The 110,698-nt window shown below is 60.9% G+C and carries 116 protein-coding genes, 2 tRNA genes and 2 pseudogenes (2 of these 120 cut by a window edge); 57 read left to right on the top strand and 63 right to left on the bottom strand.

All coding sequences use genetic code 11. The features are described from left to right. Window positions 1-672, top strand: partial view of a helix-turn-helix transcriptional regulator gene (locus NKI58_RS01745; RefSeq protein ID WP_023678491.1) — the 3' portion only. The gene continues 48 nt to the left of window position 1, outside the view; 672 of the gene's 720 nt are visible here — the last part of the coding sequence; its start codon lies off the left edge, out of view; the stop codon is at window positions 670-672. A 58-nt stretch (window positions 673-730) separates the two neighbouring features. Here the strand turns inward: NKI58_RS01745 and NKI58_RS01740 are convergent, their stop codons facing one another. The 3 genes from NKI58_RS01740 to NKI58_RS01730 all read right to left on the bottom strand — a co-directional run bounded on the left by NKI58_RS01740 (window position 731) and on the right by NKI58_RS01730 (window position 3,064). After that, window positions 731-1,426 carry a DUF1013 domain-containing protein gene (locus NKI58_RS01740; protein WP_292655650.1) on the bottom strand — a complete coding sequence of 232 codons (696 nt, stop codon included), beginning with the start codon at window positions 1,424-1,426 and terminating at the stop codon, window positions 731-733. 354 nt (window positions 1,427-1,780) lie between these two features. Then, window positions 1,781-1,921, bottom strand: coding sequence for a DUF1127 domain-containing protein (locus tag NKI58_RS01735; protein WP_023678493.1), 141 nt, complete (start codon window positions 1,919-1,921; stop codon window positions 1,781-1,783). Between the two features lie 132 nt (window positions 1,922-2,053). Further along, complete coding sequence (locus NKI58_RS01730; protein WP_036238914.1) at window positions 2,054-3,064, bottom strand: NAD(P)H-quinone oxidoreductase; 1,011 nt, start codon at window positions 3,062-3,064, stop codon at window positions 2,054-2,056. A gap of 124 nt (window positions 3,065-3,188) precedes the next feature. Here NKI58_RS01730 and NKI58_RS01725 point away from each other — a divergent pair, with 124 nt between their 5' ends. The 3 genes from NKI58_RS01725 to NKI58_RS01715 all read left to right on the top strand — a co-directional run bounded on the left by NKI58_RS01725 (window position 3,189) and on the right by NKI58_RS01715 (window position 5,046). After that, on the top strand, window positions 3,189-3,383 hold the full coding sequence (locus tag NKI58_RS01725; protein WP_023678495.1) for a DUF1192 domain-containing protein: 195 nt from the start codon (window positions 3,189-3,191) through the stop codon (window positions 3,381-3,383). A 96-nt stretch (window positions 3,384-3,479) separates the two neighbouring features. Continuing rightward, a complete protein-coding gene (locus NKI58_RS01720; protein ID WP_023678496.1) occupies window positions 3,480-4,727 on the top strand; it encodes an MFS transporter in 1,248 nt (415 codons plus the stop codon). Window positions 4,728-4,758: 31 nt separating this feature from the next. Then, window positions 4,759-5,046 carry an ArsR/SmtB family transcription factor gene (locus NKI58_RS01715; protein ID WP_023678497.1) on the top strand — a complete coding sequence of 96 codons (288 nt, stop codon included), beginning with the start codon at window positions 4,759-4,761 and terminating at the stop codon, window positions 5,044-5,046. A 128-nt stretch (window positions 5,047-5,174) separates the two neighbouring features. On the opposite strand, the gene NKI58_RS01710 is transcribed toward NKI58_RS01715, so the two are convergent. Next, window positions 5,175-5,831 carry a glutathione S-transferase family protein gene (locus tag NKI58_RS01710; RefSeq protein ID WP_352457946.1) on the bottom strand — a complete coding sequence of 219 codons (657 nt, stop codon included), beginning with the start codon at window positions 5,829-5,831 and terminating at the stop codon, window positions 5,175-5,177. 61 nt (window positions 5,832-5,892) lie between these two features. Continuing rightward, window positions 5,893-6,744, bottom strand: coding sequence for an alpha/beta fold hydrolase (locus NKI58_RS01705; protein ID WP_352457947.1), 852 nt, complete (start codon window positions 6,742-6,744; stop codon window positions 5,893-5,895). A 95-nt stretch (window positions 6,745-6,839) separates the two neighbouring features. Between NKI58_RS01705 and NKI58_RS01700 the strand changes: the two genes are divergently transcribed. The 3 genes from NKI58_RS01700 to NKI58_RS01690 all read left to right on the top strand — a co-directional run bounded on the left by NKI58_RS01700 (window position 6,840) and on the right by NKI58_RS01690 (window position 8,199). After that, on the top strand, window positions 6,840-7,364 hold the full coding sequence (locus tag NKI58_RS01700) for a winged helix-turn-helix transcriptional regulator (RefSeq protein ID WP_352451127.1): 525 nt from the start codon (window positions 6,840-6,842) through the stop codon (window positions 7,362-7,364). A gap of 75 nt (window positions 7,365-7,439) precedes the next feature. Next, window positions 7,440-7,670, top strand: a complete 231-nt coding sequence (locus tag NKI58_RS01695) for a hypothetical protein (RefSeq protein WP_023678501.1) — start codon at window positions 7,440-7,442, stop codon at window positions 7,668-7,670. A gap of 97 nt (window positions 7,671-7,767) precedes the next feature. Further along, window positions 7,768-8,199 (top strand): GlcG/HbpS family heme-binding protein, encoded by a 432-nt coding sequence (locus NKI58_RS01690; protein ID WP_023678502.1) that lies wholly within the window; start codon window positions 7,768-7,770, stop codon window positions 8,197-8,199. 10 nt (window positions 8,200-8,209) lie between these two features. Here the strand turns inward: NKI58_RS01690 and NKI58_RS01685 are convergent, their stop codons facing one another. The 3 genes from NKI58_RS01685 to NKI58_RS01675 all read right to left on the bottom strand — a co-directional run bounded on the left by NKI58_RS01685 (window position 8,210) and on the right by NKI58_RS01675 (window position 9,891). Further along, window positions 8,210-8,611, bottom strand: coding sequence for a hypothetical protein (locus tag NKI58_RS01685; protein ID WP_023678503.1), 402 nt, complete (start codon window positions 8,609-8,611; stop codon window positions 8,210-8,212). 199 nt (window positions 8,612-8,810) lie between these two features. Continuing rightward, complete coding sequence (gene rpmF, locus NKI58_RS01680; protein ID WP_006203806.1) at window positions 8,811-8,993, bottom strand: 50S ribosomal protein L32; 183 nt, start codon at window positions 8,991-8,993, stop codon at window positions 8,811-8,813. A 139-nt stretch (window positions 8,994-9,132) separates the two neighbouring features. Beyond that, complete coding sequence (locus tag NKI58_RS01675; RefSeq protein ID WP_031212144.1) at window positions 9,133-9,891, bottom strand: biosynthetic peptidoglycan transglycosylase; 759 nt, start codon at window positions 9,889-9,891, stop codon at window positions 9,133-9,135. 79 nt (window positions 9,892-9,970) lie between these two features. On the opposite strand from NKI58_RS01675, the gene NKI58_RS01670 reads away from it, so the two are divergent. After that, entirely contained in the window at window positions 9,971-10,888 is a 918-nt protein-coding gene (locus NKI58_RS01670; RefSeq protein ID WP_352457948.1) for a polyprenyl synthetase family protein, read from the top strand. A gap of 169 nt (window positions 10,889-11,057) precedes the next feature. Here the strand turns inward: NKI58_RS01670 and NKI58_RS01665 are convergent, their stop codons facing one another. From NKI58_RS01665 to tkt, 3 genes are all read right to left on the bottom strand, one after another. Then, entirely contained in the window at window positions 11,058-12,947 is a 1,890-nt protein-coding gene (locus NKI58_RS01665) for a potassium/proton antiporter (RefSeq protein WP_352826495.1), read from the bottom strand. Between the two features lie 228 nt (window positions 12,948-13,175). After that, window positions 13,176-14,186 (bottom strand): type I glyceraldehyde-3-phosphate dehydrogenase, encoded by a 1,011-nt coding sequence (gene gap / locus NKI58_RS01660; RefSeq protein WP_352522785.1) that lies wholly within the window; start codon window positions 14,184-14,186, stop codon window positions 13,176-13,178. A 158-nt stretch (window positions 14,187-14,344) separates the two neighbouring features. Then, on the bottom strand, window positions 14,345-16,336 hold the full coding sequence (gene tkt, locus NKI58_RS01655; protein WP_352775512.1) for a transketolase: 1,992 nt from the start codon (window positions 16,334-16,336) through the stop codon (window positions 14,345-14,347). A gap of 261 nt (window positions 16,337-16,597) precedes the next feature. Here tkt and NKI58_RS01650 point away from each other — a divergent pair, with 261 nt between their 5' ends. From NKI58_RS01650 to NKI58_RS01635, 4 genes are all read left to right on the top strand, one after another. Further along, window positions 16,598-16,870, top strand: coding sequence for a DUF4164 domain-containing protein (locus NKI58_RS01650; RefSeq protein WP_006200774.1), 273 nt, complete (start codon window positions 16,598-16,600; stop codon window positions 16,868-16,870). A gap of 4 nt (window positions 16,871-16,874) precedes the next feature. Continuing rightward, a complete protein-coding gene (locus NKI58_RS01645) occupies window positions 16,875-17,240 on the top strand; it encodes a cell division protein ZapA (protein WP_254816554.1) in 366 nt (121 codons plus the stop codon). Window positions 17,241-17,414: 174 nt separating this feature from the next. Next, window positions 17,415-18,071 carry a peroxiredoxin gene (locus NKI58_RS01640; RefSeq protein ID WP_352522783.1) on the top strand — a complete coding sequence of 219 codons (657 nt, stop codon included), beginning with the start codon at window positions 17,415-17,417 and terminating at the stop codon, window positions 18,069-18,071. A 150-nt stretch (window positions 18,072-18,221) separates the two neighbouring features. Further along, the gene (locus NKI58_RS01635) at window positions 18,222-19,094 is read left to right on the top strand and encodes an MBL fold metallo-hydrolase (protein WP_352826496.1); all 873 of its coding nucleotides are present in this window, start codon (window positions 18,222-18,224) and stop codon (window positions 19,092-19,094) included. A gap of 182 nt (window positions 19,095-19,276) precedes the next feature. Here the strand turns inward: NKI58_RS01635 and NKI58_RS01630 are convergent, their stop codons facing one another. The 3 genes from NKI58_RS01630 to NKI58_RS01620 form a co-directional block, all read right to left on the bottom strand. After that, window positions 19,277-19,786, bottom strand: coding sequence for a hypothetical protein (locus NKI58_RS01630; protein ID WP_352571979.1), 510 nt, complete (start codon window positions 19,784-19,786; stop codon window positions 19,277-19,279). Window positions 19,787-20,124: 338 nt separating this feature from the next. Next, window positions 20,125-21,036: an RNA polymerase sigma factor RpoH gene (gene rpoH / locus NKI58_RS01625; RefSeq protein WP_023678514.1), complete on the bottom strand. Its 912-nt coding sequence runs from the start codon at window positions 21,034-21,036 to the stop codon at window positions 20,125-20,127. A gap of 187 nt (window positions 21,037-21,223) precedes the next feature. Then, a complete protein-coding gene (locus tag NKI58_RS01620; RefSeq protein WP_352619704.1) occupies window positions 21,224-22,264 on the bottom strand; it encodes an RluA family pseudouridine synthase in 1,041 nt (346 codons plus the stop codon). 26 nt (window positions 22,265-22,290) lie between these two features. Between NKI58_RS01620 and NKI58_RS01615 the strand changes: the two genes are divergently transcribed. The 5 genes from NKI58_RS01615 to NKI58_RS01595 all read left to right on the top strand — a co-directional run bounded on the left by NKI58_RS01615 (window position 22,291) and on the right by NKI58_RS01595 (window position 25,167). Continuing rightward, a complete protein-coding gene (locus NKI58_RS01615; RefSeq protein WP_352826497.1) occupies window positions 22,291-22,674 on the top strand; it encodes a fimbrial protein in 384 nt (127 codons plus the stop codon). After that, on the top strand, window positions 22,671-23,078 hold the full coding sequence (locus NKI58_RS01610; protein WP_352826498.1) for a VOC family protein: 408 nt from the start codon (window positions 22,671-22,673) through the stop codon (window positions 23,076-23,078). The genes NKI58_RS01615 and NKI58_RS01610 overlap by 4 nt, the downstream gene beginning before the upstream one ends. Before the next feature lie 91 nt (window positions 23,079-23,169). Further along, window positions 23,170-23,244, top strand: a tRNA-Glu gene (locus tag NKI58_RS01605). 114 nt (window positions 23,245-23,358) lie between these two features. After that, window positions 23,359-23,961 (top strand): AbiU2 domain-containing protein, encoded by a 603-nt coding sequence (locus NKI58_RS01600; protein ID WP_352826499.1) that lies wholly within the window; start codon window positions 23,359-23,361, stop codon window positions 23,959-23,961. Between the two features lie 156 nt (window positions 23,962-24,117). Beyond that, the gene (locus tag NKI58_RS01595) at window positions 24,118-25,167 is read left to right on the top strand and encodes a DUF4062 domain-containing protein (protein WP_352853038.1); all 1,050 of its coding nucleotides are present in this window, start codon (window positions 24,118-24,120) and stop codon (window positions 25,165-25,167) included. 77 nt (window positions 25,168-25,244) lie between these two features. Here the strand turns inward: NKI58_RS01595 and NKI58_RS01590 are convergent, their stop codons facing one another. The 10 genes from NKI58_RS01590 to NKI58_RS01545 form a co-directional block, all read right to left on the bottom strand. Beyond that, window positions 25,245-25,904: a hypothetical protein gene (locus NKI58_RS01590; protein WP_352853037.1), complete on the bottom strand. Its 660-nt coding sequence runs from the start codon at window positions 25,902-25,904 to the stop codon at window positions 25,245-25,247. Window positions 25,905-25,933: 29 nt separating this feature from the next. Beyond that, window positions 25,934-26,119, bottom strand: coding sequence for a hypothetical protein (locus NKI58_RS01585; RefSeq protein ID WP_352826502.1), 186 nt, complete (start codon window positions 26,117-26,119; stop codon window positions 25,934-25,936). A gap of 14 nt (window positions 26,120-26,133) precedes the next feature. Then, window positions 26,134-27,228, bottom strand: a complete 1,095-nt coding sequence (locus tag NKI58_RS01580) for a hypothetical protein (RefSeq protein WP_352826503.1) — start codon at window positions 27,226-27,228, stop codon at window positions 26,134-26,136. Then, window positions 27,132-27,725: a hypothetical protein gene (locus NKI58_RS01575; protein WP_352826504.1), complete on the bottom strand. Its 594-nt coding sequence runs from the start codon at window positions 27,723-27,725 to the stop codon at window positions 27,132-27,134. Before NKI58_RS01575 ends, NKI58_RS01580 begins: the two co-directional genes overlap by 97 nt. Next, on the bottom strand, window positions 27,722-28,117 hold the full coding sequence (locus NKI58_RS01570) for a hypothetical protein (RefSeq protein ID WP_352826505.1): 396 nt from the start codon (window positions 28,115-28,117) through the stop codon (window positions 27,722-27,724). The genes NKI58_RS01575 and NKI58_RS01570 overlap by 4 nt, the downstream gene beginning before the upstream one ends. A gap of 401 nt (window positions 28,118-28,518) precedes the next feature. After that, a complete protein-coding gene (locus NKI58_RS01565) occupies window positions 28,519-30,720 on the bottom strand; it encodes an AAA family ATPase (RefSeq protein WP_352826506.1) in 2,202 nt (733 codons plus the stop codon). 249 nt (window positions 30,721-30,969) lie between these two features. Next, window positions 30,970-31,404 carry a hypothetical protein gene (locus tag NKI58_RS01560; RefSeq protein ID WP_352853036.1) on the bottom strand — a complete coding sequence of 145 codons (435 nt, stop codon included), beginning with the start codon at window positions 31,402-31,404 and terminating at the stop codon, window positions 30,970-30,972. Continuing rightward, on the bottom strand, window positions 31,405-31,719 hold the full coding sequence (locus tag NKI58_RS01555) for a hypothetical protein (protein ID WP_352826508.1): 315 nt from the start codon (window positions 31,717-31,719) through the stop codon (window positions 31,405-31,407). Window positions 31,720-31,914: 195 nt separating this feature from the next. Next, a complete protein-coding gene (locus NKI58_RS01550) occupies window positions 31,915-33,189 on the bottom strand; it encodes a tyrosine-type recombinase/integrase (protein ID WP_352853035.1) in 1,275 nt (424 codons plus the stop codon). Between the two features lie 682 nt (window positions 33,190-33,871). Then, window positions 33,872-34,939 (bottom strand): adenylate/guanylate cyclase domain-containing protein, encoded by a 1,068-nt coding sequence (locus NKI58_RS01545; protein ID WP_352826510.1) that lies wholly within the window; start codon window positions 34,937-34,939, stop codon window positions 33,872-33,874. A 117-nt stretch (window positions 34,940-35,056) separates the two neighbouring features. On the opposite strand from NKI58_RS01545, the gene NKI58_RS01540 reads away from it, so the two are divergent. The 4 genes from NKI58_RS01540 to tolA all read left to right on the top strand — a co-directional run bounded on the left by NKI58_RS01540 (window position 35,057) and on the right by tolA (window position 38,157). After that, window positions 35,057-35,497, top strand: a complete 441-nt coding sequence (locus tag NKI58_RS01540) for an SRPBCC family protein (protein WP_008873905.1) — start codon at window positions 35,057-35,059, stop codon at window positions 35,495-35,497. 418 nt (window positions 35,498-35,915) lie between these two features. Further along, complete coding sequence (locus NKI58_RS01535; protein ID WP_352783220.1) at window positions 35,916-36,497, top strand: VOC family protein; 582 nt, start codon at window positions 35,916-35,918, stop codon at window positions 36,495-36,497. Window positions 36,498-36,524: 27 nt separating this feature from the next. Next, complete coding sequence (locus tag NKI58_RS01530; protein WP_352783222.1) at window positions 36,525-37,388, top strand: glutathione S-transferase family protein; 864 nt, start codon at window positions 36,525-36,527, stop codon at window positions 37,386-37,388. 364 nt (window positions 37,389-37,752) lie between these two features. After that, window positions 37,753-38,157 (top strand): cell envelope integrity protein TolA, encoded by a 405-nt coding sequence (gene tolA / locus NKI58_RS01525; protein WP_352574825.1) that lies wholly within the window; start codon window positions 37,753-37,755, stop codon window positions 38,155-38,157. A gap of 34 nt (window positions 38,158-38,191) precedes the next feature. Here the strand turns inward: tolA and NKI58_RS01520 are convergent, their stop codons facing one another. Next, a complete protein-coding gene (locus NKI58_RS01520; RefSeq protein ID WP_352783225.1) occupies window positions 38,192-38,407 on the bottom strand; it encodes a hypothetical protein in 216 nt (71 codons plus the stop codon). A gap of 334 nt (window positions 38,408-38,741) precedes the next feature. Here NKI58_RS01520 and NKI58_RS01515 point away from each other — a divergent pair, with 334 nt between their 5' ends. After that, window positions 38,742-39,677 (top strand): DUF2865 domain-containing protein, encoded by a 936-nt coding sequence (locus tag NKI58_RS01515; RefSeq protein WP_352826511.1) that lies wholly within the window; start codon window positions 38,742-38,744, stop codon window positions 39,675-39,677. A gap of 118 nt (window positions 39,678-39,795) precedes the next feature. Here the strand turns inward: NKI58_RS01515 and NKI58_RS01510 are convergent, their stop codons facing one another. Further along, window positions 39,796-40,149: a hypothetical protein gene (locus NKI58_RS01510; protein ID WP_352754624.1), complete on the bottom strand. Its 354-nt coding sequence runs from the start codon at window positions 40,147-40,149 to the stop codon at window positions 39,796-39,798. A gap of 652 nt (window positions 40,150-40,801) precedes the next feature. Between NKI58_RS01510 and pstS the strand changes: the two genes are divergently transcribed. Genes pstS through phoB form a run of 6 tightly spaced genes read left to right on the top strand, consistent with a single transcriptional unit; the run spans window position 40,802 to window position 46,013 of the window. Next, complete coding sequence (gene pstS / locus NKI58_RS01505) at window positions 40,802-41,863, top strand: phosphate ABC transporter substrate-binding protein PstS (RefSeq protein WP_352783230.1); 1,062 nt, start codon at window positions 40,802-40,804, stop codon at window positions 41,861-41,863. 59 nt (window positions 41,864-41,922) lie between these two features. Then, complete coding sequence (gene pstC / locus NKI58_RS01500) at window positions 41,923-42,912, top strand: phosphate ABC transporter permease subunit PstC (protein ID WP_352691628.1); 990 nt, start codon at window positions 41,923-41,925, stop codon at window positions 42,910-42,912. A gap of 3 nt (window positions 42,913-42,915) precedes the next feature. Next, entirely contained in the window at window positions 42,916-43,767 is an 852-nt protein-coding gene (pstA, locus tag NKI58_RS01495; RefSeq protein WP_023678532.1) for a phosphate ABC transporter permease PstA, read from the top strand. Beyond that, entirely contained in the window at window positions 43,764-44,567 is an 804-nt protein-coding gene (pstB, locus tag NKI58_RS01490) for a phosphate ABC transporter ATP-binding protein PstB (protein WP_352451144.1), read from the top strand. Before pstA ends, pstB begins: the two co-directional genes overlap by 4 nt. A gap of 32 nt (window positions 44,568-44,599) precedes the next feature. Beyond that, a complete protein-coding gene (phoU, locus tag NKI58_RS01485; protein WP_023678534.1) occupies window positions 44,600-45,307 on the top strand; it encodes a phosphate signaling complex protein PhoU in 708 nt (235 codons plus the stop codon). Between the two features lie 16 nt (window positions 45,308-45,323). Next, the gene (gene phoB, locus NKI58_RS01480) at window positions 45,324-46,013 is read left to right on the top strand and encodes a phosphate regulon transcriptional regulator PhoB (RefSeq protein ID WP_031212149.1); all 690 of its coding nucleotides are present in this window, start codon (window positions 45,324-45,326) and stop codon (window positions 46,011-46,013) included. A 9-nt stretch (window positions 46,014-46,022) separates the two neighbouring features. Here the strand turns inward: phoB and NKI58_RS01475 are convergent, their stop codons facing one another. Then, window positions 46,023-47,267, bottom strand: a complete 1,245-nt coding sequence (locus tag NKI58_RS01475; RefSeq protein WP_352480860.1) for an ROK family protein — start codon at window positions 47,265-47,267, stop codon at window positions 46,023-46,025. 286 nt (window positions 47,268-47,553) lie between these two features. On the opposite strand from NKI58_RS01475, the gene xylF reads away from it, so the two are divergent. From xylF to NKI58_RS01455, 4 genes are all read left to right on the top strand, one after another. Beyond that, on the top strand, window positions 47,554-48,594 hold the full coding sequence (gene xylF, locus NKI58_RS01470; protein WP_352480859.1) for a D-xylose ABC transporter substrate-binding protein: 1,041 nt from the start codon (window positions 47,554-47,556) through the stop codon (window positions 48,592-48,594). Between the two features lie 142 nt (window positions 48,595-48,736). Then, window positions 48,737-50,101, top strand: coding sequence for a sugar ABC transporter permease (locus NKI58_RS01465; RefSeq protein WP_352574833.1), 1,365 nt, complete (start codon window positions 48,737-48,739; stop codon window positions 50,099-50,101). Window positions 50,102-50,178: 77 nt separating this feature from the next. Next, window positions 50,179-50,973: an ATP-binding cassette domain-containing protein gene (locus tag NKI58_RS01460; RefSeq protein WP_352480857.1), complete on the top strand. Its 795-nt coding sequence runs from the start codon at window positions 50,179-50,181 to the stop codon at window positions 50,971-50,973. A gap of 129 nt (window positions 50,974-51,102) precedes the next feature. After that, window positions 51,103-52,725 carry a CHASE domain-containing protein gene (locus NKI58_RS01455; protein WP_352480856.1) on the top strand — a complete coding sequence of 541 codons (1,623 nt, stop codon included), beginning with the start codon at window positions 51,103-51,105 and terminating at the stop codon, window positions 52,723-52,725. A 99-nt stretch (window positions 52,726-52,824) separates the two neighbouring features. Here NKI58_RS01455 and NKI58_RS01450 read toward each other — a convergent pair whose 3' ends face one another. The 5 genes from NKI58_RS01450 to NKI58_RS01430 all read right to left on the bottom strand — a co-directional run bounded on the left by NKI58_RS01450 (window position 52,825) and on the right by NKI58_RS01430 (window position 56,131). Further along, complete coding sequence (locus NKI58_RS01450) at window positions 52,825-53,070, bottom strand: YMGG-like glycine zipper-containing protein (RefSeq protein WP_006328050.1); 246 nt, start codon at window positions 53,068-53,070, stop codon at window positions 52,825-52,827. 346 nt (window positions 53,071-53,416) lie between these two features. After that, a complete protein-coding gene (locus tag NKI58_RS01445; protein ID WP_352480855.1) occupies window positions 53,417-53,587 on the bottom strand; it encodes a hypothetical protein in 171 nt (56 codons plus the stop codon). A gap of 132 nt (window positions 53,588-53,719) precedes the next feature. Next, window positions 53,720-54,754, bottom strand: coding sequence for a sensor histidine kinase (locus NKI58_RS01440; RefSeq protein WP_352574835.1), 1,035 nt, complete (start codon window positions 54,752-54,754; stop codon window positions 53,720-53,722). Window positions 54,755-54,945: 191 nt separating this feature from the next. Next, complete coding sequence (locus NKI58_RS01435; RefSeq protein WP_023678541.1) at window positions 54,946-55,110, bottom strand: DUF1328 domain-containing protein; 165 nt, start codon at window positions 55,108-55,110, stop codon at window positions 54,946-54,948. Between the two features lie 226 nt (window positions 55,111-55,336). Beyond that, a complete protein-coding gene (locus NKI58_RS01430; protein WP_352451151.1) occupies window positions 55,337-56,131 on the bottom strand; it encodes a response regulator in 795 nt (264 codons plus the stop codon). Between the two features lie 217 nt (window positions 56,132-56,348). Here NKI58_RS01430 and NKI58_RS01425 point away from each other — a divergent pair, with 217 nt between their 5' ends. Next, entirely contained in the window at window positions 56,349-56,552 is a 204-nt protein-coding gene (locus NKI58_RS01425; protein WP_023678543.1) for a NepR family anti-sigma factor, read from the top strand. A 3-nt stretch (window positions 56,553-56,555) separates the two neighbouring features. Beyond that, entirely contained in the window at window positions 56,556-57,107 is a 552-nt protein-coding gene (locus tag NKI58_RS01420; RefSeq protein ID WP_023678544.1) for a sigma-70 family RNA polymerase sigma factor, read from the top strand. A 30-nt stretch (window positions 57,108-57,137) separates the two neighbouring features. Here the strand turns inward: NKI58_RS01420 and NKI58_RS01415 are convergent, their stop codons facing one another. Beyond that, window positions 57,138-57,518: a response regulator gene (locus NKI58_RS01415; RefSeq protein ID WP_352589818.1), complete on the bottom strand. Its 381-nt coding sequence runs from the start codon at window positions 57,516-57,518 to the stop codon at window positions 57,138-57,140. Window positions 57,519-57,745: 227 nt separating this feature from the next. Between NKI58_RS01415 and NKI58_RS01410 the strand changes: the two genes are divergently transcribed. Further along, entirely contained in the window at window positions 57,746-58,072 is a 327-nt protein-coding gene (locus NKI58_RS01410) for an ElaB/YgaM/YqjD family protein (RefSeq protein WP_023678546.1), read from the top strand. A gap of 10 nt (window positions 58,073-58,082) precedes the next feature. Further along, entirely contained in the window at window positions 58,083-58,562 is a 480-nt protein-coding gene (locus NKI58_RS01405) for a hypothetical protein (RefSeq protein WP_352589815.1), read from the top strand. A gap of 56 nt (window positions 58,563-58,618) precedes the next feature. On the opposite strand, the gene NKI58_RS01400 is transcribed toward NKI58_RS01405, so the two are convergent. Beyond that, window positions 58,619-60,145 carry a sensor histidine kinase gene (locus tag NKI58_RS01400; protein ID WP_352589812.1) on the bottom strand — a complete coding sequence of 509 codons (1,527 nt, stop codon included), beginning with the start codon at window positions 60,143-60,145 and terminating at the stop codon, window positions 58,619-58,621. Between the two features lie 146 nt (window positions 60,146-60,291). Between NKI58_RS01400 and NKI58_RS01395 the strand changes: the two genes are divergently transcribed. After that, window positions 60,292-60,465 carry a hypothetical protein gene (locus NKI58_RS01395; protein ID WP_292659198.1) on the top strand — a complete coding sequence of 58 codons (174 nt, stop codon included), beginning with the start codon at window positions 60,292-60,294 and terminating at the stop codon, window positions 60,463-60,465. Between the two features lie 58 nt (window positions 60,466-60,523). Here the strand turns inward: NKI58_RS01395 and NKI58_RS01390 are convergent, their stop codons facing one another. Beyond that, window positions 60,524-61,444, bottom strand: a complete 921-nt coding sequence (locus tag NKI58_RS01390) for a diacylglycerol/lipid kinase family protein (protein WP_352457969.1) — start codon at window positions 61,442-61,444, stop codon at window positions 60,524-60,526. A 253-nt stretch (window positions 61,445-61,697) separates the two neighbouring features. Between NKI58_RS01390 and NKI58_RS01385 the strand changes: the two genes are divergently transcribed. Next, on the top strand, window positions 61,698-63,074 hold the full coding sequence (locus NKI58_RS01385) for a PRC-barrel domain-containing protein (RefSeq protein WP_352451156.1): 1,377 nt from the start codon (window positions 61,698-61,700) through the stop codon (window positions 63,072-63,074). A 52-nt stretch (window positions 63,075-63,126) separates the two neighbouring features. Here the strand turns inward: NKI58_RS01385 and NKI58_RS01380 are convergent, their stop codons facing one another. After that, window positions 63,127-64,719: an alkaline phosphatase family protein gene (locus tag NKI58_RS01380; RefSeq protein WP_352783240.1), complete on the bottom strand. Its 1,593-nt coding sequence runs from the start codon at window positions 64,717-64,719 to the stop codon at window positions 63,127-63,129. A 208-nt stretch (window positions 64,720-64,927) separates the two neighbouring features. Between NKI58_RS01380 and NKI58_RS01375 the strand changes: the two genes are divergently transcribed. The 4 genes from NKI58_RS01375 to NKI58_RS01360 all read left to right on the top strand — a co-directional run bounded on the left by NKI58_RS01375 (window position 64,928) and on the right by NKI58_RS01360 (window position 68,043). Then, window positions 64,928-65,860: a VOC family protein gene (locus NKI58_RS01375; protein ID WP_352783242.1), complete on the top strand. Its 933-nt coding sequence runs from the start codon at window positions 64,928-64,930 to the stop codon at window positions 65,858-65,860. Window positions 65,861-65,870: 10 nt separating this feature from the next. Further along, window positions 65,871-66,506 (top strand): alpha/beta hydrolase, encoded by a 636-nt coding sequence (locus NKI58_RS01370; protein WP_352570630.1) that lies wholly within the window; start codon window positions 65,871-65,873, stop codon window positions 66,504-66,506. Next, window positions 66,499-66,798 (top strand): GNAT family N-acetyltransferase, encoded by a 300-nt coding sequence (locus NKI58_RS01365; RefSeq protein ID WP_352476216.1) that lies wholly within the window; start codon window positions 66,499-66,501, stop codon window positions 66,796-66,798. Before NKI58_RS01370 ends, NKI58_RS01365 begins: the two co-directional genes overlap by 8 nt. Window positions 66,799-66,984: 186 nt before the next feature. Then, on the top strand, window positions 66,985-68,043 hold the full coding sequence (locus NKI58_RS01360) for a dipeptidase (RefSeq protein WP_023678556.1): 1,059 nt from the start codon (window positions 66,985-66,987) through the stop codon (window positions 68,041-68,043). 42 nt (window positions 68,044-68,085) lie between these two features. Here NKI58_RS01360 and NKI58_RS01355 read toward each other — a convergent pair whose 3' ends face one another. Both NKI58_RS01355 and NKI58_RS01350 read right to left on the bottom strand, forming a co-directional pair. Further along, window positions 68,086-68,346: a hypothetical protein gene (locus NKI58_RS01355; RefSeq protein ID WP_023678557.1), complete on the bottom strand. Its 261-nt coding sequence runs from the start codon at window positions 68,344-68,346 to the stop codon at window positions 68,086-68,088. 2 nt (window positions 68,347-68,348) lie between these two features. Continuing rightward, a complete protein-coding gene (locus NKI58_RS01350) occupies window positions 68,349-68,564 on the bottom strand; it encodes a hypothetical protein (RefSeq protein ID WP_352574940.1) in 216 nt (71 codons plus the stop codon). Between the two features lie 113 nt (window positions 68,565-68,677). Here NKI58_RS01350 and betI point away from each other — a divergent pair, with 113 nt between their 5' ends. The 5 genes and pseudogenes from betI to NKI58_RS01325 all read left to right on the top strand — a co-directional run bounded on the left by betI (window position 68,678) and on the right by NKI58_RS01325 (window position 72,238). Continuing rightward, window positions 68,678-69,394, top strand: coding sequence for a transcriptional regulator BetI (gene betI, locus NKI58_RS01345; protein ID WP_352891294.1), 717 nt, complete (start codon window positions 68,678-68,680; stop codon window positions 69,392-69,394). A gap of 76 nt (window positions 69,395-69,470) precedes the next feature. Next, window positions 69,471-70,772: a flavin monoamine oxidase family protein gene (locus NKI58_RS01340; RefSeq protein WP_352824376.1), complete on the top strand. Its 1,302-nt coding sequence runs from the start codon at window positions 69,471-69,473 to the stop codon at window positions 70,770-70,772. A gap of 20 nt (window positions 70,773-70,792) precedes the next feature. Continuing rightward, a pseudogene (locus tag NKI58_RS01335) lies at window positions 70,793-70,975 on the top strand (aspartate aminotransferase family protein); the annotation flags it as partial. A gap of 166 nt (window positions 70,976-71,141) precedes the next feature. Beyond that, on the top strand, window positions 71,142-71,288 hold the full coding sequence (locus tag NKI58_RS01330; protein WP_502896713.1) for an SDR family oxidoreductase: 147 nt from the start codon (window positions 71,142-71,144) through the stop codon (window positions 71,286-71,288). Window positions 71,289-71,443: 155 nt separating this feature from the next. Further along, on the top strand, window positions 71,444-72,238 hold the full coding sequence (locus NKI58_RS01325) for an inositol monophosphatase family protein (protein WP_352570624.1): 795 nt from the start codon (window positions 71,444-71,446) through the stop codon (window positions 72,236-72,238). Here NKI58_RS01325 and NKI58_RS01320 read toward each other — a convergent pair. The 11 genes and pseudogenes from NKI58_RS01320 to NKI58_RS01270 all read right to left on the bottom strand — a co-directional run bounded on the left by NKI58_RS01320 (window position 72,228) and on the right by NKI58_RS01270 (window position 82,833). After that, window positions 72,228-73,304, bottom strand: a complete 1,077-nt coding sequence (locus NKI58_RS01320; RefSeq protein WP_352570622.1) for an ABC transporter ATP-binding protein — start codon at window positions 73,302-73,304, stop codon at window positions 72,228-72,230. The two genes, NKI58_RS01325 and NKI58_RS01320, sit on opposite strands and share 11 nt — an antisense overlap. Then, a complete protein-coding gene (locus tag NKI58_RS01315) occupies window positions 73,304-75,592 on the bottom strand; it encodes an ABC transporter permease (RefSeq protein ID WP_352783252.1) in 2,289 nt (762 codons plus the stop codon). Before NKI58_RS01315 ends, NKI58_RS01320 begins: the two co-directional genes overlap by 1 nt. A gap of 3 nt (window positions 75,593-75,595) precedes the next feature. Then, entirely contained in the window at window positions 75,596-76,624 is a 1,029-nt protein-coding gene (locus NKI58_RS01310) for an ABC transporter substrate-binding protein (RefSeq protein WP_352783254.1), read from the bottom strand. 180 nt (window positions 76,625-76,804) lie between these two features. Further along, entirely contained in the window at window positions 76,805-77,917 is a 1,113-nt protein-coding gene (locus tag NKI58_RS01305; protein ID WP_352853033.1) for a vitamin K epoxide reductase family protein, read from the bottom strand. Window positions 77,918-78,674: 757 nt separating this feature from the next. Continuing rightward, window positions 78,675-78,914: pseudogene (locus NKI58_RS01300) on the bottom strand (hypothetical protein); the annotation flags it as partial. Further along, the gene (locus NKI58_RS01295; protein WP_352853032.1) at window positions 78,866-79,336 is read right to left on the bottom strand and encodes an NAD-dependent epimerase/dehydratase family protein; all 471 of its coding nucleotides are present in this window, start codon (window positions 79,334-79,336) and stop codon (window positions 78,866-78,868) included. The gene NKI58_RS01295 and the pseudogene NKI58_RS01300, both read right to left, overlap by 49 nt. Window positions 79,337-79,526: 190 nt before the next feature. Then, window positions 79,527-79,997, bottom strand: a complete 471-nt coding sequence (locus NKI58_RS01290; protein WP_352853045.1) for an arginase family protein — start codon at window positions 79,995-79,997, stop codon at window positions 79,527-79,529. Beyond that, window positions 79,994-80,473, bottom strand: a complete 480-nt coding sequence (locus NKI58_RS01285; RefSeq protein WP_352783259.1) for an arginase family protein — start codon at window positions 80,471-80,473, stop codon at window positions 79,994-79,996. Before NKI58_RS01285 ends, NKI58_RS01290 begins: the two co-directional genes overlap by 4 nt. A 316-nt stretch (window positions 80,474-80,789) precedes the next feature. Further along, complete coding sequence (locus tag NKI58_RS01280; RefSeq protein WP_023678569.1) at window positions 80,790-81,290, bottom strand: DUF6496 domain-containing protein; 501 nt, start codon at window positions 81,288-81,290, stop codon at window positions 80,790-80,792. 119 nt (window positions 81,291-81,409) lie between these two features. Further along, a complete protein-coding gene (locus tag NKI58_RS01275; RefSeq protein ID WP_352783261.1) occupies window positions 81,410-82,087 on the bottom strand; it encodes a dienelactone hydrolase family protein in 678 nt (225 codons plus the stop codon). An 11-nt stretch (window positions 82,088-82,098) separates the two neighbouring features. Next, window positions 82,099-82,833, bottom strand: a complete 735-nt coding sequence (locus tag NKI58_RS01270) for a phosphoribosyltransferase (RefSeq protein ID WP_023677861.1) — start codon at window positions 82,831-82,833, stop codon at window positions 82,099-82,101. A gap of 283 nt (window positions 82,834-83,116) precedes the next feature. On the opposite strand from NKI58_RS01270, the gene NKI58_RS01265 reads away from it, so the two are divergent. Next, window positions 83,117-83,545 (top strand): CBS domain-containing protein, encoded by a 429-nt coding sequence (locus NKI58_RS01265; RefSeq protein WP_023677862.1) that lies wholly within the window; start codon window positions 83,117-83,119, stop codon window positions 83,543-83,545. 88 nt (window positions 83,546-83,633) lie between these two features. Here the strand turns inward: NKI58_RS01265 and NKI58_RS01260 are convergent, their stop codons facing one another. Next, entirely contained in the window at window positions 83,634-84,095 is a 462-nt protein-coding gene (locus NKI58_RS01260) for an Hsp20/alpha crystallin family protein (protein WP_352783265.1), read from the bottom strand. 280 nt (window positions 84,096-84,375) lie between these two features. On the opposite strand from NKI58_RS01260, the gene NKI58_RS01255 reads away from it, so the two are divergent. Together NKI58_RS01255 and NKI58_RS01250 are read left to right on the top strand one after the other, a co-directional pair. Continuing rightward, entirely contained in the window at window positions 84,376-84,813 is a 438-nt protein-coding gene (locus NKI58_RS01255; RefSeq protein WP_023677864.1) for a DUF2267 domain-containing protein, read from the top strand. 49 nt (window positions 84,814-84,862) lie between these two features. Continuing rightward, a complete protein-coding gene (locus tag NKI58_RS01250) occupies window positions 84,863-85,333 on the top strand; it encodes a YbhB/YbcL family Raf kinase inhibitor-like protein (protein ID WP_023677865.1) in 471 nt (156 codons plus the stop codon). 24 nt (window positions 85,334-85,357) lie between these two features. On the opposite strand, the gene NKI58_RS01245 is transcribed toward NKI58_RS01250, so the two are convergent. The 6 genes from NKI58_RS01245 to dctP all read right to left on the bottom strand — a co-directional run bounded on the left by NKI58_RS01245 (window position 85,358) and on the right by dctP (window position 91,813). Next, the gene (locus NKI58_RS01245) at window positions 85,358-86,824 is read right to left on the bottom strand and encodes an FAD-dependent oxidoreductase (RefSeq protein ID WP_352853031.1); all 1,467 of its coding nucleotides are present in this window, start codon (window positions 86,822-86,824) and stop codon (window positions 85,358-85,360) included. A 1-nt stretch (window position 86,825) separates the two neighbouring features. Then, complete coding sequence (locus tag NKI58_RS01240) at window positions 86,826-87,314, bottom strand: hypothetical protein (protein ID WP_352783270.1); 489 nt, start codon at window positions 87,312-87,314, stop codon at window positions 86,826-86,828. Beyond that, window positions 87,302-87,871: a hypothetical protein gene (locus NKI58_RS01235; RefSeq protein ID WP_352824364.1), complete on the bottom strand. Its 570-nt coding sequence runs from the start codon at window positions 87,869-87,871 to the stop codon at window positions 87,302-87,304. The genes NKI58_RS01240 and NKI58_RS01235 overlap by 13 nt, the downstream gene beginning before the upstream one ends. Window positions 87,872-88,161: 290 nt before the next feature. Continuing rightward, complete coding sequence (locus NKI58_RS01230) at window positions 88,162-89,532, bottom strand: TRAP transporter large permease (protein WP_352574876.1); 1,371 nt, start codon at window positions 89,530-89,532, stop codon at window positions 88,162-88,164. Between the two features lie 3 nt (window positions 89,533-89,535). Further along, entirely contained in the window at window positions 89,536-90,585 is a 1,050-nt protein-coding gene (locus NKI58_RS01225) for a TRAP transporter small permease subunit (protein WP_352783276.1), read from the bottom strand. Between the two features lie 109 nt (window positions 90,586-90,694). Continuing rightward, window positions 90,695-91,813, bottom strand: a complete 1,119-nt coding sequence (gene dctP, locus NKI58_RS01220; protein ID WP_352783278.1) for a TRAP transporter substrate-binding protein DctP — start codon at window positions 91,811-91,813, stop codon at window positions 90,695-90,697. Between the two features lie 335 nt (window positions 91,814-92,148). Here dctP and NKI58_RS01215 point away from each other — a divergent pair, with 335 nt between their 5' ends. Continuing rightward, a complete protein-coding gene (locus tag NKI58_RS01215) occupies window positions 92,149-92,559 on the top strand; it encodes a site-specific integrase (RefSeq protein ID WP_352783280.1) in 411 nt (136 codons plus the stop codon). Window positions 92,560-92,933: 374 nt separating this feature from the next. Here the strand turns inward: NKI58_RS01215 and NKI58_RS35495 are convergent, their stop codons facing one another. Both NKI58_RS35495 and NKI58_RS01210 read right to left on the bottom strand, forming a co-directional pair. Then, window positions 92,934-93,206: a beta-barrel domain-containing protein gene (locus tag NKI58_RS35495; RefSeq protein WP_502894588.1), complete on the bottom strand. Its 273-nt coding sequence runs from the start codon at window positions 93,204-93,206 to the stop codon at window positions 92,934-92,936. Between the two features lie 116 nt (window positions 93,207-93,322). Then, window positions 93,323-94,420, bottom strand: coding sequence for a cupin-like domain-containing protein (locus NKI58_RS01210; protein ID WP_352783282.1), 1,098 nt, complete (start codon window positions 94,418-94,420; stop codon window positions 93,323-93,325). 183 nt (window positions 94,421-94,603) lie between these two features. On the opposite strand from NKI58_RS01210, the gene NKI58_RS01205 reads away from it, so the two are divergent. Further along, window positions 94,604-94,744, top strand: coding sequence for a hypothetical protein (locus tag NKI58_RS01205; protein ID WP_352457634.1), 141 nt, complete (start codon window positions 94,604-94,606; stop codon window positions 94,742-94,744). Window positions 94,745-94,812: 68 nt separating this feature from the next. On the opposite strand, the gene NKI58_RS01200 is transcribed toward NKI58_RS01205, so the two are convergent. From NKI58_RS01200 to NKI58_RS01190, 3 genes are all read right to left on the bottom strand, one after another. Beyond that, the gene (locus tag NKI58_RS01200) at window positions 94,813-96,138 is read right to left on the bottom strand and encodes an HlyD family type I secretion periplasmic adaptor subunit (RefSeq protein ID WP_352783284.1); all 1,326 of its coding nucleotides are present in this window, start codon (window positions 96,136-96,138) and stop codon (window positions 94,813-94,815) included. After that, a complete protein-coding gene (locus tag NKI58_RS01195; protein ID WP_352783287.1) occupies window positions 96,135-97,652 on the bottom strand; it encodes an ATP-binding cassette domain-containing protein in 1,518 nt (505 codons plus the stop codon). Before NKI58_RS01195 ends, NKI58_RS01200 begins: the two co-directional genes overlap by 4 nt. Before the next feature lie 186 nt (window positions 97,653-97,838). Further along, window positions 97,839-99,482 (bottom strand): hypothetical protein, encoded by a 1,644-nt coding sequence (locus NKI58_RS01190; RefSeq protein ID WP_352783290.1) that lies wholly within the window; start codon window positions 99,480-99,482, stop codon window positions 97,839-97,841. Between the two features lie 589 nt (window positions 99,483-100,071). Here NKI58_RS01190 and NKI58_RS01185 point away from each other — a divergent pair. From NKI58_RS01185 to NKI58_RS01165, 5 genes are all read left to right on the top strand, one after another. Beyond that, window positions 100,072-102,222 (top strand): ATP-grasp domain-containing protein, encoded by a 2,151-nt coding sequence (locus NKI58_RS01185; protein ID WP_352621592.1) that lies wholly within the window; start codon window positions 100,072-100,074, stop codon window positions 102,220-102,222. Window positions 102,223-102,268: 46 nt separating this feature from the next. Next, complete coding sequence (locus NKI58_RS01180) at window positions 102,269-102,733, top strand: hypothetical protein (protein ID WP_352451184.1); 465 nt, start codon at window positions 102,269-102,271, stop codon at window positions 102,731-102,733. Between the two features lie 311 nt (window positions 102,734-103,044). Next, complete coding sequence (locus NKI58_RS01175; RefSeq protein ID WP_352783293.1) at window positions 103,045-105,351, top strand: CapA family protein; 2,307 nt, start codon at window positions 103,045-103,047, stop codon at window positions 105,349-105,351. A gap of 714 nt (window positions 105,352-106,065) precedes the next feature. Further along, on the top strand, window positions 106,066-106,491 hold the full coding sequence (locus tag NKI58_RS01170) for a hypothetical protein (protein WP_352451186.1): 426 nt from the start codon (window positions 106,066-106,068) through the stop codon (window positions 106,489-106,491). Window positions 106,492-106,666: 175 nt separating this feature from the next. Then, the gene (locus tag NKI58_RS01165; protein ID WP_352574895.1) at window positions 106,667-107,872 is read left to right on the top strand and encodes a TadE/TadG family type IV pilus assembly protein; all 1,206 of its coding nucleotides are present in this window, start codon (window positions 106,667-106,669) and stop codon (window positions 107,870-107,872) included. A 338-nt stretch (window positions 107,873-108,210) separates the two neighbouring features. Here the strand turns inward: NKI58_RS01165 and NKI58_RS01160 are convergent, their stop codons facing one another. Both NKI58_RS01160 and NKI58_RS01155 read right to left on the bottom strand, forming a co-directional pair. Continuing rightward, window positions 108,211-109,602 (bottom strand): UDP-N-acetylmuramoyl-tripeptide--D-alanyl-D-alanine ligase, encoded by a 1,392-nt coding sequence (locus NKI58_RS01160; protein ID WP_352724326.1) that lies wholly within the window; start codon window positions 109,600-109,602, stop codon window positions 108,211-108,213. A 1,069-nt stretch (window positions 109,603-110,671) separates the two neighbouring features. Further along, window positions 110,672-110,698: transfer RNA gene (locus NKI58_RS01155), tRNA-Arg, on the bottom strand (it continues 50 nt past the right edge of the window).

Genomic DNA, 110,698 nt, shown 5'->3' with positions numbered 1-110,698 from the left:
GGTCGTCTGGTCACCGCCCAGAAGCTGGGCACGTGGCTCGAGGTTTCCGAGCGGACGATCTATCGCGACATCGCAGACCTGCAGTCGACCGGCGTGCCGATCGACGGCGAGGCCGGTGTCGGCTACATGATGAGGGAGGGTTTCGACCTTCCGCCGCTGATGTTCACGCGTGACGAGATCGTCGCGCTGGTCGCCGGCGCCCGCATGGTGCGCGCCTTTGGTGGCGCGGCCATGGCGCGAGCCGCCGACGAGGCGCTGGTCAAGATAGGCGCCGTGTTGCCCGACGCCGAAAAGGACCGCATCGCCCGTACCGAGATCCACACGCCGATGTGGGTGGTAAGCGATGCCGCCCGCGAAGCCATCGACCTGATCGAGCGGTCCATCGAGAAACGTCAGGTGCTGACCATCGACTATTCGGATGAGGCCGGCCGCAGCACCGCGCGCGACATCCGCCCGCTCGGCCTGTGGTTCTGGGGCAAGGTGTGGACCTTGGTCGCCTGGTGTGAGATGCGCGGCGATTTCCGCGCCTTCCGCATCGACCGCATCGCCTCGGTGGTCATCGCCGGCCGCACCTTCAAGCCGGAGCGCGGCAAGCAGCTCGCCGATTTCTATCGCGCGGTGGAGCGCAGCGAGGATTACGGCATGGCGCCGGACCGGGCGGCGCGAAGCTGACACGGAAGATCACAAAAAAGCCCGCTTGAAAGCGGGCTTTTTGTTTTGGATGCCAGACCTATTCCTCTTCGTCGGCGTCCTTGTCCTTCGACTTCAGCGCCGAAAGCTTGGCGAAGACGGCGTTGGCGTCAAGTTCGCGGTCCTCGTCCTTCGGCTTTTCGGGCGCCGGCACCAGCCGTTCGGTCAAGGCGGCCGGCAGCAGCGTATCGCCGACCGGCTGCGCCTGCTCGCGGCCGCGCGAGGCGCGGTTGATTTCCATATCGAGGTCGATCTGCGACGTCAGGCCGAGCGTCACCGGATCCATCGGCTGGAGATTGGCGGAGTTCCAGTGCTTTCTGTCGCGGATCTGGTCGATCGTCGACTTCGTTGTGCCGACAAGGCGGGCAATCTGCGCATCCTTGAGCTCGGGATGGTTGCGCACCAGCCAGAGGATGGCGTTGGGCCGGTCCTGGCGCTTCGACAGCGGCGTGTAGCGCGGACCCTTGCGTTTGGATTCCGGCACCCGCACCTTGGGATCGGAGAGCTTCAGCCGGTGGTTCGGGTCCTTCTCGGCGCGCGCGATCTCGTCGCGAGTGAGCTGGCCGGTCATGATCGGGTCCATGCCCTTGATGCCTTGCGCCGACTCGCCGTCGGCGATCGCCTTGACCTCAAGCGGATGCAGTCCGCAGAACTGCGCGATCTGCTCGAAGGAAAGCGCTGTGTTGTCAACCAGCCAGACGGCGGTCGCCTTTGGCATCAGCAGCGTATTGGCCATTACAAAAATCCTTCTCGTTCGCCCGCGTTCCCGCGCGGGCGGTGGTTTAGAGCCACCAAAATGGGAAAATCGCGGTCTATATAACCGCTCGCTCGCCGTTTCGCAATGTTTTTGGCAGTCGCGCGTCAAGGACGGCACGGCAGCGCGACCAGCAGACCGCGAAGGGTCGGCAGATGACGCCATGCAGTCGAAAACTTCAAAAAGACAAAGCCCGCCAGACCAAGGTCGGGCGGGCTCGGAACCGGCGACGGAAATCCGTCTGCTGCGGCTCTGGCTTCTGAAGCTTGATCCCGAACCGCGGCTCGGCGTTGCCGAAAAGCAGCGCCCGGTCTTCGGGCGGGATCGTGCTCGAGATCAAAGCCCTTTGCGGGCGATTCTCTCGATGTCGCCGCGGTTGATGCCGAGGTCGTTGAGCTGACGAGCATTCAGCCGGTTCAGTTCGCGCACGGTTTCGTTGTACATGCGCCAGTTACGGAAAGCGCGGATCGGGTTCATGATAGTCCTCCATCGTTTTGATGCCGCGTAAATAGGCATCGGCGATGAAAAATTGAACAGACGCTTTTGCATGGCCGCAATGCGTTTGTTGCATTGCACCATTAAGCTTTCGTTCAGCCTGTTTGCGGGCCGTCAGGCGACATCGAGCACAATCTTGCCGATGTGCTCACCCTCCTCCATCCGCTCATGCGCCCGCCACGCTTCCTTGAGCGGGAAGATCGTATCCATCACCGGCGCAACCTTGCGCGTGCCGAGCAGCGGCCAAACCTGCGCCTCCAGCGCAGCCGCAACTGCCGCCTTGAACTCCACGGTGCGTGGCCTGAGCAGCGATCCTGTGTGCACGAGCCGCTTGGCCATGATCTTGAAGAAATCGGCGCTCGCCACCGTCCCGCCCTGCGTCGCGATCTGGACGATGCGGCCTTCCATGGCTGCAGCCTCATAGTTTCGCGCCACATAGTCGCCGCCGACCATGTCGAGGATGACATTGGCACCCTTGCCGCCGGTTGCCTCCTTGACTGCGGCGACGAAGTCCTCCTCGCGGTAGTTGATCGCCCGGTCGGCGCCGAGCTTGAGGCAGGCGTCGCATTTCTCCTTATTGCCGGCGGTGGTGACGACATAGGCGCCGAAAGCGGCAGCAAGCTGGATCGCCGTGGTGCCGATACCCGACGAGCCGCCATGCACGAGCAGGGTCTCGCCGCTCTTCAGGCCGCCGCGCTCGAAGACATTGTGCCAAACAGTGAAGTAGTTTTCCGGCAGCGCCGCCGCTTCGGTGTAGGTAAAGCCGGCGGGCAGCGGTAGCACGCTGCCGGCGTGCACTCTGACATATTCGGCATAGCCGCCGCCCGCCGTCAGCGCACAGACCCGGTCGCCGACGCGCCAGCGCGATATCTCGTCACCAAGGGCAGCGACTTCGCCTGCTGCTTCCAGGCCCGGCAGATCCGACGCTCCCGGCGGTGGCGGATAGGCGCCCTTGCGCTGTTGCACGTCCGGCCGGTTGACGCCGGCGGCCCGCACCCGGATCAGGATCTCGCCGGGACCGGGAACCGGTACGTCGCGGGTTTCCGGTTTCAGCACCCGCGGCCCGCCCGGTTCCGATATGGCGATCGCCATCATCTTCGCCGGAATTTTCTGTGCGTTCGCCATGAATTTTCCCGTCGTGCTCCGCCGGTTTCTCGTGCCGCCTCTTGCCCGCCATTTGCATCCATACCCTTGCCCTATGTATGCTCATTGGCAAATCAGGCAAATGGGCAATCACGGAGGAGCGACGATGGCGATCTTCGACGACGAACCCAAGAAGAAAGCGCGCCCGCACGAGATCGGGCAGGATCTGTCGCTGCTTTCCGTCGATGAATTGTCCGAACGGATCGGCATCCTGCGCGACGAGATCGCCCGGCTGGAAGCCGAGCTCAAGACCAAGGGCTCGACCAAGTCGGCGGCAGAGGCGCTGTTTCGCCGCGGGTAGTTACTGCGGGTAATTCCAAAAGCTCGGGCACGCCGCCGAAAAGCCCGAATGCCGCTGTCTCCAGACTTGTGCCCTAAACCCCAGCCGGATTGAAAAATGTTCGCAAGCTACAGACCGATCCTCTCGCTGCTGCGCGGCACCGCGTTCCTGTTGGCGGCATCCGGATTGCACGGTCTGCTGTTGCCGCTGCGCGGCCAGGTGGAGGGCTTCTCGACGGCATCGCTCGGCCTGATGGGCACGGCTTGGGCCGGCGGCTTCGTCACCGGCTGCTTCTTTGCGCCACGCATCGTGCGCCGCGCCGGTCATGTCAGGGCTTTCGGCGCCTTTGCCGCATCGGGAGCGATCGTCGCACTGCTCACCGGCCTGATCATCGACGAATATACCTGGATCCTGCTGCGCGCCTTCACCGGCTTCACCATGGCCGGCGCCTTCATGGTCATCGAAAGCTGGCTCAACGAGAAGGCCACCAACGAAAACCGCGGCACCGTCTTCGGCCTCTACATGATGGTCACCTATGCCTCGATCATGGGCGGTCAGATGATCGTTGCCGGCGGCGATGTGAGATCGGCGTCGCTGTTCATGATCACCGGTATTCTGTTCTGCCTGTCGCTGATCCCGACGGCGGTCTCGACGGCGTCTCACCCCAAGCCGCTGCAGGACGTGTCGCTTGACGTCAAGGGGCTCTACGTCAATTCGCCGGTGTCGGCGATCGCTTGCGTGCTGATCGGCATCGCCAACGGCGCCTGGGGTACACTTGGTGCCGTCTATGGAGCGCGCATCGGCATCTCGACAGCCGAGATCGCGCTGATGATGAGCCTCGTGGTCATCGCCGGCGCCGCCATGCAGCTTCCGGCCGGGCGGCTCTCCGACACGACGGACCGTCGTTTCGTGCTGGCGGGCGCGGCCTTCGGCGCTGCGCTGTTTGCCATCGCCATCTTCCTGTTCGAACCGCGCTCCGGCGTCTTCGTCATCGTCTGCACCGCCGCCTACGGCGCCTTCGCCTACACGCTCTATTCGATCGCGGTGGCGCATGCCAATGACCATGCGCGATCGGAGGACTTCGTCAAAGTGTCGGGCGGCCTGCTGCTGCTTTATGGCTTCGGCACGATGATCGGTCCGCTGGTGGCCGCCGGCCTGATGGGCTGGATGCGCCCTGAGGGGCTGTTCCTGGCCACTGCGCTCGCGCATCTCAGCCTGGCTGGCTATACGCTGCTGCGCATCAGCCGTCGCGCGCCGGTGCCGATCGAAGGCCGCGATGCCTTCAAGACCCAGCCCGCCGATCGCTCGGTGACGCCGGAAGCGTTGCGGCTCGACCCGCGCAGAAAAGCTGAAGCCGACAGTTGAGATTCGAGGCGCTTTGCCCCACAAATAAGGCATGATGCTTTCCGACGCCTTCATGGCGATTGCCGATCCCAACCGGCGCCATCTCTTGGAAGAGCTCCGGCGCGGACCGAAGACCGTCAACGAATTGGCATCCGGCTTGCCGGTGTCCCGCCCGGCCGTTTCGCAGCACCTGAAGGTGCTGCTTGATGCGGGGTTGGTCAACGCCAAGCCGGAAGGCACCAGGCGCGTCTATACGGTCAGCAATGCCGGCTTCCTGAAGCTCAACATCTGGCTTGACCAGTTCTGGGATGCGGAGCAGCTCGGTTCACCCGGAAGCTGAGAGGCATCGTCAGCGCGTCGAGCAACTATGCAGCATCGGGCCTAGAGCAATTCCAGGAAAAATGTGAAGCGGTTTTCCGTCCGGAAGAGATAGAGCGGTTCGGCGTTTCCGTGAAACGATGAACCACTCTAGCCATTGTTGTAGGGGAAGAGCTTGAAATACGGCTGCGCTTCCTCGATCACACGGGCAACCGAGGGGCGTTGCAGCAACCGGTCGTGATAGCGCCTGACCGCAGGATATTCGTCTCCGAACGGCTCGACCTTGTTGGCGTAGAACAGCGCGGGGGCGGCAGCGCAGTCGGCCATGGTGAAGCTCGCACCCACCGCCCATGTCCTCGACTGCATGTCCTGTTCAATGATGGCGTAGGAGCTGCGCAGCTGGGCGCGGGCCTGCTCGACGCCGAACGGATCGGTCTTGCCCTCCGGCCGCAGCCGGTCGCCAACGATCTTCTGCATCGGTTCCTGGACGTAGAAGTCATAGAAGCGGTCGGCAAGCCGGGTCTGACGGGCGAGATCGAGATCGCCGGGGATCAGCTCGACCGGTCCGGGATAATACGCGTTGAGATATTCGATGACGATCGTCGATTCCGGCACGGTCCGGTCCAGCGCCTCATCGCGCAGCACCGGCATCTTGCCGGCCGGCCACAATTTCAGGAACGCCGCGCGCGACTGTTCGTTGCCGAGATCGACGACGACCGATGTGAATGGCGTGCCGTTCTCATAGAGCGCGATCAGCGGTTTCCAGCAGAAGGAGGCCAGCGGATGAAGATGCATCGTCAGGGACATTTTTGCTCCTATCTTTGGTGCTTCGTCTCGCGGGCATCCGGTGTCAAGGTTCGGCCCGCTGCTACGTGGCCCGGCTGTGGGCGACGATCGCATCGATGATCGCGGCCCAATCGTCGGGATGCAGCTCGTGGCCGCCGCCCTTGATCCGGACCAGTCTTGCACCGGCGACCGCGTCGGCAAGAGCGGCGCCATGCTCGGCTGGAAAGATCGGATCGTCGGTGCCGTGGACAACGAGGAGCGGAATCTTCATCTCGTGCAGCCGCCCCGTCCAGTCCTCGCCGCTCCGATCTTCGCCGCCCTTGAGCATGAAGTGATTGGTCGCGCTGAGAAAGCCGCCGGACCGGTCGTAGTCCTGTTCCACGAACGCTCTCGTCCGCGCCTCATCGAACGGATGCGCGGTGCCGGCGAGCGCACGCGCGTTTTTGACCATGAAATCGACCGCTTGGCCACGGTCAGACCAGTCGACCTTCGCGCCTTCGGCCGAATGTTTCCTATAGGCCTCGGTGGTTCCGGGCAAATGCGACGTATCGATGCCCAAGGGCGAACTGCTGATCACCGTCAGCGAAGTGACACGCGACGGGTATTTCAACGCAACGAGCTGCGCGATCATGCCGCCCATCGACATGCCGACCACATGCGCCTTTCGGATTCCATGGTCGTCAAGGACGCGGATAGCATCGTCCGCCATGTCGTCGAATGTATAAGGCGGCTCGCCCGGCGCGTATTTGGTCGAACGGCCGGTATCGCGATTGTCATAGCGGATCACGAAGCGACCTTCGCCGGCCAGCTTCCGGCAAAACGCTTCGGGCCACCAAAGCATGGAAGCCATCGCGCCCATGATCAACAACACCGCCGGATGGGCCGGATCGCCGAAGGTTTGGGATACGATTTCGGGGTGTTCGGCGTTTCTCATGACTTTCCTCCTTGGGCCGCAAATCCGATTGCAAGTTGCAATCAGTTGCACGATATTAAAACGATACGACAATGCAACCGGTTTTGGAGATTCGCATGAACATCGATCGTCGGTCCGGATGCCCCATCAACCTGTCGCTCGAAGTGTTCGGTGACCGGTGGAGCCTGATCATCCTTCGCGACATCATCTTCGGCGGCAGACGCCACTTTCGCGAACTGCTCAACGGCTCGATGGAGGGCATCGCCTCCAACATCCTCGCCGACCGGCTGAAGCGGCTGATGGAGCTCGGCATGCTGACCAAGGCGGACGATCCCTCCCACAAGCAAAAGGCGATCTACAGCCTGACCGAAATGGCGATTACGCTGGTGCCGATCCTGGCGCATCTCGGCGCCTGGGGCCGCGTCTGGCTGCCGGTCAGCGAAGAGCTCTCTATCCGTGCCGAGCTTCTGGAAAAAGGCGGCCCGCCGATGTGGGATAAGTTCATGAACGAGTTGCGCCACGAGCATCTGGGTGCGTCTCCCGCCCCATCTGGACCCACCGTCCGCGCGACTTTGCAGGCCGGATACGATGCGGTAGTCGCCCGCAAGGCGGAGCGAGTCGGCTGCGATCCGGCGCCATGACCAACTTATTTTCCCAATTGCGGGCTGGCTCTGCTATCAAGGGACTGAAGATAATTTACGGATTGGATAACGCTCTTGGTCGAGAACTCTAAGGACACTGCCCGTGCGCGGGCCGATTTGCGTTTCAAGAAACAGGAAGAGGCAGCCACGGTTCGCCAGAAGGCGATGGCGGAATATGTCGCCGAGAGCGACGCTCGCCAAGCCAAGACCAACAAGCTGCGGGCGCTGCGCCTCGCCAAGGAAGCGGAAGACCTGGCCAATGCGCCTCCGGCCCCGGTGAAGAAGCCTCGCGCCAAGAAGAAATAGGCCGGCGCTCCCAGAATGCATGCTTCCTTTCGCACGCGAAACAGTTCACTCGGAGTCTGTTCTGCCGGTTGATAACTGGCGCGTTTAGGAGACGGCCATGACCGCACTGACGCTCGACAAAGCCCTTGAAATCATCGCCGCCGCCTTTGCCAAGGGTGCCGAGCTCAAGCTCAGGCCGCTTGGCGTCTCGGTGCTCGACGCCGGCGCCCATCTGGTCGCGTTCCAGCGTCAGGACGGCGCCTCTTTCCTGCGTCCGCAAATGTCGGCCGGCAAGGCCTATGGCGCGCTCGCTATCGGCATGGGCTCGCGCCGGGTGGAAGCTTTCGCCAAGGAGCGCCCGCATCTGATCGCCGGCGTCTCCGACGTGTCGGGCGGGCGCGTCCTGCCGGTCGTCGGCGGCGTGCTGATCCGCGACAACGCCGGCACGATCATCGGCGCCATCGGTATTTCCGGCGACACGTCCGACAATGATGAAACGGCAGCCATCGCCGGCGTCGAGGCGGCTGGCTTCACCGCTGACCCGGGCTGAGTCGGGATCCTTAACTCATATTGATGTCGCGGGTGGCCGACCGCATCGACACCGAAAAGCCGGCCAGCACGTCGATCAACGCTATGACCATCAGTGTGAAGAAAACGGAATGGGCGGCGCCCTTCACCAGCAGGAACTCGACCAGATAGGCCACAAAGACGAAGGTCGACAAAAGATGGTCCATGATCGAGGCATTTGTCGTGCGCGTCGACTTCACCACTTCGACGAACAAGAAGATCAGTGCGATCAGCACGATGAGGTCGCCGAGGGTCATCGAGAACACGCCACCCGACATCATCCGGACCGAAAACATTTCGGTGGCCCACGGATCGTCGCCGCTGCCGAATATTCCCAGAAGCCCGAGATTGTAGAGGATGAAAGGCACGATCAGCAGCGGGATGGCACCGAACATGTGGCGGCTCCGGTTGGACTGATCTTTGTAGAGTGCGCCCGGCGTTCGCCGTCAAGAATTTTCGTGCGGCCGATAAACACGGACAAAGACGGCGTGAAACAACAATGTCAGGCCCGGCTGATACGATCAGTTGTCGCAAACGCAAAAAGACCGGCCAATGGCCGGTCGTTTCGCAACCCATAAACCGTCGAAAGCTCTCTCAGCTTTCCTTCGGCTCCAGAACCTGGCGACCGCGATACATGCCGGTCTTCAGGTCGATATGGTGCGGACGGCGCATCTCGCCGGAGTTCTTGTCCTCGACATAGGTCGGGGCCTTCAGTGCGTCGGCAGAACGGCGCATGCCGCGCTTCGACGGAGAGGTTTTTCGTTTCGGAACGGCCATGGATATGCTCCACTACATGGTCAAAACGCCCCGGCGGCCCTCGTGAAAGGGCCACATCAGGGGCCGGAATCTGAGAAAGTCGGGTGCCTATACACGCCCGACGGCGTTTTGGCCAGCGTCGCCGTGTTTTTTTTTGACACTATCGCAGGCAACCGACATAGGCGCCGGCGCGGCCGGCGCGCCGTTCGATCAACGCGGCAAGCCGCCTCAGTCCCGGCCCGGGCTTCGCCGGATTGCGCACGATCGGATTCGGCAAGGTGACGGCAAGCAGCGCTGCCTGCCGGCGCGACAGCTGTTTTGCCGAGACGCCGAAATGATGCTGGGCGGCGGCCTCGATGCCGTAGATGCCCGGTCCCCATTCGGCGATGTTGAGGTAGATCTCCATGATCCGCCGTTTCGACAGCACCGCATCGAAATAGACGGCCAGCGGCAGTTCCACGACCTTACGGACCGAGCCCAACGGCCGCGACCATAGATAAAGATTCTTTACCGTCTGCATGGTGATGGTCGAGGCGCCACGTGTCATCTCGCCGGCGAGCGCATCGTCGACGACGCCGCGCAACTCGCCCAGATCGACCCCGCGATGGAAACAGAACTGCCCGTCCTCCGACATGATGACCGAATATGCCAGCACCGGCGCGACATCGTCGATGGAAACCCAGCGCCGATCGTAGCCAGAAAACGTCGCCAGGTCCTTCAGCATCAATGTCGACACCGGATGCACGAATGTCGGCAGGTACAGGAAGGTCAGCACCACCGGCACCAGCGCCAGCACGACCGCGACGGCGATGCCGCGCCGGACCCAGCGTTGAAGACCGATGCGGCTGCCGCGTCTCGGTCTCGCCATGTCCAACCCTTCGGTTTCGTGATCGACGATCGGTTCCGCCAAGCCACCCAGTCCGCGCTACTCCCTGCCCCCGGCATAATGGCGCTTGGCTTCTTGCGCAACGTCTGAGTGTCGGCTACCGCTCCCGACCATGACGAAAGACGACCAAATGGCGTTCGAAGCTGCACTTATTGCCCGGGCAGTTCCGCTCGAGGCGCTGCTTAGGCGGTTGCTCGACGGACGGACGCTTTCGGGCGAGGTCGCGCGGCCCGAACGCCTGATGGCGGCAATGCGACATGGCGTGCTGAACGGCGGCAAACGACTGCGTCCCTTCCTGGTCATGGAAAGTGCTGCACTGTTTTCAGCCGACGGCGAGGCGGCGCTGCGCGTCGCGGCGGCGCTCGAATGCGTGCACTGCTATTCGCTCATCCATGACGATCTGCCGGCCATGGACGACGACGATTTGCGCCGCGGCCAGCCGACCGTGCACAGGGCTTTCGATGAGGCGACCGCCATTCTTGCGGGCGACGCCTTGCTGACACTTGCCTTCGACATCCTTGCCGACGAGGCGACAATGCTGCCGGCCGAGCGCAGGGCAACGCTGGTGCTGGCACTGGCCCGCGCCGCCGGGGCGGGAAGCATGGTCGGCGGCCAGATGCTCGATCTCGAAGCCGAACAAAGCCGGCCGGACGAGGCCGGCATCATCCGGCTTCAGGCGATGAAAACCGGTGCGCTGATCCGCTTTGCCTGCGAAGCGGGCGCTATCCTTGCCGGCGCGCCGTCGGGCGACCGCGAAAGGCTGGCCGAGTTCGGCTCGGCGATCGGGCTTGCCTTTCAGCTTGCCGACGATCTGCTCGACCTGACCGCCGACGCGCATCAGATGGGCAAGGCGACCGGCAAGGATGCCGCGGCCGGCAAGGCGACGCTGGTCGCGCTGCACGGACCGGACTGGGCGCGGGGCCAGCTCCATGGCCTCGTTGACCAGGCTCATGCGTTGCTCGAACCTTTTGGCGAGCAAGCTGCGCTTCTGAAACAAGCGGCGCAGTTCGTAGCGGCCCGCAACAATTAAGCGCGCCCCTATGGCGCGCCGGAGAATTGGCGACTGATCGGCCGGACGCCCTCGCAACCGGCCGATCGGGATCATTTCCGGCGATGTCGGACCACATGGACCCGCCACACCAGTTGCCGAGCCATTCTTCAGCCTCGCGGCAGGGTTCCGCGGCTCGGGTGGACAGCGGTCAGCCGTCGCCAGTTGTCTTTTCCACCACGGGCTGCGGAACCGGTTCCATCTCGGCCGCCGCCTCGACCGCCTGCGCCTCGGCCGGCTTGCGCCGGTTGCGGATGAAGGCGGCGATGCGGTCGCGGATTTCGCCGGCGCTGAGGAACACCGGAACGCGCGCCACCGGCGCGGTCGGCTCGAAGGACAGGCCAAGGCCGGTGATCCTGCCCTTGTCGTCGACGTCGCGGACGATCAGCTCGATCGGGCCGAGCAGCACGCGGTCGGCATATTCGGCGTGGCGGCCGAGTCGCGCCGTGACCAGATCGCCAATGGTGAGCTTGCGTTCCGCCTCGGTCAGGCCCGGCGCGTAGGCGGTCTCCAGTTCCTCGGCGGAGCGTGACGGATCGACGGCGAAGGCGCCGAAGAAATCCGCGTCCTCGGGATCGACCACGGCACGGCTGGCGAACAGCTTGTCGAGCAAGCGCGGATAGCGGTCCGGCACGAAGATGTAGACGTGGTCGCCGGCCGCCAGCCGGCCCATGTCCTGGAAGCGCATCGAGCGTCCGTCGCGCAGCACCAGCGACGGCCGCGCCCAGCGCGGAATGCGTTCGCCGCGCGCCACCGGGCTGCCGGGTGCCACGCGGTAGGCGAGAAGCTCGTGATGGGCGGAGCCCGGGAGTTCCAATTCGACCTTGTCGAGCGGTCCCAGGCGGGCCGGCACGATCAGGCCGAGGCGGCGCGCCAGCGGTCCGACGGTCCATCCCTGGATGACCAGCGAGACCAGCACGATGATGAAGGCGGTGTTGAAGATGAGGCGGCCGTTCTCCAGGCCGCCGAGCAGCGGCGTGATGGCAAGCAGGATCGACACGGCGCCACGCAGGCCCACCCAGGAGACAAAGGCGACTTCCGGGCGCGGCAGACGGAACGGCATCAGGCAGAGCCAGACGGCGATTGGCCGTGCCACAAATATCAGGAACAGGCCGAGCAGCACCGCCGGCACCAGGATCGCCGGAAATTGCGAAGGCGTCGCGAACAGGCCGAGGATCAGGAACATGATGATCTGCGCCAGCCACGACATGCCGTCCTGGAAGCGCTTGAGAATAGTGACGGCGCGGATATCGGAATTGCCGGCAATCAGGCCTGCGAGATAAACCGCCAGGAAGCCGGAGCCGCCGACGGCGCCGGCGGCAGCGAACACCATCAGCGACAGCGTCAGCACGAAGATCGGCAGCAGGCCGTGATCGAGATTGAGGCGATCGACAAGGCGCACGATGGCCATGCCGCCGAGAATGCCGATGACAGCGCCGAGCCCCATGTTGACAAGGAAACCGACGGCAAGATCGGTGACCAGCACCTTGGCCTCGGGGTGGGTGTTGGCGGCGATGACCTCGACCAGCGTGATGGTCAGGAAGATGGCGATCGGGTCATTGGTGCCGGATTCCACCTCGAGGGTGGAACGTACGCGCTCGCGCAAATTGATCTCGCCGGCGCGCAGCAGGAAGAACACCGCCGCGGCGTCGGTCGAGGCGACGGCGGCACCGAGCAGGAAGGATTCCAGCCATGTCAGGTCGAGCAAATAATAGGCGGCGGCGCCGAACAGGCCAGTGGTCAAAAGGACACCGAAGGTCGCCAGCGACAGCGCCGGCCCGGCCGCCTGTCGCAAGGCGTTGAGCGGCGTGCCGAAGCCGGAATCGAAGAGGATGACCGCTAGTGCCAATGAGCCGGCAAAATAAGCAAACCGGGCATTGTCGAAGTGGATGCCGAGACCGTCGGTTCCGGTGGCGAGGCCGATGCAGAGAAACAGCAGCAGGAGAGGGGCGCCGAAGCGGAAGGCGATCAGGCTCGAAAACGCGGCGGCAACGACAAGCGCTGCGCCAACCAGCGTCACGAGATAGATCCCATGCTCCATTCGTTGATCGCCCCCTCTAATCGGTATGCCTCCGGCATCACGGGAGAGTGGGGCGAAGACATGGCCGCTGCAAGGCGGCGACGTGGTTTTTTGCCCTATGCCGCTGATTTGCGGACGGTTGGCGCATCTCGCGCTCCTGGCACGGGAGCCTGCTTCCGACGATCGCGTTACAACGAAAAACGCCCGGACGGAGCCGGGCGTTTCAAAATCGAGAAGACGATTCTGCGATCAGGCGATGGTCTTGCCGAAGGCGACGGCGGTATCCCCCATGCGGTTGGAGAAGCCCCACTCATTGTCGTACCAGGACAGCACCGAAACGAAGTTGCCGTCCATGACCTTGGTCTGGTCGAGCGCCACGATCGAGGAATGCGGATCGTGGTTGAAGTCGATCGAAACATTGGGGTGACGAGTGACGGCGAGGATGCCCTTCAGTTTGCCGTTCGAAGCGGCGATTACCGCGTCGTTGATTTCCTGGACGGTGGTCGGCCGCTTGGCGATGAACTTGAAATCGACGAGCGAGACGTTCGGGGTCGGCACGCGGATGGAGATGCCGTCGAGCTTGCCCTTGAGCTCGGGCAGTACCAGGCCGATGGCCTTGGCGGCGCCAGTCGAGGTCGGGATCTGCGACAGCGCCGCGGCGCGGGCGCGGTAGAGGTCCTTGTGCATGGTGTCCAGCGTCGGCTGGTCGCCAGTGTAGGAATGGATCGTCGTCATCATGCCCTTCTCGATGCCGACGGCCTCATTCAGCACGGCCGCCAGCGGCGCCAGACAGTTGGTGGTGCAGGAGGCGTTCGAAATGACGATGTGGTCCTTGGTCAGCTTGTCGTGATTGATGCCATAGACGACGGTCAGATCGGCACCCTCCGCTGGGGCGGAGACGAGAACGCGTTTAGCGCCGGCCGTGAGATGGGCGGCGGCCTTGTCGCGGGCGGTGAAGATGCCGGTGCATTCGAGCGCGATGTCGATGCCGAGTTCCTTCCACGGCAGTTGCGTCGGATCCTTGATCGCGGTGACCTTGAATTTTTCCTTGCCGACGATGATCTGGTCGCCGTCCACCGTCACCTCATGCGGAAAGCGGCCATGCACGCTGTCGAAGCGCAGCAGATGCGCATTGGTTTCGACCGGGCCGAGATCGTTGACGGCGACGACGTCGATATCCTTGCGGCCAGATTCGTGGATGGCGCGCAGGATATTGCGGCCGATGCGGCCGAATCCGTTGATGGCAACTCTGACGGTCATTGTTCTCTCCCTGGGAGTTGGAGGCCGAAGATCAAGTCCGCAGCTTCATAACGGCGGACGGGCAAAGAATCCAGCCGCCGAGGCTCGGATTTAAATCGATTAGTGCTCCACCGGCCGGCAAAACCGCTATGCCAGCCTTTGCCGGTCGGGGCTCACTTTCATTTGCGGTGCAGGCGGGCTTCCGCCGCCTGCACCGTTGCTTCGGCGGTAATGCCGAAATGCGGATAGAGCTGTTCGATGGTGCCGGAGGCGCCGAAGCCGGTCATGCCGATGAAGATGCCGTCGGTGCCGATGAAGTGATCCCAGCCCTGGCGGATGCCGGCTTCGATGGCAATCTTGAGCGGCGCATTGCCGATCGTTCTGCTGCGATAGTCGGCGCTCTGCTTATCGAACAATTCGAAGCACGGCACCGAGACGACGCGGGTCGCATGGCCGTGCTTTTCCAACGCCTCGCGGGCGGCCAGCGCGATCTCGACCTCGGAGCCCGAAGCGAAGATCGTCACCGCGGCTTCACCGCTGGCGGCGGCAAGTTCATAGGCGCCGCGGCTGCTGAGGTTTTCCGCAACGAAGTCGTTGCGTACCGTCGGCAGGTTCTGCCGGGTCAGCGCCAATGTCGAAGGCGTCTTTTCCGACTCAATGGCCAACTGCCAGCATTCCGCGGTTTCGACCGCGTCGGCCGGGCGGAAGACATTGTGGTTCGGGATGGCGCGAAGTGCTGCCAGATGCTCGACCGGCTGATGGGTCGGGCCGTCTTCGCCAAGGCCGATCGAATCATGGGTCATGACGAAGATCGAGCGGATGCCCATCAACGAGGCAAGCCGCATCGCCGGACGGGCATAATCGGAAAAGCACATGAAAGTGCCGCCATAGGCGATAATGCCGCCATGCAGCGTCAGCCCGTTGAGCGCGGCCGCCATGCCGTGCTCACGAATGCCGTAGTGGACATAGCGCTGGCCATAATCGTCGGCAGTGATGTTCTTGGTCTGGCTGGTCTTGGTGTTGTTGGAGCCGGTCAAATCGGCCGAGCCTCCGATGGTTTCGGGCACGGCGCCATTGATGACCTCCAACGCCATTTCCGACGATTTGCGGGTGGCGACCTTTGGCTTGTCGGCGGCGAGCTTCTTCTTGTAATCGCCAATGACAGCGTCGAAGTTGGCCGGCAGCATGCCACTGGTGCGGCGTTCGAACTCGCCGCGCAATTTGGCATCGGCCTTGGCAAGGCGGCTTTCCCAGTCGGTGCGTGCCTTGACGCCGGTCTGGCCGGCGGTACGCCATGCGTCGAGGATATCGGCCGGAACCTCGAAGGGAGGATAATCCCAGCCGAAGAATTTTCTGGCGCCGGCGATTTCCTCGGCGCCGAGCGGCGAGCCGTGCGCCTTGTTGGTGCCGGCCTTGGTCGGCGCGCCGAAGCCGATGGTCGTCTTGCAGGCGATCATCGTCGGCTTGTCGGAGTGGCGGGCCGCTTCGATGGCGTAAGCGATCGCTTCCGGGTCCTGGCCGTCGATATGGCTGGCATTCCAGCCGGATGCCTGGAAGCGGGCGACCTGATCGGTGTTGTCGGCCAGCGATACCGGGCCGTCGATCGAGATGTTGTTGTTGTCCCAGAAGACGATCAGCTTGTTCAGCTTCAGATGCCCGGCAAGCGCGATAGCTTCCTGGGACACGCCTTCCATCAGGCAGCCGTCACCGGCCAGCACATAGGTGTAGTGGTCGACGAGGTCGTTGCCGAAAGCGGCATTCATGATGCGCTCGCCGAGCGCGAAGCCGACCGAATTGGCGAGACCCTGGCCGAGTGGGCCGGTCGTCGTCTCGATGCCGGCGGCATGGCCATATTCCGGGTGGCCCGCGGTCCTCGATCCCAATTGGCGGAACTGCTTGATCTGGTCGATGGTGATGTCTTCGTAGCCGGTCAGATAGAGTAGCGAGTAAAGCAGCATCGAGCCGTGGCCGGCCGACAGGATGAAGCGGTCGCGGTCCGGCCAATGCGGGTTCTTCGGATCGTATTTCAGAAAGCGCGTGAACAGCACAGTGGCGATGTCGGCGCAGCCCATGGGCAGCCCGGGGTGGCCGGAATTTGCCTTCTCGACGGCGTCCATGGCGAGAAAACGGATCGCATTGGCCATCCGGTCATGTTGTTCGCGCGAGGTCATGCTTCCTCCAAAATGGGGGTTTGGGGCCTTGGGAGAGCCCTTGAAAAGGGTGCGCGACACATAGCAGGCGCGGCCTTTTAGTCAACAAATCGGTGTGCTTTTGCCGGTCTTGTGATGGCCATGCGCCACGTACATTAGCGTTAGCAGGGGACAGTCGCGACAGCTTTATTGACGTGCGGTTCACACGGCGCGTAATGTTTCAGGGATAACGCGTTCTGAACGTGAATGATTCGGTGATGGGCAGGGCGCAGGACGAAAGCCATGACCGGGGAAACGACCCTCAAGGAAGTCATTGCCAGGCTGGGTAAGGCTATCGAAGGGCTGGAAAACGCCGTCGCGGCCAAGCTCGAGCATGAGCGAGACTATTCGGAAGCCGAGGCCGAAGTGCAGCGGATGAACGCCGACCGCTCGCGGCTGGCGCAGGAACTCGACAATTCCGAGGCCCGCGCCGAACGGCTGGAAGATGCCAACAAGGAAGTGTCGCGAAGGCTGGTGACAGCCATGGAAACCATCCGCGCGGTACTGGACAGGTAGGCAAATGGCACAAGTCACGGTTTCCATCGACGGCAAGCAGTATCGGATGGCCTGCGACGAGGGCCAGGAAGAGCATCTGATCGACCTCGCCGAGCGCTTCGACCGCTATGTCTCGCATCTGAAAGATTCTTTTGGCGAGATCGGCGACCAGCGGCTGACCGTGATGGCCGGCATCATGGTCATGGACGAGCTTTCGGAACTGCAAAAGCGGGTCAAGGGCATGGAAAGCGAAGTGCTGACGCTGCGCAAGACGCGCGACGACGCACTGACCAAGGCCGACAAGAACGATTCCGTGCTGACCGGGGCGCTCGGCGCGCTGGCCCAGCGCATGGAAGACCTGGCGACGACGCTGGCAGTGAACAAGGCCTGAGCCAGCGCAGCAAAAATTCCTGCTGCATTTGCCGAGAAGCAATGAAAATATTTCGCCGCCGGCCTTGATGCCGGCGCAACAGGCGTTTGAAGGATGACGCCGGAGTGATAGAAAGGCAAAAGCAGCGCCGGTCAACGCCGGCTGCGATCTGCACTCACAGGGTAGGGACACGCCATGAGCCTTCGTATCAACGATATCGCACCGGACTTCACCGCTGAGACCACGCAAGGACCAATCAGCTTCCATGAATGGATCGGCGACGGCTGGGCGGTATTGTTCAGCCATCCGAAGAACTTTACGCCGGTTTGCACGACCGAACTCGGCACAATGGCCGGGCTCGAAGGCGAGTTCAGGAAGCGCAACGTCAAGATCATCGGCATCTCGGTCGATCCCGTCGAAAGCCATGGAAAGTGGCAGAACGACATCAAGACCGCGACCGGCCATTCGGTGAACTACCCGCTGATCGGCGACAAGGATCTCAAGGTCGCCAAGCTTTACGAGATGCTGCCGGCGGGTGCCGGCGAGAGCTCGGAAGGCCGCACGCCCGCCGACAATGCCACGGTGCGTTCGGTCTACGTCATCGGACCCGACAAGAAGATCAAGCTGGTTCTCACCTACCCGATGACGACGGGCCGCAACTTCGACGAAATTCTGCGCGCCATCGATTCCATGCAGCTGACCGCCAAGCACCAGGTGGCGACGCCGGCGAACTGGAAGCAGGGCGAGGACGTCATCATCACCGCTGCCGTCTCGAATGAGGATGCCATCAAGCGCTTCGGCGCCTACGAGACAATCCTGCCATATCTCAGGAAAACCAAGCAGCCTTCCTGAGCAGGCAGAGGCGGCACGGAGAATTTTCGGTTTTCTTGGCCGTATGAGCATGGGATGCTTGACGGCGCCTGGTTGACGGACAACCATGCCTTTCATTTGCCGTGGCAGAGAAAGTCATTCCTGCCACGGTGAGGATCAAGGGGGCTGGGATTGGACGCATTATCGGCCAGGTCGCAGGTCACCGGCTTCTATGACAAGCTGAGCGGGTCCGTCCAGTATGTGGTCGCCGACATGGCGACGCGCCGATGCGCCATCGTCGATCCGGTGCTCGACTTCGACGAAAGGTCCGGTGCAACGTCGACGAAAAACGCCGACGCCCTGCTCGACTTCGTCAGGGAAAGCGGGCTGGAGGTCGAGTGGATCCTCGACACGCATCCGCATGCCGATCATTTCTCCGCCGCCCATTATCTGAGGGGGAGAACCGGAGCGCCGACGGCAATCGGCGAAAAGGTCGTCGACGTCCAGAAATTGTGGAAGGTGATCTACAACTGGCCGGAATTCCCCGCCGACGGTTCGCAATGGGACAGGCTGTTCGCCGACGGCGCTACATTTTCGGTCGGCGGCCTTCCGGCACGGGTGTTGTTTTCGCCGGGCCACACGCTGGCCTCGATCACTTACGTCATCGGCGACGCCGCCTTCATCCACGACACGCTGTTCATGCCGGACAGCGGCACCGCCAGGACGGACTTTCCCGGCGGCAGTGCCGAGCGGCTCTGGCACTCGATCGAGGACATCCTGGCGCTGCCGGACGAGACACGTCTGTTCGTCGGTCACGACTACCAGCCGGGCGGTCGCGAAGCGCGCTGGGAAAGCACGGTCGCGGAGCAGAAAGCCGGCAACATCCATGTTGCCGGCTGCAAGACGGAAGCCGACTTCGTCGCGCTCCGCCAAGCCCGCGACAGGACGTTGCCGATGCCGCGGCTGATCCTGCACGCGCTGCAGGTCAATATGAATGGCGGACGCCTGCCGGAACCGGAATCCAACGGGCGGCGCTATCTGAAATTTCCGCTCGATTGCCTGTGAGGAGATGGGTCGCTGGCATTACAGTGCCATTCAAACTCGGCGCCGCCCTCATCGTTCTGCGATGGTCATCCAAGTTATTGATCCTGATTCGATTTTTGCGATGTTTGAATCCGAGAGGTCCATGCGGGAAGACGGTGGTGGCAGCCGGATGAGGAGCAGCGCAGACGCCAGCCAGTCCAGCGTCAGGGTTTTGTTCGGCGGGCTAAATGTTCATACGTGATTTGCCAAGGATCGCTCTCGGAAGATCTTTCCTCGCCGATCCAATGGAAGCTGGTGGCAGTGATCTCAGTGAAACGCCATCGAGTTTGCAGACCGCGCGAGTCATTGCCGAGCTGGACAATGTCCTTACCCTCGGCCCGGCCGATCTGGCGCGAGCGATCCTGGTTGAGCGGGTCGTTCCATATGATATGCCAGCCATCGATCCCAGGGTCGAAGATGCGCAAGGTCGTACCATACATCGTCGACGGCGCAGGGCGCTTGGGCCTGATCCAAACGTCCTGAATCGCGCGGCCTTCGAGCACCCAGCCAAAATGGCATTCGCCATCCCATTTTTGGATTGCGCCGTCGTCGAGGTAGTGGACCGAGTCCATTTCCCAGCTTCCAATTAGCCATCCATACAGGGCCATGTCTTTCGCTCGGTCGGCTGGCGGACCTTCGGATCCGAGAGCGGCCAGAAACGGAGAAATCGTCATCGTCACACTGCCTTTCGTTTCCAATAGGCTCAACTGCCCGGCGCGGCCCCGGCGCCCGTTGTCGCCCCCGCCTGTCGCAAGCGCCGGGTTTTGAAATGCCCCGGTCGGCGCGGAACATTGCCGCTACAGCTTGCAGCGTTGCGGTTTTCAGGGCTTGGGGAAAATTGCGATAATACCGCTGTGGATGAGATCGTCTGCGGACGCCATGGCGAGACTACTGAGCAATTACGACGGCGGATCGGACATCCGCAAAAGGCGCCGCGGAACCGGCAACCCTCTAAAAAGAAACGGCGGCGCCAGTTACCTGACGCCGCCGTTATTTGTTCCCTTGGAAGGCCTTACGCCGCCGGCTGCGCCTCGATGGTGCGCAGCGCCTGCGTCTGGCGCTTGGCTGCGGCCTTGACCGCGTCCTGCACCTTCTCGAAGGCGCGCACCTCGATCTGGCGCACGCGCTCGCGGCTGATATCGAACTCGGCCGACAGCTCTTCAAGCGTCAACGGCTCATCGGCGAGGCGGCGCGCCTCGAAGATGCGGCGTTCGCGGTCGTTGAGCACGGCAAGAGCGCCCGACAGCATGCCGCGCCGGTTTTCCAGCTCGTCCTGCTCGATCAGCATCTCTTCCTGGCTTTCGTGGTCGTCGACCAGCCAGTCCTGCCATTCGCCGGACTCGCCTTCACTGGCCCGGATGGGCGCATTGAGCGAGGCGTCGCCCGACAGACGGCGGTTCATCGACACGACTTCCGCTTCCGAGACGTTCAGCCGGGTGGCAATCTCGGTGATCTGGTCGGGCTTCAAATCGCCTTCGTCGAGCGCCTGGATCTTGCCCTTCACCTTGCGCAGGTTGAAGAACAGGCGCTTCTGGTTGGCGGTGGTGCCCATCTTGACCAGGCTCCACGAGCGCAGGATGTATTCCTGGATAGAGGCCTTGATCCACCACATCGCATAGGTGGCGAGACGGAAACCGCGCTCCGGTTCGAATTTCTTGACGGCCTGCATCAGGCCGACATTGCCTTCCGAGATCACCTCACCGATCGGCAGGCCATAGCCGCGATAGCCCATGGCGATCTTGGCGACGAGCCGAAGGTGGCTGGTGACGAGCTTGTGCGCAGCCGTGGTGTCCTCATGCTCGGCATAGCGCTTGGCGAGCATGTACTCTTCCTGCGGCTGAAGCATCGGAAAGCGGCGGATTTCTTCCAGGTAGCGGCTGAGACCGCCTTCGCCGGAAACGATACTGGGTAATGACTGGGCCATGATAGCGCCCCCTCTCTATTGGAGTGATGCCCCCGAAACGCGGCGGGCATGTGGCGCGAATGCCAAAGGCACATTCGCGCCAACCGACATATATAGGAACAAAACCAGAAAGACAGGCATTTGTTCAACACGAAACAGTGTGTCACGTTGAAGTGAACAACGCCGGTCAGGTTTTCAGGTGGTTGGTTCAGAGCTTGCGGAAGCCGTCGACGAGTTCCTCCATGTCCCACGGTATCGGTGCTTCGAACCTCATCGTTAGATGGGTATCCGGATGCCGAAATGCAAGGAGGCGGGCGTGCAAAGCTTGTCGCGGAAACGCCTTTACCTTGCTTCTTAGCGGCTCGGGTAACCGATTGGCTTTGGTGCGGAAAGCCTGGCCGTATTCGGGGTCGCCAATCACCGGATGGCCGATATGGGCCATGTGGACGCGTATCTGGTGAGTGCGACCGGTTTCCAGCCGGCATTCGACCAGGCTCGCCGTGGCGAATTCCTGCTGCTGCTCGCCAAAGCGCTCAACGACGGTGAAATGCGTGACGGCGTGGCGGGCATCGTCGCGGCCTTGCGGCACCACGGCGCGGCGTACCCGGTCGGCGGCGCGGCCGAGCGGCGCGTCGACCGTCCCGGTCGGCCTTGCCGGTATGCCCCAGACCAACGCCAGATACGCGCGCTCGAGATCGCCGGTCAGGCCGTGGTCGGCAAAGGCCTCCGACAACGCCTTGTGGGCGCGATCGGTCTTGGCGACGACCATGACGCCACTGGTCTCCTTGTCGAGGCGGTGGACGATGCCCGGCCGTCTCACCCCGCCGATGCCCGACAGGCTGTCACCGCAATGATGGATCAGCGCGTTGACCAGCGTGCCGGTCCAGTTGCCGGCGCCGGGATGCACGACCAGCCCGGCCGGCTTGTTGATGACGATCAGCTCGCTGTCCTCGTAGAGGACGTCCAGCGCAATATCTTCGCCTTGCGGCTCCGCCGGTTCCGGCTCCGGCATGTCGACCGACACGCTGTCACCTTGTGCCATCTTGCGCTTCGTTTCGCTGGCTGGCTTGCCGCCGATCCTGACGGCGCCCTGCTTTATCAGCATCTGTACCCGGCTGCGCGACATGTCGGGGCCGAGCCTGGCCGCCAGCCATTGGTCGAGCCGCTGGCCGGCCGCATCGGCGCCCGCCTCCAGGACGATCGGTCCGGCCCCTATTAATTGTCTGACCTCTTCGTTATGAGCGCTCATCGAAAACAGTTCCGGAATCTGCTGCCATGGCCCGGCCGCTTGCCGACGAAGACGAGGAAAAGCCGCTCGACCCCGAGGTCGAAAAGGTGCGGAGGAAGCTCGTCCGCTTCGTCGCCATCAATCTCGGCCTGCTGTTCCTCGCCCTTATGGTGGTGATCGCAGCACTTGTCTACAAAGCGCGCAACGCGCCGCCTGCCGCCCCGCCGTTGACCAGTGACTTCCAGGTGCCGGCAGGCGAGCCGGTCAACGGCGACATCGTGCTGCCGGTCGGCGCCAGGGTGATCAGCCAATCGCTGTCCGGCAATCACCTGTCGATCGACACCGAGCTGCCCGACGGCAGCCGCGCCATCTTCGTCTATGACATTACCGAGCGCCGCATCGTCGGCCGTTTTTCGATCAGGAACAAATGACCGGTTTTGCCGAACACCGCAGCATTGCCACGGTCGCGCTTGTCGTCGCAAATTATGACGAGGCGATCTCGTGGTATGTCGACCGGCTGGGTTTTGTGGTCGCCGAAGATGTCGACCTCGGCGGCGGCAAACGCTGGGTCACGATCACGCCGGGCAACGGGCAGGGCGCGCGGCTGCTTCTCGCCGAGGCATCCGGCGATGCGCAAAGGCACGCCGTCGGCAACCAGACCGGCGGGCGGGTCTTTTTGTTCCTCGAAACCGACGATTTTGCCCGTGACCATGCGCTGTTGCTCGAAAAGGGCATCGAATTCCATGAGGCGCCCCGGCACGAGACCTATGGCACTGTGGCGGTTTTCGCCGATCTCTATGGAAATCTCCGGGACCTGATCGAGCCAAAACGCTAGGCTTGCAGCTGAGTATTTCACCGGCGCGATCGGCAGCCTTAACCCTAGTTGCTTTTTGCCAGCCGTCAGCCTATATCGCCGGTTCTTGAACGCGCCCATCGTCTAGCGGTCAGGACACCGCCCTCTCACGGCGGGAACAGGGGTTCGATTCCCCTTGGGCGTACCAAGTAACTCATTGAAATCGTTATATATTATTTCGAGATGGTCACAGACCGTTTCGATGGAACAAATATCCGACCAAATATAAATCTGCTCCAATCGAGCGCGCAGGGAGGGAATCATGGCCGTACAGGACTGGGACGCTCTCCGCGAAGCAGCCGGGCAAGGCTATGCAGACGGCATCATGTGTCTTGCGACGATCGAGACGGTGGAACGCTCGAACAACGAGGAATTGATCGAGCGCTTGCATGACGCCGATGCCGCTCGCGCTGCCCGTATCTTGATTGATGGCGCACTTGTCCGTCTCCACATTTTCGTCTGCCGTGGCTTCTCCCCTGCTCGTCACGCGGATGACCTCCATCTGCGGACGGCGATCGATTTTCTGAAAGAACCGGGACGCCTTGACGAAGAGCCGTTGCTTTGGCGCCGGACTGACCTAGCGGAAGCGATCCGGCTGTTCGAGCTAGCCGCCGCCGATCCTCGATTGGTGCGCCTCAAACACATGCGAGACAAACTCATTGCCCATATGGCGCGCTATGATGAGACGATCATCGCCAAACCGACATACAACGACTTGTTCGACTTCACCCGGCTGACCGCGCAAATATGGGAACGGCTTTCCTACGGAGCCGGCACAGCGATGGTCAAGCTCAGGCATCAGGTGAAGGCCTATAGCGAAAGCGCCGACGCCTTCTGGTCGAGATGGGAAGAGACCAGCGAATAGGAGCCTCGTACGCGTGCGCTCGCCTCGCCCCAGCCCTTCGGGTGCGCCGCATCGTCCGCGCCCGTCCTGCACAGAGATAGATGGGCTCGCTGCGTCCTTCGCTTGGCTATCCCAAGTGATTTCCAATACAATGTCTGCGATTCGGGAGGCACGGTCTTGGACAAGCGTTATCAGGTATTTGTAAGCTCAACGTATTCGGACCTAAAAAGTGAACGACAGAGAGTAATTCAAACCTTAATGGAAATGGATTGCATCCCAGCAGTTATGGAACTTTTTCCGGCAGCAGACGAACAGCAATGGGAGTTTATTAAGAAGGTAATTGAGGATTCAGACTACTACATTCTGATTCTTGGCGGGAAATATGGCTCGATGACGTCGGAAGGCATCAGCTACACAGAGAAAGAGTTCGACTACGCGTCATCTATTGGGTTGAGGATTTTGCCTTTTATTCATGAATCGCCGCAGGAGCTCCCGGTTTCCAAATCTGAAGTTGACGCTGACTTGAGGCAGAAACTCGGAGCTTTCCGGGATAAGGCGATGAGAGACCGTCTCGTAAAGTTCTGGAGCAATGAAAAAGAACTTCCGGGTCTTGTCGCTCTCAGCCTACCAAAGACTATTAAGACCTACCCAGCTGTTGGTTGGGTAAGGGCCGATAAAATAGCGTCAGACGATTTAATTCAACAGATAGGCAAGCTCCAAGCTAAAAATATAGAGCTATCAACTACGATAAGTAACATGCCTTATAGGAATGAAATAAAAGGTATTGCCGACTTGACTGAGAAATTTACAGTAACTTTGGAGTGGACAGAATATAATGGTAGCGGAAAACATGAAAGATCGGCAAAATACGTTTTTTCCTGGGAAGATATTTTTGCGGCGATAGCGCCGGACTTAATGGCGAGCCCGAGTGACGTGGCTGCTAATTCCTTGATTGGGGCAGCGCTGTATAGAAAAGTTCATCCAACAGGCACTCAGTCTGCCAGGGTTCAACACGATTGCTTTCAAACTATAAAAGTCCAGTTCGTGGCGCTAGGTTTCGTGAATGCCAAACTACTACAGACAGTTTCCGGCGGAATGAGCGTGTTTTGGTCTTTAACCGCTCTTGGCGAGCAGGAGATGGCCCGGACTAGAACTGTGAAAGCAACAAGAGTATTAGAGAATTCGAGCAATATGCCTGGATTGGACAATCAGAAGCCGGCCGAATAGCGGCAGAGCACCTCCCTCGCGCGCGCGACCCCTGGAACACACGTGACGCTTCACGTTTGCGCCGGCGCGGCGGCTCCCTATAAAGCGAGGCCCAGTTTGGCTTCGGCGTCCTTCGCGGCCCGATTGCCCGTTTCGCCGTCGCGCTCGGCTTGCAAATCGCGCATGTCCTGAATCGATTTCCCGAACTGCTGATAGGCAAAGGTCAAGTGTTCTTCGACAGTGTCGAGGTCTTCGATTTTCGCCATTTCCTCCGGCGCGCGCTCGGCGACAAACTGATTAATGATCGACTTGAGCGGGCGGGAGGTCGGGCCGACAAGCAGCTCATGCGCCTGGAGCGCGGCGATGACCGCATGATCACCCCTCGACAGGGCAGCAGTGATTGCGGCGTCGCGGTCTTCTTGCTTCATTGACCGCAGGACATCGCGAAGCTCTTTCGAATTGCCGTAATCCGCCAGCAGCCCCGCCTTGCCTTTCGCTTCGTGTCGGAGCCTGTCACGCGCTTCCATGATCTTGGACGCGGAGGCGCGAACGGCTGCGGTGGCGAGGGTCGTGGCTTTCAGGAAGTTTTCCTTGTACCTCAATGCTGCGGCTTCGCGTGTCACCAGCGGATCGACCACAGACCGCGTGGCGTCGAGGCCATCCCACAAATTGGACAAGCTCGACAGCGCCGAGAACACTCCAACGAGTTCCGGCATGTCCGGGTTGGTGACGTTGCCGCGCGCGATGTCGGGATTCAAAAGTGGCGGGCGAAGGGGTGTGCGCTTCCTCATGGCTTGGGCTCCAGGGTTTCGGTCGCGTGCAGGTCTTCGAGCACCTGACAAAGGCTGGCCCATGTCGGATGGTAGAAGGTGGAAAGGTCGATGGGCTTGCCCGCTTCCATATCGATCAACAAGCGTTCCTGCTTCTCCGCGCACAGGCATTCGATCTCACGTGCGAGGTCGGCAGGGGTCATGGTCCTCAGATTTGTCATGGCTTGGGCTCCGAGAGTTTCAGAAAGTGGTTGAGGTAGGCGCTTCGAGCTGAATTGTGCTTCGAACCGCCTTCGATGGTGAGGCCGTCGCCGGTGTTGATGTAGTCGACGCCGCTGAACAACATGGATCCATTTTCTGGCGCCGGCTCATGGTAGCCGACAGGGATGCCCCCGGACCCAGCGCCGTATCGTCCGACCTGCATCTGCGGTGCGTCAGCATCGTTCTTCGCAATGTAAAGACACCCGCACAAAACGTTGGCGTAATCGTCCGAGCCAGAAGTGGGATGGTCGACGCTGTCCTTACCGGAGCGGTGGGTGCGCCTTTCGAGGAGGCGGAGCTCACGGACCAAAATTGGCAGGTCGGCAAACGAGATCGCGCCACGGACGAAGGAAGGCACTGCCTCGACGTATAGCTGGCTCTTCGGGACCGGCGCGCGGATGTATGCCATGCCGGCCGCTTCGAACGCGCTTACGACCCATTCGCCCGAATAGTTGTCGCCGGTGACACTGCTGCAGCCGTAGTCTTTCGCGAGCTTGGCGAATTCTTCGGCTACGTGGTTCGGGTCGAAGGGCGGTTTGCGGCCGACAACGGCGGCGGCGACGAAGCGCGAGCCTTCGGTGTAGCCGATGCACATTGTAAAGGCGTCATGGCGTCCGGCGCTGGCGTCGACGAAGGCAAAATATTCGTGCTCGCGTTGCGGCGGAAGCTGGATCGGCCGGTTCGGATCGATCGCCCGGTCAATGGAGGCGTCATCAAGGAGCGCGGAGATGTCGGAGCGAAAATTGCCGCCCCACTCGGAAGCGGCTGCTTCGGGATCGGCCGCATACTCCTCGTCGATCCGAGCTTGGTCGATCGTCGGATTGAGCCGGCGCGTATCGGCCTTGATGACCAACACCGGGCCGTCCTTGTTGAAGTTGTCGCGGTGCTTTTGGTATATCAGGCCGACCTTCCTGTATGGGCTGGAAATGCCGATCAACATGCCGCCGGTGGTGATCAGCGCCGGGATGGTGGCCCGATAAATTTCTTGGTCGGGGTTTGCGGAGGTCTCGTCGCGCCAGAACGCCGTTTCGTCGAAGATGGCCGCGAGCAAGGTCCGGGAACGAACTGTACGAAGGAGTTGGTTGTGACCGCGATCGTGATGCGGTTATCCAGTTCGATCTCGTCGCTGTTGTGGTTGATGACCATCTGGCGCAGGACCGGGGAGGCGGCGAAGAAGGCTTTAATGTAATTGAAGATTGTCTTGGACTGGTCCTTCGTCGGGCTCATCACGACAATGAAGCCGGTTTCGCCGGGAGCGAGCTTTCCCGAATGGTCGAGTGTCGCGATGTAGGAGGCGATGAGGGCTGCTGCCCGGCTTTTTCCACCCCGGCGTCCCGCCAAGACCCAAAGCTCACGGACGCGCTCGGTGGGCGGGGATCGACCTGGCCCTGCCAATTCGGCGAAGAGGTCTAGTTCATCCTCGGTGAGCGGCTGACCCCACGCGGCGCGGAAGATGGTGCGCCATGTCGACCAAGATGCGAGGTCGCCAAGGGCGGCTCCGAGTAGGAGCGGGTCAGCCAGTGCGTCGTCGATCGTCTCGTGGATCACAGGCGACCTACTTGCCGCTGGGCGCGATACTGCTGGAGGGTGGGTGTGACGTTCTTGGCCTTGCGCTCGATCCCCAATGTTTCCAAGATTCGGCGAAGGTGTCCGGCCAGCCGGCCGAAGAGGTCCATGTCCGCATCGAGTCCTTCCGACAATCGGCCTTCCATCTGTTCGAGTTGGACCGACAGCGTAGCGGCGCGGCGGATGAGGGAGAGTTGGGACTGGGACAAGGCGTCTGCCCCGCCAAGATCGCTCGCGTGCTCCGAGCACAGGTCCTTGTATCGACGAGACCAAGGGCTGTTCCCGTCGCCGTCGATGAACAGCTTGCGGCCGTTGGTAACGGCGCTGCGCTGGGTCGGCGCGAGCTTGGTGGCGGGCGGGCGGTTCGGAGGCATATTTGCTCGGATATTTGTTCGGGAGCGCTGATAATCGCCCGGACGATCCGTAAAGTCCTGATTTTTGTAGGTTTTCTGGAGTTTGTCTTAGTTCCGTTCCCGCCTGGGGAAGGCGAAACAGCCTTGTCGAAGGGTGTCGAGGGCAGGAAAAATCTGGGGTTCTGGTGCTTCTTTGGGGCTGTGAAATAGGAGGGGGAACGGATCACGAAGAGGAGCCTCCCCTTTGGTCATCTCATCTTTCTTCAAGGAGGGGGCGGCCAACGGCCCCCTCCCTATACGTAGTATAGGGCACAGAGGTATCCGCTTGATCGACGCCTGATCTCCGCTTGAACGACGGATGAACTCCGCATGTTCTCCCCAGAACGAAAATAGAACGACGCTTGATCTCCGCATGACCTTCCTCACATCGGGACCTCTTCAACCGGCACGATGACAATCCTTTCGACGGGAGCGGAAGGCTTGCCGACCCTTTCCAATATGATCTGGCCTGCATCAAACAAGCGGCGCATCGAGGCGGCGAATTGCGCTTTCGTGATACCCTTCGCTTCGGCATGTTCGGCAAAAACATTCGGGGCATAGCCATTGCCTTTACGAGGGAACACCCTCAGACCTTGATGGTTGACCTTCGCCAACAGCGTGAGGAAAGCGGCATCTACCTTGGCATCCATCGCCGCTCGACCCGCCCCGTTGCCGGCAATTCTAGCCGGCGCGCCGGAGGTCGACGTAAATCGACCCCTATCCCAGCGAAGCTCCATCCCGTACCCTTTCGCCGTATAGTTCGACTTCATGACCTTCAAGTCGCGCATGAATTCGTCCGCATCCTCTTCCTCGGGGCGGTGGAGGTACAAGCGTTGGCGGACCGAATTCGACCACGCAGAGTTTCCGCTCGTGCCTTCGCCAGAATTCTTCCCGCTCTGGGAAGGATGGGCGAGAAGGAAGACATAGCAATTGAATTCGATCGACAAGTTACGCAGAAAACCGATGAATTGCCTTGCCAACGGCTTCGAAATCTCGTTGCCGCCAAAGACATCGGCCAAGTTGTCGATCACCAGCATCACTGGTCTGAGTGCTCCGAGCGTGAGCCGCAGCCGTTCGAAGAGCGGCCGTTTAGACATGATGCCAACCTTTGAGTTCTCGACAGCAAGCAGGGCGTCCTGGCCCGCCATGTCCGCTATATGCAGGTCGGTCAGTTTAGACATGTCTATCTCATCGGCGGCGCATATGTCAGCCAAGCGGATATGCATTTCGGCTGTCTCATCTTCAGCAGAAAAATACACCACCGGGCCGATCGTCTTTGGCTCCATGCCGAGCCACTTGGTCCCGGTCGCAACAGCAATAGACGCCTGCAATGCAAGGAGGGACTTTCCTACGCCTCCGTCACCATACATCGCCGTAACATTTCGCGCCGGCAACAAGTCCGCGAACATGAACTCCCGCTTAGGGATCGGAAGGCCGGCTAAATCGGACGCCCGCACGGTTTCTAGCGGCGTCGGCTGGGCTCCTAGGCCTGTCTCCGAAGGCTTGGTGATCGGCGGCGTGCGCGATCCGAAGATTTCGGCAAATGCCGCAGTAGCCTCCGGTGATTGCATTGCGGCGATGGCTTCGTCGTCGGGCTCGATGAGACCTTTCGCGGCTGCTTCAGCGCGAGTGTCGAGCTTTGGCCAGTCGTGCTCAAGTTGGTGCCTAACACCGCCTCGACGCGGCGCAAACTTGGCTCCGGCCGCGTCAGCATAATGATCCCAAAGTGCGGCAACCTCATCCACCGAGTAGCCGCGAACCTTCAGTTTACCGGTGACGCCAAAAAAGTGCGAACTTCTGTCATCTAGCTGATCAGCCGGCGTCTTCAGTTCTTCATGCAACCGATCCGGCATGTCGGCGAGAAGCACGGCAATTCCGCGGGAGCTCCCTTCGACACCAGCAGAAATGTCACGCAAGGGCAATTCGGGCAGCGCAGCACGCAACTGATCAGCCGTGTAAATGGGACCGCCCTCAGACAGGATGCGGGTTGATGAGGGCCCGATCCGGCCGCGCGCACGTTTCTTCGGTGTAAGTAAGTTCGGTGTGCCGGCGGCGCGGTACGGCTGGGTGATGTTCCCTGTGTCGGAGTCAGCCCCGGCTGCGGCCCGAAGGCGAGCCCCGATCAGATCGGCTTCTTCCCACGGCAATGCGCGATCGAAGAAATACCAGTGATGAGCGTTACCGGGACTGCTCTCGACCGACATCGAGGGCGGCAAGGGCAATGTACCCGCCTTCCCCTTGTCCGCGTCGGCATCGATGACCAAGGCGAAGACGGCGACCGTATCGGCCTTGCTGCCGCGCGATCCGGCAGGCAAGCCGGCGCGCACGGTTCGACCCTCGACCCAGACATTGTGACCTGAACCGGCGTGGGCTATGGCGACGTCAGCCATCAGTTCGTGGTCGCCAGCCTTGAAGCGTTCATGCCTCAAGCCGGCTTCTTCAAGGTGATGCAGGCGGCAAAGCTGCAAATGTCCAGGGCGATCAATGCCGGTTGAGGCAGACTCGGCGCGCTCGTGGATAATCTTCGAAAAGCGCCTGACCTCGGCTTCGTCCGTGAGGTCGGATAGTTCAAGTTGGTTGCTCACTTCGATCTCCAAGGAGAAAAGTGAGGCGATGTTACAAGTACTGCTCATCAAGGGCGTTTTGATTAGAGGAAGCCCCAATCCCCTGGGTTTATTTGGATGAAAGCAATTTGATACAGTTGCCTCGATTGTAATTTCAGATCGCGGCAGCTTTACGGGACTGTGGAGACCCTATAGGATTCAAGCTGCATTGACCTGCATATTATGAAGAGACGTTCACTGCCGGGTGACATCCATCGCCCGGCAGTTTTTCTATTTCGGAACCAGATCGACAACCGGCTCGTGCACCATCGGCCAGTTTCTCGGCGACGAGCGAAAATGCCGCGCGATGATGAAAACCGTTTCGAGGTCTCTGTCATCAAGATCGAAAACGCACTCAAGCCAGCCCTCAAAATTGCGCCAGAGCCACCAAACTTTTTCGGTGTTTCGCACGCTCGGAAACAGGGCCTGATTGACGAAATTAGCAGCCTCAAGGAGAGTCCAAAGGCGAAGGATGTCCTGCTCATCCTCATCATCCTCCCAGAAGCGCTCGGCCAGGATCGCTTCCTGTTCGATTTGGCGGAGTTCGATGGCGGAGAAGCCAAATGCCTTGCCCAAAATGGCAAGAACGCGCGACCGGTACGGTTGCTCGAAATAGGCAACCATTGAACCCGCCACGGAAATGGTCGTTCCGGGAAAATCTCTCATCTAGGCCGCGCTCTGCTCGCGCCGGCCGTTCTTGCGGTCCCGCTCGTTCACGGAATGGGTGGCCTTGGCGACCATCCGCTTCCGAGCCCGCTCGATTTGGGCGGCATCTTCCGGCGACGGGTTCTCCCAACGCTGCTGCCATGCGCGTTCGGCCTCTGCGGTGATGCGGACGACGGTGGTGCCGGGAATGCGCATTTCGGTCGGGCCGGTGCCCGCGCTCTTTGCCTTGTGATAAGTGTTGGGGCTGATGCGGTTGCGCTTACAGAATTCCTTGATAGTAAACGCGGCGCGCGGCGCTTCATTCGTCTCATCCATGAGAACACTCCATAGGGAGCGCGCGCCGGTAAAGCGCGTCGATGCTCTTCTGCCGTTTGGTGTCTCGTGGTCGAAGGCGACTTATGAGCGGACCCCTATCCGCTGCGGAGACGCCTAGAGATTCCTCTAGAACGTCTCCGAAGTAAAGCGGTATAAAAGAGCTTTTCTTTTATTTGTGGATAGCTGTGACGTTACTCACTTCAACAGCACCATATCGGGGCGCGCGCCGGCCATGATTGCTTCATCTATGAAATTCGAGGTCAGGTGCGCGTAGTGACGTTCAACCATAGTCGTGTCGCGGTGACCGAGGTTCATCGCCACGACCATCAGCGGCGTCCCGTTCATCACCGCCAAGGAAGCCCAAGTGTGGCGCAATTGATGAAATCCGACTGCCGGGACGATCTTCGCGGCCTTGCAAGTTTCGCGCATCGGGCGTCCCTGACTTGACTCCCTCCATACTTCGGAGCCCTCGCGGCGGAACATCGGCTCGTCGCCAGTGCGGCCTGCAACGAGCGCGGCGAAAAACTCCACGCCTTCCTCAGTCAAGCGGACGGTGCGTGGCTTCCCGGACTTCGACGTATGGATCATGATCTTGCCGCCCGCGAAGTCGCGGACCTTGAGCGCGCATAGCTCGCCATAGCGACACCCCGTTAGGAGCGCGCCGTGCACGAGGTCCCGAAAGCCGGAGGCGCGATCGGCCGCATTTATCAGGCGCTGGGCCTCAGCGACCGACAGGAAGTCCGGGCGCGCAGCGTCGACCTTGCCGAACGGCTTCACCGTGCGCCAGGCATCGGGCTTCTCGGCAATCTCGTCGTTCTCGGCATAGGCGCGGTTGAGAGCGGCTTTGAGGGTCGTGAGTGTCCGGTTGACTGTCGCCTTGCGGGCGCGAATTTCGTTTTCGGTCTCAGGAGCCTTGGCGGTCTTCTGTTCTTTGCCCTTCTCGGATCGAAGGAGCCGCCCCTTTTTGGCGAGGTCGTCGCGCCATTTTTCTATCTGCCGTTTCGTGAGTTCGGACACTTTGTACTTGCCGAGCGCTGGAAGGATGAGGGCGTTGGCGCGGCCTTCGGCGTCTTTGCCGCTCTTCTTTTCGGCCTTCAGGTAGCGGATGTAATCCTCGATGGCTTCCGCGACAGTCAGGTTCGCGGTCTTGGGCCTGCCTTCGACCACGTTGCGGTGAAGGAGGGCAAGCTTCTGGGCCTCTTCGAAAGTGAACGTGCCCGGAGCCTTGGACGTCTCGTCGGCCGTCTCATGAGCGGTTCCGAGAAGGGATACCCGGTAGCGCTCGCGACCGACATACCGTCGCACAAGCCAAACGCCGGCTGTGTCCCTAGACTTGCGGCGGTAGCCTAGGTGGAGCCTTTCGGGAACGAGGGTCTTCCAGTGCGGCCGCTTGCCTATGGCGAGCGCCTTCCTCGCGGTCGGGTTATCCAGTTTCGCGTCTTTTACGGTTTTCGGCACTTTGCCCTCCATCAGAACTCGGAACAAATATGAACCAAATATCCGTCCGAGTTTGTCGGAGTTCCCTTTGGTTCGATTACCACCAAGTATATGATATTGCAGGGCTTTTGGATACCAGGAAAAACTCGGAAAGAGTGTCCAGACGCCCTCTCACGGCGGGAACAGGGGTTCGATTCCCCTTGGGCGTACCAAGTCTCTCCAAGCTCTCGGCAAACCATCAATCCGATCCATCGCCTTGGGTCGCGGCGGGTTTGGCTCATTGCCGCTTCCGGCGCAGCGGAGCCGATTGCATTAGCATTGCATCGTGGGTCTTGAGGCACAGCGTTAGCGGCGCGCAGAACGTCGCGCTGAGTCGATGCCACGCGGGGAGGAGCCAGATACAGAAACTACAATCGCAAGGCGTCCATCACGCTGGTCGGCACTGCCTGGAGCCGACCTGAGCTACAGCTGCCGGCGGCGGATCGTTTTGGCGAGCTCGGCGAAGGCGCCTCTCCCTCGAAGGGTGGATGCCGGGAAGGCCCTTAGCACCCGCCAGCGAAGCTGCGCGCGACGCGCATGGCTGGGCTCTAAACGCGCCATACTCCAGTTGCAGTATCGTAGCTTCTTTGCCGTTCGAATTTCTCTCAGTCATGGCTTCGCACGATACCAAGATATGCTGCGAACGACACATCCACGGCGGGCTCAACCATTCGATCTATTCCGGCAAGCCGAAAAGTGTTTGCGCGCCTGCTATTCCTCCGAGCGGATGACTGCCCATGGCGATCATCCGCTCGGTAGTTTCTGCCTCGAACACTGTCGACGCGAGCACCGTCCGTCCCAACGGCTTGCACAGCCCTTCGATGCGGCTGACAAGATTTACAGCCTTGCCGATCGCGGTGAAGTCCAACCTGCCGGCAGTGCCGATATTCCCCCAGAGTATCTCGCCGACATGCAGGCCAATGCCATATCCGAGCTCAGGGCCGCCATTGCGGCGCCGAGTTTGGTTGAGATGATCTATCCCGGCGCGCGTGGCCTTCACGGCGCGTACCGCAGCGTCACATGCGGCATTTGCATCGCGCTCGCCAATCGGGAAAATCGCGAGGACGCCATCACCTATAAACTTGAGAACCTCACCACCAAATGCGTGCACCGCGCCGGCGACGCAATCGAACCAGGCATCAAGTACCAATACGATCTCGTCTGCATCATGAACCTCGGATAGATCGGTGAAACCTCGAAGGTCCGCGCACAGAAGCGCAGCCCGTATCGTCTCTCCCTTTACTCGACGAGCGTGACCGTTGAGCACATGTGCTGCACTGCGCTTTCCCAAATATGCTTCGAGCAATGCGCGTTTCGCGGACCGTTCTGCGAGTGCGGTCATCGGAGCCGCAGCAAACCGGGAGATTTGCCGCAGCAGCTCTGACTGCGCCTCATCCGGAGTATGATCGAACGCCCACACCAAGGTCGGTGCGACACCGCCCGCTCGCTCGTCGAACACGATCGCCCGCGTCGTGCCAAGCCACTCCCGCAGCACGAGCCGGGGATCGGCATTCTGGCGGTCGGCGCCTATCCCCAAACCCTCGACCACTTCACCCCCAGGCGCTCGCCAGAGCCAGATACGGCGTGAAATGATTGGGTCGGGAGCATCCTGCGCCAGCGCGCCGGCGATGATCGGCAAGCCGTCTTCCATCAAATGCGTTGAGAGCTGCAATAGAAGTCGCCCACCGTCGCCAATATGCGCGGCGTCGTCCAGAAGGAATGAAAGCGACTTTGCGAGAAGCATCGGTAGAATGTCACTCGGCACCGGCTTATGCTTACGCCTCGAACATCTTCTTGCAACTCCCCACATTCGCTTCAATCATGCATGGAATTCGATGCGGATGTGACCTGGGAGTGAGCGATGGCGGAATCGGTTTACACAGAGATTGAGGTCGCCGCGCCACAAGCGACCGTGTTCGCGCTTTTGACGGATCCGGACCAAATCGTGCGATGGATCGGGACCGAAGCGAATTTGGATGCAACGCCGGGCGGTCTGTTCCTCGTCAATGTCGGTGGTCGCCATATGGCGCGCGGTGAGTTCACCGAGGTGATCCCGGTCCACCGTCTTGCCTACAGTTTTGGCTGGGAAGACAACGAGACCGTGCCGCCCGGCTCCAGTCATGTCGAGATCGACCTGATCGCGAGGGATGCGGGGACACTGATCCGCTTCACGCACAGCGGACTGCCGAACGCAAAGGAGCGTGACAGCCACCGAAGGGGATGGGAGCACTACCTCTCAAGGCTGAAGATCACTGCCGATGGGGGACATGTCGATCCCGACGTGCCGATGAAGAATATGTGATTTTCATCTAAGGGCCGCGGATGCCCGTAATCCCAACCAGGCGCGGCATGCGTCAGCGAGGCCCCTTTGACCTGCCGTCGCCAAACCGGCCGCTCGGGAAACCCAGCGGCCTGCGGGCCGCCGCACCATTACAGCTGCCGGCGACGGATCGTTTCAGCGAGCTCGGCGAAGGCGTCCGCGATCCCGGTGCCGCTCTTGGCGCCTGCGTGGAGTTCTTGAAACTCAGCGCTTCTGGCGCAACGCCTCGGATTGAATTAGCATCCGTTCATCAAAGCTCCGGCCGCACTCCTGCAGGATGCGGAATGCGGAGCGCAGGCGAGCGAGGCCGGGCGCGGTCACATGCCGGGCGCCGATCCAAGCGCGACTGGGCATCCGAACTTCCGTTCGGCGGCAAGACGGCGTGGCCGGGAGGAGTCAGATGCAAAAACTACAATCGCAAGGCGTCCATCACATCACGCTGGTCGGCGCCGGGCGTCAGACCTCGATCGATTTCTGGGAGGGCGTGCTCGGCATGCCTTTCATCTTCGAGCAGCCCAACCTCGACAAAGCCAGCGAAAGCCATCTCTATTTCGACCCGGGCGACGGCCGGCTGATCACCGTCTTCACCGACGAGAGCCGCACGCCGGTCAAGCGGCGCACGCCGACCGACACGGGCTGCGTCCATCATATCGCTTTCGCGGTGTCGCGCGTCACCTTTCTGCAGGCGGTTGCCCGGCTCGACGAGCGCGCCATCAAGCACAGCGGCGTCAAGGATCGCGGCTTCATGGACTCGATTTACTTCGAGGATCCGCTCGGCCTTCTGATCGAGCTCGCCTCCTATCGTTTCGAGCCGCCCGCGGGCTTCACCCATGCCGACGTGCTGATGCAGGCGCACAAGATCCGCGTCGCGCGCGGCGATTACAACATCGCCGAAGTGCATCTCGCCGACGCGATCCAGGCGCTTGCCGAGCGCTTGCGCGCAACCTTGTCGGAGGATCGCGCACCGAAAAATCCATACTGACGACACGCCAAACAAAGGGAGGACATAATGGCAAAGACAGCGACGAAGAGTGCGAAAAAGCCTGCCGCCAAGGCAGCCAAGCCAGGAGCGAAGCCGGCGGCCAAAGCCGCCGCCAAGTCAGCGGCGAAAGTGGCAAGGCCGGCAACGAAGGTCTCCGGCAAAAAGCCCGCGAAGGCCAAGGCGAAGCCGGCGAAAAAGCCGGCGCTCACGCTCAGCATGCTGAAGCCCAGCGTCAACAATATGAGCGTTCGGGTGTTTGCACGCGCCGCCGGGCTCGACCATTCCGAAACCGACGTTTGGGGCCTCACGCGCTCGCCCGAATATATGGCGCGAAACCCGGCCCATCTTACGCCGATGATCGAGGACAAGGGCCTGCCGAGAGGTGTCTTGTGGGAAAGCTGCGCCATCATGCAGTACCTCGCCAACAAGCACGGGCTGGAGAAACTATATCCCAAGGCGCCGGCCAAGCGGGCAATGATCGACAGTGCCATGTTCTACCTGATCGGGACGCTCTACCCCTATGTGGCGCGCGCCACTTATCCTGCACTGAATTTCCCGCAATATGCCGGCGAGGTCGGCCACAGCGACGCCCACCCCGACAAGAAGTCGGAAGCCCAGAAGGCCGCTATAGAAGCGATAGCCGAGCCGCTGGAGGTGTTTCACAGCTTCTTCAGGAACGGCAAGCCGTTCATCGGCGGCAAGAACCCGTCGATCGCCGACATCCGCCTGGCGGCGACGCTCGAATTCCTCGCCGTCATCGACTATGCGCTGCCCCAATGGGCAAAAGACTATATGGCGGCGATCGAGAAGAAGCTCGGCAAGGCCTATGCCGAGCCGGCCGGCGACGTGCGCGGCTATATCGCCTATGTGCGGTCGCAGGCCAACGCCTGAGGCACGTGCAGGCCGGCGATCGTCCGCACGTTCTGCGGGAGCCGGTAATGATCTGGGGTAATTCTTTCTTACTCTCCCCTGTTTGCACGATGTGGGGAGCTTAAGGTTTCGTTAACCGAAACCCTTTCTACTGGTATCCACCTCCAGCTTGCGACCACGGATGTACTGGCGCGGATGGAAAGCAAAGGTCGGCTGCTCGCCGGCCTTTGCTTATTGCAGCCCTGCCGAAGTTTGCGGCTGACGGCGCTTCACGACGCCTGAATGGCTGATGAAGCGCGTTGCCGGCATCTTGCCATCGCCGATGTCGGCCCTACCATCGAAGTAGTCCCGTCCTCGATGGCGGTTCAAGGACAGAGGCCCTGTCATGAAAAGCATTGCTGGAATGATGGTGATTGCAGGCGCCATGCTGGCGGGTGCAGCCGGTCAATCGAATGCAGCGACGCTCAACACCATGCCCGAGGTCGGGGCTGCCATCCAGGCGTGCTGGACCCCGCCGGCGAATGCCGGGAATTCCACCGTCACCCTGAGCTTCAGCTTCAGGCGCGATGGCACGCTGATCGGCCGGCCCAAGCCGACCGCCATCCGCGTCGCCGGCGAGGAGAAGACGCGCCAAGCTTTTGTCGACGCGGCGGTCGCGGCCGTGGACCATTGCCTGCCGTTGAGCTTTTCACCGGCGCTGGCTCAAGGCATCCCGGGCAAGGTGTTCACTCTGCAATTCAACTCGCCCAAACAAGAACAGGCTGCACCGCGAGTGAAGGCTTCGCCTTGATCTTTTCCAAAAACCGGATTCCACTTTTCGGGATCTAGTGGCGCCTTCGTCTCGCCTCGACATGTCGCGCCAGTTCCGGCACCTCGAAGACATAGTCGCTCCAGGCCGATTCCGGTATCTGGCCGGCGAGATAGCACTCCAGCAAAAGCCTCTGCTCGTGGTCGAGTGGCCTCGGTGCGCGTTCATGGTCGAACCCAAGTGAATGGAACAGATTCCTGGTCAGGTCCGCGACAGTGAAGTGGATCGACATTTGCGGTCTCCTCCTTTGGCCGCTCAACGCCGATCCCAGGGCTAAGGTTTCAGCAACGGCCGGCCGGTAACGCCGGATTGATCGCGATGCCGAACCCGCCGCGCGCATCAAACTTCGCCGTGGCGGGCGTCCGCCGGCGTTGCTGCTGGTTCGTCTCAATCTTGAAATAAAAATGTAATATTGAATTTACACGAGTGGAATCTAATACACTATAGCTAAAGTCTCTGGTGGCGGTTTGATCTACTTCAATTAGGAAAAACTGATTTAGCTAGTACTTATCCATAGTCGACAAAGAAATCCTGTTCTCGGTGCAACAAGGATAATGGTCGTTCCAATGACACGCTTCTGGCCCCTCACGATTCTGATGCTGGTGTCGGCAATAGCCGTTGCGCTCGGCACATCCTTCTCCTACGCGGATAGCTGCGGTGCCATCAGGAGCCAATTGCTTTCGGCGGGGCGCAGCGGCGGGACCAGCCCCGAGCTTGCCCAACTGCGTCGGCAACTCGCCGCGATTCAAAAGCTTGAGAGACAACGCAGATGCACGGCGAAAACGGCCGGCTTCTTCTTCAATCCCTGCGCCGACCTGGTCAGCAGCAAGGCGGAGGTGCAACGGCAGATCGCCAGACTGTCGAATTCGAGCAGGGACACGTCCGGATTGAAGGCCAGGTTTGTCGCGCTGGGCTGCGCCGCCCCCGCTGCCAAGAAACAGCCGGCGCAGCAACGCACGGCACCCAAGGCCCAGTCCGCAGGCACAACAATTGGCGGCAATCGGATGCTGTTTTGCGTTCGCTTGTCGGACGGATATTTCTTCCCCGCGCCAAAATCGCAGTTCGCCAAGAGCGACGATCTGAAGGAAACGGTCGATCAGTGTCGCTACATCTGCGACGATGCCGGCGTCGACCTCTATACGCTGAGCGACGCCACTCGCGAGACCGAGGAGATGGTCGCGCTCGAGTCGGGAAAACTCTATGTGGAGCTACCTGCCGCGTTCCGGTACCGCGACGACTCGAACTTCAAGGCCTGCGACGTCAAGCGCTATTACCGGCGCGTCGCCGAGCTCAGGGCACGAACCGTGACACCGGCCAACATGACCAACGCCATCATACCGTTGCCGACGTCAAAGCCGGATTTTGGCATCGTCGCGGAAATTCCTGAATCCGGGATCGAAACCGCCGGTGCCGCTCCGGCAGAGGCAAAACGCAGGCTGCCGAAGTGCAGGGAGCTGCCCAGCATCAGTCGATCGAAAGAGCGATCGGCGCGAGGCCGGTGAGAGTGGTCGGGCCAGCCTTCTTCCCGGCGGACTGACCAGGGCGGGCGATGTTCCGAGACGGCTGGCCGGATAGCCGCTTCAAGGCCTGGAGCCGTGCGCATCGACCGACGTCGGCTGGTTATTCGCAGACCATGCGGGCCCGTTTGCCGGGCTCGCTGACATTCTTGCAAGTTAGCGGCTTCGTCGGCTCCGGCGACAGCATGGGCGGGTTGTTGGTGATCCTCCCCCGAGGCGCTGCAACGGAAGCCGCGCTCCTGCGCACCGCCGGCCTTTTCGGCGTTTGCGGCGCCACTGGAAAGACGTCGGTCTCCAGTTGCGACTGTTCGGCTTGCGCCTGCGGCGAAGGCCTGTCCCAGAAACGGCGAACATCGAGCGGCTTGGGAATGATGACGGTGCCGTCATAGCTGCGCGCGCAGCCGCTTCCCAGAGGCAGCGCCAGGCACAGGAAGACAGGCAGAATCCGTCGAGACATCAGCAATACCCCTGCAAGCTTATAACGCTGCTTCGGCCTAACCGACAACCGGCGGAATAGGGCGAAGGGAGTAGATACCGTGAAGTAGAGTCGTCGCACTTCCAGTCGAAGGCGTTGCTCGAAGATCGAGCGCCGGGTCGGGCGCGGATGGAGGTCCAGCGCGAGTTAGAACCTTGCGATTCGTCAACGTTTCCAGCGTAAGGCCATGGTGCGATCGCACCATACCAAAGCCGCGCTCAGTGGCGACAATGGGATATTCGAAGTCCCGCTCCTCCAGTTACGGGCGGGAGCAGCGACCGCCGGCAAGAAACAGGGTCAGATTTACCCCAACGGACCTGTTTCGGCGATGGCGCGGCCATGACACGTTCTGGCTGCATGCAACGCGCTCCCGTCCGGCTTTTTTCTTTTACAGCCGGTGGCTACGATCGCCGAGCAGACGATGCCGGCCGGAATTCACGCAAGCTGCTGATTCCAGCGGCAAACCGCGGCCCATGCCGACAAAGCCCGCGGCCGCTCCTTCTTAACCCGGCTGGACGACGTTACCGGAGCGACATGAAACTGTCATGCGACTGTAATAATCGGGGGCTATTGGCCTCAGCGGGCGCCGGAGGAATGGCGCCGAGAGACCATATTCCGAACAGGAGCAGGCCACATGAGACATTTCATCCGCTCGGCGGCCGTTGCGATTGCAATGGCTGCGGCGACGACCACCCTCACCCTGTCCGCCGCGCTCGCCGCGGACATCTCCGGCGCCGGCGCCACCTTCCCCTACCCGATCTATGCGAAGTGGGCCGACACCTACAAGAAAGACACCGGCGTTGGCCTTAACTACCAGTCGATCGGTTCCGGCGGCGGCATCAAGCAGATCAAGGCCAAGACCGTTACTTTCGGCGCTTCGGATGCGCCGCTCAAGGGCGACGAGCTTGAAGCGTCCGGACTGGCTCAGTTCCCGATGGTGATGGGCGGCATCGTTCCCGTCGTCAATCTCGAAGGCATCAAGCCGGGCGAGTTGGTTCTCGACGGCCCGACGCTGGCCGACATCTTCCTCGGCAAGATCACGAGCTGGGATGACGAAGCGATCAAGAAGCTTAATCCCGACGTCAAGCTGCCTTCGCAGGCGATCGCGGTCGTTCACCGTTCCGATGGTTCGGGCACGACGTTCAACTTCAACTATTACCTCGGCGACGTCAGCGCGGACTGGAAAGAAAAGGTCGGCGTCGACAAGGCCGTGGAATGGCCGGTCGGCATCGGCGCCAAGGGCAATGAGGGTGTTGCCAACAACGTCGCCCAGACCGGCGGCGCGATCGGTTATGTCGAATATGCCTACGCCAAGCAGAACAAGCTCACCCACACCGATATGATCAACAAGGACGGCAAGAAGGTCGAGCCCACCGCGGCGGCGTTCTCGGCGGCAGCGGCCAATGCCGACTGGAGCTCGCAGCCGGGCTATGGCGTCATCCTCGCCAACGAGCCGGGCGCCGAGTCCTGGCCGATGACGGCGGCAACGTGGATCCTGCTCTACAAGAAGCCGGATGATGCCGCGACCACCGGCGAAGCGCTCAAATTCTTCGCCTGGGCATACGACAAGGGCGACGAGATGGCCGGCGAGCTGGACTACGTTCCGATGCCCGACAAGGTGGTTGAGAGCGTCAAGGCCATGTGGGCCAAGGAAGTCGTCGGCGACGACGGCAAGCCGATCTACTCGGCTATGTAATCTCCTCCAGGGAGGGCGTCGATGGCGCCCTCCCTGTTGCCTTTAATCGCGAGGACCCAATGACCATCGCTTCCGATGCCATGCCATCATCTGCAGCAGCCCGGGCCAGGGAAGCTACGGTGCGGCGCTTCGCGCTCACAGATGCCATATTCCGCGGACTCACCCGCGCTTCCGCAATTCTTGTGCTGGTCATCCTCGGCGGTGTCGCGATCTCGCTGTTTGCCGGCTCGTGGCAGGCGCTGTCGTCCTTCGGTTTCTCCTTCCTGACGACTGAAAGCTGGAATCCGGTCACGGAAAAATTTGGCGCACTGGCGCCGATCTACGGCACCCTGGTCACCGCGGCCATCGCCATCCTGATCGCGGTTCCGATCGGCATCGGCATTGCAGTCTTTCTCACCGAGCTCTGCCCGCGCCCGCTCAGGCGCCCGATCGGCATAGCGGTCGAGCTGTTGGCCGGCATTCCTTCGATCATCTACGGCATCTGGGGCCTGTTCGTGTTCGCGCCGTTCCTGCAGACGGCGATACAGCCCTTCATCATCAACGTCTTCCACGGCGTGCCGGGACTATCCAGCCTTTTCGCTGGCCCTCCTTACGGCATCGGCCTTCTGACCTCGGCGCTGATCCTTGCCATCATGGTGCTGCCCTTCATCACCTCGATCACCAAAGACGTCTTCGATACGGTGCCGGCGGTGCTGAAGGAATCGGCCTACGGCATCGGTTGCACGACCTGGGAAGTGACCCGGCGCGTGGTCATTCCCTATACCCGCATCGGCATCATGGGCGGCGTCATGCTTGGCCTCGGCCGGGCACTCGGCGAAACCATGGCAGTGACCTTCGTCATCGGCAACGCGCATCGCATCAGTGCCTCCCTGTTCGCACCGGGCACGACGATCTCGGCGACCATCGCCAATGAATTCACCGAGGCCGACGGCGACCTCTACACCTCCTCGCTGGTGGCGCTCGGCCTGATCCTCTTCGCCATCACCTTCCTGATCCTTGCCGCCGCCCGCTATATGCTGATGCGGATCGACGCCCGTACGGGAGCCTGACCGATGTCGACATCCTCATCGCTCCACAGCCGCCGCAAAGCCAGGAATTCGGTGATGATGGCGCTTTGCGTCGTCGCCGCCGGCATCGGGCTTGCCTGGCTGGCGCTCATTCTCGGCGCACTGGTCTATAAGGGCACAGCCGGGCTTTCGCTCGCCGTCTTCACCGAGATGACGCCACCACCGGGCGAGGCCGGCGGCCTGCTCAATGCCATCGCGGGCAGCCTGCTGATGACGATCATCGCCGTTGTCGTCGGCACGCCGATCGGCGTGCTGGCGGGAACCTACATGGCCGAGTATGGACGCTTTTCGCGCATCACCACCGTCGTCCGCTTCATCAACGACATCCTGTTGTCGGCGCCGTCGATCATCATCGGCTTGTTTGTCTATGAGCTGATGGTGCGGCCAATGGGACATTTCTCGGCCATTGCCGGCGCCGTTGCGCTTGCCATCCTGGTCATTCCGGTGGTCGTGCGCACCACTGAAGACATGCTCAACCTGGTGCCGAACGCGTTGCGTGAAGCCGGTGCCGCGATCGGCGCGCCACGCTGGGTGGTGATCCGTTCGGTCGCCTACCGCGCCGCATTGTCCGGCATCGTCACCGGCATATTGCTGGCGATAGCACGCATTTCCGGCGAGACGGCGCCGCTGCTCTTCACCGCGCTCAACAACCAGTTCTGGAGCAGCAATATCAACGCGCCGATGGCCAGCCTGCCGGTGACCATCTTCCAGTTCGCTCTCAGCCCTTACGAGGAATGGCAGCAACTGGCGTGGACCGGCGCACTCATAATCACCCTGACGGTTCTGGGCTTGAGCATCCTCGCCCGCAGCCTTACCGGACGCAGAGAGGACAGATGACACAGATGTTGTCCCCAGACATGACGATGGCCGAAACGGTCGCCGAGAAGACGAAGATCGAGGTCAAGAATCTCAACTTCTACTACGGCCAGAGCAAGGCGCTGAAGGACATCAGCCTGTCGCTGCCTGAGCGCAGTGTCACGGCCTTCATCGGCCCTTCGGGCTGCGGGAAATCGACGCTGCTGCGTGTGTTCAACCGCATCTATGAGCTCTACCCAAAACAGACGGCCGAGGGCCAGGTGCTGCTCGACGGCAAGAACATTCTCGACCGGTCGCAGGATCTCAACCTCCTCAGGACCAAGATCGGCATGGTGTTCCAGAAGCCGACGCCGTTCCCGATGTCGATCTACGAGAACATCGCCTTCGGCGTCAGGCTCTACGAGAACCTCGGCAAGTCCGAGATGGACGGCCGCGTCGAACAGGCGTTGAAGCGCGCCGCGCTGTGGAGCGAGGTCAAGGACAAGCTCAACGCCAGCGGCTTGAGCCTGTCCGGCGGCCAGCAGCAGCGGCTCTGTATCGCCCGCACCGTGGCCGTGAAGCCGGAAGTCATTCTGCTCGACGAACCGGCTTCGGCCCTCGACCCGCTGTCGACTGCCAAGATCGAGGAACTGATCGACGAATTGCAAGCCGACTACACGATCGTCATCGTCACCCACAACATGCAGCAGGCGGCGCGCGTGTCGCGCCAGACCGCCTTCATGTATCTGGGTGAACTGGTCGAGTTCGACCGGACCGAGAAGATCTTCACGTCGCCCCGCGAGAAGCGCACGCAGGACTACATCACTGGCCGCTTCGGCTGAGCCGTTCCGATCATGCATATGAGGACAGGACCATGGGCGAACACACAGTCGCTTCTTTCGACGAGGATCTCGAGCAGATCAGCAAGCTGATCCGCGACATGGCCGACCTCGCCGGTTCGATGGTCGGCGGGGCGACCAAGGCCCTGTTGAATTCCGACAACGTGCTGGCGCAACGCGTCGTTTCCGACGACGCCATCATGGATGCGCGTCAACGCGAACTGGACGACCGCGCCATCACCCTGATCGCCAAACGCCAGCCGATGGCCCACGATCTTCGCCATGTGGTCGGAGCGATCCGCATGGCGGGCGACCTCGAACGCATCGGCGACCTTGCCAAGAATATCGCCAAGCGCGTGAGTGCGGTCGGCCTCAGCGCCACGCCGCGGGACCTGTCGCATTCCATCGACGCGATGGCGCAGCTGGTTCTCATCCAGGTGCAGGGTGTCATCGAGGAATATGCTGCAGGCGATGCGGCCGCGTTGGCCAAGCTGCGTGCCGCCGACGAGCGCATCGACGTCAAATACACGTCCGTGTTCCGCGAGCTCTTGACCTACATGATGGAAGATCCGCGCAACATCACCGCTTGCACGCACCTGCTGTTCTGCGCCAAGAATCTGGAGCGGATCGGCGACCATGTCACCAACATCGCCGAAAATGCGTATTATGTGCTGACCGGCGAGCAATTGCCGGTCAATCGTCCGAAGCAGGACGAAACGACAATGTCCGCACCGGTGACATGATGGGGGTGCCCAGCCGATGATCGCACCACGCATAATGGTGGTGGAGGACGAGGAGCCGTTGGGTGTGCTGCTCCGCTACAATCTCGAATCCGAAGGCTACCAGGTCGAGGTGGTGACACGCGGCGACGAAGCCGAGATCCGTTTGCAGGAGAATGTGCCCGACCTTTTGGTGCTCGACTGGATGATACCAGCGGTTTCCGGCATCGAGCTCTGTCGTCGGTTGCGGGTGCGCCCCGAAACCGAGCGGCTGCCGATCATCATGCTGACCGCGCGCGGCGAGGAGAGCGACCGGGTGCGCGGGCTTTCGACCGGCGCCGACGACTATCTGGTCAAACCGTTTTCGACACCGGAATTCATGGCCAGGGTCAAGGCGCTGCTGCGGCGCGCCAAGCCGGAAGTGCTGTCCAGCGTGCTGAAGGTCGGCGACATCGTGCTCGATCGCGAATCGCACAGGGTCTATCGCAAGAAGAGCGAAATCAGGCTCGGGCCGACCGAATTCCGGCTGCTCGAGTTCATGATGCGGCATCCGGGCCGTGTCTTCTCGCGCAGCCAGTTACTCGATAATGTCTGGGGCGAGACAATCTACATCGACGAACGCACCGTCGACGTGCATGTCGGGCGGCTGCGCAAAGCCGTCAACAACGGCCGGATGCCGGATGTCATCCGCACCATCCGCGGTGCCGGCTATGCGATCAGGGAAGATTGACCCGCCTGGTCAGGCTACGTTCTTTCTGACGCTGGGCCTCATTTGCGCGCCCGGCGCGAAAATCTCCTGGTCGACGAAGCTTAGCGCCCGCATCGCGCAGCCTTCGCGGATCAGCGGCAATTCGTTCGGCTCTGTATCGAAGGAGATCGAGCCCGAATGCTGGCCGCCGGCGGTCTGGGCGATTGCCTTCCGCAAGGCCGGCTCGATCAGATCGAAGGCGGCGGCACTGGCGCCGACCATCGCGACCGGTGCCGGATCGATCAGCGCGAACAGCGAGCCGAGACCGAAACCCAGCGCTTCGCCGGCCTTGCGGTAGGCCTCGCGTTCCGGCCCATCTTTCTCGCGCGCCCGGGCCGCCAGTGCTCGCATGTCGGCGTCGCTGACGTCGGCGATCGGTTCGCTTTCTTCGCTCATCTGCCTGGCGTTGCGCCAGATGGCGTAGTTGCCGGCATAGGCCTCGATGCAGCCGCGCCGCCCGCAACGGCAGAGCGCGCCGCCCGGACGATGGATCATGTGGCCAAATTCGCCACCCGAGGAATGCGTCCCGGTGAACAGTTCGCCCTTCAGCACCAGCCCCATGCCGATGCCATGCGAAAGCAGGATGGCGATGAAGTCGTCGCGATAGCGATCCGGATTGCGCCAGCGCAAAGCCACCGCCATCATGTTGCAGTCGTTCTCCACCGTTGCCGGGATGCCGAATTCGTCCTCCAGCATGTCGGCAAAGGCGATGTCGGTCTGCGGCGTGATCGGCGACCACAGCATGGCGCGTGCAGGGGAGTCGGTAATGCCCTGAATCGCCAGGGCGATGCGGGCGACACTGCGGACGTCAAGGTCTGGATCCTGCAGCCGGCGCCGGACGATGGCCATGCATTCACGGATCAGCTCGTCGCGCGGCATGGTCAGCGTGTCCAGCCGGCGCTGTTCCTCGGCGACCACCTGTCCCGTATAGTCGATAATGGCGGCCGACAGGAAATTCAGCGACAACACCACGGTCAGCACCGCCGCCGCTTCCGGGTTGAGGGCGAGGCCGACCTGCGGACGACCGCGTTTCAACGAAACGGGCTCACTTGCCTTGCTCTCGGCGAGGATGCCTTCCCGTATCAGGTCGGAAGAGATCGCCGATATGGTCGAATGACTGAGGCCGGTAGTAGCTGCGATCTCAGTACGCGATGGCTGGCCGGCCCGGCGCACCGCCGAGATCACCATCGCCCGGTTGCGCCGGCGCAAATCGTCATGGCGGATTCCGACCGACATTGTTTTGCTTTCCTCCCGGTTGCCGCGGCCGCTCATGAACCGGAAGCCGTCGGTAATGTCCGACAAATAGTGTCGGACGCAGGCAAATAGTGTCAGATGCAGGTTGCGCTGTCATCGTTTATTCCGACGCTCGAAAAAACTCGCAGAGTCATCAAAATCCATCAGAATCGATGTTGACAGCAGCCGGAGATCGGGCCAGTATTTTTTCGAGGCTCGAAAAAATTAGAGCTTCTAAGCTGGTCTTTGAGCCAATTGGTCACGCCGTACGCGGCGCAGGGAGGATATGATGAAGAAATTCACGACCGCCATTCTGGCGGGTGTCGCCATGACGCTGGCGCTGGCGTCGGTGGCGCAGGCTAAAGACAAGGTCATCGGCGTTTCCTGGTCGAACTTCCAGGAAGAGCGCTGGAAGACCGACGAGGCCGCAATGAAGGCGGCCATTGAGGCCGCAGGCGACAAGTATATTTCCGCCGACGCACAGTCCAACCCCGGCAAGCAGCTCACCGACGTCGAGAGCCTGATCTCGCAGGGCGCCAGCGCACTGATCATCCTGGCGCAGGACGCCTCGGCCATCGGGCCGGCCGTGCAGAAGGCACTGGACGAAGGCATCCCGGTCGTCGGCTATGACCGGCTGATCGAGAACAAGGACGTGTTCTATCTGACCTTCGACAACAAGGAAGTCGGCCGCATGCAGGCCCGCGAAGTCTTCAAGGTGAAGCCGGAAGGCAACTACGTCTTCATCAAGGGTTCGGGTTCCGATCCGAATGCCGATTTCCTGTTTGCCGGTTCGATGGAGGTGCTGAAGGAGGCCATTGACGGCGGCAAGATCAAGAATGTCGGCGAGGCCTATACGGACGGCTGGCTGCCGGCCAACGCTCAGAAGAACATGGAACAGTTCCTGACCGCCAACGACAACAAGGTCGATGCCGTGGTCGCCGCTAATGACGGCACTGCCGGCGGCGTCGTCGCCGCGCTGACGGCGCAAGGGCTGGCCGGATCGGTTCCGGTTTCGGGCCAGGACGGCGACCACGCCGCGCTGAACCGCATCGCGCTCGGCACACAGACCGTGTCGGTGTGGAAGGATGCGCGCGAGCTCGGCAAGAATGCCGCCGAGATCGCCTCGCAACTGGCCGACGGCAAGCAGATGACCGACATTGCCGGCGTGAAGGATTTCACCACGCCCGGCGGCAATACCGTCAAGTCGCTGTTCCTGACCCCGGTCGCCATCACCAAGGACAACCTCAACGTCGTCATCGACGCCGGCTGGATCAAGAAAGAAGAGGTCTGCGCCGGGGTGACGGCTGGCACTGTTGCAGTCTGCAACTGAGCCGACGTTTCCGAAAAGTCCGAACGCCGCGGCCGCTCGCCGCGGCGTTTTTCCAACAAGAGTTGTTTTTCCGCTTCCGGCGGATAACTTCTAGGCTGCTTCCGGCATCCGCGGCAGACGGCAACCCGGCGGGAGAAACATCATGACCGACACGACGTCCAACACGCCGGTCGACAGCACGACAGACCGGGCACGGGAATCCGAACTCGGCATTGTTGCCCGATTTCTCAAGGCAACCGAACTCGACACGCGCATGCTCGGCATGGTCGGCGCGCTGCTGGTCATCTGGGTCGGCCTGCATGTCATTTCTAGCGTACGGCTCGGCGTCAATCCGTTCGACTTCGACAGCCGGACCTTCCTGACGCCACGCAATCTCTGGAACCTGTCGGTGCAGACTTCGGCCGTGGCCATAATGGCCGCCGGAATGGTGCTGGTTATCGTCATGCGCAATATCGACCTGTCGGTCGGCTCCGCCGAAGGCCTGATCGGCGTGGTCATGGGTTTTGCGCAGGTGCATTTCCTGGTGCGAATGGTCGGTCTGCAATTAGGCAACCCCTGGATCTGGATCCTGGCGCTGGCCATCGGCCTCGCGCTTGGCCTTCTGATCGGAGCGTTCCAGGGATACATCATCGCTTATCTCGAGGTGCCGGCCTTCATCGTGACGCTGGGCGGCCTTCTGGTCTGGCGGGGTGCCGCATGGTGGGTCGCCAGTGGGCAGACGATTGCGCCGCTGGATGCCACTTTCCAGCTGATGGGCGGCGGACCGACGGGTTCGATCGGTGCGCGATGGAGCTGGATCGTCGGAATTGTCGCGTGCCTGGCGGTTGTGTTCATGCTGCTCAACGGGCGGGTGCAGCGCAAGCGGTTCCGCTTCCCGTTACGCCCGATCTGGGCCGAGACGTTCCTCGGGGCCGTCACTTGCCTTGTCATCATGGGCGCCATATGGCTTGCCAATTCCTATCCTTGGCCGGTCGGCATCGTGAACAGATATGCGGCGGCCAACAATATAACCGTTCCCGAAGGCGGGCTGTTCATCGCCCATGGCATCGCCATACCCGTGCTGATGGCTGTAGCCGTAGGGCTGATCATGACCTTCATCGCCAAGCGTACCCGTTTCGGCCGCTATGTCTTCGCCATCGGCGGCAATCCGGAAGCAGCCAACCTTGCCGGTATCAACACGCGCTGGGTGACCATGAAGGTGTTCATGATCATGGGCGTGCTGGCGACGATCGCCGCAGCGATCTCGTCAGCCAGGCAGAACTCGTCGACCAATGCGCTGGGCACGCTGGACGAGCTCCTGGTCATCGCGGCGGCGGTGATCGGCGGCACGTCGCTCGCCGGCGGCTCCGGCACAGTGCTCGGCGCCATGCTCGGCGCGCTTTTGATGCAGTCGCTGCAGTCCGGTATGGTGCTGCTCGGCATCGATTCGCCGCTGCAGAGCATCGTTGTCGGAGCCGTGCTGGTGGTCGCGGTGTGGCTCGATACCGTCTATCGCAAACGGGTCTGAGCATGATCCCGCAAGGTGGAAACCGGTTTTCGTACAACTTGATGCTCAAGCAGGATCTATAGGGAGGAAGGACGAGCATGGCAGACAAAACCGCTCCCACGCCGCTGATCGACATGCGCAACATCTCCATCGCTTTCGGCGGCATTCGCGCCGTCGACGATGCCTCTGTCGACCTTTTCCCGGGCGAGGTGATGGCTTTGCTCGGTCACAACGGTGCCGGCAAATCGACGTTGATAAAAATCCTGTCCGGCGCCTACAAGCGCGATGCGGGCCAGATTTTCGTCAACGGCGAGGAAGCTTCGATCTCCAATCCCCGCGACGCCAAGAAGTACGGCATCGAGACGATCTACCAGACGCTGGCGCTGGCCGACAATGTCGATGCGGCCGCCAACCTGTTTCTCGGCCGCGAGCTGATGACCGGCTGGGGTACGCTCGACGACGTCGCCATGGAGGCCGAGGCGCGCAAGGTGATGGGCAGGCTCAATCCGCGTTTCCAACGCTTCAAGGAGCCGGTGGTAAAGCTTTCGGGCGGCCAGCGGCAGTCGGTGGCGATCGCCCGCGCCATCCTGTTCAATGCTCGCATCCTGATCATGGACGAGCCGACGGCGGCACTCGGGCCGCAAGAGACGGCGCAGGTCGGCGAACTGGTCAGGCAGCTCAAGTCCGACGGCATCGGCATCTTCCTGATCAGCCATGATATTCACGACGTGTTCGAGCTTGCCGACCGTGTCTGCGTCATGAAGAACGGTCGGGTTGTCGGAACGACGCGCACAACCGACGTCACCCAGGACGAGGTGCTCGGCATGATCATCCTCGGCAAGTGCCCACCCGGCGCCATTCCGGGGCCGGGCGCGCTGAAGATCGCCGCATGAACGAGAATTAGCCGGCTAATCACAAGCCGCCAAAATGTGCCAGCCGTCACCATGCATTGGCCTCGCCATTGTGTTGGCGTCAGGACTTGCCCATAAAGATGCCGAACCGTCCACGGGACGTATCAGCAATTGAAGAAGCTTTTTCCGACCGTCGCTTTTATCGCCGTCGCGCTGATCAGCCTGACGATGGCGGGTTTTGCCTATTTTGCCACCCAGGAGGCGGCCCGCATTAAATTCGAGGCGACGGCAGACGACGCGCTTAACCGGATCGAAAGCCGCATCGACCTGGACCTGTCGCTGCTGCGTTCGACCCGGGCGCTGTTCGACGCACGCAATGGCGGTATCTCGCAGGGCGAGTTCAAGGCCTTCTTCAACGCGCTCGACATCGAGAATAATTTCGCCGGCCTGCGCGGCATCGGTTTCCTTCGCCTGGCGAAAACTGGCAACGAGGCGGCGGTCGAGCGCGACATCCTGCACGATCACGGCGCAAGCCATCCGATCTATCCCGACACGAACTTACCGTGGCGTACGCCCATCGTGCTGTTCGAACCGCTGGATCCGTCCAACAAATCCAGCATCGGCTACGACATGTTCACCGGGCCGGCGCGGCGCGAGGCGATCGAAAAGGCGATGACCGACGACCAGCAGCACGCCAGCGGGCTCGTGCAGTTCGGCAAGGATACGGGTGCCGCGCAGACCTTTACCGGGTTCCTCGTCTTCGTCCGGCTCAATGTCGAAACCGCGCCGGACGCCGTGAACGCGACGAGATCCTCGACTGCCGGCTTCCTTTATGCGGCCTTCCGCGCCCGTGATCTGTTCCAGGCTGCGCTCAGCCGGGCACCATTGCTGCCGGTCAACACCGAGATCTATGACGGCACGGTGGACAGCGACAACCTGCTGTTCCAATCGGAAACGCCGCCTGTTTCGAGCCTCGGCGACAGGCTGCTGGTCACCCGCAAGATCACCGTCGCCGGCCGGCCGTGGGTCGTCCTGTTCAGGCCGACAAGTGCTTTCTCGCAACCTTCCTCGCGCGCCATCCCGGTGATGCTCGGATTGTTCGGACTGCTGCTTGCGGGCGCCATCGCGCTGGTGGCCCGCTATCAGGAGCGGGCCTATGAGGCGGTCTCGCTGCTTCACGAAACGACCGAAAAGAGCCTGCTGGAAAAAGACCTGATGCTGCAGGAGATGAAGCATCGCATCAAGAACTCGATCACGCGGGTGCTGGCAATCGCGCGCCAGACAGCATCGCACACGACCGACGTCCAGGAATTCTCGGCTTCTTTCTCGGCCCGGCTGCAGGCGATGGCGGCTTCCCAGGACATGCTGACGCGCTCACGCTGGCAGAAAGCCGATCTCGGCGACCTGCTGCGCATCGAGCTAGGCCAGGTGTTCGGCAGCGAGCTTCCTGAAGGGCTGCTGTCGGGACCGCAGGTTCTTCTCGATGAAAAGACGACGCAGGCACTCGGCCTCGTCTTTCACGAACTGGCGACGAATGCGCTGAAGCATGGCGAAGCCGGCAATTCAGTCGGTGCGCTGAAGGTCGACTGGTCGCTCGACGCCCGTAGCGGCACCCGGACATTGGCTCTCAACTGGCGCGAGGCCGGTCAGAAGAAGCTCGAGACACCGGCAAAGAGCGGTTTTGGCACCAGACTGATCGATCTCAACGTCACGCGCGAATTGCGTGGCACAATCAGGCGCGATTTTCGCGAAGATGGCTTGAACGTGGAAATCAAGGTTCCGCTGCCGGCCTGAAACGCCGTCTCGTGGGCCGCGTCGCAACAGCGCTCTAAAAGGGCAAACGCGGAGACAGGTGGCCTGCCTCCGCGTTTGCTGTTCGCCTGGAGCTCGAAACTAGTTGCAGCGAGCTGTGTAAATCCGGCCGTGACGATCTCTGTATTGGCAGTAGCCATTTTGCAGACGGCGAACGAGCAGACCGCCAATCGCACCAGCGCCGGCGCCGATCAAAGCGCCCTTGCCGCCGCCGACAGCGCCACCAATGAGCGCGCCGCCCACAGTGCCGATACCCACGTTCTCTTCCGTGGTGGTGCAGCCGCTGACCGCAACCACGGCAACCATGGCAATAATCATCTTCCGCATGGAGTCATCCTCACTTTTGTCCTCACTTTAATAAGCTCCAGCCGCCATTTAGCATGAAAGTACGGCCTTTGCCCGCACGATTTCATTGTTGATTAAGATAGTCTTTTTCGGGGCGTGCGCCGTTCGATGCTACCACGAACCCGGAAATCTCCAAGGACGCATCGAGCGTGCCGCTGGGACGCACGTTCCAGACGATCCTGTCATAGTCGTCCTCGAGCACCGGATCGACGGCAAGGCATCTGGCGACGACATGTTGGGCCTGGCCCGGCAGGTCGGTGACCGCGAACGGGCACGGCCGAGCACTCGGGCAGTGGTTTCAAAGCGATCAAGCAGAGGCGAGTTCGATTCAGATCAGTTGGGACGCGGCGGTCAGGACGATCGCGGCCATAAGCGCGATAGCGGCGAAGCGGAGGGGCGAAGCACGAGGCGCGGGCGCTGCGGACGCGTCGGGATCCTGAAAACCGCCCATCGAGACGCGAGCGGCCTGTTCCAGTCTGTTCAAGTCGGCAGCCGTCAAGGCCCATTCCCTTCATTTTGTGCCAAACTCAATCCGGTGGATCGACACGTTCGCACAGGATCGGACTTTATGGTGAACAGTCGGTTAAAGATGGCGATGCGCAGCAAGCCTTCGCGCGGCGACCGCCGCTCGTTAATCCGTCTCGAAATTGCCGTGAGGAACGACAAGGCGGTATTCGAGGCGGTTCCCGGTGATCTCAAGTGTCGCCGTTCCATTCAATGAAGTGGGCACGACGCGTTCGAGCGCGACGCTGCCAAAACGCTTCTCACTGCGCTGATTGTCGTTGGCTCCGATCACTTCGGCCCATGTCAGCGACAGCGCAGGCTCGCCAGCGGAAGCTGCCGTCAGATCGGCCGTCACCTCGACGAAACCGTCGCTGCGCGACAGTGCGCCATAGCTGACCGAATTGACGGCGAGCTCATGCATGGCCAAGCCGATGTGCAAGGCGGCATTGGGGTTGAGATATGGATTTGCGCCGCGGAAGCGTAGGCTGTGCAAGGGATCCGCGCCGTACCTGCCGACCTGACCGGAAACCAGCTCGCGCAGCGCCGCTCCCCGCCAGTTGGATGACGTAACCAAATCCTGCGAGGAGGCCAGCGACTGCAATCGGCCGCGGAAGCGCGTCAGGAAATCGTCAATGCTGCCGGAATAACGGCCCGTCTGGGTGGCGATACTCTGGATGATGGCCAAAAGGTTCTTGGAGCGATGACTGACTTCGCGCAGCAGCGCCTTCAACGTCTGCTCCCGGCGTTTCTGCTCGGTTGTTTCGACCATGGTGGTCACGACGCCCTGCACCGCGCCGGTCTCGCTGCGGTCGGCGTCTATCCACACCTGAAACCAGCGGGCGCCGTCATCGGCCGGCACGCTGAGTTCAAGATGTTGAGGATTGCCGGAGACGATGACGTCGTGCTTGGCGGCGCCGATACGCTCTGCCTGCGCCGGCGGCAAGATGCCGGTGTTGTCGGAGGCATCGGAAGTCCAGGGCGCGCGCATGTTGCGCGCCCACACCGTCTTCATCTCGCGATCCTGGTACAGGACGGAAATCCCGGCATTGTGCAGTGCATGGAGAAGGGCCCGGCCAAGCTGCATCCCGCTTTCGGCGGGATGCAAAGCGATGATCTCATCACTCTGGCCGCGGTCTTTCATTTTTCCGACTCTGGAACGCATCGGTCAATTTGCTCAACCCATGTCGGGCTGAACGGTTCGCGGAAAAATGGGTTCCAAAAGGAGGAGGTTCGTATCAAGCCTTAAAAAGCGGTCCGCCGAGCGGCATCCCGTTGGAGGACACTGCCCGGCGGTGGCTGGAAACCGTTTGAGGGGTGCGGCTTCCAGTGTTCGCTTGAATGGCCGCTTGGCATTCACGCTCGTCTGATCAGGCCGGCAATAAGCGATATGATCAGGAAGGCGAGAAAGATGAAGAACAATATCTGCGCTATGCCGGCCGAGGTGCCAGCGATGCCGCCGAAACCAAGCGCACCGGCGATAATCGCCACGACGAGAAATACGAGCGCCCAGTAAAGCATGATCGATCTCCTTCCAATGCTGCGGTGAAAACGTGATTCGCCTCCGTTTGTTCCACCATTTTCCGAAAAAGACGATGCTGAAAATCTTCAGGGCCCGAATTGCCGCGGTGTGTGGAAAGGTCCAGTTGGTTGCCCCAGTTGGTTGCCAGTGAATTGAGCCGGCGTCACGCCCATCTGATCCGAGAGAGCGGCTGTCTCGGCGGCCGCAGTTCGGCCGTCCGCTGTTTCATGCCGCGGCTTTCGCGTGCCGGTCAAAGAACAGGGCCTGACTGATAAGAGCCTTGACCATGTCCGGATTGAACGGCTTGGTAACCAGGAAAGCCGGTTCCGGCCGCTCGCCGGTGAGCAGGCGCTCGGGAAAGGCGGTGATGAAGATCACCGGTACCGAGGTCGACGACAGGATCTCATTGACGGCCGCTATGCCCGAACTTCCGTCGGCAAGCTGGATATCGGCAAGCACCATCTTTGGCCGCGCCTTGCCGAACATCGCCACCGCCTCGGCGTGGGTGCGCGCCGTTCCGACGACGCGGTGGCCGAGGCTTTCGACCATTTCCTCGATATCCATGGCGATCAGCGGCTCATCCTCGATGATCAGCACGTCGGTTGCCACCTGACGGGAGATCTCGTTGCTCGCCTGCGCGAGAAGTTCGGAGAATTGCTGTTCGTCGACGTCGAGAATCTCCGCCGCCTCGTCTTCGCTGAAGCCTTCGACCGCAACCAGCAGAAAGGCTTGGCGGGGACGAGGCGCAATTGCATTCAGATTGGCCGCGGCGCGCTGTTCCCATGCCGACTGGGCATGCTCCTGCGGAACGCGAATGGCCACCGAGGTGAAGAGCTTGGCAAAGACCTTGTAGAGCGCGATACGGTCGTTCGATGCGTCCGGAAAGATGTCGACATCGGCAATGATGGCCTCGAGCATTGCGGCGACCAGCGCGTCGCCGCTCTCTTGCGATCCGGATACGGCGCGCGAGAAGCGGCGCAGGAACGGCAGGTGCGGAGCGATGGTTGCTGATAGGCTCATAGTGGACGTCTCCCTCATATGACGTGATTGCATGTTACAGCTAAAAACGGTTTGCAAGCCTAGCTATTGAAACGCTGGCTCCTTGAAAAAGGTTCCAATCGTGCGGAACTAATATGTGAGGCTGGCGTTTAAAGGCGGGTTGGGCAACCAGACGAGGCTGCCGCTTGCATTGCGTTATGTGTTGAAGGGCGGCTTAAGGCTGGGACAAAAGGGCGAAATGAAGAACATGACGAAAGCTACCATGGGTGGCGTTGGCAACGGGCGCCGGGCTGCTTCCCGCGACCCGCTTGGGCCGAACTCGGAAATCGGCCGCAAACTCAAACAATACTATGACGAGCTGGTCTCCGACAATGTGCCGGATCGCTTCGCCCAACTGCTCAGCCAGTTGGAAAAGGCCGAACCTGTACAAAAGAAGGACTGAGGCATGGCGGCCGTCTCCCAGGGCTTCAAGACCGACTTGCTCGGCTCGATCCCGAGCCTGCGGGCTTTTGCCGTGTCGCTGACGCAAAACGCCGACAAGGCCGACGACCTGGTGCAGGAAACATTGGTCAAGGCCTGGGACAAGCATGAAAGCTTCCAGCCCGGCACCAACCTGAAGGCATGGCTGTTCACGATCTTGCGCAACGAATTCTATTCGCAGATGCGCAAGCGCGGCCGCGAGGTGCAGGACAGTGATGGCGTCATGACGGCCAGGCTTGCCGTTCACCCGGCCCAGCACGGCCAGCTTGACCTCGAAGACTTTCGCGGCGCGCTCGAGTTGCTGCCAGAAGACCAGCGCGAAGCCATTATCCTCATCGGCGCGTCGGGCTTCTCCTACGAGGAAGCGGCCGAGATCTGCGGCTGCGCCGTCGGAACGATCAAGAGCCGCGTCAGCCGCGCCCGCACACGGCTGCAGGAAATCCTGAAGATCTCCGGTGAAGACGAGTATGGCCCGGACGCAATTTCGGCTCAGGTAACTGGGTCGACTGCTGCGTGAAGCGCCGGCGTGTTCGAACCGCTCCGCGCCTCAGCGAAGAGGCGTGCGCCTGCAGGCCGTTACCACTGCCTCGACGAGATCGTCTCCCGAATAGGGCTTGGTGACCAGCCTGACGCCGGGAAAGGATTTCTTGATCTCGTCGGTATCCGAATAGCCCGAGGCGAAGACGAACGGGATGCCCGCTTCACGCAGCCGCGAAGCAAATTGGAGCGTCGAAACGCCGCTCAGCATGAGGTCGACGATGGCCACATCGAACTGCGCGGCAACGTCTTGCTGTTCGATCTCAGTCAGATCACGGGCGATGACCACATCGAGCGCGCCGTAGTCGCGGCAAAGCTGCTCGATATCCATGGCAATCAGGAACTCATCTTCCAGGATAAGAATCCGCAAACCCTCAAGTGATGCGCGCACGCAGCAATATCTCCTTAAATGCGTCTCTAACGTGAAACGGGGGAAGTCATGATCGTTATTTGGCATGCTGTCATTTAAAAAAGACGTGCCGGCGCGGATGCGTCGGCCTCGGCCCGTGCAAGGCATTTGCAACGCGCGCTGCCGGAGATAGGGTTAGAAGAGGTTCGTGCCGGAACCTTGGGGTCTGTCGGGCGTTTCGACCGAGCAAAAGCATGGAGAGTGAAGCAATGGCGACTGCCGCAGGAAAGGCCGCGAACGAAGCCCGCACGAATTCCGATATTGAGGCCGACATCGCACAATTGAAGGCCGACATCGACCAACTTACCAAGCTGTTGGCCAAAACTGGCGAACATGGCTACGGGGCAGCACGGCGAGCCGCCGCCGAAAGCGTCGAGCAGTTGCGAACCCAGGGCGAGGCAGCCTTCGACAGCCTGCGCAGCAACGCCAGGGATATCGAGGCGCAGATGATAGCGCATATGCGCGAAAAACCGGTGACTTCGCTGGCGATCGCCGCAGGCGTCGGATTCCTCTTCGCGCTTCTCGCGCGCCGTTAGTTCTGCACGCATGGGAATGCTTGCATCGCTGATCTCGGGCCTCGCCTCGGGCGAAACCATTGCGGCGGTGCAACGCGCACGCGTCGCTGCGATTGTCTATTCGATCGCAGCGCTCGCGGCGCTGTGCGGCCTCGGCTTCCTCGTCGGGGCGGCCTATATCTGGACGGCGGCCCGCTATGGGCCGATGGCAGCTTCCCTGAGCTTCGGGATCGGCTTTCTCGCAATCGCCGGTCTCATCCTGCTCGTCTACCGGATGTCGGCCGGCTCGCGCGCCAGGCGCCGGGCGAAGCGACGCAACGCCGACATGAAGGCTATCGGCATCACTGCGGCACTCGCCGTGCTGCCGGCGCTGCTCAAGGGCAAAGGTGGCCCGGGGAAGGCCGGACTGGGCGCGATTCTCGGCCCGGCGATAGCACTCGCCGCCTACGCTATCTACCGCGAGAACGTGAAGCGCGGCTCCGATGATCCGGATACCGGCAAACGGGAATAGTTCGGAGGGGATAGTTCGGGGCAAACGATTCCGGCGCCGGTCGCAAAATGCTGGCCTCACAAATCTTCGAGCGGAATCGATATTTCGGCGACCACGCCGTCCGGCCGGAATTCATGGGTCACCTCGCTGGAAATGACCTTGGCCAGGCTGCGGCGGATCAGGATCGAGCCGAAGCCATGGCGTTCGGGCGGCGCAACCCGCGGGCCGCCGCTTTCACGCCAGGCCAGCAACAGACGCCGTGCGCCCTTCCTGCCTTGTACCCTCCAATCGAGATCGACCTTTCCGGAGGAAACCGAGAGCGACCCGTATTGCAGTGCGTTGCTTGCCAGTTCATGCAGGATCAGCCCGAGCCCGACTGCCTGGTCGGGTGAGAGCAGGACATCGGCGCCGGAGATCGCCATGCGCGATTGTCCGGCGGCTTGGAACGGCTTTAGCTCGATCTCCACCAGCTCGCGGATGCCGATACCGCGCCACTCGCGGTCCGACAGCAGGCTGTGCGCAACGCCCAGTGCCTGCAGCCTGGCGCTGAAGGCTTCGAGGAATTCGCTTGGCTGGCGGGCATGGCGAACGGTCTGCGTCGCCAGCGCCTGTACGGTTGCCAAAGTGTTCTTGACGCGGTGATTGAGCTCGCGCAGCAACAGCCGTTGACGTTCGTCGCCAAGTTTGCGTTCGGTAATGTCGTAGTTGACGCCGAAGATAAGCGTTGGCTTGCCCTCGCCGTCGCGTTCTATGACGCGGCCGCGCGTTGCGATCCATCGCGGCGGATCGAGGCCTTTGACACGGTATTCGCCAAAATAATCGTCGCTGCCGGTCAGCGCGTCGCGAAAGCGTGTTTCGGTCTGGTGAACGTCGCGCGGGTCGATGGCGGTCAGGATGTCGCGCGCCCTCAGCCTGTTCGATTTCGGCAGGTTGAATAATTCGGACAGCAGGACATCGCAGTCGATCATATCGCTGCGGATATCCCATGCCCAGCTGGCAAGCGAAGCCGCGTCGAGCGCGATAGCGCGCCGCTTTTCCTCTCGAACCAGTGCTGCCTTGGCAATCGCCGCACTGCGGGTTGCATCCTTCAGCGTGAACAGGCTGGCGGCAAGGCCGGCCAGCGCCGACAGGTGGTCGAGCTGGACAGAGGAGGGACGTGCGTGCGGCTTCCGGTCGAGCACGCACAGCGTGCCGATCAGCGCGCCGTCGATTACGATGGGCACGCCTGCGTAAAAGCGGATATGATGCTCGCCGGTGACCAGCGGATTGGCTTTGAACCGCGGATCCGCCGCCGCGTCGGCCACCACCATCGGCACGTTGCCGGCTGCGATGGTATAGGCGCAGAACGATGTCTCGGTTGCGGTTTCGGTCTCGTCGAGGCCGATACAGGACTTGAACCACTGCCGCTCGGCATCGACCAGCGTGATCAGTGCGACAGACGTTTGCATCGCCGAAGCGGCAAGACCGCCGATACGATCGAAATCAGGGTCGGCAGCCCCGTCCAGCGTGTCGAGGCCGTGCAGCACGGCAAGACGGTCCGCGGCGCCCACCACACGGCGAATATCGGCCGGCAGGCCCGGCGTGTTCTGGCTATTGTCGTCCACTATGCCCCCGGTGGCCGGCTCCGCTGATTGGTCAGGCCAACCGGCCCGTCTGCCGCCTTGCAGAGCCGGAACTTTCGCGGCGGGGGACCGTTACCAGCCAACGCCCCGCCAGTTACGCCTGCCGGCGCCAAATATGGAGCCAGACAATGCCAAAAACCATTCCTGAAAACAAAGCCCGTCAAGGGCGGCGGGGTCGGCATGTCCTTCGTATCCTGATCGCCGCGCTGTTGCTGGCTTTTATCGCCTGGGGCGTCGCCGAAATCTACGGCTGGATGATCGAGACGCCGAAGACCGAACAGGGCAACACGCCCAGCGGCTAGGTTCTCTCCATCGCTCGCGCCAGTTTGCATCACACAACCCCACATCACGCATCCCACGTCAGGCAACCTTTGCCTCGGCGGCGCGCGCAGGGACGAGAACATTCAACGCGCGCGGATGGATTTCGACGGTCGTCTCGCGATCGAGCTTTACCAGTTCGCCGTCCATGACGGCCTGAACTTTCCTGTTCCTCGAATGGATTGTCAAAACGGCGCGGTTTGCCTGATGAATTTCGACATGCTCGTTGCCGCGCCATTTGCCACGGGCGACGTCAAAGAGGAACCTGATCAACTCGCCGCGCCGCCGCGCCACGGTGACATAGATGCCCAGCACGCCGCCTGCCGGATTATCGGCATAGGGCAGGTGGCCCTCGCCAAACAGATTGTTGGTGATGCCGATACCGGTGATCCGGGTTCTGATCTCGGCCTCGCCGATCGTCAGCGTTACGTTCATCGCCGGTGGATTGTTGATCGTCGCCCAAGCGGCTCGCACCGAGGCGCGCATCTTCCCCAACCGCGAGCCGAATTCCATCTTCTGGCGCAGTTGCACCATCCTGGCGTGCATGCCGATCGAGAATTGATGCACGAAAGGCCGGCCGTTGGCTGTTGCAATGTCAATCGCCATCACCTCGCCGTCGGCAAACGATTTCAGTGCCGCATCGAGGGTCTGCGGAATACCGAGGCCGCGCGCAAAAAGGTTCATTGTGCCAGCCGGCAGAATTGCCAGCGCCTTCTCCCCATTCATCAAACGGGCTGCCGCGGCCGAAATGGTTCCGTCGCCGCCGCCAGCCAGCACGACGTCGATGCCGCGCCTGGAAGCTATGTCGTCCAGCGTGGCGACGATATCCTTGCCGGCGGCGATGTCGATATCGATCGAGTGACCAGCAGCCTCAAGCGTACCGCGGATCCGGCCGGCGAAGGCCTCAAGATCGATGGTGCGCAGGGTGCCGCCGTCCTTGTTCAGCACCGCTGCAAACCGCATGGCCGCTCCATTTTTCCAACACCTATCCGGCCGGGACGGGGTCCCAGCCGGGAGTGGAACGGGGCGGCCGAGAAAATGTTCCTTTCGACCAGCGTGGCGAATCCGAGAACCTTCGACATGGCACCGGGTGCGCCACGGCTTTTTTCGGAACAACAGTGTGGTCACAACGTTGTGAACATGCAGAAGACGCTGCGCCCGCAGCGACGCTATGCGGGCACGGCGTGCACGAAATCACCGACGAGGAGACACTAAGATGATCCGCACCCTTTTAACCACGACAGCAGTCGCAACATTGATTGCGACGGGTGCATTTGCGCAATCGGCGACGACCCCGGCGCCGGCGCAAGCACCCGCCGTAGAGAATTCCGCTCCAGCCGCTCCGGTGCAACGCGCCGAGGGCAGTCTTGTCACCAATATCATCGGCGAGTCGGTTTATAACGGCACCGGCGACAATGCAGAGAATATCGGCAAGGTCACCGATGTCGTCTTCGACGAACGCGGCCAGGTAAAATCCATCGTCATCGGCGTCGGCGGGTTCCTCGGCATTGGGACCAAGAACGTCGCCTTCGACTTCAGCAAGATGCAATGGGCCGAAAGAAATGGCGATCGCTGGCTGATAGCGCAAACGACGAAGGATGAGCTGACGGCTCATCCGGATTTCGACCGCAAGCCCTATGATCCGGCGCCTGCGGCGACAGACACCACGGCTACGGCTCCTGCCGCTCCGTCGACCTCCACCGATACGGCGCAGAACGCCCCGGCGGCGCCGGCCGGTAACAACCCCGCTCCGGTCGTGAAGCGCGCGGAAGGCAATCTTGCCACCAATATCATCGGCGAGACCGTCTACAACGGTACCGGCGACGACGCCCAGAACATCGGCGACGTAAACGACATCGTCATCAACAAGGAAGCCAAGGCGCAATCGCTGGTCATCGGTGTCGGCGGCTTCCTCGGCATAGGTGAAAAGAACGTCGCCTATGATTTCGACAAGGCGCAGTGGGCCGAGAGGAACGGCGATCGCTGGCTGGTTGCCCAAACCACCAAGGAAGAGCTGACGGCGCAGCCGGATTTCGACCGCAAGCCCTATGATCCGGCCCCGGCGACCACAGCGTCGAACGATGCCGCGGCTAATGCGCCAGCCGTCGTCACGCCTACTGTGACGGCCAGCAACACTGCCACGACCGATAACACTGCGACGACCAACAACACTGACCAGGCCAGTAAGACGGCTCAAAATGCCCCAGCGCCCGCAACGACGGCAGACCAGACCAAGACCGGGTCGATCGACAAGTCGACACTGACTGAAATGCCGATAGGCGAAATCCGGGCCGAGGATCTGGTCGGAACAACCGTCTACGGCGCCAACGATGTCAACGTCGGCGAGATCGGCGATATCGTGCTGGGCGGCGACAAGAAGGTCGACGCAGTCATCATCGACGTCGGCGGCTTCCTTGGCATCGGCGAGAAGGAGGTGGCGGTCGGCATGGACAACCTGAAATTCATGACCGACAAGAACGGCAAGCGCTATCTCTACACGAACTTCACCAAGGAGCAGCTTGAGGCGCAGGCCCCCTATGACAAGGCCAGCTATGCGCAAAATCGCGAGAAACAGCGCATGATCATGCGCTAAGCTGCGCACAGGCCGACAGAGAAGCCCGCGCCGGCAACGGCGCGGGCTTTGCTTATCTCGAGGGGAAGCCGGCGACATGGCCGGCAACGCCATTGTCCGTCAATTCGGCGAGCGCCAAAGACTGGTCGAGATGCTCGGCCCGCCAGGCGAGCAACTTCTCGGCAAATTCCAGCCGTGCCAGCAGATAGGCTGGGTCGTCAGCGACATTGGTCAACTCGCGCGCATCCTTCTCCAGGTCGAAGAGCAAGGGCGGCAGGCCTCCGCCGAAATGCACATATTTGAATTTTTGCGTGCGAACGACGGCGAGATTGCACTGGCGCGGACCGACGCCGAAATACCGTTCGGCATCACCATCCGCGATCGAGCGGAAATCGAACTCCCAATGCGCCGCATCGCGCCAATTGTCCGGCTCCGTTGCGTCCAGGAAAGGCGCCAGCGAGCGGCCGTCGAGATGCGGCAGCACTTCGCCGCCAGTGAGCTCGAGCCCAGTGAGCTCAAGCAAGGTCGGCGCCAAATCCACCGCCTCGGTGAAGCGGTCGACGCTGCTGCCGGCAGCCTTGCGGCGGCGCGGATCGCGAATGATCAGCGGAATATGGAAGCTGCAGTCGAAGAAGCCGCCCTTGCCCAGCATGAAATGGTCGCCCATCATCTCGGCGTGGTCGGAGGTCAGCACGATGACGGTGTCGTCCCATGCATCGGCCGCCTTGACCGCTTGCCAGACGCGGCCAAGCTGCGCGTCGACCTCCGAGATCATGCCGTAATAGAGCGCCCGGATGCGGCGAAAATTGTCGTCGCCCCAGTCGCGCACCTTGCCCTCCGAGCCGGGACGGAATTTCGACCGTTCCTGCCGGTCAAGTTCATAGGCGAGATAAGGGTGGCTTGCTGCTTCGGCCTGCCAGCTTTCCGCGCGGTCAAAAGCTGGACCGATGGCCGGATCGTACATGGCGTTGTAAGGCGCCGGCACGATGAAGGGCGGGTGGGGGCTGATGAAGGAAAGATGCGCGAACCACGGGGCATCGCGCTCCTGCTCGCCGAGCCAGCGGATGAATTCGCCGGCCAGGAAGGCCGACGGCGTCTCGTCCTTCGAATAGATTGGCGGACCGTTGCTGATCGCGCCGTCGTTTTCCAGGATTTCGCCCGCCGGGCGGTGAATGGCGGGGGAGCCGGCGCCGGCATCGACGCCGCGCGCCTTGAGCCATGACAGCCAGGGCTTCTGGTGCTCGGGCAGAAGCTGGCGCACGGTGAAGCCGGGCAGCACGCCTTCATAGCTTTTCAGCTGCGGGTCGCCAGGCGCCAGCGTGCGCGGGTCGCGCGCCATGTCGGTATAACCGAACAGCGCCGGATCATAGCCGAGGGCGCGTGCCCAGAGGGCTATGTTGCCGTGGCGGGCGTCGAGCGGCGTGCCGTTGCGGCAGACACGATTGTTCATCTGGTAGAGGCCGGTGTAGAGGCAGGCGCGCGCCGGCGAGCAAGGTGCGGCGCCGCCATAGTGCTTCTGGAACAAAACGCCCTCGGCAGCCAGCGCGTCGGCATTCGGTGTCCTTACCACCTTGTGGCCAGCAGCCGATAGGCAGTCGCCCCGCCATTGGTCGCAGGTGATCAGGAGAATATTGGGGCGTTTTCCACTCAACCGCTGTATCCTCATGCTGGCTACATGCGTCGCTCATGGAGCGCAATTTCGGCGAGTATGCAAGCCGGTCCAGTTTGCCGAATGGTGAACAAAACCTGCTTCGTCGTTCACTTTAACAGCACAGTCCATTCTGTGTTTGCCGCCTTTGCGGCCAGGAGGCGGATGCTCATATTTGCGTGGACAGCGGCAAGGGCCGCACCAGCACAAGGGAAGGAGCAGAAACATGCTCGACCAGGTCAAGGGCCTGCATCACGTTACCTCGATGGCCAGCGATGCGCGCCAGAACAACGAATTCTTCACCGGCACGCTCGGCCTGCGCCGGGTCAAGAAAACAGTCAATTTCGACGCACCCGACGTCTACCACCTCTATTACGGCGACGAGGTCGGCACGCCCGGCTCGGTGATGACCTATTTCCCCTTCCCGAACATCGGCAAAGGCCGCCATGGAGTCGGCGAAGTCGGTACCACCGCTTACTCGGTGCCCGAGGGCACGCTCGGTTATTGGGAGAAACGGTTTGCCGAGCAAGGTGTCACTGGGCTGTCCGGCGAGGAGACGTTCGGCGAGAAGCGTCTTGTCTTCGCCGGTCCCGACGGCGACGGGTTTGCGCTGGTCGAGGACAGAGCGGACAACCGTGCGCCATGGGCCAAGGGTGGCATTCCCACCGACGAGGCGATCCGCGGCTTTCACTCGGTGTCGCTCAGGCTGAAAGATGGCGGCGCCACCGAAGAGCTGCTGAAATTCATGGGTTATGAGGAGGTCGACAAGTCCGGCAACGTCAGGCGGCTGGCGGTGAGGAACGGCAACGGCGCCGACGTCGTCGATATCGAATCGCTGCCAGGGGCCGGCTTCGCCAATCTCGGCGCCGGCTCGGTCCACCATGTCGCTTTCGCCGTCGAGAACCGCGCCAAGCAGCTCGAAGTGCGCAAGGCGCTGCTCGATACAGGTTATCAGGTGACGCCGGTGATCGACCGCGATTATTTCTGGGCGATCTACTTCCGCACACCGGGCGGCGTGCTGTTCGAAGTCGCCACCAACGAGCCGGGCTTCGACCGCGACGAGGATACCGCCCACCTTGGCGAGGCGCTGAAGCTGCCGTCGCAACACCAGCATTTGCGGCCCTATCTCGAGCAGCATCTGCAGAAACTGGAAGACTGAGGGCGACGTCATGAGCAAGGATTCGTATATTCACAAAGTGCTGCCCGGTTCGCCGGGCGGACCGCTGCTCTTCGTCTTCCATGGCACCGGCGGCGACGAGGCCCAGCTTCTGTCGCTTGGGCGCGATCTTGCGCCGCAAGCGACGGTCGTCGCTCCGCGCGGCGATGTCTCGGAACAAGGCGCCGCACGCTTCTTCCGCCGGACCGGCGAGGGCGTTTACGATATGGGCGACATCACGCGAGCGACGGACAAGATGGCCGGCTTCGTCAAGGCACATGTCGAGACGGCAAGGCCATCTTCGGTGCTCGGCCTCGGTTACTCCAACGGCGCCAACATCCTGGCCTCGGTGCTGTTTGCCGAACCGTCGCTGTTCGACGCAACGGTGCTGATGCATCCGCTGATCCCGTTCGAGCCGGAGGTCAAGGGCAGCCTTGGCGGCAGCCGCATCCTGGTCACCGCCGGCAGGCGGGACCCGATCTGTTCGCCTGATTTGACGGCGCGGCTTGAAGCCTATTTGCGCGCCGATGGCGCCGATGTCACAGTCGAGTGGCATGACGGCGGCCATGAGGTGCGGCCGACCGAGATCGAGGCGGCGCGGCGACTGTTCGCCCTTGCGCCGGACGAAAGGACCGCAAGCCATGTCTGACCTATTGCCGGAGATCGAACTGGAGGACCGCGGTTCGAAGGGCCGCTATCTCCTGCGTGGGCCGGGCGGCGCCGAGGCGGAGATGACCTTCACCAAGATCGGCGAGCACCAGATCATCATCGACCATACCGAAGTGCCGGATGCATTTCGCGGCCAGGGCGCGGGGCTTCGCCTGGTCACCCGTGCCGTCGAGGATGCACGCGCGGCGGGCAAGACGATCATCCCGCTTTGCCCGTTCGCCAATGCCCAATTCCGCCGCCATCCGGAATGGGCGGACGTGCTGAAGCGGTAAGCACAGCCCCTCGATGAATGACAGGAGAAGGGGTGCGCGGCTTTACCGCGTGCCCCTTTGGCTATCGGAGGCGTACAAACGCAAGGGGCAACATGCGGGATTTGCGCAGAGCGCCAACCTTGCCTAAGTATTGCCAGCAACCGGCTCGCCATCCGCGGCCCGACCACTTCAACCGAATGGCCCTCCATGACCGAATCCGATCTCGTTCCCGTCTTCGACGGCCACAACGACACGCTGCTCCGGCTCTACCAGTCGAAGGATGCGGACGTCGAAAAGCTGTTCGTCGAGGGGACGCCAGGTGGCCACATCGACCTGCCGCGCGCGAAGAAAGGCGGGTTTGCCGGCGGCATGTTCGCGATCTTCCCGCCGCCTGTCGAGAAATCCAAACGCGGCGCGGTGCCGCTGGCGCCGAGCGACAGCGAGCCCTTGCCACCCGAGATTCCGCGCGCCGATGCGCTCAACTCCACCGTAGCGATGGCCTCGATCCTGTTCAGGCTGGAGCGGGCTTCGGCACTTACTGTATGCCGCAGCGCCGGCGATGTGAGGAAGGCGATGGCGCAAGGCTCGATCGCGGCGGTCTTCCATATCGAAGGGGTCGAGGCGATCGACCCTGAGCTCACCCTGCTCGACGTTCTCCACGCAGCCGGCCTGCGCTCGCTCGGTATCGTCTGGAGCCGTCCCAATGCCTTCGGCCACGGCGTGCCGTTCCGTTTCCCGTCATCGCCCGATACAGGGGCGGGGCTGACCGATGCCGGCAAGGCGCTGGTGAAAGCCTGCAACCAGCTGAAGATCATGATCGATCTTTCGCATCTCAACGAAAAAGGTTTCCGCGACGTCGTCGAGATCAGCGACGCACCGCTGGTCGCGACCCATTCCAACGTGCACGCGATCTGCGGCCATTCGCGCAACCTCACCGAATGGCAGCTCGGCGCGATCCGCGACTCCGGCGGCATGGTCGGGCTGAACTTCGCCACCGGGTTCCTGCGCGAGGACGGCAGGATGAACGCCGACACCGGCCTCGACGTCATGGTGCGCCATGTCGATTCGCTGCTGCAGGCGCTGGGCGAAGACGGCGTCGGCCTAGGCTCGGATTTCGACGGCGCCATGATCCCGGCCGTGATAGGCGATGTTGCCGGCCTGCCAAGACTGCTCGACGCATTCGCGGCACGCGGCTTCGGGCGCGCGCTGATCGAGAAGATCGCCTATCGCAACTGGCTAGGCATGCTGGAAAGGACCATCGGCTAAGCGGGTGATGCCGGCTTGACCGGAACGCGTTTTGGGGGCGGACTATTCGAAACCCATGCGTTTAAGCCAGTCCTGGCCAATGCCGCGATCACGGATGATCGGCAGCGGATCCGTCGAATCCAGGCGTGCGCAGATGCGGTAGACCTCGAGCGTCTCGGCGTTCATCTCGCCGCGTTTGTAGAAGAACATGGCCGCGGCATAGCGGGTGCGGCCCGACCATTTTTCGCCGAGCGGCGTGTTGATCAGCTGCCACTGTTCGGCGGCTTCGGTGTCGAGTTCGGGACTGTCGGTGTCGTCGGCCATATTTAGAAATCCGCGGGCGGACTGGTGCGGCGGTCGAGTTTGATGACCAGCCGCGGCGCCAGTTTGGCACGCCTCAGCAGCTTTTGATATTGCAGCTCGCGCCTGGCGTAGATCTCGACCCAAGGTCCGCTGCAGGCGGGCTCGGCGGCGCTGATCTGGTCTGCATCGCCGGGATCGCTGCCTTTCGCCGACGGTGCCTTCGACGTCGTTTTCTCCAAGGATGCAATCTCGACGAGAACATTCGAATATGGGCAGCCGTGCAGAAGGTGCTTGACAGTGGCAAACACCGTCCCACTGATCTTCGCGGCCGAAGCCGATCGGCTAGCCGGCGATGCTGGAGACCATCACCCCGATGAAGACAACAGAGGCGCGCGAAGCCCTCCTCGAACCGGCGCGAAAAAGCGATTCCGATAAGCGCGGCCGCAAGGCGTCGAAAGAGACCAGGCAGCTTCAATTGATCGAAGCGACGATCGATTCATTGGCCAAGCGCGGCTATTCGGAGACGACGATGGCCGACGTTGCCGACGGCGCCGGCCTGTCTCGCGGCATCGTCAATTTCCATTTCGAGAGCAAGGAGAAGCTGCTCGTCGCGACCTTGCAATACATGTATGACGAGTATTCGGCGCATTGGCGCAGCGCCTTGCAAAAGGCCGGCGATGATCCCGCCTGCCAGTTGCAGGCATTGGTGGCGGCCGATTTCGACCGCTCGATCTGCAACAAGCGCAAGCTGGCTGCCTGGTGTGCCTTCTGGGGCGAGGCCAAATCGCGACCGAAATATCAGGCGCTGAGCAGCGCACGCGATGCCGTCTACCAGAACATCTTCATCGATCTTTGCGCGGCGCTCAAGCAGAGCGGCTTCTATGCCTATGAGCCGCAAGTCATGGCGCTGGCGCTCAGCGCCATGCTGGATGGTCTGTGGCTGCGTTTGATGATGGGCACCGAGGACGCCACACGCGAGACGGCGCTGCAGGCCGCGAACGAGTTCCTGTCTGCGGCATTCCCCAAGCACTATCCGAACTCTGCAGCCCGCGGTGGCAGGCCGGCGTGAACCATCAAAAAGAGGGTGGACCAGCAATGAAGACAATGATCCGGCCCCTGACATTCGAGAAGAGCAAGGCCGGCTAATGAAGTTCAAGATTGAACGAGCCGATGTGGCCATCGTCGGCGCCGGCTTCACCGGCCTGTCGGCCGCGCGTGAATTGAACCACGCCGGCATCGATGTCGTGCTGCTCGAAGCCCGCGACCGTGTCGGCGGCCGCGTCGAAGCCGTGCAGAACGGGCTCGGCGAGCGGATCGACAGCGGCGGCCAGTTCCTGTGCGAAGACATGCCGGAATTAATGGCGCTGGTGCGAGCGCGCGGCAAGACATTGGTCGAGACCCATGTCGCAGGCGAATTCGTCACGCAGCCGCGAATGAGCGAGGCGCAAGCCGGGCGCACTAACGGCACCGCGATGCGAATGCGCGAGCGGATGAATGCGATCGCACCGACCGACCCGACCATTGTCGGCTTGACGGTCGCGGCATGGCTCGATCGCCAGGCCGATCCCGACGATGCGAAGGCCGCCTTTCGGTCGATGATCGAGGGCCTGTGGTGCCTGGCAATGGAAAGGCTGCCGCTGTGGTACTTGATCGACAATGATCGCCGCATCACCAACGAGGTGTCGGAGCTGCAGTATTTCGTGGGCGAAACCATGCATTCGCTAGCGGATGATCTTGCGCGGGATCTCGGCGATCGACTGCGGCTGAATACAGCTGTCGAGGCCATTGAGCACGGGCCGGGAGGGGTTCGCGTCGTTTCGCCTGCCGGCGCGATCGAGGCACGAGCGGTACTGGTCGCCGTACCGCCGATGATGGCCTCGAGAGTGGATTTCGTGCCGCCGCTGCCGGCTGTGCTGAAGAGAGCCCTCGGCGTCTGGCAAAGCGGCGCGGTGATCAAAATGCTGGTGCGCTACCCCAAGGCTTTCTGGCGCGACAGGGGCTTGAGCGGCATGGTGATGTGGCGCGACCCGCACGGGCTTTTTGCCTGCGATGCCAGCAGGGACGAGGATCACGCAGCCCTTGTCGTCTTCATCGGCGGGCCGCTGGCGCAGCGCTGGTGGGATCTGGACGACGCGGCGTTGCGCGCAAAGGTGACGTCAAAGCTGGAAGAGGCGCTCGGTATCGAGGCGGCCGGCATCATCGATCTCAGTTATCGCGACTGGACTGGGGATCGCTGGAGCGGCGGCGGTTACAGTGATCTGATCGTCGATGCGACGGCAACCGATGCCGAACGCATTATCCGCGCCGGCGCGTCGCGGATCCATTTCGCCTCGTCGGAGCTGTCGCCATCATTTCCGGGCTACGTCGAGGGCGCCATCGTCGCCGGCCGCATTGCTGCGCTAAGAATTATTCAGTCTGCCATCGCCAGCAGAGCCTCGGGGTCATAAGCGAGGCGGATCAAGGTGCCGAGCGCATCGACGCGCATTGCCACGAGCTCGGCCTGCTGGTCCGGCCACTGATCAACATGTGCGTGATGTCGCCGCCATTGATCATCACGCGCGACCAGATCGACGACATGGTGTCGATCCTGCGCGAAGGCATTTCGCGCACGATGGACGATCTGCGCCGCGAAGGTGCCTGGCGGGGATAGGCGTTTATCGCCGGCAATCTCGCCATTGCTGACAACGATCGTCCGCGCCTACGATGTCCGGCAGGGGCCTCGATCGCCTGTCTCTGGCCGCATCTCTGGGGAAACAAAGCATTGATGACCTATCGGGCCTGTTCGGCCTCGCCGGTAAAACCGCCTTAATTTCCGGATTGAGCCGCGGCATTGGTCGGCCGCTGGCAACGTGGGCGAGGTCGATGAACTGGGCGGTGCCGCGATCTTCCTGGTTTCCGACGCGTCGAGCTTCATGACCGGCCAGATGATCTATGTCGACGGCGACATGACCGGACCCGTATGAGCGTGACTGTCGCTGTCGGGCGCATGGAAGATCGGTCGGCCTCGGGCCCGCCCCGCAAAAGGCAGGGCTCGTCATTTGCACACTCTTATCTTCACCGCTAAGCTTCTCTGGCTGGGGTATTTTCCTCAGATCACATTCGCCATCCCAAGGATATCATGACACCCGACACAGCAACGCGCGAACAGTTCGCCATCGATCTCGCGCGGCGCGCCGGCGCGCTCGGCCTGAAGTATTTTCGCGACCTCGACAGCCTCGCCATCGAGAGCAAAGGTCATCAGGACATGGTCTCGCAGGCTGACCGCGAGGTCGAGCTGTTCATCCGTGCGGCAATGAAAGCCGCCTACCCGACCGATGGAATTGTCGGCGAGGAGCATGCCTCGGTCACCGGATCGAGCGGGCATGTCTGGGTGATAGATCCGATCGACGGCACCGCGAACTTCGTGCGGGGCATCCCGGCCTGGTGCGTGGTCATCGCCTGCGCCAAGGACGGCGACACTGTCGTGGGTGTCATCCACGAGCCCTCTACCGGCGAAACGTTCCATTGCCGCAAGGGCGGCGGCGCTTTTCTCAACGGCAAGCCGATCAGGGCAAGCGCGGCCACCAGCCTGACCGACGGCTCGTTGGGCACCGGCTTTTCCAACCGCGCCGAAATGCAAAACGTCGCAACGCTCATCGGCTTGCTGTTTTCAAAAGGCGGCGTGTTTTTCCGTAACGCATCCGGCGCGTTGATGCTCGCCTATGCGGCCGCCGGCAGGCTGCTCGGCTATGTCGAAGAGCATATGAACGCCTGGGACTGCCTGGCAGGCATGCTGCTGGTGGAAGAAGCCGGCGGCACGATCGTCAAGCCCGACCCAAAGACGGTTCTGGAAAACGGCGCGCTGGTGATTTGCGCCGGCAGCGGTGTGTTCGCCCAGGTCCGCCAGCTCTGCGTGCAATCCTTCAAGCTTTGATCAGAACCGGTCCGCGCTCCGGAAAGCCGATGCCGACGCTGTCGCCTGCCTGAAACGGCGCATCGATGTTGTGCGATATTGCAAACACCTGGCCGTGCGGCGTGGCGATGACAAGCTCGAGATGGCTACCGATATAGGTGACCTTTTCCAGCCTGCCCGCGATCGTCCGTGGTGCACCGGCAGGGCCGATCTCGATGCGGCTCGGACGGACGGCCAGCTTCGCCGGGCCGACCAGCTGGCCTCGCGCCGGCAGTTTCAAGGCCAGCGAACCCAGCCGGACGGCAGCTTCATCACCTTCTACCGAAACCACCTCGCAATCGAGGATATTGGCTTCGCCGATGAAGTCGGCGACGAAAGCGTTGGCCGGTGCGTCGTAGAGTTCGCGTGGCGTGCCGTCCTGTGCGATCACCGCTTTGTTCATGACGATGATACGATCCGAAACCGCCAGCGCCTCTTCCTGGTCGTGTGTGACATAGACCACCGTCAGCCCGAGCTTGATCTGGATTTCCCTGATTTCCTCGCGCACGTGCCGGCGCAGCTTGGCGTCGAGATTTGACAGCGGCTCGTCGAACAGCAGCACTTGCGGTTCGAGCACCAGCGCGCGTGCCACCGCCACGCGCTGCTGCTGGCCGCCAGACAGTTCGCTGGGCAGGCGCGCCTCGAGACCGGTCAGGCCGACCAATTCCAGCCCGGCATGGGCGCGCGATGCGGCCTCCTTCTTGTCATGGCCGGAGAAACGCAAGCCATAGGAGACGTTCTCCATCACCGTCATGTGCGGAAACAGTGCATAGGACTGGAAAACCATGGACACGTCGCGGTCGGTGGCGGGCAGGCGGGTGACATCTTTGCCGCCTATCAGAATGCGGCCGCTGGACGGCATTTCAAGGCCGGCGATCATGCGCAGCGTCGTCGTCTTGCCGCAGCCGGAGGGCCCGAGAAGCGTCACCAGCTTGCCGGCTTCGATCGCAAGCGAGATGTCGTCGACCGCCGGCATGCTGGCGCCCGGATATGTCTTGGTGACATGGTCGAAGGTTACCGAGGCGGCATTGCTGCGAATTTCGGCCATCACCCGGCTCCTGCTATTGTGGTCGGGCCGCCGGCCGTTCCGGGCAGGCTGACATTGGTGCGCACGCTCCAGCCGCCGTCGCCCTGCTGGATGCCGCGCCGGCCGATATTGCGGCTGCCGACAAGCAGCTGCATCAAGCCGATTACCATCAGCATGACGACGATCAGCACCGTCGAATAGGCGATGGCGATGCCGTATTCATTGTTCTCGACACGTCCAACGATGTAGCTGGTCGAGAGATCGTAGCGCGCGCTGACCAGAAAGATGACGGCGCTGATCGCGGTCATGGCGCGCACGAAGGAATAGACGAGCGCCGCCAGCATTGCCGATCTCAGCAAAGGCAGGATGACGCGCCTGAAGGTCTGCCACGAGTTGGCGCCAAGCGTCAGCGAGGATTCATCCAGGCTACGGTCGATCTGCGACATCGAGGCGACGCCGGCGCGCACGCCCACCGGCATGTTGCGGAAAATGAACGACAGTACGAGGATGATGCCGGTCCCGGTCAGTTCGATCGGCGGCACGTTGAAGGCAATGATGTAGCTGACGCCGATGACGGTTCCCGGAATCGCGAACGAGAGCATGGTCGCAAATTCGAAGGCGTTCTTGCCGCGGAAATTCTGGCGGACCAGAAGATAGGCGGTCAGAAGCCCGATCCCGGCCGTCAGAGGCGCCGATATCAGCGCGATCTCCATGGTCGTCCAAAAGGAGCTCCATGCCGAGCCCGACCAGTGGATGCCGAATTCGTTCCAGCCGACGGAGAACGCCTTCCGGTAGTGCTCCAGTGTCAGGCTCTGGTCGACCCCCCACAGCCTGACGAAGCTGCCATAGAAGATCACCGCGTAGACCACTACGGTGAATGCCGTCCACAGTCCGGCGATGACATAGAGCGCGTATGTCAGCCCGGCAGGCAAGCGCGGATGGACGCCGGCGTCGCCCTTGCCGGTGACGGTGGTGTAAGAGCGCCTGCCGATCCAGAAGCGCTGCGCATAAAAGGCGCCGAGCGTGAAGGCCAGCAGCACCAGCGCCAGGATCGCGGCAAGTGCCGCATCGTTCTGCGCGCCGACAATGGCAAAGAAGATTTCTGTCGACAGCACGTCGTAATTGCCGCTCAGCACCAGCGGATTGCCGAAATCGGCCATGCTCTCGATGAAGCCGAGCAGAAAGGCGTTGGCAAGGCCCGGCCGCATCAGCGGCAGGGATACGGTCCAAAAGGTCTGCCAGCGGCTGGCTCGGAGCGTCTGGGAGGCCTCTTCCATGGACGGGCTGACGCCTTCGACGACGCCCATCAGCACCAGGAAGGCGATCGGCGTGAAGGCGAGAACCTGGGCAATGAGCAGGCCGGGAAGTCCATATACCCAGCGTGTCGGCTGGAAACCGAAGAGACCGGCCACGCTCTGCGTCACTGCCCCTGACAGTCCGAACAACAAGATGATGGCAAGGCCGATGACGAAAGCCGGCGTGATGATCGGCAACACGGTCAGGGCGCGGAGCAGCTTGCCGTGGCGGAAACCGGTACGGGTCACGACCAGCGCGAACACCAGCCCCAGAAACATGGTCAGCAGGCCGACGAGCACGGCCAGCAGCAGCGAATTCCAGGCCACGCCGCAGCGGCTGCCGCCGGCAAGACAAGCCAGGCTCCACAGCCGCGAACTGAACAGCTTGGCCAGGAACGCGACAGGCGAGTAGCCGCCGTCGTCGGTCTGCATGGCATTGGCCAGCATCATCAGGATCGGCATGAAGATGAAAATGGCAACCATGGCGACGACAAAGCCGATCGAGCCGACGACGAAGACGTCGCCAGAGACGGCGCCGCGCGCGGCAACACCCAGGGTGAAAAGGAACAGAAAGGCACCGCTGACCAGCAAGGCGCCGTAGCCCATGCCGAATTGGCGGTCGCCAAGTTCGCCGAACAGGCTGGTGAGCCAGCCGAATTGCCAACCGCGCAGCCCGATGGCGAAGCCCTGGAACAACAGCCAGCCAAATCCGGCGGCGCCGACAATGATCAGCAGCCGGCTGAAAACCGGATCGGATTTGGTGCGGCCCCACAGAAGCAGCGGCACCGCCAGCAGCAGGCCGAGCGGCGCCAGCCACAGTTTCTCGCCCTTGAGGGCCAGAACCAGTGCCGGCGCGAATTCGCTGTCGGACGGGTAACCGTCGAACAGCCAGGAAAAGCCGAAGAACCCGTCCTCGATGCCGTACCAGGGCAGCACGGCAAACCCCAGCCATCCGACCGCCATCCAAAGGACGGCGACCGGTTCAATCGGCCAGCGGGTTTCGCGGAAGCGCATCTGCTATTGCGGCAGCGATGCGACCTCCTCGTCCCATTTTTTCAGCAGCCGCTTCCGCTCTTCGCTCGAGCCGTACTTCTTGAAGTCGTAGTCGATCAGCTTGATGGTGGAGAGGTCGGGCGCCTTGTCGGAGGTTTTTGCCGCCTTGTTCGACGGAACCTGGAACGACCCCGCCTTTTGCGCCATGGACTGGACGTCGGCCTCGAGCGCCCAGTCGTAGAATTTTTTCGCAGCCTCCAGGTTCCGCGCCCCCTTGATGATCGATTCCGAGCCGATCTCGTAGCCGGTTCCCTCGCAAGGGGTGACCGGAACGATCGGGAAACCTGCGACGACCTGCGACACGGCGTCGTGGATGAAGACGATGCCGATGGTGGTCTCGCCGAGACCGGCGGCCTTGATCGGCGCCGAACCCGACTTGGTGTACTGGTTGACGTTCTTGTGCAGGGCTTTCATGTATTCGAAACCCTTGTCCTCACCAAACAGCTGAACGATGGTCGCCAGCATATTGTATGCGGTCCCCGAGGAATTGGGGTTGGCGACCTGGATGTGCCCCTTGTATTCGGGCTTGATCAGATCGGCCCAGCATTTCGGTTCGGGCAGATTGTTCTTGGCCAGCAAATCCTTGTTGTAGCCGAAGCCCAGCGCACCCGAATAGATGCCGACCGTGCGGTAGCCGGACGTTTCCGCCTGCTTGATCGCCCAGGGCTGCAACTGGTTGAGCAGCGGCGATTTGTATTCCACTGTCAGGCCCTCCTCGGCTGCCTGCAGATGCGGATCGCCGGTGCCGCCCCACCAGATGTCTCCCTTTGGGTTGGCGGCCTCGGCGCGCAATTGCGCATAGATTTCGCCAGCGCTCTTGCGGGTCATATTGACGGTGATGCCGGTCTTCTCCTCGAACGCCCGCGCCGTCTGCTGGCACCAGACCTCGTCAACGCCGCAATACATGGTCAGGCTTTCGGCGGACGCCGATGACGACGCGGCCCACATACCGGCGGCGAGGATGCCGGCGCCGAGAATTGCCCTTTTTATCATGTTGAAATTCCTCCCTAAGTTATTTGCCGACTTATGAAACCCAGATACGCGGAAAATTCAAGTTGGAAGGGTACGGCGCCTTTGCGCCTTTCGCCGACTTCCCGCTCGATATGTTCGACAGGTTGATGCGGATCAATCTTTGCAGTCACCTGGCCGATCGTCCAGCGCTGCGGAACATCCTCAGATGATGGCCCGGTCCCAGCCGCCATAATGCGCAGCGCTGCGCGTGCCGCGTGGCAGGCTGAGCCCGACCAGCAGGGCTCCGATCGCCAGATTGGCGAGGCTCGCGGCCGCACCGCCGGCGAGGATGAACGGAGAGAGGGCAATCCAGGCTCCAAGCGCGATTTTCAGAAAGCGGACGGCGCGCGCCACCTCGGCCATCGCGGTAACGGCTACCATGATGACCAGGCAGCCGATGACATGGTCGCTGAAGTAGAGCGGCGGGCTTGTGCCGAAGCTGAGCGGCGTGATGATCAGCAGGGCGCCGGCGAGCGTGCTGGCGACAAGGGTCCACGGGAAGTTCACACCGCCGGTGACGAAGTCCCGCGCCACTGCCGATAGCGGCCGGTCGAGATCCGGCGTCGGCGTCTGGTCCTCCGAAAGCGCCGGGCCGCCGCACCAGAATGTGCGCCAGAACGGCTCTCCCGCCTGTTTCGCACGCCAAAGATACTGGCAGCTCGCCAGCACCTCGTCCACCGAATAGGGGATGAGCACGACCGTGACGGCGGCCTGGACGATGCAGAGCGTGCACAGCGCCCCGATGAGCGGCGGCTGGATGATGATGAAGCCGACGCTGACCACGCCGGGCGGGATGACCAGCAAGCCGAACAGCAGCACCATCCATGGCATGGTGCGCCAGCGGCGGCGGTCGCCGATCGCGCCGGCGAGGATGTCCAGCGCATAGGCGAAGGCGCCCAGCCCGGCATCGGCGATTGGAAAGCCCTTGGAGACCCATGAGGTGACCACCGCCTCGCTGCCATTGCCGGCCGGCGTTTCGCCCGGGCCGAAGAACGGTTCCCAAAGGCCATCGATATGGCCAAGCTGATAGGCGGCGAGATAACGCGAGACGAACAGGCCGACAAAGGCGAGGCCGATTATGGGAATGCGCTGGGTGAAGAGGGAGGGCGAATAGCTCCAGCCGAGCGGGCGGTCGTCATCGGCGGCAAGGGCACGCCGGCTGATACCCGGCGTCGGCGGGATCATCACCGCGAACGCGACGATCAGCATGCCGGCCAACGTGTCGGTCGCGTAGGCTCCGGCGCTGGTGGTCCAGAACAGCAGCGGCGCGAACATCACCCAAAACCCCGATCGAGGCGGTGATCCATTGCAGCCCGTGCCAGCGCCGGCGCATGCCGACAAGCGCCAGCGACAGGATGGCGAGGCCGGATACAATCTCACTGATGCCGAGCCTGCCGTCGCGCGTCTCCGGCGAGGCGATCTCATGTCCGAGCGCCGGCGGAATCGGTGCTGAAGCGGGATCGAACAGGCCGAGCGTGAAGGGCGACGCCACGAGCCACAGCCCGACCGCAACGTTGGTCAGCGGCGCCCAGAGCGTTGCGGCCCGGTGGCGTTCGGTTTCGGCCGCGACCTCGTCGTCCGAGCGCTCGAGCGGGCGCTGCAGCCGTTCGGCGGCCTGGTCGAGCTCGGGCGCGGAAGCGGCGACCGCCGACGGTTCAAGCTTGTTCTTCTTGTACCAGTCGGTAGGATCCGCCTTCAGCCGCCGGATCATTTCCGGCAATGTAGCGGTCAGGCTGTGCCGCGGCTTCCAGCCAAGCAGGCGCCTGGCGCGGGAGATGTCGATCTCGTAGTGATCGTCGGCGTTCTCGATCATCCATGGCTTGATGTCGGTCTCCTGGTCGAAAACCTTCTCCTGCATCCAGGCGCCGAGCTTCGTCACCTCTTTCGGCAGGGACAGGGTCCGCCAGGTCTCGCCATGCAGGAGCTGCCCGATCTGCTTCTGCATCTCGTCGTAGGACGGCGTCTCTTCTTCGCCGATCAGCAGTACGGTCTCGTCGGGAAGCGCGCTGCGCCGGTCGACGGTGCGCACCACGGCGTCGACGAGATCGTCCAGATGCAGGTAGGGCTGGCCGGTGGTGATGTCGCCGGTGAAAAGATAGGCGGTCGGCATGCGCTCGAAAATGCGGGCGATCTGCTGGGCGATGAAGGCCGCGTGACAATCCTCGTCATAGACGCCCGCCAGTCGCAGGATCGCAACCTTGACGTTGCCGTGCTCCTTCAGGATCAGCGTCTCGGTCTCGCCTTCGATCTCGGATAGGCCCAGGCCGGATCGATCGGAGACTCTTCGTCGATCTTGGTGCCCTTTGCCGGGCTCGGCGCATGCACCAGCAACGTGCTCGAAAACACGAACTGCTCCGTCTCGAGCCCTCTCAGCGCGTTCAGCAGCCGGCGCGTTCCCTCGACGGTCACCGCGCCGTATTTCGGATTATCCTCGCCGGTCGTGTCGTAATAGGCCGCAAGATGGATCACCGAGGCAACGCGGCCGCCGCTCCGCTCGCGCACCTCGGCCAGTGCCTTCGCCACGCTCGCGTCCGAGGTAAGGTCGATCTCGATCGTCTCGACGCCGGGCAAGGATCGTCTGGCAACATCAAGGCCGATGATGTCGTAGCGCTCCATCAAGCCGCGAGCGATGGCTTGGCCCAGAAACCCGCTGCTGCCTGTGATCAGGACGGTGGGACGGGTTTTGCCGGTCATGGCGAATCTCCTTGGCGATAGCCGGGTAGAAGAAGCCGAATGCTTCGGTCGCACACTCGGAACCATGTTCGTTGAGAACGGTTCCCGATGAGGTAGCACCACAGAATGGGTGCGCGCGGCGATCCGTCAGACCGACGGCCATTCGTGCCGGCGGATTGCGTTCGTGCACAAGTGCAGGACTCCCATTGGTCTACCGGCCGCGAAGGGAAGCGACCAGAATGTCGATCAGCAGCTTGCCGCAGCGACGATCCGGATCGCGGTCGGGATCATAGATCGTCACCTCCATCCCAATCACGCGTGGATCGTTGCACCATGTGCGAAGGGCTTCGACAGCTTCGTCGGGCAAGACACCGCCGGCCTCCGGCGAATCGACAGCCGACATGATCTCGCTGTCCAGCACATCGACATCGAAGTGAACGAATACACCCTCGACGTCCTTCCCTGCGACCGCGTCAAGCGCTATGCGTGCCGCATCGGCGAAGCCGCGCCGCCGCACGTCCACCAAATCCATCCGGTGATCATCGGTGTCGAAGACGGCCTTGGACGTGTAAGTCGCGGGGTCCTGCACATCGCGATAGCCAAACGCGACTACGTCGGCCTCACGGACCAAAGGAGTGTGCTCGCCGAAATCGGTCAGGAGCGTCGGGCCATGGCCGGTCACGAAGGCCAAATCCATGCCCGCGGCTCCTTTTGACGGCGAGGTATCCGGCATTTGAAATCGGTGTGCCCATCGAAGAAGACAAGGCCGTAGCGGCCACGACGCCGCAGCGCGAGCGCAGGGCCAAGCAACACACTGCAATCGCCGCCGAGCATGAGCAGGAACCCTCCCGAGTTCAGCTCCTCGTCGACCGCTTCGGCAAGCGTCTTGGAATACTGGCGCAGGGCCTGGGCATTGCGCACGCCCGTCGCAGGATCCACCTCAGGCCGATAAAGCGGAGCCCGAACCGAGCGCATCGGACCGGCGCCCAAACGGTCGGCGAGACCAAGCGATTGAAGTGCCTCCGGCGCCTTCCGCACGCCGGGCTCCGGCTCACCCTCCTGCGGCATCAGCCCAAGATTAGAGGGCGCGCCGAGCAAAGCGATATGTCTCGTCTGAGTGGTGGCTTGCGAGAATGTCGTGCTGGCAGCTGAGGTCATGATCAGAGTTCTCCGCGTTATGGGCGATACGCATGATGCTCAAGAAACAGGCTGCGCTTTCCTGACCGGTCTCCCGCTGCCCTTGCCGCCGAGTACCTCCGGTCGGTGTCACGCGTCAGGCAGCATCGCGAGCGACGAGTATTGCTCGTTCAGCGCCACCGTGTCGTCAGCGGTGATTTCGAAGTCGATGTTGTCCCGCAGATGCAGGCTCTGGTTCGCCTTGGGCAGCGGCGTTGTCCCGCGCTGCCGGGGCAGAGCTCGATACCGGTCGTTTGGGCCATATCGGATTTCCAGGAGGCGAACTGCCGTCTTTGAACTATGCGTGGTGTGCGCGCGTTCTGGCGGCCTTCTGCGCCGCCGCCTTCCTTCCGCTGGCGCCTTTCGTCTCGGCGGCCTTCTTGGCGGCGGCCGAGCGCTCCTCAGCCGTCCGGCGCGAGGCCGCACGCTTGGCCTGCTGCGCCAGCGCCTCGTGCGACGCCGTGCTCTTCGGCTCGTGCTCGAGCACCTTGGAGACGGCTTTCGAGACCCGCGGGCGGCGTTTCGGCGTGCGTTCACCCTGGCCGGCCTCATAGGCGTATTCGGCGCTTTTGCGCGTGCTCTCCTTCACCTTGCCCTTTTTGGGCGGGGGCAGGTCTACGCCTGCGCGTCTTGCCTCGGAAAGCCCGATGGCGATGGCCTGCTGGGTCGAGCGCGCGCCGTGCTCGCCGCGGCGGATTTTATCGATCTCCTCGTGCACGAACTCGCCGGCCTGTGTGCTCGGCGATTTGCCCTCGCGCTTGTCCTTTCGGGCCTTCTCGATGGTTTTCTTGTCCGGCATTGTCTTTCTCCCACATACGGGTTGCGACAGCCATTCGGGTTGCTGCGCGCGGTCTTATGAGGATCATAACGCGTTGAGGACGCAAATGATCCCGGGACTGGTGATCCAAGCCCCAGCTGTTAGGACGTCGACGCCGATCTGTCCGAAATCAGATGGCGCAAGAACCATCGGCTCGCCAGACCCGCGACTTCGTCCAGGGCGCCGGGCTCCTCGAACAGATGTGTCGCGCCAGGGACGATGGCGAGCTCCTTCTCGCAGAGGAGCGCCGCCAGCGCCGAGCGGTTGAGTGCGATCACTTGCGTGTCCGCGCCTCCGACGACGAGCAAGGTCGGCGCCCGGACGCGCGGCAGGGCGTGCGCTGCAAGATCGGGCCGGCCACCACGCCAAACTACGGCCGCGGCCTGGTCGGGCCGCTCGGCCGCCGCCACCAGGGCGGCACCGGCGCCCGTGCTCGCGCCGAAATAGCCAAGACGCAACCCCGACGTGTCCGGCGAGGCGCCGAGCCAATCCGTGACGCCGACCAGCCGGTCGGCGAGCAGTCCGATATTGAAGCGCAACTCGGCCGTGACCTGGTCGATCCGCTCCTCTTCGGCCGTCAACAGGTCGATGAGGAAGGTGGCGAGGTTCGCCTCGTTCAGCCTTTCGGCCACGTGGCGGTTGCGCGGGCTGTGGCGGCTGCTTCCGCTGCCGTGGGCGAAGAGCACAAGGCCGCGAGCATCCGGGGGCAACGAAAGATTGCCCTCAAGCGTGACAAGTCCCGCGGGAACATGCACGACGTGCTCGCTATCCCGGTCCATATCCACCTCCGCTATGTCGATCTGGTGCCAGGCGCCGGACCCGCGCTCGCGCGCCCAGCCAATTCCTCTTCGGAAGCGGCAGGCTTGTGGGAAGCCGCAGGCTTGGGCACGGACCTGGCGAGGAGCGCGCGGACCTCTTCATCGCTCGTCTGCGAGAAATCCACGTACCAGCGCCCGACACCCAGCAATGGCTCTGGTGTCGTCGCGCAAACGACCTCGTCGGCGTCCGCCCGCATCGCGTCGCAAGTGTCGGGGCTACCGACGGGAACGGCCGCGACAATATGGGCGGCGTGGTTTTTTCGCAGCGCCTTGATCCCGGCCCGCATGGTCGATCCGGTCGCAAGCCCGTCATCCACGAGGATAATGGTTCGTCCATTCAACTGCGGTGGGGGTCGCCCGTCCCTATAGAGGTGCTCGCGGCGCAGAAGCTCTTTTTCCTCCTTTGCAGCGACCGCGTCGATGACATGTGGCGGGATCGCGAGACCGTTGACGATTTCGTCGTTCAGGACACGTACACCTGAGGGCGCGATCGCCCCCATGGCCAGTTCCTCGTGACCGGGGACGCCGAGCTTGCGCACGACGAAGACGTCGAGCGGTGCCTTGAGTGCCTGCGCGACCTCGTAGCCGACCGGCACGCCGCCTCGGGGCAGCGCCAATACGATCACATCGTCGCGGCCGGCAAAGCGAACGAGTTCCCCGGCGAGTTGCCGCCCGGCCTCGCGGCGATCTGAAAAGATGATAGCCATGACCTTCAATCCGCGTGCATCTGTTTCCCGGTGGATGTTTTTTCACCAGCCTGCGGCCACATTCCGTGGGATGGCTGCGGCACCGGTACCATTTTGGAACTCGCTCGCTGCCTGGACGTTCCAAGAATAGTTTCGATCGCGAGGTGCCGGCACCGGCACGCGGCTCAGCGCGGATCGGGAAGATCGAAGATTGCCTCGTCCGGCCAGCTGGCAATCTAGCGATGCGTGGCAGCAGGCGCGTTTGGCGGCTTGTTGCCTCAGCAATCAGGGAAAGGAATATCCCATGCAAGTTCAGGAGATCATGAGCCGTCGGACCGAACTGGTCGGCCCGAACACGACAATCAGGGATGCCGCCCGGAAAATGCGGGCCGACAATCTCGGCGCCCTTCCGGTCGGCGAGAATGACAGGCTGGTCGGCATGGTGACGGACCGCGACATCGTGATGCGCGGCGTCGCCGAGGAGCGCTCAGCCGGCAACACGACCGTTCGCGAGGTCATGTCCGAGCATGTCTATTGGTGCTTCGACGACGCCGATATCACCGATGCGGCGAAGATCATGGCCAAGCATCAGGTGCGTCGTCTTCCGGTGATCAATCACGACAAGCGCCTCGTCGGCGTCATTGCCCTGGCCGACCTCGGGCGGACCGATGAGGAAGCCGCCAAGATCGCTCTCGAAGGCGTTTCCGAGGCGACGGACGATCCCCGGCGCTAGACGCTCGCCTGGGCGGTTGCCGCCGTGCTCGCCGTTCTTCTCCATCTGGGCTGAACGCCGCCTGCTCAGGCAGCCTTCAGTTTGGCAACTATCGCGCTTTCACTTCTATGCGGCGTGTCTTGTCCTTTGCAGCGGGGTTCTTCGGAAGCTCGACAACCAAAACGCCGTTCCTGAAAGTGGCCTGCACCTTGTCGGCATCGATCTCCGCTTCCAGGGGGATGGTCCGCTGAAACCGGCCATAACTGCGTTCGCTGTAAGTGCGGCCGCCGTCGCCTTCCTTGTGCTCCGAACGCTTCTCGCCCGTAATGGAGAGGATGTTGTCGCGCAGCTTGAGCTCAACGTCCTTCTGCTCGAGCCCCGGCAATTCGGCGGTGACCTTATAGGCTTGGTCTGTTTCATGTACGTCGACGCTCGGCCAAAGATCGCCGGCCGTAGTCGCTTCGGCCATCGGCGCGAAGAAGTCGTCGAACAGGCGGTCGATCTGGTGGAATGACGTGAGCGGGTCGCGCGCGGATGGGTAGAGGCTGCGCGATGGCGTCCGGGGCGCCAAATGTGATGTGCCATGGTTCTTCTCCTGTTTTTTGTGTCTGCATCACTCGTCGCCATGTGATCGGCGACGGCAAACAAAACTCGTCCACCCATGAGGATGTTCCGGGTGCCGGCCAAGAAAGGTGGTCGAAAAACAGCGGCAAAAAATGCCGGCCCGAATTCCCTCATGACGGGACCTCCGACAATAAATGCGCATCAGGACATACGCATCGGGGAACAACGGGCAGGTACCGCTGTTTGGTCACATCACCTAGTCGGATTTGAACGGAAGGAGGATTTCGATGAATGCCACCGGACTCGACGTATTCGACAAGACACTGCAGACCACGAACATCTGGCTCGACGAGATCATGGACGAGATTGGACCGGATCGGCAGGTCGCCTGGCACGTTCTCGGAGCGGTGCTGCACGCCCTGCGCGACCGTATGCAGCCGGATCTTGCAGCCCACCTCGGCTCGCAGCTGCCGATCCTGGTGCGCGGCGCCTTCTATGACCAATATCAGCCTTCCAAAGCTCCCGAGAAGATGCGGTCGCTCGACGAGTTTCTGGCCAAGATCAAGGCGGAGCTGGAATTTACCCGTCCGGTCGATTCCAAGGATGCATTCAGGGTCGTGTCCAAGGTGCTCGCCCATCACGTCGGAGAAGGACAGATGCACAAGGTTTGGGAATCCCTGCCAGGCGAGATAAGACGCGTCGCCGAAGCTCAGCAAGCGGCGTGAACGGCGCAGGCGCGGGCTTCTCGGTCGCAACCTCCTTGGGGAAATAGCAATGCCACTCACCCTTATCAGCCCGGCGTTCCGGGCAGGCGGAAGACTTCCCGAAAAATATGCGCGTGACGGCCAGAACGTCTCGCCGCCGCTGAAGTGGTCCGGTGTCCCGGATGGTACCAAGAGCCTTGTTCTTGTCGTGCGGGATCCCGATGCACCAAGCGGGATTTTCGGGCACTGGGCGGTGTTCAACATCCCGCCGGATGCCGGCGGACTCGCCGAGGCCGAAGACGGCAAGCCCGGCCCGTCGGCACTCAGGCAAGGCACCAACGATTTCGGCAATGCCTATTACGATGGTCCGCAGCCGCCTGCAGGGCACGGCGTCCACCATTACCACTTCCTGCTGGCCGCGCTCGATGTGCCGAGCCTCAGCGTACCAGGACAGGCGGGCGTGCATCAGGTCTGGAAACAAGCCCAGAAACACGCATTGGAGGAGACGGAGTTGGTCGGAACCTACGAACGGCCGGCGTGACGCGGGCCGTGTCGGTCGCCGCCTTCACAATGTAATCTGGGCAAGCGGTTTTCGGGCAGGGCCGTGGATGACCGAACCGTCGGCGGCGAAGATCGAGCCGTGGCAGGGACAATCCCCGGTGTGGTCCGCATTGTTCCAGGTTACGGTGCAGCCCTTGTGGGTGCAAATCGCCGAAACCGCCTGGAGTGCGCCTTCGGTGTCTCTCCACGCCGCAATCTTTTCGTCTCCCCTGACGATCACGCCACCCATGCCAGGCGCAATGTCGTGGGTGCTCGAGACGATCGATTGACTGCGGCCGTTCTTGTGGAAGTCCTCAGGATAGGGCCGGGCCGGATCGTAGAGTTTTTGCCATGGGCTCGGGCGGCCGCAGATCAGGTCGGCGATCATCGCGCCCACGGCCGTCCCGTTGGTGATCCCCCAGGCGTTGAAGCCCGTGGCAATGTGGAAGCCGGCGGCCTTGGCGGGATCGGGCTCGCCGGCATATGGAATCCTGTCGGCCGTATCATAATCCTCATTGCACCAGCGCCAGGCGACGTCGCCGACCGGAAGGTTCTTTCTCGCCCATTTTTCCAGTTCGACAAACCGCCTCGCCACGTCGCCGTCCCAGCCGGTGTTGAACTTGGGGCCAAGCGTGACCAGCAGTGGACCTTCGGCATCACGGCCCGTGCGAATGGAACGCGTCGGGTCGTCGATGCCGATGAACATGCCGTCGACAGGGAGGGGATCATCGATCCGAAAGGCCATGGCGGTGTGGCAGCGCGGTTGCGTCCGGTTCGCCATGCCGATCGGGCTCTTCACCGTCATGTTGGTGGCGATGACGACGTGCCCGGCATCAACCGCGCCGCCATCGGTGACGACGCGCCAGCGGCTTGCCTCGTCGATCGAGGTGGCGCGGCTGTTGTCGAAGATCCGACCGCCACGGGCCGTCACCGCTTCGGCCAGGCCAACCAGATACATCGCCGGATTGAACTGCGCCTGGTCGGGGAACCGTAATGCCGCGGCCGTTTCGAAAGGCAGCGGCGCGCGGTCGAGGAGATCGGCCTCCAGCCCAACATGGCGCGCGGCCTCCGCCTCGGCCGCGACCTCCGCGCGCCGGCTTTCATCGCAGGTGTAGCTATAGGCGTCCTTGCTCTCGAGATCGCAGGCGATGGCGTAGTTGTTAACCCAGTCGCGGATTTGTCGGGCGCCGGCGGAATTCGCATCGGCGTAGACCTGGGCCAACTCCCGGCCGACAGTGTCGATGAGATGACGATAGATCAGCGCGTGCTGCGTAGTGATTTTGGCCGTCGAGCGGCCGGTTACCTGGCCGCCCGTGCGCAGGCCTTCGAGGACGACCACCGATCGGCCCGCCTCGCAAAGCCGAAGCGCCGTCGTCAGCCCGACAATTCCAGCACCCACGACAACGGCGTCCGCACGGATCGAACCTTCGAGCTGGGGATGGTTCGTGGAGGTGGCTGCCGCCACCCAACAGCTTCCCAAGAGAGTGGCCATTTCAACCGCGTTCCTTGCTTTTGCTTTTCGATGCACTTCCATCGACAACCGCGCCGGCGGAGGAACGTTCCCGAGCTTGGTCGCTTTCAATCGTTCTCTCGCCACCCCGGGTCAGAAAAGCACCGGGAAGGTGCGAGGTGCAGGCCATCACCCAGGTGATCGCCTCGCGGTCGTATTCGTCGCCGGAGCGCCAGTCCTCGAAGAAGGCGTTCAGCCTATCGACACGCCCCGGCCAGATACCGGCGGCCTGCAGGCCGAGCGAAACGCCGTAATTGGTGAAGGCGAACTTGGTATCGCGCAGCCATGGCGCGCGGCTGAAATAACCGGGCGGGTCGACCCACATCGTTTCCAGGGTTCGCAGCGAACGCCTCGTCTGGGCCTCGGCCCACGGCTCGTCGGGAAAGAAATGGGCGAGCCACAGCATCATGCCGAGGCCGAGGTCCTGGTCGATGTCGAGGCTGCGCCAATCGCGCTCCATCAGGTCACGCATCTGCGCGATCTCGGGCGCCAGTTCCTCGTCGTCGAGCATTCGGTAAGAGACGTAGCCGTCATAGGCATCCATGCTGCCGAGGCCGTAGCCGGGTAAGGACCGCTCAAATCCTCCTGCATCTTCCAGATCACGCCGCGGCCGGGGACCACAAACGCCGGGTGAATGTCCCGCGCCAGCGTAATGCCGCGCTTGCGGTATTCCGGCTTCAGATCGCCGAGACGCGCCAGGGCGAACAGCCACATCGCCAGATAGTGGAAATACTGGCCGTCGCGATCCGCCGCTTCGCCGATCCTCAGTCCGCGCCGGCGGCCGAGCACACGCTCGACATCGGCCACCAGCCGCTCGGCTTCGCCCAGCCAGCGCTCTTCGCCAGTTTCCGCATAAAGCGAGACATAGAGCACGACCCCGAATGCATCGGTCCACAGATATCGCAAGCCGTTGGGCCAGATGCCTTCGCCGCGCATCCAGTCGAGTTTTTGCAGGACATAATCGACGTCACGCAGCATCGCGCCAAGCCCCGAACCGGCCCGTGTTCGGTGTCCCGCGATTGTGAGCATGCAGAATTTCGAGCATGTCTCTCCTCGTCCGGTTGATCTATCGCGAAACGATCTGATCGGCGGCGGGTTCCTTGGCCATCTCGGCAAGGACAGATGGCGCGGCATTCCCGGGGCGGCGTAGGCGAGATAACCAAGACTGGTCGAGTGCGATACACCCGCACTCGCAGCCAGGATTGTTTCAAGAAGCGATCTTCATGACGACGCGCAAAGGAAGGCAAAAAGGTGACGCCGTTCAAGCGAAAAGCTATCAAATTCGACTGATCCTCGGTGTCGGCAAGCCGCAAATGTGGTCAATTGCCTCCGTACATGACCTTCGGGAGCCAGACGACGATTGAGGGGAACACGATGCACAGTCCCACTCCGATCGCCTGCAGGCACAAGAAGGGGACTGCGGATCGAAAGATCGTCGCCATCGAGATCTCCGGCGGCGCAACGCTCTTCAGATAGAACAGCGAATAGCCGAAAGGCGGGCTAAGGAACGCCATCTGCATGTTGACCATGAAAATGACACCATACCACAGTGGCACGTCTTCAGGAGCCACACCGGCTAGCCCAAACGTGCCGCCGAATTCGAGTGGCTTTAGGATGGGCAGAAATATCGGTACGGTGAGAAGGAGAATGCCCACCCAGTCCAGAAACATGCCCAGGACGAACAGAATGATCATCATCAGAACAAGAACGCCGTAAGGCGCCAAGCCTGTTCCGAGTATCGATTCGGCTACGAAGTTCTGCCCACCTTTCAGGATAAAGAAACCGACGAACATGGTGGCGCCGAAGAATATCCACATGACCATCGCCGTGGCCTTGAGCGTCGCGACACAGGCCTCCCGGATTGTGTCCCAGGTCAGGCGCCGATGTGCGGCGCAGACGATGAAAGCCCCGAACGTACCGATGCCGGCGGCTTCGACCGGCGTGGCAATGCCCATGAAGATGACCCCGAGCACAAGCAGGATCAGCAGTATCGGCATGAACGTCCGGCGCAAAAGCTTGAGTTTTTGGGCGAAGTCAATGCGCTCGTTCGGCGGCAACGCCGGGCCGAGTTTGGGGTCGATGTAACAGCGCGCCGTCACGTAGGCGACATACATCCCGGACAGCAGCAGCCCGGGAAATACCGACCCGATCAAAAGCTCGCCCAGCGACTGCTGCGCCACGACGGCATAGACGATCGCCATGACGGAAGGGGGTATGAGAATGCCAAGGGTCCCGCCAGCAAGAAGCGAGCCGCAGGCGAGCTTGGCGTCGTAGTTGCGGCGCAGCATGGCCGGGAGCGCGATCATGCCCATCGTCACTTCCGTCGCCCCGACGACACCGACCATCGCGGCCAGCAGCGTGCAGGAGATCACCGTGGCCGATGCGAGCCCGCCTTTGAGTCCGCCCAGCCATTTGTAGACGACATCGAACAGCTCCTCGATGATGCCCGCCTTCTCGAGAATCGCGGCCATGAAGATGAAAAGCGGCACCGCCGAGAGCTGATAATCCGTCATGAACGGGAAGACCCGAGACGGCAGCATGTTCAGCATGGCCGAATTGCCGAACAGAAAGAGGAAAAGCACGGCAAGGCTGCCGGTGCAAAAGGCCATCGGCAATCCGAGCAGCAAAAGTACGCCCAGACCCCCGAACATCAATATGCTGAGCCACAGGATCGGAAGCTCGAGGCCCATCGCTCAGCCGATCCTTCCAAATGCAGTGGCGATGTCTCGCATCAGCCGGGATAGGCCCTGAAGCAACAGGAGCGCTGCCCCGATGGGGATCGCGAGCTTTACCGGCCAGTATTGGATGCCCCATTCGGTGAATGAGCGTTCGCCAACCGCCGTGGCATCGCTCGCAAATCGCCATCCTGTGACCAGCATGGTGCCGGTGAACAAGAAGAAGAAGGCCGAGGTGATGATGTCGCAGACAGCACGACCGCGTTCGGAGAGATGGCTGTAGACGATGTCTACCCTGACATGCGTTTCGTCACGGTAGGCATAGGCGCCTGCCAGCATGTACTGGATGCCGAACATAAGAAACATGCTTTCATGTACCCAGTTGGTCGGTGAGTTGAAAACAAAACGGGCCACCACTTCGTAGTAGTACGCCACCACTGCGAGAACCGACCAATACGCGACGAACTCGCCCGTCACGCGTACCAACCAGTCGACCGGCTGGAACAACGCGAGCGGTTGCTTGACGGGCGTGGCTGGCACATCGACTACGAGCGGATGGTCGGCCGAGGGGCGCTCGATCTCACGGGTGCGGGTGCGCCGCACAAGACCGGGTATTAGAAGGGCGTCGCCTGCGAGAGCGAGACCAAGCAGAAGTCCGGCAATTCGGCCAATGCTGTTGGCGCGCTCGAGCCCATGGGCGGCGGCGCTCAGATTATCGCGCGCCACCGTGGCGTCTGCCTCAGCTTTCGCCAGGCGATCGGCAGCGCCTTCTTTGCTGGCTGCTACATCTGCCTTGGCACGCGGCAACAGCCTTTCGGCGTGTTCGCTCTGGGATCGCGCGAGCGACACTGCCTCACGTCCGTCGCGTACCTGGGCGCTCGTCCAAAGCACTGCAATGAACAGCGGGATAAAAATGAATCCCCACCTGCTCTTCAGATAAAACCGGTGCATGCCGAGGAAGCCTGCAGTGACCAGGAACAGGTAAGCAAGAAAGAGATTTGGACGGCCGGCATCGCGCTGTGCCCGCTCGCGATGGACAAGGAAGACCGCAACGAGCGGGAAAAGCACGAGGCTTGACCAGTATAGCCAGTGCGGCAGCACAAATGTGAGTGAGGGCATCGGCGACTGCCTCTTGCAGGAGAGTGCGCCCGCCCGGACAGGACGGGCGCGGAGAGCCTCAGAGGTTGATCGACAATCCCTGATACATGTCCGGCGTCACGTAACCGACGGTCGGGTTCTCCATCACCTCAAGCTGCAGTTTGAAGATGCGCGCCGCGTCCTTATCCTTGTTGGCCCACTCGAACCAGATTGGCACCGCGATTTCCTGGAACTTCTGGAGGTCCTCCGGTCCAAGCCGATTGATTTCAATGCCGGCATCCAGGAATTTCTGCCAGGCCTCCATGTCGGCCTTCTGGATGGCCCCGAAATGGACATTGGAATAGACTTGGATTTCGTCTTCCACGAACTTCTTGAGGTTGTCCGGGAGTTGGTTCCAGACATTCATGTTGACGGCAAAGTCCATCAGGTCGACGGGCTGGTATACGGACATCAGACCGGCTGGGCCCATGGAAATGTACTTGGTCACCTGCTGGAACCCGAGCGCCCAGTTTACCGCCGGCCCAGTGTAATCGGCTGCATCGATCGTGCCTTTCTCCAGCGCGGAGAACACCTCGCCGCCCGGCAGCAGCGTCGTCTTGGCGCCGGCTTTTGCGAATGTCTCGGCGATCATGCCGCCAGGTACGCGCAGCTTCAGGTCTCTGAAATCCTCGATCGAGCGGATCGGTGTCTTTGAGTGGATGATGTTCGGGCCGTGATGAATGCGGTTGACGTAGTAAAGACCTTGTTTCGCATAAAGGTCGCGCGCGGCCTGCAGACCACCTTTCGAATAGAAAAAGATGTCCCATTCGTGCGGATAGCGTAGCCCCATCGTGTAAGAGGAGAGGAACGCCGCAGCGGGAAGCTTACCGGCCCAGTAAAGTGAAAACGAGTTCATCGCTTCCAGAACGCCGTTCTTCACCCCGTCGAGGAGTTCGAAGTCACCAACGATGTCCTTTGCCTTGAACGGCTGAAATTCGAGTTGGCCTCCGGTCTTTTCCTTGATGGCCCCACACCAGCTCTGGAAAGTTTCAAGTCCGACGCCAGCCGGCCACGAGGTTTGAATTTTCCAGATGATTGTGTCAGCGGCTCCTGCCCTTCGAACCCAGGGAGCGGTAACCGCCGTCGCCGTCAGCCCGGCGACAAGTCCGCTCGACTTCAGAAAGCTTCGCCTTGATTTGGAATGCGATTCTCCGTCCATTGTCTTCCTCCCTGTTCGGCAAGCGGACAAACGATAGGCCCACCGCCGGTCTCAAAAACTGAAAACTAATGACACACCCTTTTTGAGGGATCAGAGCATGCCAGCGCCACGAACGACAGAGAAAGAAACGGCGCAGCATGCAAATAACATAGCGCGACGCAAGCATTTTCAACCACTGCGCGCCCGACCCGTAATATGCTCGTGCGTTTCAATAAATCCACGGTTTTAGTGGGTTATCGGCTAGTCAACGCGGCGTTCCTTCGGCTTATACGAAGCTCGGTGCGGCTTCCGTCCCTGCTTCTCAAGCCGAAACATTGGCCAGGTGACTGCGCTCCATGGTCCTGGTCTGCGTCCGCTGCCTGGTTCGAGTGATGCGCATCGGTAGGGCTCTCTACCCCGAGCAATCGCGTGACTGGCTATTCCCAGCAGAGAGCGAACGCGGTCACGTCATCGAGCACAAGGAGAAACGCAGCGATCTGTCGAAATGGGGGAATGACCTGCGGCAGACTTTCCGGACAATCGCCCAGGCTGCAGGCGTTGCGGAGTTGGACGTCCATCTTCTGATGAACCACTCGATCCCGGGGGTTAACGCAGGCTACATCACGCCCAACAAGCTGCTGAAGCGATCACCTGCGACAGCAATAGGAAGCAATCTAACGTCGGATGCTCGAAGCTGGGCGGTCGCGAGGGAATCAAACGAGGCTTCGCGCCTGGCCCGTCCTTCCCAGCAGGCGTCTGCTTTCTGAGCTGATGAGCGGCAAGGATTAGCGGCATCAAACGAGGGGGGTCGAGTCGGTAGAGCGCTACCGCCTTTCCCCACACTCGTCGAGCTGCCAATTCAAGCTGCATTGCTGCCGGTGAGCAGAGTCCGCTTGCCGGCGCGCCATATGAAGCACTATAGCAGGGAAAATCGTAAGCGGTGTTTCCGCGCGCCAAAACAAGATCGCCAGAGACGGGCTGTATGGGTCCGGTGACAAGTGTGCGCATGTGAAATGCCGCGACCCGGCGGGTAGAGAATTCACGTTTAGCTCTCTTTTAGTCCCGCGAATTCTGGAATAAGACATTATATTCGCCCAAATTATACTTTAACTTGAGCTCCAAATTCTTTTTGCCCGTCTCTTTATCCACGAAGCGCGCGACCCATAGCGGCGTAGACAGGAGCGCTGAGATACTCCCATGCAGACCTCGCTCCAGGTTCGATCATGACTTGCGTGCCCATCCCAGCTTGCAATGCTACAGGCGCTGCTTTCAAAGACTCCGGTCTCAGAACAATTCGAACTGAATAGAAAGTTTGACCGGTCCGAGGATCAATCAGTTGGTCAGCTGAAAGAGTGCGCATGTCGCCGCTCATCGCTTGCTGGTAACGTCTGCTCACAGCGCTCAGCCAAACCATCGCGTAACCGCCGTCCCCTCCTCAGCTTGTCGCAGGATGAAGGCGATCTGCACCTCCGAAAACTTCAACTCAGTGGAAAATTCCAGCTCAGAACGGTCAGAAATCCGGAATGCAGGTCACTGCCGAACAGGTAGTCCAACCGCGGGATGCGAGAGCGCCTCAAACTCTGCCTTCGTTAGGTCTTGCTCGGTCTGAAAACACCGCGCCATGAGGACTCCGAGATCTTCGGGGATCCGCAACGCCTTTGCTTGGTCCCGCCCCAACTGCGCCAGGAATGCGCACCATTGATCGTATTCGGTTTTGCCGGTGTCGCTCTTCCACTCAACATAGGCATGCTGGGCCAGAGTCTTAATTTCGTCGGTGGGGATCGGTTCGATGCCGTAACGGTATGCGCCTTGCAGGACCTGATAGCCGAATACAAGCAGAGCGCCGGCCCAGTCCAGCGCACTCCGTCTCAAACGCCGGTTGATGCTGACAGAGAATCCCTCGGTTTCAACCTCATGCCACCAATCGACCGGCATATACAAAACGTCACCTGCATTCAGTACGGCAATCTCTCCATGCAGTTGATTCAACAGCGGGAACTGGTCAAAATCGGGATTATTCAAATCCACAAGCGCCCGCCTGGGCTTGTCGGCCGTCTTTTCATGCTGCGGATAGATGAAACTATAATCCCAAGGGGGGAACATTTTTACGGCTTTTGTCCCGTGTAGCTGCACCAGGAATGCGTACCAATGATCATAATGCGCCTTGGCGGTAACCCCTTCGGAAGCAACATAGGGAGACGAGCCAACGAACTCCAGGTCACTTGGCCAAGGCAATGCCTCCAGAAGACTGCTCGGGACTTTCCCACCAAACATGTAGTAGCGCTCGTTTGCATCGATCAGTGGTTGCCATTCCCCCTGGCCTAGGATCCGCTCGAACAACTCACGGAAGGTCATTTCGTGTGTCATCCCGCTCTTGCGTAAGACATAGGATGCAGTGGAAACCGTGGTCTCGTCCCCTGGAACCACCGTAACCTGCCCGGTATGCCGCGCCCATTTGGGGTCATCCAATCCCCAGCCGTCGGAGGCTGCAACCCAGCCTCGAACAACAAACGGCCGATTTTGTCGGATTGCCGTGGAGATTTGCTTGCTGTCAATCTCCTCGATCGGTTTCATGTTAAGCTTTGGCGTTTCGCGAGCTGATTCAGCGAGTTTGGCGTTGCTGGCCATGGTTTCCACCCTTATTGAGATGACCTTAATCAAAGAAATGAAATACAAATTGCGTTTCAGTTGGATGATATGTGGCTGTCGGGAGCGATGTCGTCGTGCATTCGAATGGCAGCGATCCAGGCACTTGGTGTTCAATGGCCGTGCTGATCGACGAAAGCCGTCACCTGGCGGCGGGATACGCCGATGGCCTGGCAGAGCTTGGCGCTGTTTCCATTCCTCACCGTGCGCGAGAATGTCGAGTTCGGCCTGCGCATGCGCGGCGTCGACAGGGCCGAGCGGCGGCGACGCGTCGACTGGTGGCCGCGAATCTGGAAGAAGACATAATACTCGATACTCGCCCCCAATTATACTCGAACGGGAGCGTAACAGTCTTTGTCTATTGCTCGTTCTCTTTATTCACGAAGAGCACGTCCCATAGCGGCATAGACCGGCGCGCTGAGATACTCCCATGCTGACCTCGCTCCAGTTTCGATCATGACCTGTGTGCCCATTCCAGCTTGCAATGCTCCAGGCTTCAAAGACTCCGGCCTCAGAACAATTCGGACTGAATAAAAAGCCTGACCGGTCCGAGGGTCAATTAGCCGGTCAGCTGAAAGAGTGCGAACGTCACCGCTCATCGGTTGCTGGTAACGTCTGTTCACAGCGCTAAGCCACACCGTCGCGTGCAGCCCCACTTTCACCTGATCGACGTCGAGGGGGTCAACGTTTGCCACAACAACGAAGCTATCCTCCTGAGGGACGATGTCCATCAGCGGCTCTCCCGCCGTTACGACCCCTCCATTCGTGTGGACCTTAAGTCCCACTATGGTGCCTCCGATAGGAGCACGTATCTCGGTACGCGTCGCCACGTCATCAGCAGCGGCCATTCGCTGCTCGTATTCGTATATTTTGGCGCGGGTTTCTCCTAGTGTCTCGACGATATCGGCCGTCGTCGAGGCGCTAAGTTCGGCAATCTTGAATTTCGTCTCCTCCATCTTTTGCTGGGTCGCGCCGATCGACGCTACATACCCGCTTAGGGCACCTCCCACGTCCGCCTTTTCTCTTTCCAAATCTACAAGGCGCGTCCTGACTACCAACTTCCTTTCGTACAGGCTGCGCACATCACCTAATTGCTCCTCGATCAGCTCGAGCTTCCGGGTAGCCGCTACCACTTGCCCTTCAAAACCCTCTATCTCCTTCGCCATGCTTCCGGTTGCTTGCTGCAGCAGGGAGAGCTGCTCTCTGAAGAGGTTTTGACGTGTCCGAAAGACACTCTCCTGCCCGGAAGCAGCATCCGCTGCCAATTTGCCGGACGCTTTCAATTCAGGCGGAATTTCGATCGAGTCCTTTCCATCTCTTTCCGCGACCAAGCGCGCTTCCGTAGCCTTCGCCTCGTACCACTGCGCCTTGATTTCATTTGCAGCAGCCGCCGAAGCGGTGTTTTGCAATCGTATCAACACCTGGCCTGGCGACACGCGATCTCCTTCTTGAGCCAATATCTCTGATATGATGCCGCCTTCGAGGTGCTGAACTGTCTTTACGTTTGACGCGACATTCACCACCCCGGTGGCCAAGACCGCACCCTGGATAGGTGCCGCGACAAGCCACATGCCGGTCAGAGTCGAGAAGGCAGCGACAATCGCGAAACCAGAGATCACTAAACGCCTACCAAACGGCGGCGGATCCTCGGCTTGCTGGGTGCCGGAGTGTTCGGTGTCACGGGCGAGCGAAGCTATCATTTAACGCTCCGCAATTCAGTTTTCCCGAAGCGAACGGGAGGAACCGAACCTTCGGTGAGCTCAGGCGATCGACTTCCTAGGATCAGCGACCTATCAACTAATCCGGCAAGACGGTTGGTCTGTCCGGATATGGTGACAATTACCGAGCTTCCCGCATCCTTCATAAGCCTAACCGCCGACTCGAGGGTCTTCTTCGAGGCAGCGTCCAAATTGGCGAATGGCTCGTCCAAGACAATAAGTCTCGGCGCGCGAAAGAGCGCGCGGGCAAGGGCTACTCGCTTCCGTTCACTCCCGGACAGGCCGACCGAGTCGTTAAGCAAAGTGTCATAACCCTGGCCCAGACGAATGATAACTTCGTGTATTCCGGCTATTTTTGCTGCGGAAACCACGTCATCGATAGAACTTTGTTGAAAACGTGCAATATTTTCCGCGACGGTTCCGTCAAAAAGTTCAACGTGCTGAGGTAAATAGCCGATGCCTCGAACTCTAACATTATCCGGAAGCCTGGTTATGTCCATGTCTCCCAAGCGGATCTGACCGGTGCGGGGCTTGAGCAAACCAATGAGAAGACGAGAAAGCGTCGTCTTGCCGGTGGCTGCACGTCCTATGACCAGCAGCAATTCCCCAGGAGCCAGAGAAAGCGACAGTTTCCTAAATACGTCTGCTCGCGATCCAGCATGCCTGAATGTAACTTGATCGAGAACTAACGAGCCTTGCGGCGTTCCAGGAAGCAGAGACGGCTCTACGTCCAACGGTTTGGCAAGCTCCGCCTTGATCTGAGAGTATCCCTCCCGCGCTTCCCTGAGGCTTCTGAGCTCCCGAACTGCCTTTTCCACCATTCTGTAAGCAAATCTGGCAATGAGCCGGGCTGCAAATACGCCTCCGAGGGACGCCGAATCGTTCAGGAACAGCCAGATGCCCGATGCCAATAGAACTATGTAAACGCAACGGTTCAGCGCCCGGATCGCTGCATCAAGGCTCGATCCTCTGGCATTAAGCCGCTCCCGCTGCAAAAAGCCATCTACTCTGTTCCTACCCCAGCGACCGGCGATCGCGTCGGCCATTGCGAAGGCGCCGACTACGTCTTTGTGCCTTTCCGCTGAAATCAATACCTCTTTCGCCTGCTTGGCAGCTTCACGTTCAGCTTGGCGGGGCTCTTGTGTGATCTTTTCTTTGAGCAGGCTCATACCTGTCAGCACAGCCATGCCTGCCAACGCGATCAGGCCGAGAACAGGATGGATCAAGTATACACATAACAGGAAAACGGGAGCCCAGACCACGTCCAGCCAAGCAGCTAGCCCTCGCTCAACAAAGCTGGAGACTTTCTCGATGCTGGTCAGAAGCGGCGGATTGGGGACGCCTGCCGTCAATCCGGCTTTCACGGACTGGCTGGTCAAGTGGTGCTCGATCCAAACGCTCCAGCGGGAAAGCATACGACGACGAATGGCTTCCAGCACGACGCCGGTTACCAGAGCGAGCAAGGCGGCCAAGGTCAGAATAACGAGGGTTTCCACGCTGCGGCTGGAAATGACCCGGTCGAATATTTGTATAAAATAAAGCGGCCCAGCAAATCGGAGCGCATTGATACAGACACCAAAACCCACAACCGCAGCAAGGCCAGGTATCGACCTTCGCCACATTTCGCTGAGGGGGGCGCTGTACCGCCGCCTACCTCGTGTTCTCAGCAAGGACACCGTCTTTCACGCCCGTCCAAGCGGGGCATGCTGGTCGGGGTCCTCGTTGAAAATTCCCGAGAAATTCATGATCATCCCCTCCAAATCGTCATGAGGGCTCAAAGCAGGTCCCGCAAGAACATTTGGCTGAAGCCGATTTGCTGCCCAAAGGCGTTCATCGTGATCAACTGCCTCGAACATCGACCAAGCTCCGCTCACGAGGTTGTACATTTGGGTGGCGGACAGGGGAGGGCACCCGAGGGCTTGGACCAGGCTGCCCAGAGATGACTTGAGGGCTCCACGGGTTTTTGCCAAAACTGCCGCTTCTATCAACTCAGCGGGCGCCTGGATCGACATAAATGCGGGGTTCGAGCTTTGCGATAGCAACTCGGGCAAGGTGACCGAGACGCTCCCAAAGGGACTCGGCCATGTCGCCCTGCTGTCACTGGCAGGCCTTCCGGGGCCAGGTGTTTCTCCCAACTCTGCCAGAATCAGTTCGTGCGCGAGCTTCCCTAAAAAATCAATTCGCAGCTGGGAAGAGTAGGCTCGACCTTGGTCGAGTGCCGTCATTGGATTTGGGGAATCAGCAATACGCCGTAGATATGGATTATTGCCCTGTCCGTTAGCCAGTTTTTCAGAAGCGCGAGCCTTTAGAACGGGGCTGAGTGCCCCATCCTGGAGCTCCCATGGGGAATAGACATGCAGGCCAGTGGCTTCTTCAGCCTCCCTCACACCGAGCGGCGATCGGCCGATCCTGCCACTAATTGCAAGTACCTTGTGGCCAGCAGCGCGGAGGGTATCAACTCCATACTTTGCTCCCATCGCGTCATAGGAAGCGAAAATCGCGCCAAGAGCCATGCTCCGAAAAGATTCAGCCAGAATTAGCTCGGAAGTTTCCTTCTGCTGCAGCCCATCGGCAATCTCAATAACAGCGACGTCACATCCATTTTCAGCGGCATGGTTCAGTAGGCGGAAAGCACCCTTCTCAATCAACTCTACCGGGGCTAAATACGTCGTTGCAAATCCGGCATCTGTGAAATCAAGAACGATGTCGGCTCCGGCATCCCGCACAATCCAGGTGTCGCCACCCGAGCCAGTTCCTGTAATTTTCAGTGCCGCGACCTTCAGTCCCGCCTTTTTGAATCCTCGGACCAATGACGTTGCCGTCAATGTCTTGCCGGCGTTCATTGACGTCCCAAGCGACAGAACAATCGGCAGGGAAGGGGGTAAATCGTCTGAGCTGACCTTGTAATCCCACACGTTTAGCCGGCGGCCGAACTTGTCGCCAATCAGGCCGAGCGGGGTGATCTTGGTTGGCGCCAGCATGCGAGCATGCCTGGAAAGCTCACATGCCGCGATGCCGCCCCCCGCTACCAAGTCGCACGGCCCCAGATCGGGGCCTATTACCGCCTCGAACTGGTCAGGAGCGTACCTGTTTCCATAACAGAGGATTATCTCATCTCCGCGAAACATGATCGCCTTTCGCCCGCAGATGAGCTCCAGTCTGCTGTGATTGCCGAGTTCATCAACGCGCGCCAAAACAAGATCGCCAGCGACGGGCTGTATAGGTCCGGTGACGAGTGTGCGCATGTGAGATGCGGCGACCCGGCGGGTGGCGAATGCTCGTTTAGCTCTCTTCAGGCGCCCGCGCTTAATTCTTGAAACGGACATGACCCCCCCAACTTACATTTGGATGGCATTTAGAAGTCTTTTCTTTTCTATGTATAAGATTAAGCCCTTTTCTATACTCCTCTCCGTTTGCAATCGATTATCCAATAACCAATATGATTAGATAAATATGATTAGCTAAATAGCATTAGATGCCTAAAATACATACCCAAGCTAACGACTTTTAACGGCTATTAACACTATAATGTCTGGATCTCTGCCATTCGAATGCATGACGACATCTCCCCGCGAGGCCACATACCATCCAGTTGCATTGTCCGGATCAGGCCGGCGGGAAATCCACTGGTCTTTCAAGAGAATAAGAACGCGACTTCCGGATGCTGCGGCCGTAGCGTTTAGGCCGACTGAACGTGGGGGATCAGATATAAAGCGTGCTTAAATGTGGTGGAATGCGCCACATCTTCGCCCCTTCACATCGGGTCTTGCCGAAGCCGCTCATGCCCATCGATGCGGTGCCCGTTTCGAGATGCATTTGAAGTGGCTGCAGCGGAAGCGTGGTCAGGAAGTCTGTATTGTGGGAGACGGTCGAAAAGCAGGCGGAGCGTGAACATCCGGGGTCAAAAGTGGGGTTATGGTCAGCCTATCTGAAGAGTTGGGACAAATTGAGATTGTCAGTTTTAAGGTGCTATCGGGACTTAATGTGCATAGCACGAACACGGTGGTCAAATTAACCCTGAATATCGGGCGGCTAGCGGTTTCTTGCATCTCCGATTTTACTGCGCTGGCTCGCTCAGCGCTGTCCGAAATGTTTCCCGGTTGTGCACAAAACGCTTTGGTCCCTCGCTACATTGCCGACGCAATCCTGTCCGCTGATCTTGAGCTTCGCCGCGCGATGAATTTCTATTCGTTTTCGCCGACGGCGTCGCTAATAGGCGATCCGTCCGAAAGCCATCTTGCAATCGTTTGGGAGTCGGATGACCCGCAGATGTCGCGCGCGGCTGCTTCGGCTGTCGTTGACGCGATTGGTGAGGCGGCGCGAGGCGAGGACGGGGCAGCGAAATACGCTCAGACTCGGGAGCTAAACCTGGAAAGGGCGAAGAGGCGACGTCTTTCAAATTCGACCGCTGTGCTTGTAGCTGCAGCTAAGAGAAATCACATCCCGTTCGAATTCATTGCCCGTAACCACCTTCGCCTTGGCCAAGGCAAGCACCAGAAGCAGCTGTTCTCGACGATATCGGGTTCTACATCGTTTGCGTCGGCGAAGGTGGCCTTGGACAAAAGGCTGGGCAACAGACTTTTGGCGCAAGCGGGGATTCCAGTACCCCGTCAGATTACCGTTCGCACCAAACCTGAGGCCGTCGCTGCCGCCAAACAGCTGGGTAAGACCGTCGTGGTCAAACCGGTTCAGGGAAATCAGGGGCGGGGAGTCTCGGTTAAACTGCGGGGACGCCGTGCAGTTGAGGCTGCATTCGATATAGCGCACGACGTCACTCAGTCAGAGCGGTTTGGCGTCCTGGTTGAGCAGTTCATCGCCGGCCCGGAATTTCGAGCGACAGTCGTTGACTATCATCTCGTGGCGGCGGTCATGTGTTGCCCCCCCCAAGTCGTTGGCGACGGTGAAAAAACGATAGTTGACCTGATTCATGATTTGAACCGAGAACCCGACAGAGACGGGAGACGTCTTTCTCCTGTAGAGATTGACGATGAGCTGCTACGGCACCTAGCCTTGCGTCGTCTTACGCTGGAGTCCGTCCCAATTTCCGGGCAGCCTTTGGTTCTCCGACCTACCGGCCACCTCGCCCGTGGAGGCGTCCCGGTCGATGTTACAAACTCCGTTCATCCAGATAACAGGCAACTGTGCGAGCGCATCGTGAGAGTCATCGGCCTTAACATTGCCGGGATAGATCTCATCATGCCCGATATTGCAAGATCATACAAAGAGGTCGGGTGTACTGTCATCGAGGTAAATGCACGGCCGGGGATCGAGTTTCATCTTTGGCCGCGAGCGGGGATCTCGAGAGATGTGAGTGAGATAATCCTGGCCAATATGTACAATGAGCCGGGCTCTTCGGAAATTGCCACCGTACTCGTCATCGGCGATCGACACACTGGTGCGGTGGCGACAGCAATCGATCATCGGTTCCAGGCGGAAGGGCGAAGAGTTGGTCTCTTGTCGAAAAGAGGCGCTTACATCAACACTGTACCCCAGGAATTTGGGCGGCGGACAACCCCGCAAATGCTGGCCAGAGACCCGTTCCTGGAAGCCCTGGTTTATGCAGCCTCTCCGGACAGACTTTGGGCGAGCGGTCTTTGTCTGGGTGCTTGCCGTGCGGTCTCGATGACTCGAACGGATGCAGACAATGGTACAGTTCTCGAAGATCTCGCTCAGCGAGTGTTGCAGTGCGGAAACCAGGGCTATTTCATTGTCAACAGCGAAGATGAATGGCCCCGCCGTGCGCTGTCGACCTTGCCGACCACACGACTAATATTGGTCAGTTCCGAGCCTGATACTGATACCGACCTACGTCGGCACCTACAGAGTGGTGGTTTGGTTCTAACTTTGAGATGGAGCACTGACGGATCGGGTGCCAAAATGGCGCTTTTGTCGAGATCTGGTGAGCTAGCCGCGGAACCCCTCGCATCTATGTCTCAGTCGCGGCCACAGCAAATAAGGTCTGCCATGCACGCAATGGCAATGTCGTATTTGGCAAAAAAGGATGGCTGGTTCGATGAAGTGGCCCCGTTTCCTTCAGTTCGGCCCGAGACGAACGACGTTCGATAGCAGTGATGAGTTTATCGATTCTGCTCAAGCTAAGGAGAGTAAGGTTATGAACACTGTTTCGCCGACTGCAACACCGAGTGTTTCGCTAAGTGATGCGGCGACACTCGTTGCTTTGACTTTGAAACGCACCACAAACAAAGCGGGACAGCCGCGAACCCGTGCAAGAATGTCGTACAAGACATTCAGGCGCCTGACTGGACGGCGTGTCGGCGGGGCGGCGTTCGTGAGAGGCTTCACGGAGGAATTGTTGAAACTAGGCTGGCTGATGGTCCGTATGCCATCGGCTTACGGCTTCGTGCGCGCCGCCTCCCTCGACAAGTGGCGTCTCATAAAATCAAATATGGTCGCGGAAGAACTTAAGGTGATTAAGGAGGGATCTGCGGCGACGGCATTGGAGAGTGCTCGGCAAGAGCTCGCTGGATCGGGTGAGAATAACGGTTCAGCAGGCGGCCTCAGTAAGGCAGCTCGAATAAGCGGAGAGAAGAAAAAGCCGGTCGCAAGCATCGGATAGATGTGCCTCGTCAGGAGATTGATTTGTGTAGCCCCCATCAGGGGCAGGCGAATTGAGGCCAAAACGCTGCCGGAAGCTGGGCTGCAGACTCGGATCCAGCTTCCCACCATGGAGCGAAAATGCGGCCTCAGAGCATGTTGAAGGACAATCTCCACGCCCTGTAGAGAGTTGGCCTCAGGGCAACCGACGGCATGTCCTTTCGATCAATTTCAGTACCCGCCGGCGAAAGGTTCGCAGGATTGCGGAGCGCAAGACTTGTGAATTCTTGCGTCTCAGCGTTCGCAGAAGAAGCAGTAGCTTTGGGGAAAAAGATGGCGACTGGATCTGTTTACGTCTGGGAGCGTTGCGATTCAGATTTTACTGGCGGCCGGGTGCATTCAACCGAGGTCGAACTGCCTTATCTTTGCCAAAACACGGGGAGGCAAGGGCTGCGTGGGCGGTACGTGGACGTAATCGGTCATCCAGCCACGGATGTTCACTGGCCCACGGGTGAGATGGGCGAAGCACTGCCCGACAAGCAAGGTAACTATGTTTTCAAGCCTTTCGGCGGCGGAATTCTTGGTGAACAGGAAGGTTGTGAGGCCGCGGCACGCTTCGGCCAGGTCAACGTCTACTACCACGTCTCCTTGATAGCTCATCGAGTGAACGAAGTGCTGCGTTCACTCGGCGAGGGCCCGTTGCCGAAGGTCAGAGCGATCGTTAATGCGCACCAGCCGAAACAAGGGGGAGTTAACGGGGATCTGCTTAGGTTGGTGCCGGTCAAAGGGACCAAATACCGATATCCAGCAAGAATCGAAAATCTCGATGATTTTTCGATCCCCCTCTGTGGGGAATTGCTGTTCGGCCCGGGGCGTGCAGTCACAGCGGAAGGGTGGCTTCCACGAATTTCAGGCGGTGCTTATCTGTGCGACCCCTCGCACAATGCCAGTTTCATATATCAGGCATTCGGGTTTCACGTTGTGCGCCATACCGCTGACATCCAAGCTGACAGGCTGCATGCACCGCGCGCCAGTTTCAGTAGGCCTGGTCCCCTTGAGTACGCCTTGAGCGCATACTTTGCGGCCGCGATGCTGTCGACTCCCTACGTATGGTGTTGGCACCTCCGTCATGATGCCGAGTTCGTACCATCGGATACTCTTGCCAATGATTCGCGTATGGACGACGCCGAGTTGCCACCGCCGGAGGCGCTGGTCGCGCAAGTCATAGCGGCGACAATGTGGGACCTACACAAGGCTTTTCCGGGAGACGAACTTACTTGTATTTCGTTAGTTGTAGCTGCCCTTTTGGCGCTGGGACGACTTTCTGATAGCCCGTATGCTCCTTCCGGAATTCGAACGCGTGCCCTCAGGTCACTTCCGGAGAACTTTGCCTCGTGTTTGCTTCATGCAGACCGAATGAGATTCAGCAGCCGTTACGAAACACTGATCCGAAGCGTTTTTGAGAAACGTGGGATCGGCTTTAGTTCTTCAGCGGTTGAGACGTTGTTGGCACCCTCCGTTCAGCCACCCCTCTACCGCCTCAGTGAATCGGAAGAAGTCCGGCGCCATGTTGTAAAAATTCGCGAGAAGTTTTCAGAGGTCATAATTCCGGATGACATCGATCTCATCGACCCGGACCAACTTGAACAGTTCCTCTCTTCGTCCGCCAGCGCTCCGTACCATTTGGCGGCGGTCGGAGATGTGATGACCGGGATGCGGATGCGTCATCGTATCCGCAGGTTTGGCCCAGACTATGCCTTCGCCTGGGTCAGGCCGATCTTTAGACGCTGCGCTTTGATAACGGGAAACCTTGAGGGGCCGTTCTCCACCATCTCTGAGAAAGCAGGTACCACTCGGAACTACTCATACAAAGTCGACCCCAAGTCAGCCTCTGTCTTACGTCGTGCAGGCTTCGCTGCCATGACTGTCGCGAATAACCACATTCAAGACTGCGGTCGGGGTGGCGTGGTTGAGACGCTAGCCACGTTAGAGCGACAGTATATCCAACCGTACGGTGGTGGTAGGAACCAGAGCTCTGCTTACCACCCGGCGATTTTTGATGGCGCAGATATCCGCATCGGACTTCTCGGATATTACTGGAACCGTCGAACAGCGGCTCGTGGCGAACTTCCAGGCTCCGCACAAGATGTGCCCGAATTCATCGAGCGTGATCTGGCCCAACTTCGTCCACTGGTCGATCGGATCGCCGTGATGGTACATTGGGGTTTGCCATACCAGCGCCAACCTACCGAGCAAGACCGCATGAAAGCGCGGCTATTTATCGACCTGGGTGCGGACGCAGTCATCGGCCATCATCCCCACATCCTTCAGCCGATCGAGATTTATAATGGTCGGCCGATATTATACAGTGTCGGCAATTTTGCATTTGGGTCCGGAAACAGCAAAGGGGAGTCCATTCTGCCTTGCTTCCACTTTGGTGCGAAGCAGATCCGTTTAGATATTTATCCAGTTTACGTTCAAAACAGAGATCCGCGCCTCGACTACCAACCAAAGATAATGGGAGGAGCAGCCGGTCGCGCGACAATCGATCGGTTGCTGGCGTTGTCGCCTGGACTCGCCGATGTTGTCGTAGCCGTTCAAGACAGATGCCTTAGATTGGCCATCCCTGCACTGGCGTGAGGCTCCGAAGCTCATGCGTATGCCGTACGCGGATTTGCACTGGGTTCCTCGATCGCAATGGCGGCGCGAGCGATACGTGCCGACAAAACAAGGAGCCGATACCCTGTCACGCAGGAGGTGCCGCGGAGGCGTCGCTTGCGAACATTGCGAGGACCAGACGTGGAGAAACGAACTCTTTACTGCTCAGCCGGTTTTGATTTGTTTAGCTGCCGCTAATGGGATATGTCATCCCTGCGGGATCGTCCATGGGAGCGACAGGTGCGATTTCTAATCCGTCTGTTAGGGGCAGTCGTCTTAGGCTGTAGTCTGACGTATTCAGGCCAAGTACTTGCCTGGAAGGTCGGCAAAGGTGCGACCTCAGCAACTATTAACGGCATAAAGTTGACAGTATACACCTATCATCCGAAGAACTGTTCCAATCCATCGATCCTGTTCGTGTTCCATGGACTAAGCCGAACGGCCGAATCCTACCGAGACTACGCGCAGCCTCTTGCGGATCGAAATTGCCTGATCGTTATGGCGCCGCTTTTCGACCTGGAAAGGTTCCCAGGCTGGAGCTATCAGCGGGGAGGCATTGTCAACTCGGGCACAATTCAACCTCGGGACAGGTGGACTGTCTGGTACGTGAAGGGCTTGGTAAACTGGGCGAGGGCCCGAGAGGGGCTGCCGACTGCCCAGTATTACCTTTTTGGGCACTCGGCGGGAGGTCAATTCATGTCGCGTGTTGCAGCATTTGCCTTGTCGGATGCCAAGAGAGTGGTCGTAGCCAATCCGTCGACCTACGTCTTGCCCTCGCTAGCAGAGGCGGCAGCCTACGGGCTGGGATGTCTCTCCTCGGGCTGCGTCTATACGCCGGATCAGGCCTCTCAGGAGTTGAAGGCCTATCTGGCTTTGCCGCTAACGATCTATCTTGGGGAAGACGACACTGGCGATGTCGATCTAAACGAAAGCGCAGCTGCTATGCGCCAAGGAGAGACGCGTTTGGATCGGGGGCAGTTCACTTTTGAGCTGGCGCAAGCTGTCGCGACCGCTAACGGGTGGCCTTTCAATTGGCGTCTCGTGATTTTGCCGGGTGTCGGACATTCGGCACGCGACTTGTTGCAGTCTGACCAGGCTCAGCAAGTCTTCGGCCTTAAGTAAAGAATTAGCACATCGCTGACTTCAAGGTCTGCCGCGTTTCACTCAGCTCAATGAGCAGCGAGACAGCTTGCATCGCCTTTTTGCCGAGCGTGAATTGCCGCTGCGTTTTGTTATTCTAATTTAGTAAATTCTAAACCATCTTCGGTCTAAGGTGCTCTTAAGAGAGGGCTTCTGGATGCGGAGACTGAAAGATCTGCCGCCCGAAAAACGGGGGAACTTTGCCGTCGCGATGGCCTTAATGGTGGTGCCACTGGGCTTGGCCCTCGGCCTTAGCATTGACTTTACCAACGCCGCTTCCTGGAGATCCAAGCTGCAGGAGATAGCCGATTCGGCGGCTCTTGTTGCTGTCGAGAGCGATGGAGGAAACGAAGCAGCCGTCCAGGCCGCGAAGAATTGGGCGCTGGCCAATGGCTCCTTCGTGACCGGCGCTGTCGTTGGGGTGAGCATCACCACTCCTTCTGCTGGGACGCGAGAGGCGGCGGTTGAAATCTCAGCTGGAATGCCAACCGCTTTCATGAGTCTTGCTGGAATTCGGAGCATTAACCTTCACGCGGCGGCAACGGCCCGAAAAGCCGCGCCGGATTATTGCTTCTATGTCCTCGATCCTGCCTCAAATGGAGCGCTGACGGTAATGGGTTCCGGGGGGCTTTCGGTGCCAAACTGCGGTATCCAAGTGAATTCCTCCAGTCCAAGGGCACTGAGGCACGTTGGAACCGGAAAGATTGTCGCCAGAAAAATCTCTATAGTGGGCAATTACCAAGGCGGCGGTTACACCATCATCCCGAAAACCAACCAACCCGAACTTGCAGACCCCCTTGTCGATCTACCGCAGCCCGTTCCACCGAACGGCTGCGACTACAGTGATCAGATGCTGACCGATGTTACCATTCCGGCCGGCCGGGTGTTCTGTGGAAACATTGACCTCGATGGAAATGTCGTTCTTTCTCCCGGAGTTCACTATTTTCAGAACGCAACAGTGAGCATCGGCAGCCATGTGAATCTCTCGGGCGACGAAGTCACGATATTCGTTGACTCCGAGTCAAGCATTATTCAGTCAGCAGGCAAAGGTGGCGTAAGGATTTCGGCTCCCACGAGCGGCATTTACGCTGGCATCGCTATCTTCGGGTCACGCACAGTTACGCCTTCTGTGCCAACGGTCTCATTGTCCGGAAACAAAAACTACTTAATTGAAGGGGCTATCTACCTGCCCCATCATCGTTTTCGGATGAGAGGGACAACAGACCTGAAGTCGACTGCCAACTCAGGTTGGATTGTTGCGTGGCAATTTTTCTATAGTGGCAACTCGAGTGTGGCCCTGGACTGGTATGGTGCGACTCCGCCGAAAGGCCTTGGAGACTTAGGAATAGTGCTCCTTCGCTGAAGCAATACTGATGTCAGTGCTCGGCACAGGGCTATATCTTTGTTGTTGCTGCATTGGGCTCGGACCAACCAACCATTCCGGGCGGCTGCCGTTATATGCATGGCCGAAATGACCGAGCGGGGCATGACTGTGCGCAGCTCTTCGGTTGGCGGCGTCCAGCCGGCGCTACCCTAGTCACCCGGAGGCAGCACAGATCGAATCAGGCGGCGAAGCACAATTTTCCGCCAAGTGCCTGAGACTGTTTGGTTGTGGAACCAGTCATGGGCGGAGCTGATCTCCGGTCAATTTTTCTGCTTTGGTCCAAAAAAACAGCGAAATTCGACGTATATCGCGGCGGACTAGCGTCCAAATTGCCGGCGCAAGCGAGTTACAACTTCATGCAGACCCATGGCATTCGAAGCTTTCACAAGAAGGCGGTCCTTCGCGCGCAGGATAGTGGCGAGCTCGGGCAACACATCGTCTGCTGTCGCGAAGTGTGGGCCGAGGAGGTACTCCGGCAGGGCACGACGGAGATATGTCATCTGCGTCCCAACCGTCATCACCATATCCAGATCGGCCGCGAGAACGGGTTCCGCCAGACCGGCGTGAAATTCGGCCGATCGTGGCCCGAGTTCCCGCATGTCGCCAAGAAGGGCAAGCTTTCGGCCCCCACTTGCGCGCTTCCCCTCAGCGAGTGCCGCCAGCACGGCGGCCACCGATGTCGGATTCGCGTTGTAGGCCTCATCGACGACATGGACCTCGCCGGACGCGAGGGCGATGCGTATGACTTCGCCACGTCCGTGGATGGCCTGCACCTCCCCGAGCGCGTTGGTCGCAGCTCCCAGATCAAGGCCGAGCGAATCGACAGCCGCCAGCGCGCTGAGGCTGTTGACTGCCATGTGCCGCCCTGGATTACCTAGCTTGTAGGCGAAATCCCGGCCCTTCAGGACCGCACGCACCAGTTGATCTTCGTGCGAATAGTCCACGAGCCGGTAGTCGGCCTTAGCATGTCCACCGAAGGACACGACCTTCGCCCCGAACGACAGCGCGCGGGCTCGGAGATATTCGAAATGCTCGGAATCCCGAGGCATGATCGCAGTGCCGCCCTCAGCGACATCGTACAGGCGGGCTTTCAACTTGGCGATGGCCTCACGCGAGCCGTACTCTTCGAGATGGGCGTCGCCGATCGTCGTGATAAGAGCGACATGCGGCTTGAGCGCAGATACCTCAAGGAGCCGCCGAAAAAAGCCAATCGACACCTCGATAGCGTGGATGCCATCAGGGGGAAGGTTGGCGATCAGGCCGAGCACGCCGGAGACGGTATTGAAGTTTTCGCCCGGAAAAGGTGGATAACCAGCTGCGGTGAGAATGACGTTGATCATCGCCGTGGTGCTCGTCTTGCCGACGCTGCCGCCAACCGCGATCAGGCGTCCGCCGTAAGCAGACCGCGCTCGCTCGGCTAGATACTTCATGGCGACGCGGACCGAAGCCACCCGGAGCAACGGCAAGTCTTCGAAGTTGGGCCGGTACTCTCGGTCCGCGAGGAGCGCGAGCCCCTGTCGCCTGAAGCGCCTGATCTTCCTGGGGTGTACGCCGTAACGGTAGGTGCCAACGCGCGGGATGACGAGCGCGCCGGGGCCGATCAGTGCGTCGCAGAAGGCTATGCAGTCGGTCGTCCAGGCTTCCGGCAGCTCGCCTTCCCATATGCCTCCGGTGATCTCCGCAAGCTCAGCCTTCGTCCAAGGGTGCATTTCTCCCCCTGTCCCGCCGATCGATCCGCGCCTCGGCCACCTGGATGCGTGGCCGTCCGACACCCCCGTCCTGTGGTTCGATCACTTTCAGCCAATTCCGCTCAATGTGCAATGGTTCCGGGTACCACCGGAGACCTTTGCCGGGTTCAAAGCGGCCTTCGCCAAGCCCGCTACTTTAACGACCACATCCGCAATCACTTTTGAGATCGTCTGGTTGGGACCGATCACGATCTTGGATGAGCGAAACCATCTGTTCGAACGCTAGTCACCTATTCATCGAGTTCAACGGCTCATGGTCGGGGAGACAGTGATGCAGCACCTCGCCAAGGTTTCGCTTGTCGAACGTCTGGCCACAAACGGGGCAGAACTCGAAATATCCTGCTTCGTCGTTGGCCGGCGGCCCGTGGCGCTTGACCTTGATGCCGGTTGCGGGGTTGTTGGTTCGATCTCGTCTCACGTTGGTCGCCACCGCACGTAACTTTCATGGGGACGGGCCGACAGCCGATCGGGGGTTCCAGGGGGCCGCCGGGCCTACCGGCTGCCAGTGGCGCTGCCGGGTAAAGTCAATTGTAGGCCATTTCATGCGTCATTACTAATACAATAAAATGATAGCGTTCCGTTCCTCTAGCCGCCAGACCGGGGGCGTCCATTCCCCCTATGATGCGGACTTTGGTGGACAATCCGCCCTAAGGGGACGGATGGACACACGAGTCGAGTTCGACCTCGTGATCGATGATGATGATGTTCGCATTCTTACTCGCCGCGGTCTCGATTGGACGACGAAGTAGCGAGACCTTTCGGCGCTGCCAAGGAGGACGTCGACGCTGACGGTCGGTAGCGGCTGTCGTCCGTCGTCTCGGTGCGTCGAAAAACGGGCAAGTTGATTGGGAACAACGATTACCTACCTCGATTTAGGCATCGTAGCGCCGCGCTTCGCAGCGGTTTTGGGCCGCTTCGCCCTTGGAATATGGGTGCCCAAAGTCTGAAGGTCTGCGAAATTCGCCGTACTTATTTCGCAAAAATCCTGCAAAAAAAGTACGGCGATTTCGCGCTAAGTACTTGAAAAACATGGTGATCCCGACAGGAATCGAACCTG

Source organism: Mesorhizobium sp. M0522 (genome assembly GCF_040321085.1).
In the GTDB taxonomy this organism is placed as follows: Bacteria; Pseudomonadota; Alphaproteobacteria; order Rhizobiales; family Rhizobiaceae; genus Mesorhizobium.
The sequence above is the reverse complement of the archived record's forward strand: the minus strand, read 5'-3'. Positions and strand labels throughout refer to the sequence as shown.

Excerpts from the sequence above, each read along its gene's own strand:
- NKI58_RS01740 (WP_292655650.1), bottom strand. The coding sequence starts at position 1,426 with ATGGCCAATACGCTGCTGATGCCAAAGGCGACCGCCGTCTGGCTGGTT.
- NKI58_RS01735 (WP_023678493.1), bottom strand. The coding sequence starts at position 1,921 with ATGAACCCGATCCGCGCTTTCCGTAACTGGCGCATGTACAACGAAACC.
- NKI58_RS01730 (WP_036238914.1), bottom strand. The coding sequence starts at position 3,064 with ATGGCGAACGCACAGAAAATTCCGGCGAAGATGATGGCGATCGCCATA.
- NKI58_RS01725 (WP_023678495.1), top strand. The coding sequence starts at position 3,189 with ATGGCGATCTTCGACGACGAACCCAAGAAGAAAGCGCGCCCGCACGAG.
- NKI58_RS01720 (WP_023678496.1), top strand. The coding sequence starts at position 3,480 with ATGTTCGCAAGCTACAGACCGATCCTCTCGCTGCTGCGCGGCACCGCG.
- NKI58_RS01715 (WP_023678497.1), top strand. The coding sequence starts at position 4,759 with ATGATGCTTTCCGACGCCTTCATGGCGATTGCCGATCCCAACCGGCGC.
- NKI58_RS01710 (WP_352457946.1), bottom strand. The coding sequence starts at position 5,831 with ATGTCCCTGACGATGCATCTTCATCCGCTGGCCTCCTTCTGCTGGAAA.
- NKI58_RS01705 (WP_352457947.1), bottom strand. The coding sequence starts at position 6,744 with ATGAGAAACGCCGAACACCCCGAAATCGTATCCCAAACCTTCGGCGAT.
- NKI58_RS01700 (WP_352451127.1), top strand. The coding sequence starts at position 6,840 with ATGAACATCGATCGTCGGTCCGGATGCCCCATCAACCTGTCGCTCGAA.
- NKI58_RS01690 (WP_023678502.1), top strand. The coding sequence starts at position 7,768 with ATGACCGCACTGACGCTCGACAAAGCCCTTGAAATCATCGCCGCCGCC.
- NKI58_RS01685 (WP_023678503.1), bottom strand. The coding sequence starts at position 8,611 with ATGTTCGGTGCCATCCCGCTGCTGATCGTGCCTTTCATCCTCTACAAT.
- rpmF (WP_006203806.1), bottom strand. The coding sequence starts at position 8,993 with ATGGCCGTTCCGAAACGAAAAACCTCTCCGTCGAAGCGCGGCATGCGC.
- NKI58_RS01670 (WP_352457948.1), top strand. The coding sequence starts at position 9,971 with ATGACGAAAGACGACCAAATGGCGTTCGAAGCTGCACTTATTGCCCGG.
- NKI58_RS01665 (WP_352826495.1), bottom strand. The coding sequence starts at position 12,947 with ATGGAGCATGGGATCTATCTCGTGACGCTGGTTGGCGCAGCGCTTGTC.
- gap (WP_352522785.1), bottom strand. The coding sequence starts at position 14,186 with ATGACCGTCAGAGTTGCCATCAACGGATTCGGCCGCATCGGCCGCAAT.
- tkt (WP_352775512.1), bottom strand. The coding sequence starts at position 16,336 with ATGACCTCGCGCGAACAACATGACCGGATGGCCAATGCGATCCGTTTT.
- NKI58_RS01650 (WP_006200774.1), top strand. The coding sequence starts at position 16,598 with ATGACCGGGGAAACGACCCTCAAGGAAGTCATTGCCAGGCTGGGTAAG.
- NKI58_RS01645 (WP_254816554.1), top strand. The coding sequence starts at position 16,875 with ATGGCACAAGTCACGGTTTCCATCGACGGCAAGCAGTATCGGATGGCC.
- NKI58_RS01640 (WP_352522783.1), top strand. The coding sequence starts at position 17,415 with ATGAGCCTTCGTATCAACGATATCGCACCGGACTTCACCGCTGAGACC.
- NKI58_RS01630 (WP_352571979.1), bottom strand. The coding sequence starts at position 19,786 with ATGACGATTTCTCCGTTTCTGGCCGCTCTCGGATCCGAAGGTCCGCCA.
- rpoH (WP_023678514.1), bottom strand. The coding sequence starts at position 21,036 with ATGGCCCAGTCATTACCCAGTATCGTTTCCGGCGAAGGCGGTCTCAGC.
- NKI58_RS01620 (WP_352619704.1), bottom strand. The coding sequence starts at position 22,264 with ATGAGCGCTCATAACGAAGAGGTCAGACAATTAATAGGGGCCGGACCG.
- NKI58_RS01615 (WP_352826497.1), top strand. The coding sequence starts at position 22,291 with ATGGCCCGGCCGCTTGCCGACGAAGACGAGGAAAAGCCGCTCGACCCC.
- NKI58_RS01610 (WP_352826498.1), top strand. The coding sequence starts at position 22,671 with ATGACCGGTTTTGCCGAACACCGCAGCATTGCCACGGTCGCGCTTGTC.
- NKI58_RS01600 (WP_352826499.1), top strand. The coding sequence starts at position 23,359 with ATGGCCGTACAGGACTGGGACGCTCTCCGCGAAGCAGCCGGGCAAGGC.
- NKI58_RS01585 (WP_352826502.1), bottom strand. The coding sequence starts at position 26,119 with ATGACCCCTGCCGACCTCGCACGTGAGATCGAATGCCTGTGCGCGGAG.
- NKI58_RS01570 (WP_352826505.1), bottom strand. The coding sequence starts at position 28,117 with ATGCCTCCGAACCGCCCGCCCGCCACCAAGCTCGCGCCGACCCAGCGC.
- NKI58_RS01560 (WP_352853036.1), bottom strand. The coding sequence starts at position 31,404 with ATGAGAGATTTTCCCGGAACGACCATTTCCGTGGCGGGTTCAATGGTT.
- NKI58_RS01555 (WP_352826508.1), bottom strand. The coding sequence starts at position 31,719 with ATGGATGAGACGAATGAAGCGCCGCGCGCCGCGTTTACTATCAAGGAA.
- NKI58_RS01550 (WP_352853035.1), bottom strand. The coding sequence starts at position 33,189 with ATGGAGGGCAAAGTGCCGAAAACCGTAAAAGACGCGAAACTGGATAAC.
- NKI58_RS01545 (WP_352826510.1), bottom strand. The coding sequence starts at position 34,939 with ATGCTTCTCGCAAAGTCGCTTTCATTCCTTCTGGACGACGCCGCGCAT.
- NKI58_RS01540 (WP_008873905.1), top strand. The coding sequence starts at position 35,057 with ATGGCGGAATCGGTTTACACAGAGATTGAGGTCGCCGCGCCACAAGCG.
- NKI58_RS01535 (WP_352783220.1), top strand. The coding sequence starts at position 35,916 with ATGCAAAAACTACAATCGCAAGGCGTCCATCACATCACGCTGGTCGGC.
- NKI58_RS01530 (WP_352783222.1), top strand. The coding sequence starts at position 36,525 with ATGGCAAAGACAGCGACGAAGAGTGCGAAAAAGCCTGCCGCCAAGGCA.
- tolA (WP_352574825.1), top strand. The coding sequence starts at position 37,753 with ATGAAAAGCATTGCTGGAATGATGGTGATTGCAGGCGCCATGCTGGCG.
- NKI58_RS01520 (WP_352783225.1), bottom strand. The coding sequence starts at position 38,407 with ATGTCGATCCACTTCACTGTCGCGGACCTGACCAGGAATCTGTTCCAT.
- NKI58_RS01515 (WP_352826511.1), top strand. The coding sequence starts at position 38,742 with ATGACACGCTTCTGGCCCCTCACGATTCTGATGCTGGTGTCGGCAATA.
- NKI58_RS01510 (WP_352754624.1), bottom strand. The coding sequence starts at position 40,149 with ATGTCTCGACGGATTCTGCCTGTCTTCCTGTGCCTGGCGCTGCCTCTG.
- pstS (WP_352783230.1), top strand. The coding sequence starts at position 40,802 with ATGAGACATTTCATCCGCTCGGCGGCCGTTGCGATTGCAATGGCTGCG.
- pstC (WP_352691628.1), top strand. The coding sequence starts at position 41,923 with ATGACCATCGCTTCCGATGCCATGCCATCATCTGCAGCAGCCCGGGCC.
- pstA (WP_023678532.1), top strand. The coding sequence starts at position 42,916 with ATGTCGACATCCTCATCGCTCCACAGCCGCCGCAAAGCCAGGAATTCG.
- pstB (WP_352451144.1), top strand. The coding sequence starts at position 43,764 with ATGACACAGATGTTGTCCCCAGACATGACGATGGCCGAAACGGTCGCC.
- phoU (WP_023678534.1), top strand. The coding sequence starts at position 44,600 with ATGGGCGAACACACAGTCGCTTCTTTCGACGAGGATCTCGAGCAGATC.
- phoB (WP_031212149.1), top strand. The coding sequence starts at position 45,324 with ATGATCGCACCACGCATAATGGTGGTGGAGGACGAGGAGCCGTTGGGT.
- NKI58_RS01475 (WP_352480860.1), bottom strand. The coding sequence starts at position 47,267 with ATGTCGGTCGGAATCCGCCATGACGATTTGCGCCGGCGCAACCGGGCG.
- xylF (WP_352480859.1), top strand. The coding sequence starts at position 47,554 with ATGAAGAAATTCACGACCGCCATTCTGGCGGGTGTCGCCATGACGCTG.
- NKI58_RS01465 (WP_352574833.1), top strand. The coding sequence starts at position 48,737 with ATGACCGACACGACGTCCAACACGCCGGTCGACAGCACGACAGACCGG.
- NKI58_RS01460 (WP_352480857.1), top strand. The coding sequence starts at position 50,179 with ATGGCAGACAAAACCGCTCCCACGCCGCTGATCGACATGCGCAACATC.
- NKI58_RS01450 (WP_006328050.1), bottom strand. The coding sequence starts at position 53,070 with ATGCGGAAGATGATTATTGCCATGGTTGCCGTGGTTGCGGTCAGCGGC.
- NKI58_RS01440 (WP_352574835.1), bottom strand. The coding sequence starts at position 54,754 with ATGCGTTCCAGAGTCGGAAAAATGAAAGACCGCGGCCAGAGTGATGAG.
- NKI58_RS01435 (WP_023678541.1), bottom strand. The coding sequence starts at position 55,110 with ATGCTTTACTGGGCGCTCGTATTTCTCGTCGTGGCGATTATCGCCGGT.
- NKI58_RS01430 (WP_352451151.1), bottom strand. The coding sequence starts at position 56,131 with ATGAGCCTATCAGCAACCATCGCTCCGCACCTGCCGTTCCTGCGCCGC.
- NKI58_RS01425 (WP_023678543.1), top strand. The coding sequence starts at position 56,349 with ATGAAGAACATGACGAAAGCTACCATGGGTGGCGTTGGCAACGGGCGC.
- NKI58_RS01420 (WP_023678544.1), top strand. The coding sequence starts at position 56,556 with ATGGCGGCCGTCTCCCAGGGCTTCAAGACCGACTTGCTCGGCTCGATC.
- NKI58_RS01410 (WP_023678546.1), top strand. The coding sequence starts at position 57,746 with ATGGCGACTGCCGCAGGAAAGGCCGCGAACGAAGCCCGCACGAATTCC.
- NKI58_RS01405 (WP_352589815.1), top strand. The coding sequence starts at position 58,083 with ATGGGAATGCTTGCATCGCTGATCTCGGGCCTCGCCTCGGGCGAAACC.
- NKI58_RS01395 (WP_292659198.1), top strand. The coding sequence starts at position 60,292 with ATGCCAAAAACCATTCCTGAAAACAAAGCCCGTCAAGGGCGGCGGGGT.
- NKI58_RS01390 (WP_352457969.1), bottom strand. The coding sequence starts at position 61,444 with ATGCGGTTTGCAGCGGTGCTGAACAAGGACGGCGGCACCCTGCGCACC.
- NKI58_RS01385 (WP_352451156.1), top strand. The coding sequence starts at position 61,698 with ATGATCCGCACCCTTTTAACCACGACAGCAGTCGCAACATTGATTGCG.
- NKI58_RS01380 (WP_352783240.1), bottom strand. The coding sequence starts at position 64,719 with ATGAGGATACAGCGGTTGAGTGGAAAACGCCCCAATATTCTCCTGATC.
- NKI58_RS01375 (WP_352783242.1), top strand. The coding sequence starts at position 64,928 with ATGCTCGACCAGGTCAAGGGCCTGCATCACGTTACCTCGATGGCCAGC.
- NKI58_RS01370 (WP_352570630.1), top strand. The coding sequence starts at position 65,871 with ATGAGCAAGGATTCGTATATTCACAAAGTGCTGCCCGGTTCGCCGGGC.
- NKI58_RS01365 (WP_352476216.1), top strand. The coding sequence starts at position 66,499 with ATGTCTGACCTATTGCCGGAGATCGAACTGGAGGACCGCGGTTCGAAG.
- NKI58_RS01360 (WP_023678556.1), top strand. The coding sequence starts at position 66,985 with ATGACCGAATCCGATCTCGTTCCCGTCTTCGACGGCCACAACGACACG.
- NKI58_RS01355 (WP_023678557.1), bottom strand. The coding sequence starts at position 68,346 with ATGGCCGACGACACCGACAGTCCCGAACTCGACACCGAAGCCGCCGAA.
- betI (WP_352891294.1), top strand. The coding sequence starts at position 68,678 with ATGCTGGAGACCATCACCCCGATGAAGACAACAGAGGCGCGCGAAGCC.
- NKI58_RS01340 (WP_352824376.1), top strand. The coding sequence starts at position 69,471 with ATGAAGTTCAAGATTGAACGAGCCGATGTGGCCATCGTCGGCGCCGGC.
- NKI58_RS01325 (WP_352570624.1), top strand. The coding sequence starts at position 71,444 with ATGACACCCGACACAGCAACGCGCGAACAGTTCGCCATCGATCTCGCG.
- NKI58_RS01320 (WP_352570622.1), bottom strand. The coding sequence starts at position 73,304 with ATGGCCGAAATTCGCAGCAATGCCGCCTCGGTAACCTTCGACCATGTC.
- NKI58_RS01315 (WP_352783252.1), bottom strand. The coding sequence starts at position 75,592 with ATGCGCTTCCGCGAAACCCGCTGGCCGATTGAACCGGTCGCCGTCCTT.
- NKI58_RS01310 (WP_352783254.1), bottom strand. The coding sequence starts at position 76,624 with ATGATAAAAAGGGCAATTCTCGGCGCCGGCATCCTCGCCGCCGGTATG.
- NKI58_RS01305 (WP_352853033.1), bottom strand. The coding sequence starts at position 77,917 with ATGTTCGCGCCGCTGCTGTTCTGGACCACCAGCGCCGGAGCCTACGCG.
- NKI58_RS01295 (WP_352853032.1), bottom strand. The coding sequence starts at position 79,336 with ATGACCGGCAAAACCCGTCCCACCGTCCTGATCACAGGCAGCAGCGGG.
- NKI58_RS01285 (WP_352783259.1), bottom strand. The coding sequence starts at position 80,473 with ATGACCTCAGCTGCCAGCACGACATTCTCGCAAGCCACCACTCAGACG.
- NKI58_RS01280 (WP_023678569.1), bottom strand. The coding sequence starts at position 81,290 with ATGCCGGACAAGAAAACCATCGAGAAGGCCCGAAAGGACAAGCGCGAG.
- NKI58_RS01275 (WP_352783261.1), bottom strand. The coding sequence starts at position 82,087 with ATGGACCGGGATAGCGAGCACGTCGTGCATGTTCCCGCGGGACTTGTC.
- NKI58_RS01270 (WP_023677861.1), bottom strand. The coding sequence starts at position 82,833 with ATGGCTATCATCTTTTCAGATCGCCGCGAGGCCGGGCGGCAACTCGCC.
- NKI58_RS01265 (WP_023677862.1), top strand. The coding sequence starts at position 83,117 with ATGCAAGTTCAGGAGATCATGAGCCGTCGGACCGAACTGGTCGGCCCG.
- NKI58_RS01255 (WP_023677864.1), top strand. The coding sequence starts at position 84,376 with ATGAATGCCACCGGACTCGACGTATTCGACAAGACACTGCAGACCACG.
- NKI58_RS01250 (WP_023677865.1), top strand. The coding sequence starts at position 84,863 with ATGCCACTCACCCTTATCAGCCCGGCGTTCCGGGCAGGCGGAAGACTT.
- NKI58_RS01245 (WP_352853031.1), bottom strand. The coding sequence starts at position 86,824 with ATGGCCACTCTCTTGGGAAGCTGTTGGGTGGCGGCAGCCACCTCCACG.
- NKI58_RS01240 (WP_352783270.1), bottom strand. The coding sequence starts at position 87,314 with ATGCGTGACCTGATGGAGCGCGATTGGCGCAGCCTCGACATCGACCAG.
- NKI58_RS01235 (WP_352824364.1), bottom strand. The coding sequence starts at position 87,871 with ATGCTCACAATCGCGGGACACCGAACACGGGCCGGTTCGGGGCTTGGC.
- NKI58_RS01230 (WP_352574876.1), bottom strand. The coding sequence starts at position 89,532 with ATGGGCCTCGAGCTTCCGATCCTGTGGCTCAGCATATTGATGTTCGGG.
- dctP (WP_352783278.1), bottom strand. The coding sequence starts at position 91,813 with ATGGACGGAGAATCGCATTCCAAATCAAGGCGAAGCTTTCTGAAGTCG.
- NKI58_RS01215 (WP_352783280.1), top strand. The coding sequence starts at position 92,149 with ATGGTCCTGGTCTGCGTCCGCTGCCTGGTTCGAGTGATGCGCATCGGT.
- NKI58_RS35495 (WP_502894588.1), bottom strand. The coding sequence starts at position 93,206 with ATGGTTTGGCTGAGCGCTGTGAGCAGACGTTACCAGCAAGCGATGAGC.
- NKI58_RS01210 (WP_352783282.1), bottom strand. The coding sequence starts at position 94,420 with ATGGCCAGCAACGCCAAACTCGCTGAATCAGCTCGCGAAACGCCAAAG.
- NKI58_RS01205 (WP_352457634.1), top strand. The coding sequence starts at position 94,604 with ATGGCCTGGCAGAGCTTGGCGCTGTTTCCATTCCTCACCGTGCGCGAG.
- NKI58_RS01200 (WP_352783284.1), bottom strand. The coding sequence starts at position 96,138 with ATGATAGCTTCGCTCGCCCGTGACACCGAACACTCCGGCACCCAGCAA.
- NKI58_RS01190 (WP_352783290.1), bottom strand. The coding sequence starts at position 99,482 with ATGTCCGTTTCAAGAATTAAGCGCGGGCGCCTGAAGAGAGCTAAACGA.
- NKI58_RS01185 (WP_352621592.1), top strand. The coding sequence starts at position 100,072 with ATGGTCAGCCTATCTGAAGAGTTGGGACAAATTGAGATTGTCAGTTTT.
- NKI58_RS01180 (WP_352451184.1), top strand. The coding sequence starts at position 102,269 with ATGAACACTGTTTCGCCGACTGCAACACCGAGTGTTTCGCTAAGTGAT.
- NKI58_RS01175 (WP_352783293.1), top strand. The coding sequence starts at position 103,045 with ATGGCGACTGGATCTGTTTACGTCTGGGAGCGTTGCGATTCAGATTTT.
- NKI58_RS01170 (WP_352451186.1), top strand. The coding sequence starts at position 106,066 with ATGTCGCGTGTTGCAGCATTTGCCTTGTCGGATGCCAAGAGAGTGGTC.
- NKI58_RS01165 (WP_352574895.1), top strand. The coding sequence starts at position 106,667 with ATGCGGAGACTGAAAGATCTGCCGCCCGAAAAACGGGGGAACTTTGCC.
- NKI58_RS01160 (WP_352724326.1), bottom strand. The coding sequence starts at position 109,602 with ATGCACCCTTGGACGAAGGCTGAGCTTGCGGAGATCACCGGAGGCATA.